A 115,343-nucleotide genomic window follows, 5' to 3' on the forward strand; every position below is an offset into this window, starting at 1 on the left:
CCGAGGCGGGCCGCCTCGCGCGTCGGCCCGCCCTACCCCGGCGGGTAGCGGTCGTACCAGCCCGGCCCCGTCCGCCCGTACCCGTCGACCTCCACCGCCCGCGCGTCGTGGAGGTCGTCGGCGACTTGGAGGATCACGTCGACCAGCTCGACCTCGGTGCGCCAGCGCTCGGGAAGGGCCTCGACGCCGAGCGCCGTGCCGAGGAGGTTGCCGCAGATGGACGCCGTCGAGTCGCTGTCGCCGTCGTGGGTCACGGCCATCCGGAGCGCCCGCTCGACGTCGGCCGGGTGGCGGAGCGCGCAGAGGGCGGCGACGGCGAGGGCCTCCTCGGCCACCCAGCCGGGCCCCTGGCCGGGCGTCACGGTCCCCAGCGCGTGCACGGCCTCGACCTCGTCGGTGTCCGACGCCGCGAGCTGGCGGGCCCGGTCGAGCGCGGCGACCGTCTCTCCGCCGCCCGTGACGTGGGCCGACGCCACGATCGACCGGCCGATCGCCTCGTCCAGTGTGGCGCCCTCGCGGAGGGCGTGGATGGCGAGGGCGAACGCGCCGGCCGCGACGTAACCGGTCACGTGGCCGTGGGTGAGCTGCGCGATCTCAGCCCCGAGCGTGAACGCCTGCTTCGGGTTGTCCGCCAGCAGGCCCACCGGCGCGACGCGCATCACGCCGCCGCACCCCTTCGACTGGTTCTGGAACGGCTGCTTCGCCCGCCGCACTTCGAGCGCACGAAGGCACGTCGTGCCGGGCGCCCGCCGGGCGTGGAGTTCCGGGATGCGGAACAGCCAGCTGGTCGTGTGCGCGTCCGGCCCCGGCGGCGTCTCCTCCTGCGTGTCGAGCCACCGGATGTACGCGTTGAGCGTGACGCCCGGGATCGTGACGACGCCCTTCGTCGCCCCCCGGTGGTACGCCCGCAGACAGCCCTCGGCCGTCCACAGCGTCATCTGCGTGTCGTCCGTGATCGCGCCGTGGACGCCGTAGGCCTCGCCGATCTCGCTCGGCCCGCCCGGCCCGTACCGCTCGACGATCTGGGCGTGGCGGACGAACTCGACCGGCGCGCCGAGCGCGTCGCCCACGGCGCCGCCGAGGAGGCAGCCGCGGACGCGGGAGCGGGCGCTCGACTCGGGCACGGCGCGCTACGCCGCCATCGCCACCCACGAGCGGCACCAGCCGGCCGGCGCGACCGGCCCGGCGAACAGCTGGCACCCGCCGCACGGCGAGCCGCCCTCGGGCGCGTTGTAGAACCGGCAGTTGTCACACCGCTGGCCCGGGACCTGCGACACGTCGACGTACTCGAGGCTCTGGCGCTGCTGGAGCGCCGCCGCGTCGAGTTGGTCGTAGCCCGCGCACGAGGCGGCGGTCACGTCCCCGCCCCCACACGCGGAGAGGATCGGCCCGACGCCGAGCACGGCGCCGGCGGAGGCGAGGAAGCGACGACGGGAGACGGAGTCGGACATGAGAGTGTGGGAGTGAGCGAGGGAACGGGTGCCCGCCAGCGAGAACGTACGGCGGAGACGGCGGGGGTCGGCGTCAGGGCCTACCCCTCGCTGGCCTTCGAGAACTGCTGATCGAAGACGATGTCGGACGGCGGGAAGTCGACGCGCTTGACGAAGGCGGCGGCCTCGGCGGCCCCGTGCTCGCGGTCCATCTTCATGTCCTCCCACTCGACCGACAGTGGGCCCTCGTAGCCGACGTCGTTGAGCGCGCGGATGATCTCCTCGAAGTCGATCTTGCCGCGGCCGAGGCTCCGGAAGTCCCACGAGCGTCGCGGGTCGCCGAAGTCGGTGTGGCCGCCGAGCGTGCCCGCCTCGGTCCGCACGTCGGACCACCAGACGTCCTTCATGTGGACGTGGAAGATCCGGTCGCCGTGGTCGCGGATGAATCGGACGTAGTCGGCGTTCTGGTAGCCGAAGTGGCTCGGGTCGAAGTTGACGCCGAACGCCGGGTGGCCGCCCATGGCGTCCAGCGCGCGCGCCCAGCTCGGCCCGTCGAACGCGATCTCGCTCGGGTGGACCTCGAGCGCGAACCGGACGCCGAGCTCCTGGAACCGGTCGAGGATCGGCGTCCACCGCTCGGCCGTCTCCTGGAAGCCGGCCTCGATGTCCTCGGGGAGGTTCGGCGGCCACGAGTAGAAGAGGTGCCAGATCGGCGAGCCCGTGAAGCCCGTCACGATCTCCAGCCCCAGCTTGTGGGCCGCCTCGGCGGTCTTGATCACCTCCTCGGCCGCGCGCTGGCGGACGCCCTCGGGGTCGCCGTCGCCCCACACATGGGGCGGCACGATCGCTTTGTGGCGGCCGTCGATGATCTTGTCGGCCACGGCCTGCCCGACGAGGTGGCACGAGATGGCGTAGAGGCTCAGGCCGTTGTCGGACAGCAGCTTCTGTTGGGACTCGGCGTAGCCGTCCTCCTCCAGGACCTTGTGGACGTCCATGTGGTCGCCCCAGGTGGCGAGCTCGAGACCGTCGTAGCCCCAGGAGGCGGCCTTCGGCGCGAGGTCGGCGATGGGCATGTCGGCCCACTGGCCAGTGAACAGGGTAACGGGACGCATGGGTAAGGGTGAGAGGTGAAGAGAGGCGGGCTGCAAGCGCCTCGGCGTCGCGGCGGGACTACTCGTCAGCCGGAGGCGCCTCGGCGACGGGGAGCCCGAGGCGGACGAGGTCGGCGCGGAGCGCGGCGGGCGTGGTGAAGTCGATCCCGTGGAAGCCGAGCCGCCGGGCCGTCGCGACGTTCGGCGCGCTGTCGTCGATAAAGACGGCGCTCGCAGGCTCGATGCTGAAGTCCTCCACGAGGTGCTCGAAGATGTCGGCGTCGGGCTTGGCCTTCTCGACCTCGCCGGACACGACGATCCCGTCGAACCAGCCAAGGAAGTCGAACCGCTCCTGGGCGATGGGGAAGGTTTCGGCCGACCAGTTGGTGAGCGCGTAGACCGGCGTGCCGGCCTCTTTCAGTTCGCGGAAGAGGTCGACCGTCCCGTCGATGGCGCCGCCCAGCATGTCGGGCCAGCGGCTCCACCACGCCTCGATCCACTCGGCGTGCTCCGGGAATTCCTTCGACCGCTCCGCGATGCCCTCCGCGAACGGCTTGCCCGCGTCAAAGCCGCGGTTCCACTCGGACGTGGCGACGTGCTCGAGGAAGTGCTCGATCTGCTCGTCGGTCCCGCCGAGTTGGCGGTACGCGTAGCGCGGGTCCCAGTCGATGAGGACGCCGCCGAGGTCGAAGACGACGGTGGTGGGCAGAGGCATGGGGGAAGAGGGATGGGAGAGGGATAGGGGGTGAGACGGGCGTCGGCCCATCCCGTATCCCTCTATCCCGCATCCCTCGCCGGAGGCTCGTAGCTCGCGTCGACCCAGGCTTCCTTCTCGCCGCTCTCCAGCGCCGTCAGGATAAAGTGAACGCCCCGGGCGCCGTCCTCGACCGTCGGGAAGTCGAGGTCGAGCGGGTCGGGCTCCTGGCCGGCGAGCCGGGCGGCGATCGTGCGGAGCGCGTTCGAGTACACGTTGGCGAACGCCTCGTTGAACGCCTCGGGGTGGCCCGGCGGGAGGCGTGTGGCGTGCCGGGCGGCCGGCGCGAGGTCGTCGTGGCCGCGGCGGTAGACGCGCTCCTGGCCCTCGCGCGGAAGGAAGCGGAGCTCGTTCGGATCCTCCTGGTGCCAGATCAGCGAGCCCTTTTCGCCGAAGACCTCCAGGCTGAGGCCGTTCTCGAGGCCGGCCGCGATCTGGGAGCAGTGGAGGACGCCGGCGGCGCCGTTGTCGAACCGGAGGAGCATGCTCGCGTCGTCGTCGATGGGGCGGCCCTCGACGACCGACCGGACGTCGGCGCAGATCCGGGTAAGGTGGAGGCCTGTCACGTACGCGGCGAGATTCTCGGCGTGGCACCCGATGTCGCCGATGGCGCCGGCGCCCGCCAGCTTCGGGTCGGTCCGCCAGGCGGCCTGCTTGTTGCCCTCCCGCTCGACCGGCGTCGAGAGCCAGCCCTGGCTGTACTCGGCGACGACCTTCCGGACCTCGCCGAGCTCGCCGCCCTGGACCATCGCCCGGGCCTGCTTGACCATCGGGTAGCCCGTGTAGTTGTGTGTCAGCGCGAACACGAGGCCCGAGTCGTGGACGGCGCGGACGAGCGCCTCGGCGTCCTCCAGCGTCGTCGTCATCGGCTTGTCGCAGATGACGTGGATCCCGCGCTCGAGGAAAGCAAGGGCCGCCGGCGCGTGGACGTGGTTCGGCGTCACGATGCAGACGACGTCGATGCCGTCCTCGCGCGCCGCCTCCGCCTCGGCCATCTCCTCGAACGTGCCGTAGGCCCGCTCGACGCCGAGCGTCGCGGCGTGGCGCTTGGACTTGTCGGGGTCGGAGGAGAACGCGCCGGCCACGAGCGTGGCGAGGCCGTCGACGCGGAGGGCGCGGCGGTGGACCTCGCCGATAAAGGCGCCGGGGCCGCCGCCGACCATGCCGGCGCGGAGGGGTCGATTCAAAGACATGGGCAAAGGGCGGAAGGGCTTACGCAGAGTACGCCCGGGAGCCCCCCCACGTCCACACGCGAGCCCACGGGCGGACGCACGAGGGCGGCGCGCGGCGCCCTCGCGGCTGCACGTCAGGCGCGCGGACTCCAGCCACCGTCCCCGTAGCTCAGCGAGAACGCCCCGGGCGGCGCGTGCAATCCGCCCCAGGAGATCCTCGACGCCTACGCCGCGCGGGTGGTCTGTGAGGCCGGCGCCTTCAGCGCCACCGGCTCCGACGCCTCCTCGTTTGTCAAGCACGACCCCGCCAGCGGCCGGCTGGCGGGCGACCCGACGTCGAGGCCCGTCCCGACGGGGGCGACCCGACGGCGGTGTGGGGCGAGGCCGACGACGCGGCGTGGGAGGGCGTGCTCTCGGGCGCTCCGGCCTCCGAGCTCGCGACGCCGTTCCCGAACCCGACGAGCGGTCAGACGTCGGTCGTGTCCGCCGTCGAGGCGGCCACGGCGGTGCGGCTGGCGGTCTACGACGCGCTCGGCCGTGAGGTCGCCGTGCTGGCCGAGGGCCCGGTCGAGGTCGGCGCGCACCGCGCCACGCTCGACGGCGCCACGCTGCCGCCCGGGGTCTACCTCGTGCGACCGACGGCGGCCGACGGCCAGACGGCGGTGCAGCGGCTCACGGTGGCCCGCTGCCCCCCGGTCCGCCTCGGCGGCTCCCTGGCCGGGGTCGCCGAGGCGGGCGGACACGATCGCTGGGACGGCACGTCGCGGGGCCGCCGCCGCTAGAGGACGATGTCCGAGAGGGCCGCGACGACGGCGCCGAAGAACAGGCCGTAGGCGACGGTCCGCACCCAGGGAGGGCCGCCGCGGAAGGCCCAGAAGAGGAGCGCGTTCGCGGCGGCGAACATCAGCTCCCAGCTGGCGGCGGACGCGTTCGGCGGCTCGGCCGTCAGGTCGCGCACGCCCACCACCAGGAAGAACAGCGCCAGAACGGCGTAGGTGACCCCGCGGAAGGGCGACCGCTCGGCAGGGTCAGGCATCGGGAGGACGGCGGTCGATCAGACGGAGCAGCGCCGGATCGCGTCGGCGAGGGCCGCGCGGGGGTCGCCGGTCGGGATGAACTCCTGGGCCACGAAGCCCGCGAAGCCGGCGGCGTCGAGCGCGCGCACGATGGCGGGGTAGAACAGCTCCTGCGTCTCGTCGATCTCGTGGCGTCCCGGCACGCCCGCCGTGTGGAAGTGCACGAACGCGTCGAGATTCTCGGTCACGGTGCGGATCACGTCGCCCTCCATGATCTGCATGTGGTAGATGTCGTAGAGGATCTTGAAGTGTGGGCTTCCGATCCGCTCGACGAGCGCGAGCCCCCACGCCGACGAGTCGCCCATGTAGTCGGGGTGGTCCACCTTCGAGTTGAACAGCTCGATGCAGAGCGTGACGCCCTCCGCCTCGGCGAGCGGGAGGATCCGCTCGATCCCCTCGGCCATCTGCTCCAGGCCCTCGGCGTCGTCCTGGCCGTCGCGGTTGCCGGAGAACACGATGAGGTTGGTCCACCCCGCCGCGGCCGTCGCGCGGATCTGGGGCTCGTAGGCGGCCACGAGCGCGTCGTGGTGCGCCCGCTTGTTCCAGCCGACGCGGAGGGCGTCCTCGGCGGCCGGCGGGTGGGCCGTCATGGCGCACGTGAGGCCGTAGCGCACCAGCGTCGGCGCGTCGGTCGGCTGCACGAGCTCGACAGACTCGATGCCCAACTCGACGGCCGTCTCGCAGAGCTCGTCGAGCGACCACTCGCCGAAGGGCCACCGCGTGACCGAGTGGCGAAACGAGGCCGCCCGCCTCGGGCCGGTCGGCGACGCGGCCGAGGCGGACGGGTCCGCGCCCGCCGGGCTGGCCGTGGGAGGCGCCAGCGCGGCGGGTGCGCAGCCCGCGAGGGGGAGCGCGGCGCCGGCCGCGCGGACGAAGTCGCGGCGGCGCACGCTAGCGGAGGGACTCGACGTAGTCGATGCTGGCCTCGGCGAAGGCCAGGCTCTCGTCGTTCGGCGGGAAGTCGGCCTCGATGAAGGCGTGCTCCAGGCCGGACGTCTCGCTGGCGGCGAAGATGCGCGGCCAGTCGATGGTGCCCTGGCCGACGACCGTCTGCGTCATCTCGTCGCCGGTCCCCGTCCCGTCCTTGACGTGCCACATCTGGAAGCGGCCGGGGTAGCGCTCGAACACGTCGACGGGGTCGTAGCCCGCCACCACGGCCCAGAACAGGTCGAGCTCGAGGGCCACGAGCGCCGGGTCGAGCCGCTCGACGAAGTCGAAGTAGGCGGGCCGGTCGGTCCCGAACGTGTCGAACTCGAAGTCGTGGTTGTGGTACGCCATCGTCAGGCCCGCGGCCTGGGCCTGCTCCCCGAACCCGTTGATCTCGTCGGCGAGGGCGAGGTACCCGTCGCGGTCGGGCCGCTGGTCCGGCGGCAGCCACGGGATCGTGACGTACCGGTGGCCAACCGTCTGCGCCGCCTCCAGGACGCCGTCGATGTCGGCGCGGACGAGGTCGATCCCGACGTGGGCCGACGGCGACGTGAGGCCGTGCGCGTCGAGCGCGGCGCGGAAGTCGGCCGGCGAGCGGTCGGCGTAGCCCGCCGTCTCCACCTCGCCGTACCCGAAGCGCGTGAGCATGTCGAACACCCCGTTGACGTCGCCGGGGAAGATGTCGCGGAGCGTGTACAGCTGGATCCCGATCTCGGCGGGGACGTCGGCGGCGCGGGCGGCGGCGAGCGCGCGCGAAGCGCCCGGTCCGAGGATGGCGCCCGCGGCGAGCGCGGCGCCCGACTGGCGGAGAAAGTGGCGGCGGTTCATGGGGGTCGGAGGTCAGGGTTCAGCGGTCAGGGTTCGGAGTTCGCCGAGTTCAACGGTGGGCCGAGAGCCAGCGCAGCCCGCTCTGAACTCCCCCTCCGAACTCTACGAAGGAAGCTCCCAGCCGGCGCGGTAGGTCCGGGTGAGGAGGGCATCGCCGGCCGGGTGGTTCGTGATCCGGCCGTCGGGCGTCACGGCGATGGGCTGGCCGGCGTTCATGGCGGCCACGCCGAGGAGCATGATCTCGTTGAGGTGCGCGGCGTAGGCGAACGGACTCGACGCCTCGGCCTGCCCCTGGATCGCGCGGACCCAGTTCATCTCGTGGCCGCCGATGCCGCCCTCGACGCGCGGGAGCGAGACCGGCACGTCGGCCGCCTCGGCCGCGAGGTCGACGCCCGGGTCGTTGGCCAGGAAGCGCGGGTTCGTCCCGTACGTCTCGTGGATCAGCATCCCGCGCTCGCCGACGAAGATGACGCCGCCGTTGGGGTCGAGCGTGAAGCCGTCGGGCGCGATCGTGGGCGTCGGCGGGAGGAGGCCGCCGTCGTACCACGTCATGGCGAGGCTCTGGCCGGCGTCGGCCGCCCCGGCCTCGGCGCCGAGGCCGGCGAAGTGGTACGTCGTGACGGTCGCGAGGGGGTACGTCGCGGGGTCCTCACGGTCGCCGCCCCACGGCGTGTGGCGCGTCTCGACGCGGGCCGGGCGCCCGAGGTCGAGCGCCCACACGGGGAAGTCGACGAGGTGGGCGCCCATGTCGCCCAGCGAGCCGACGCCGAAGCCGACCCACCCGCGCCACCCGAACGGGTGGATGCCGGGCCGGTAGGGCTGGTCCTCGTTGGGGCCGAGGTAGAGGTCCCACGCGAGGCCGTCCGGGACGGGCGCGGGCTCCGTCGCCGGGACGCCCTGCGGCCACCACCCGTTGGGCCGGTTCGTCCACGACTGGACCTCGCGGATCGGCCCGAGCACGCCGGCGCGGACGACCTCGACCACGCGCCGGCCGTCGTCGCCGGAGTGGCCTTGGTTGCCCATCTGCGTCACGACGCCGGTGGCGGCTGCCTTCTGGGTCAGCCGGCGGCTCTCGTCGACGGTGTACGTCAGCGGCTTCTGGGCGTAGACGGCCAGCCCGCGGTCCATCGCCATCAGCGCGGCGATGGCGTGGACGTGGTCCGGCGTGGCGATCACGACGCCGTCGAGACCGTCGGCCGCGGCGAGCATCTCGCGGAAGTCGGCGTACTGGGTGGCACTTTCGTAGGCGTCGCGGAGCGCCTCGCCCTCCTGGCGGCGCCCCGGGTCGTCGGCATCGAGGCGCCCCTGGACCGATTCCCACACGCGGCCCATGTCGACGTCGGCGATCGCCGCGATGCGGACGTCGTCCATCATCGCGAGGGGGACGGCGTTCGAGGCGCCCATCCCGCCGGCCCCGATCACGCCAACGGCGACGGTGTCGCTCGGCGCGACATAGCCGGCGCCCCCGAGCACGTGGCGCGGGACGACGAACGGCGCCGCGCTCGCGGCGGCCGTGGTGCGAACGAAAGAGCGACGGTTCATGAGGGATGAGTGATGCGTGATGAGTCGGGGTGAAGGGCCTTTCACTCTTCACCCCTCACCCATTACACCCTGAGGTCGCCGTTGTTAACCGCGTTCACGGCGTGGTCGACGGCGCGGGCCGTGAAGGCCATGTAGGTCAGCGACGGGTTCTGGCAGCCGGCCGACGTCATGAAGGCGCCGTCGGTGACGTAGAGGTTCGGGATCTCGTGGACACGGTTCCACTCGTCGACGCAGCCCTCCTCAGGCGTCGCCGCCATGCGGGCCGTGCCCATCTCGTGGATCCCCTCGCCGAGCCGGTACGGGGCCTCCCACGTGCTCACGTTGACCGCGCCGGCGGCCTCGAGCATCTCGGCCCCGTCGTTCTGCATCGCGACCCGCATCCGCCGTTCGTTGTCGCGGATGGAGCCGACGATTCGGGGGATCGGGACGCCCCATTGATCGACCTGGTCGGTCAGCTCGACGCGGTTGTCGTCGTAGGCGAGGGTCTCGCCGAAGGGGAACATCGAGAAGCTCCACTGGCCGGGCTCCCGGAGGCTCTGCTTGAGGGCGACGCCCACGCCGCCCATGCCCGCGCCGCGGCCCCAGCCCCCGCGGCTCGATCCGCCCTGGTAGCCGTAGCCCCGGATGAAGTCGCGGTTCGAGGACGGGTCCCAGGGGAGGTTCTGGAAGCGCGGGATGTAGATCCCGTTCGGCCGGTTGCCGAACGTGTACCGGTCCTCGAAGCCCGGGATCTCGCCGTTGGCGCCCACCATGAAGTGGTGGTCCATGATCCCCTTGCCGAGGAGGCCCGACTGGTTGCCGAGGCCGTCGGGGAAGCGCGGCGTCTTCGTGTTCATCAGGATCATCGCGCTCCCGATGGCGCTCGCGTTGAGGAACACGAGCCTCGCGTTGAACACCATCTCCTCCTTCGTATTCCGGTCGACGACGCGGACGCCCGTCACGCGGTCGGCCTCCTCGTCGTAGACGAGCGAGTGGACGATGGAGTCGGGCCGGATCGTGAGGTTGCCCGTCGCCTGGGCGGCCGGGAGCGTCGACGAGAGCGAGCAGAAGTAGGCGCCGGCCGTGCACCCGCGGTCGCACGGGCCGCAGTAGTGGCACCCGGCCCGTCCGTTGTGCGCCTGCGTCAGGATCGCCACGCGCCCGACCGTCATGGGCCGCCCGTTGTACGTGTCCGCGATCGACTGGCGAACGTGCTGCTCGACGGCCGTCAGCGGCATCGCCGGGAGGAACTCCGAGTCGGGCAGGTTACGGATCCCGAGGGCCTCGCCCGAGATGCCCACGAACCGCTCGACGTGCGAGTACCACGGCTCGATGTCGGCGTACCCGATGGGCCACCGCGTGCCCCGCCCGTCGCGCTCGTTGGCGGTGAAGTCCATGTCCGAGAGCCGGTACGTCTGGCGGCCCCACATGATGGAGCGCCCGCCGAGGTGGTAGCCCCGCACCCACAGGAACTCGTCGGCCGCGTCGTCCTCGCCGGTCTCGTAGGGGTGGTCGACATCGTCGACGTACCAGTGGGCCGTGTTCTCGTTGAACGGGCCGGCCTTCGACTGGCGGAACTGGCGCTCCTCGACCGCGCGACGGTCGCCGCGCCCACGGAACGGCGTCTCCCACGGCGCGCGGTGCTCGGTGACGTAGTCGGCCCCGTGCTCGACGTTTCGGCCGCGCTCGAGGACGAGCGTCCTGAGGCCCTTCTCAGTGAGCTCCTTGGCGGCCCACCCGCCCGACATCCCCGACCCGATCACGATGGCGTCGTAGGGCTCGGAGCTGGCCTGGACGTGGACCGTCCGGAGCTTCTCGATGGTCGTGGCCCCGTGGCCGCTGTGGTTCTGCATTCGTTCGGACGTGGAAACGTTGAGGGGTGGGTAGGCGCGTCGGACGTTCCACTCAGAACGCCGCACGGCCTTAGGCCCAGGCACGCTTAGGCCCAGGCGCGGCCGACCTCGGAGAGCGGGACGTCGGGGTCGTAGCGACCGGGAGCGGCGAGCCACTGGAGCTCCTGCGTGGCCCCGGGCTCGGAGGTGTAGTAGCCGGCGAGCGTGAGTTCCTTGAGCTGGCGGTAGGCTGGCGGCGGGGTGGCGGCACCCGTCGAAACCGTCCCCTCGCCCGTGACGATCTCCTGCGAGCTGCCCGTCGTGTCGTCCATGGCCTCGCCGAGGTCGCCCTGCATGCCGGCCACCTCGTTCTCCTGCTCCTCCTGGATGGCCGCGGTGCCCTCCGTCGCCACGCCGGCCACGTCCTCGTCGAGCTCCTCCGCCTCGGCGGCCGGCTCGGACGGGCGGAACGCCTCGGCGTCGAGCGCGGCGACGAACGCCGCGCGGGCCTCGTCGTCGAGGCCCGTGAACGAGCCGCCCTCGGCCTGGGCGTCGAGCCCGTCGAGCCACGCGAGGAACTGGTCGCGCTCCTCGGGGGCGTACCACTCCGTTAGCATCTTGTCGATGAACTGGGGCACGCCGACGTCCGAGGCCCCGGGCGTGTCGGTGGCCGGGAGGATCTGGTCGACGAGGGCCGCCAGCGTCTGCTGCTGGCCCTCGGCGAGGGTCTGGTACTGGTAGCTGGCGAGCTCGCCGCCGGACGGCGTGCGGCACCCGGCGAGGAGGCCGGACGCCAGCGGGGCCGAGACGACGCCGCCGAGCACGTACGAGAGCCGGCGGAGCGCCGAGCGGCGGTCGATGGGGGAGTCGAACATGGAATCGAGAGCGGAGAGCGGGGGGCGAGCGAGACGCCGAGGCGGGGCTACCCGACGGCGGGGACGCCCGCCTCGGGGGCCGGCGTGAGGCTCGCGTCGGGGTGGTCGGCCGCCGGGGTCGCCGAGACCTCCGAGCGGTCGACGCGGTCGTTGAACAGGAGGATGAACAGGACGAGCACGACCGCGGCGAAGGCGGCCGGGATCCACCAGAACTGGGTCCACTCGGCCAGCGGGAGCACGTCGCGCCCGCCGAGGAAGCCGTTGTAGACCTGGCCCGCGACCTGCGCCCCGATCAGCATCCCGACGCCGTAGGTGACCAGCACCAGCAGGCCCTGGGCCTGCCCGCGCACGGCCGGCGTGCTCTTCTTCTCGACGTAGATCTGGCCCGTCACGAAGAAGAAGTCGTAGCAGATGCCGTGGAGCGCGACGCCGCCGATGATCATCCACGTCACGGCCTCGGGCGCCGCCAGCGCGAAGAGGGCGTAGCGGAGGACCCACGCGACCATCCCGGCCGCGAGCATCCACTTCACGCCCCACCGCACGAACAGGAGCGGCATCACGAGCATAAAGAGGACCTCCGAGACCTGCCCCAGCGACTGCGTCGCGGCGATGTTCTCGAAGCCCGTCGCCCCCAGGAAGAGCTGGGTGAAGTTGTAGTAGGCCGCCAGCGGGATGCAGATGAGGAAGCTGGCCGCGAGGAACACGTAGAACGGCCGGCTCCCGAGCTGGCGGAACGCGTCGACGCCGGCGATGCTGGCCGCCGAGACGGGCTGGCCCTTCGCCACCGGCGGCGTGTTCGGGAGCGTGAAGGCGAACAGGCCCAGGATGATGGACCCGATGCCCGTGAGGTAGAGCGGCCACGCCGTCGCCTCGGCCGACTCGACGCCGAGCACCGGGCTCAGGATGAACGAGATGGCGAGCCCGGCCACGATCCACCCGATCGTCCCGAACACGCGGATCACGGGGAACTCCTTTTCCTGGTCGTCCAGCTGCTCGAACGCGATCGTGTTCGAGAGGCCCAGCGTGGGCATGTAGCAGAGGTTGTAGGCCAGGAGCGCCAGGATGAAGACCGTCGGGTTGCCGATCGTCGACGGCGCGGCCAGCATGAACACGCCGCCGAGCAGGTGGAGCACGCCGAACACCTTCTGGGCAGCGAAGTAGCGGTCGGCCACGAGCCCGAGGAAGAACGGGGCCACGATCGCCGCGATCGGGTTCACGGTGTAGGGCCAGTGCGTCAGGTCGCCGAGCCCCTCGGCCGCCATGTAGACGGCGACCGTGGTGTACCAGGCGCCCCAGACGAAGAACTCCAGGAACATCATCGTGCTCAGCCGAGCCTTGATCCCGTTCATATCGGTGGTGGGCTAGAGAGTGCGGATGCGGACCGAGCGGACCTCGAGGCGGTCGCCATGGTCTTGGATGCCGACGATGCCGGACCGGCGCGTGCCGTAGGCCGGGAAGGTCCCGTCGTCGCGGAACTTGCTAACGGCGAGGCGGGCGTCCCACTCGGCCGAGCCCTGCTCGGCCTCGACGATCTGCTCACCGTTGAGCCAGTGCTCGAGGTCGGCGCCGTCGGCCACGATGCGGGACGTGTTCCAATCGCCGGGGCGGCTGGCGCCCTCCGTCGGCGTGTAGAGGTCGTAGAGCGCGCCGTTGCGGTGGCTCGGGTACTGCCCGTCGGGGTGGCAGTCGTCGAGGACCTGCATCTCAAGCGCCGTCCGGTAGATCGGCGCGAGGTCGGCGGACTCCTCGCCGCGGTAGAAGATGCCGGAGTTGCCGCACTCGGCGATCCGCCACTCGACCTCGAGCTCGAAGTCGCCGTAGGTGCCGGGGGCCACGAGGTCGCCGCCGTCGTCGGTGCCGGGCGTGAGGGTGAGGACGCCGCCCTCGACCGACCACGCTGCCGGGACGTCGGCGCGGGCGTAGCCGTGCCAGCCGTCGAGCGAGGTCCCGTCGAAGAGCTCGACCCAGTCGTCTTGGCTTGGCGGCGCGCCGTCAGCGCTTCCGACGCCGCCGGCGCAGCCGGCGAGGGTGACGAGCGCGGCCAGGGCGAGGAGCGCGCGGGGCATGGTCAAGAGGCCGTGAAGGGACCTCAATGTAGGCCCAACACCCCCGCGCGTGGAAGCCCTTTCATCAACCGCCCTGACGGATTCCGCCTGGGGGCCGCGCCGGCCGAGGCGGGGGCGGCCGAGGCAAGGGTGGCCTGCCCAGGGGACCGGCCGGGCCACTAGGTGCTCCGCGACGTGATCTCGATGCGGACGGCCCCGTTCCCGAGTTCCCCCCGCCCGCTGAACGACCCCTCGATGGTGCCGGGGTCGCGGTTGACGAGCCGGCCCGAGAGCTGGCCCTCGAACGGGGCCTCCGAAAAACGGAGCGTGAGCCGCACGTTGAGGTCCTCGGTGAACGAGCCGTCGACCACGAGGAACTCGAACGTCCCCTGCGCCAGGTCCTCGATCTCGCCGTCGCCCGTGATGGCGACGCCGGTGTCGCGCAGCCGGAACGTGATGGGGTAGCGCGTCGCGCCCTGGGTCGTCGCGTCGTAGACGACGCCCTCCCAGGTGCCCGTCAGGCCGACCGCCTCGGAGCCGCCGCCGAGGAAGCCGCAGCCGGAGACGGCCACCAGCGCGGCGAGGACGAGGGAGGACGAGAGGCGACGCATGGGGGGCGGGGCGGGGGACGCCCGCGAAGCTACTCCGCCGGCCCGTTGGCGACGGGGCGCACCGGCGCGCCCTGGGCCACCGACGGCGCTCGCATCTCGATCCGCTCGACGTGGAGGCCGCCCACGCCGCGGCCCTGCTCGACGCCCCGCTCGGCGGCCATCCGGTAGTGAATCCCGCCGTACAGCCGGCTGACGGCGGCCTCCTCGGCCGCCTGGCGGAACGACGTGAAGTCGCGGGCCGGAAGCCCGTACGCCACCTCGGTCGTGTCGTGGAACGCGAAGCCGTCGCCGTAGACGTCGGTCAGCGCCTCGGCCGCCGCCGCCGAGATCACGCTGTGGCCCGACGAGTACTCGGGGAACGGCGGCGTCTGGAGGAGCGGGGCCCAGTCCTCGTCGATGTGCTCATTGATCACGGTCTCGGGGCGGACGAGCCGGCTCCTGAACTTCTCGTCCCACACCGAGATGAACCCGTCGGCCACGGCGATGGCGGTGCGGACGTAGGCCTCGGCCGCGCCGGCGATGTCGTCGTCGGCGGTCCGGCTGGCGATCGCGGCGATGCCCATCCAGTGGCCGCCCGGCGTGATCTTCTTGGTCGCGAACATGGCGTGCCCCCGCGTGTGCATCACGTAGGGGTTGCAGTCCCAGAACGCGGCGATCTCGCGCTGCTCGTCCGTCATGTCGCGCCCGATCTCGTAGACCTCGTCGACCTGCCGGCGGAACTCGCTCCCCGGCTCGACGGAGTAGGGGTACGGCGGGAGGGGCTTGAACTGCGACGCCGAGTCGAGGACGAACGGGCGCATCGTGGCCCAGCCCGGCTCGATGGCGTCCATGTAAGCGGGCGGGGTCGGGCGCCAGGTGCCGGGCTCGTCGGTGATGGTGTAGGCCGGCGCGCTCCGCGTCTGGGCGTAGCCGTCCCCCGACGCCCACGCCAGCACGTGCTGGGCGACGGTCTCGCCGTAGGACTGGGACTGGCGGCGAAGCCGGCGGCTCATGCCGGCCTGGTCGAGCCGCGCCTCCACGCTCGTTCGGTACGCGTCGATCTCCTCGTCCGAGAACGTCAGCGCCTCGCCCACGGCGAGGGCCGCGTAGACCGCGGCGGTCGGTCCGTGGACCGGCTCGGTCGGCGCGGGCGTCGCCCCGAGCCCGTTGAGCTGGCCGGCCAGCGTCACGAGGTCAGGGCGGAACGGGGCGAGCGCCTCGTAGGCCGCGACCGACGTGTAGGCGTAGACGCGGCTCGCCACGGGCGGGCTGAAGATGTCGTACGTCATCACGTCCGTGACCCGCAGCAGGGCGCCGTGGAGGAGCTCCGGGTCGGAGGCCTCGGGCGGGGCGGCGGCGGGGTCGGCGTCCTGGCAGCCGGCTAGGGCGACGAGCGCAACGAGGCCGGCGAGAGCGAGCGGGCGGAAACTCATGGTCTGCACATCCGGTTCACATCAGGGAAGATCCCACGGGGAAAGCGCTTCCGCAAGGCAAACGCTCGGGATTCACGGACCTAGCGGGCCGCCACCCGCTCCGCCTCGGGCCCGAGGCGGAGGATCTGGAGTGGGCCGTCGCTCGGCGCCGACACCAGCAGGCGCGACCCGTCGGCGGCATCCAGAAAACGGAGGGCGCGGACCTCGCCGTCGAGCACGAGCCCGCGGTTCAGCTCGACGGGCTCGAACGCACCGCTCCCGTCGCCGCGGAGAACGAGCCCGTGGCCGGCGTCGTAGCGCCCGCGGTCTGGGCGGACGCCGAGGAGGCCGCCGCCGAGCACGAGGTCGAGCACGCCGTCGCCGTCGACGTCGTCGCAGGCGATGGCATAGACGGGCTCGACCTGCGCCCAATCGGGGAGCGGGCGGAGCGTGAAGCGGCCGGCGCCGTCGTTGAGCGCGACGGCGCTCGCGAACGTCGTCGCCGTGCGCTGGACGGCGTCGTCGGCGCGGTCGCCGAAGAGGTCGGGGACCGTCCGCGCGCCGAAAGCGGCGAAGCTCGTGAACCGCTGCTTGAACTCCGGGAACTGCTGCCGCAGCACGCCGACGGTCGAGAGCGGGTAGTCGGCGCCGTCGCGGTACGAGGTGAGGATGCCGTCGAGCGCGTCGTTGCCGTCGAAGTCGCTCAGCCAGAGCCGCGCCGGGTGCTCGGCGCTGGCGCGGACCCGCGAGTTCAGACCGAGGTTGCCGAGCGCGAGGTCGAGGTCGCCGTCGCCGTCGAAATCCGCCACGTCGAGGGCGGTCCACCAGCCGGTCGCGTCGTCCATGCCCGTCTCGGCGCGCTCGAAGCCGGCGCCCGTGTTGCGGAACACGGTCGGCGCCATCCATTCGCCCGCGAGCGCGAGGTCGGGGCGGCCGTCGCCGTCGAGGTCGGCGAAGGCGGCGCGCGCGACCATGCCCACCTCGGCGAGGTCCGGGCCGAGGTCGGCGGTGGCGTCGCGGAACCGGCCGCGGCCGTCGTTCTCGAGGAGCGCGCTCCGCGCCGGGTTGCCGTACTCACGCGGCACCACGCGCCCGCCGACGAACAGGTCGGTGTCGCCGTCGCCGTCCCAGTCGGCCGCGGCCACGTCGCCGACGTGAACGAAGAGATCGGGCAGGCTGCCGGCCGGCGCGGCCTCGAACCCGCCCGCGCCGTCGCCGAGGTAGAGCCGGTCGCGGATCGGGTCGGCGTCGCCGCGGAACTCGTTGCCGGCGGTGCCGACGTAGAGGTCGAGCGCGCCGTCGCCGTTCGCGTCGAAGAAGACGGCCGCGACCGCCTCGGTCTCGCGCTCGGCGTCCTCGTCCCACAGCGGCACCGAGGCCGGCGCGAAGCCGCTCGCGGTCTGGCGGAACAGGACGTTCGCCTGCACGCGCGCGCCGCCCACGAACAGGTCGTCGAGCCCGTCGCCGTCCACGTCGCCGACGGCGAGGGCGGGGCCGAGCCGCGACAGCATGTGAGGCATCAGCCGCTCGCGGTTGAAGTCGATGAAGGTGTTCTCCTCGTGCCGCCAGTCGGGCGCGAGCGCGGCGCTCACGTCGGTGAAGAGCGCCGGCTCCTCCGTCGTCGTCGGCGCCTCGCTTGGCGGGCCGGCGTCGGCCTGGCGGAGCGTGAGCGGGCCGGCCGGCACGTCGGTCAGCGTCTGCACCGCGCCGTCGGGCCACGTCACCTGCACGCGCTCCGCCTGCGCGGCACCGCCGAGGCCGACCACCAGCCGCGGATCGACGGACGACAGAAAGCCGCGCGTCGGCTGGGCCTCGGCGGTCTGGCGGAGGCTGTCCGTCCACACGGTGACGTGCGCGCCCGTCCCGAACGTGTTCGGCGCCTCCCCCTCGAGCGAGATCTGGAGCGCCGTCGCGCCGCGCTCGGCGGCCCGGTTGAGGTAGATCGAGGCCGGCGCGTTGACGTTGTTGACGACGAGGTCGAGGTCGCCGTCGCCGTCGAGGTCGGCGGTCGCGGCGCCGTTCGAAAAGCCCTCGTCGCCGAGCCCCCACTCGGGCGCTTCCTCGAACCGGAACCCGCCGACGCCGCGGAACGCCTCATTCGGGACGGCCACCTGCGGCATCTGCTCGAGGAGCGCGAGGTTCTCCTCCGTCATCCCCTGCTCCAGGTTCTGCTGGATCTGGGCGTCGGAGATGTAGTTGATGTAGTCGAGGTCGTTCGGCCGGCGCCAGATGCCGTTCGTCACGAACAGGTCGCGGTGGCCGTCGAGGTCGAGGTCCGCGAGGAGCGCGGCCCAGCTCCAGTCGGTGGCCTCGATCCCCGAGAGGGTGGCGACGTCCGAGAACCGCGGCGTGCCGTCGGGGCCGGGCCCGCGGTTGATCTGGAGCGAGTTCCGCGCGACCTGCGGCCCGTAGCCGATCTGCCGCTTGAACGCGTCGATGTCGTACGAGTCATCCCCGGCCGACGTCTGGCGGATCGCCTCGTCGCGCGGCATCATGTCGAGGACGACGAGGTCGGCGTCGCCGTCGTTGTCGACGTCGGCGGCGTCGGCGCCCATCGAGAAGCGAGACGAGTGGGCGAGCGCCGTCTGCGAGACCTCGCGGAACGTGCCGTCGCCGTTGTTGAGGTACACGAAATCGTTCTCGTGGAAGTCGTTGCCGACGTAGAGGTCGGGCCACCCGTCGCCGTCGAGGTCGCTGGCGACGACCGAGAGCCCGTAGCCCGAGATGCCGCTCGTGATGCCGGCCTCCTCGGTGACCTCGGTGAAGCGCGGGAGCTGGCCCGCCTCCGAGTCGTTGCGGTAGAGCCGGTCGCCGGAGCGCTCGTCGCGGAGGCGCGTCTCCTCGGGCCGTTCGTACGTCCGGTCGGTGTGGACGGCGTGGTTGAGGAGGTAGGCATCGAGGTCGCCGTCGCGGTCGTAGTCGAAGAACGTCGCCTGCGTGCCGAACCCCTCGAAGTCGAGCCCGACCTCGGCCGCGGCCTCGCGGAACCGCGGGACGCCGTCGGGACCCGGTCCCTCGTTCAGGAAGAGCTCGTTCCGGCCGCGCTGGCCCTGGTAGGCGCCGAGCGCCGAGACGTAGAGGTCGAGCCGGCCGTCGCCGTCGACGTCGGCCATCGTCACGCCGAAGTCCCAGTCGCTCGTGCCCCCGACCCCGGCCGCCTCGGTCACGTCCTCGAACCGGACCGGTCCGCCGGGCTCAGTCCGGTTGAGATAGAGCGCGTTCGGCCCCTCGTTCTGGGTGAAGTAGAGGTCCGGCCGGCCGTCGCCGTCCACGTCGCCCGCGGCCACGCCGCCGCCGTTGTAGTAGTAGAGGTAGTTGAGGATGTTGAACGAGGCGTCCTCGGCGAGCGCGTTCTCGAACGCGACCCCGCTCTCGGCCGGGTCGAGGCGGACGAACAGCGCGTCTTCGCCCGCGCCCCCGCACCCGGCGAGAAGCGTCCCGAGCACACAGGAGCCGGCGGCCAGCGCACGGCGCGAGGCGGATCGAAACGAAGCAGATCGAAACAGGCCCAACAACGGTGTCATCCTGAACGGAGTGGAGGATCTGAACGCCATCCGACGAGCCTGCCGCTGGCGTCTCAACGGCCGGGAGGGCGGCGCCGAGACCCTTCGCGTTCGCTCAGGATGACAAGGGGGAGAGTCGGTACGAATCCCAGTGGCGGAAGGCCCGCCGGCCGGTCGTGCTAGCGGGAGGCCAGCGGCGCGGGCGCCGGCCCCATCGCGAAGACGACGGGCGCGGCGTCGTTGCGGACGGCCACGACGACGTCGCCCGACGGCGTCCCGAGGCGGACGAGGCCGCGGACCTCGCCGGTCAGGCGGAAGCCGCTGGCCGGGACGGTCTGGAAGCGGCCGGCCCCGTCGCCGCGCAGGAACGCGCCGAGCGACGAGGCCTGCCGGCCGAGGTCGGGCTTGAGCCCGTCGCGGTTGCCCGCGAGCAGGAGGTCGAGCGCGCCGTCACCGTCGGCGTCGAGCGGGAGCGCGGCCGTCATCGGGGCGAGCTGGGCCTCGAACGGGAGCCGCCGGACGCTCCACGACCCGCCCTCGTTGAGGAGGACGACCGTCGCCAGTTCGGATACCTCCGAGACCGTCGCCAACTCGAGCTGCGACGGCGTCAGGAGGTCCTCGACCCGCTTGCCGACGTAGGTGCTCGGCGTGAGGTATTCGCCTTTGAGGCTGGGAAGCTGCTTCGTGAGCTCGTTGCGGAGGGCGAAGGGGAGGCTCCGGCTGCGGTTGACCACGGAGATCAGCGGGTCCGTCTGGCCGTTCGAGTCGAAGTCGCCGAGGTGGAGCCGCATGGGCTCCTCGGCGCTGGCGTGGAAGCGGCTGTTGAGGCCCCAGTTGGCGGCGACGAGGTCCTCGTCGCCGTCGCCGTCGAGGTCGGCCGCGGCGAGGCGCTGCCAGAGGCCGGACGTGCCGGCGACGGGCGCCGACGTGAACCGGCCAGAGTCGTTCGTCCAGATAGCGATCGGCCGCCACTCTGAGGCGGTCGCGAGGTCGTGATCGCCGTCCCCGTCGAGGTCGGCGAACACCGCGCCGGCCACCATGCCGACGGCGTCGAGGCCGGGCGCGGCGCTCCGCGTCACGTCGACGAAGCGCGGGGCTCCCGGCCGGCCGTCATTCCGAAGCAGCGCGCTGCGGGGCGTCACGCCGTAGGCGCCCGGCACGATCGCCGCACCCACGAACAGGTCGGTGTCGCCGTCGCCGTCCCAGTCGGCCGCGGCGACGGTGCCGGTGCTCTCGGTGAGGCTCGGGACGGCGCCCTCAGGCGCGGCCTCGAACCCGCCCGCGCCGTCGTTGAGATAGAGCCGGTCGCGGAGGACGGGCGCAGCGGCGGCGGGCTCGTAGCCGCCGGAGCCGACGTAGAGATCGAGGTCGCCGTCGGCGTCGGCGTCGAGGAAGGCTGCGGCGACGTCCTCCGCCTCGGCGTCGTCTTGGAAGGCTGTGGGGGTGGTGAGCGCGAACCGCCCGCCGCGCTGCACCCACAGGACGCCCGGCTGGCCCGTCGCGCCGCCGAGGAAGAGGTCGTCGAGCCCGTCGCCGTCCACGTCGCCGACGGCCACGGCCGGGCCTTCCTCGGAGTACGCCCGCGGCATGAGCAGCTCGCGGTCGAAGTCCATGGTCGCGTTCTCCTGATGCCGCCAGTCGGGCGCGACCTCGGCCGTCACGTCACGGAAGAGGACACCGCCTTGGGCCGGCGCCACGAGCGGACGGGCAGCGCCCGTCGCCTCGACCTGGCGGAGCGTGAGCGCGCCGGCCGGCACGCCCGCGAGCGCCTGCATCCGCCCTCCCGGCCAGCGGACGACGACCGAGTCCGCCTCGGTGGCCTCGCCGAGGCCGACGTGGAGGACCGGGCTCACGCTCGACTGGAAGCCCCGCGTCGGGACCGCCTCGCGGACCTGGACTCGCCCCTCGTTCCAGACGGCCACCTTGGCCCCGATCCCGCCCGTGTTGCCGCCCTCGCCCTCCAAAGCGATCGAGAGCGACCGCCGCTCCGGGAACCGCTCGACCGCGTGGTTGAGATAGAAGGAGGCCGGGGCGTTGACGTTGTTGACGACGAGGTCGAGGTCGCCGTCGCCGTCGAAGTCGGCCGTGGCGGCGCCGTTGGAGTAGCTCGCCTCGTTGAGCCCCCACTCGGGCGCCCGCCGGAACGCGACGGAGTCACCGACGGAGACGTTGGCGAAGGCGAGGTTCTCGAGCGGCGTCGAGGGCATCTCCTCCGACAGCGCGAGGTAGTCGACGCCGTCGCCGGTCGCCATGGCCTCGCGCGTCTGCGTGTCGGCGAGGAAGGCGATGTAGTCCTGGTCCGTCACGTCGCGGAGGATGCCGTTGGTGACGTAGAGGTCGGGCCGCGCGTCGAGGTCGAGGTCGGCGAAGAGGGCGGCCCAGCTCCAGTCGGTGTCGGCGACGCCCGCGAGGCTGGCGATCTCGGAGAACGCGGGGCTGGCACCCGGCCCGGCTGCGCCCTCGTTCCGCTGGAGCGTGTTGCGCATGAACTGGTGGTGGTACCCGTTGGCCACCTTCGCGCGGTACAGGTTGTGGCCCTCGTAGCTCGACGACTGCTTGAGCCGGTCGTCGTCCCACGGCAGCATGTCGACCACGAACACCTCGGGCCGGCCGTCGCCCGTGAGGTCCGCCATGTCGGCGCCCATCGACGACAGGCTGATCGTCGGCATCGACTCTTCGAGGGTCTCGGCGAACGTGCCGTCGCCGCGGTTGAGGTAGAGGTAGTCGCGCTCGAAGAAGTCGTTCGAGACGTAGACGTCGAGGTCGCCGTCGTCGTCCACGTCGCCCAGCGTGACGCCGAGGCCGAAGGCGATCTCGGAGCCGTAGACGCCGGCCTCCTCACTCACGTCGACGAAGCGGGGCGCCTCGCCCGGCGCCGCGTCGTTGCGGTACAGCTTGTCGCCGCCGCCCTCGTGCCGCTCGTCGCGGATGTTGCGGAGGCCGAACGACGAGACGGGCCGGAACGAGTTGTTGAGGACGTAGAGGTCGAGGTCGCCATCGCTGTCGGCGTCGAAGAACGCGCCGTGCGTCGAGGTCCCCTCGTCGGCCACGCCCCACGCCTCGGCCACGTCCTCGAAGCGCGGGACGCCGTCGGGCCCCGGCCCGAGGTTGCGGAAGAGCTCGTTGGCCCGGTCGTCGCCGTCGACGTTGCCGGCGTTGGAGACGTAGAGGTCGAGCCGGCCGTCGCCGTCCACGTCGGCCACGGACACGCCGGTGCTCCAGGCGTGGGCGCCCTCCACTCCGGCGGCCTCGGTGACATCCTCAAACCGGATGGGGCCGCCCGCCTCCGTCCGATTCAGAAACAGCCGGTTCGGTCCCTGGTTGGCCGTGAGGTACACGTCTGGTCGCCCGTCGCCGTCGAGGTCGCCGACGCCGACCCCGCCGCCGTTGAAGAAGTTGCGGTAGGTGAAGACGTTGACGTCCTGGCTCTCCTCGATCCGGTTCTCGAACGCGAGCCCGGTCTCCTCGGCCGGCAACGACGAGAACAGGGCGTCGTCGCTCGCTCCCCCGGCGCACGCGCCGAGGCCGAGGGCGGCGAGGAGGCAGAGCAGGGGCAGGGGGCGCATGCGAGGGCGAGTGTCGGGGGCCAGGGCCGACGGGACGAACGGAGCCACGGCGGGACGGCGGGTGGCGACCCCGCAAGCTACGTGCTCGCCAGAGCCTCTTCCATGCGAGGCGCCCCGCCCTGAGAGAGGACGGGGCGCTCACAAGCTCATCTAAAGTCGTGACTTAGTACCCCGCGTTCTGCTGGAGAAGGCCGTCCGAGGCGTCGATCTGGATCTGCGGGATCGGGAACAGCACGCGGTACCCCTGGCTGGCGTCCTTGAACGACCAGGCGTCGGTGAACCGGCCGAACCGGACGAGGTCCTGGCGCCGCCGCGCCTCGTAGGTCAGCTCGAAGAGCCGCTCGGCGAGGAGGCCGTCGAGGTCGATCGAGGTGAGCGTCGGCGCGCCGACGCGGGCCCGAAGCGCGTTCACGTCGGTGAGCGCGCCGCCGGCGTCGCCGCTCCGGAGCCGGGCCTCGGCCCGGATCAGGTACATCTCGCCGAGGCGGAAGTAGGCGTAGTCGTTGCCGTGGTTGCCGTTCGGCCCGCGGTCCGGGTCCACGTTGAACTTGTTGATCCGGACGCCATTCGCCTCCGTCGCCGCGCCGTTGACGCCGTTCGGGTAGTCAACGGTGAAGATGAGGGGCTGGCCCGCGCGGTTGTTGATGGCGTCCTCGGCCGTGCACTCGCGGTCCCGGATGCCCGCCGGGTCACACTGGTCCTGGTTGTAGGCCTGGCCCTGGAGGAAGATCACGCGGCGCGGGTCGTCCTCGGAGAACGCGTTGTACGTGTCGGCGATCGTGGCGAAGCCGTTCCAGCCGCCGCCCGCGAACGAGTTGTAGTGGCCCCAGCGGTGGGCGAAGTTGAGGCCGTAGCCGTCCTGCGGGAGGTGCTGGACGACGAAGACGGCCTCCGCGTTGTTCTGGTTGTTCGGGCCGAACTGACTGTACCACGCCTCGAGCCCCTGGTTGAGCGCATACGGCCCGTTGATCACGCGGGTGGCCGCGTCGATGGCGTCCTGGTAGCGAGGCGCGCCGGGCTGGAGCCCGCTGGCCGTGACCGTCCCCGTGAAGACCGGGGCGTTGATGAACAGGTTGGCCAGGATCGCGTCGGCCGCGCCCTGCGAGAACCGGCCGCCGTTGCCGGCGCCGGCCACAGGCAGCTCCGTCCGGACCGCCTGGAGCTCGCTAACGACGAAGTTGAACACGGTCTCGCGCGTCTCCGTCGGCGGGAGGTCGTCCGGGTCGACGGAGTACTCGCCCTCCTCGTCGCCGATGAGCGGGACGTTGCCGAAGAGGTCGAGGAGCGTGTAGTAGTAGAACGCCCGGAGCCCGCGGACCTCGGCGACGATGCCGGCCTTGTTGGGGACGTCGAGCGGCTCGAGGTCGCGGAGGAGGCTGTTGGCCCGGGCCACGCCCGCGAAGGACGCCGTCCAGGCGTCGTTGAGGTCGACGAGCGACGGGCTCCAGGTGTGACGGTGCATGTCGAGCCACCGGCCGCCGTCGCCCCAGTCGCCGCCTCGCGTCGGGACGATGGTCTCGTCGGACGAGACCTGGCTCAGGTTGTGGTAGGCCCAGAGCGTAGCCCGGAGCTGCGAGTAGACCGGCGAGAGCGCGGCGATGACCTCGGTCTCGGTTTGGTAGAAGTTCTCCGGCGTGACGGCGCTGTACGGGTCGACCGTGAGGTCGGTGCAGCCCGCCAGCCCGAAGACGGGCGCGAGGAGCGCTCCGAGGAGCGCAGCGCGCGCGCGGGTGGAAAGCGTGTTCATGGGTTCGGAGGGGCGAGGCCGGCGCCCAGGATGCCGGCCCCACCGATGAGGTAGAGAGTGTCGGAGGCGGTCACGCTAGATCCCGAGGTTCACGCCGATCGTGAACGTCCGAGCGCGCGGGCGGTCGAGGTAGTCGACGCCGACCGACGAGATCCCGTCGGCCGAGGCGCCCGGCGAGTTGACCTCGGGGTCGAGCCCGGTGTAGGGCGTGAGGACGAACAGGTTGTTCCCCGTCAGGAAGAGCCGCGCGTTGCGGATCTGGGGGAGCACCTGGCCCAGCCGGTACTCGAACGTGAGTTGGTCGAGCCGGAGGAACGACGCGTCCTCGACGTAGCGCGACGAGTAGGTCGGCGTCTCGACGACGGCCTCGTCGGGGTCGTACTCGAGGTCGAGGAAGTTCCGGTTGCCCGCGATGCTCCGCGTCCCGTAGACGAGCGACGTGTTGTTGAACAGCTCGCGGCCCTGCTCGCCTCGGAAGAACGCGCGGACCCCGAAGTCGCCGAACGCGGCGTTGAGCCGGACGCCGTAGGTGAAGTCCGGTCGCGGGCTCCCGAGCTTGACGCGGTCGTCGTCGCCGGGGCTGTCGGTCGTCCCGACGAGCTCACGGTCGAGCGGGCCGGGCGCCGTGTCCGGGTCCCCATCGACGTCGACGACCTCGTAGTCGTTGAAGATCGGCTTGCCGTCGGCGTTGTACTCACCGGTGAACTCGTAGCCGTAGAAGATCGGGAACTCCTCGCCCGGCGTGAGCAGGAGCGACTGGCCGCCCGACTGGCCCTCGCCCGAGATGTTGCCCGTGAAGAGCTGCGTCGCGCCGCCGAGGTCGAGGACTTCGTTCCGGTTCGTGTTGAACGTGAGGCCGAGCGTGAAGCTCGACGCGTCGTTCTCGAACAGGAGCGCGTCGAGGGCCAGGTCGACGCCCGTGTTCCGCAGCGAGCCCACGTTCTGGACCTGCGTCGGGACGACGTCGGCCAGGACCGGGACGTTGAGGAGCAGGTCGTTCGTCGTGTTCCGGTAGAACTCGACGGAGCCGTAGAACCGGTCGCTCAGGAGCCGGTAGTCGAGGCCGACCGTGACCTCCTCCTTCTGCTCCCACTGGAGGTCCGGGTTGGCCAGCTGGCTCGGCGCGTAACCCGGGACGATGATCCCGTCGATGACGGCCGAGTTGGCCGGGTTCGCCGCCAGCAGGGGGAGGAACAGGTAGTCGCCGATGGCCTGGTTGCCCACGACTCCGTAGCCCGCGCGGAGGCGGAGGTCCGTGACGGCCGTCCCGCCGTCGAAGAACGGCTCGGCCGAGATCCGCCAGGCACCCGAGATGGCCGGGAACAGCGCGTACCGGTTTTCCTCCGAGAACCGCGACGAGCCGTCGTAGCGGAGCGAGCCCGTGAGGAAGTACCGGTCGCCGTAGTTGACGTTGGCGCGCGTGAAGAACGACGCCAGGAGGTTGTCGGCGCGGTACGAGAAGGTGCCCGGGCCGGCGTTGTTGCCGTTGATGGCGACGGTCCCCGACTGGAGGAGGTTGTCCTGGGTGAAGTCGGTCACGAAGCTCGTCGTCTGGACCGACGTCTCGCTCACGTTGAACTCCTGGTACTCGTAGCCGCCGAGGAGGTCGTAGTTCGTGTTCTCACCGAGCTGGCTGGCCCAGGTGAGGTAGGTTGAGATCGTCGCCGAGGTCCGCTCGAGCGTCCGGCGGTAGGCCGATCCGCCGTTCGTGGTCGCCGTGGCGAACTCCTGGCCGACCGGGCTCTGGGCCGGCGTGTAGGCCCGGCGCGTGCCGACCGAGCGGTCGCCACCGACGTTGAGCGAGGCCGTGAGGCCCTCGACGAGGTCGAGTTCGGCCGTGATGTTGCCGAGCGTCCGGACCGTCCGGGCCGTCTCGTCGATCTGGTTGGCGAGGGCGACCGGGTTGCGGAACGACCGCTGGCCCTCGATCTCGTAGTACCCGTCGAGCTGACTGTCGTCGTTGACCGGCGCGATCGGGCGGAACTGGATGGCGTTCTGGAACAGGCCGCCCTCGAACCCACCGACGTCGTTGGCCGCGACGAAGTCGTCGTCGGTCAGCGCCGACGTGAGGTTCAGGCCGAGGCGGAGCCGGTTGTCGAAGAGCTGGTTGTTCGCGTTGAGCCGGGCGGTCACGCGCTCCTGGCCCTCCGAGATCACGATCCCCTCGTTGTTGAGGTAGCTCACGCTCGCCCGGTACTGCGTCGTCGGCGTGCCGCCGCCGAACGAGAGGTTGTGCGACTGGGACACGCCCGTCCGGAAGATCTCGTCGACGAAGTTGGTGTCGAACGCGTTGATGTTGAGGTTGGCGTCGGGGCCACCGAGAATGTCGTCGCCACTCTGCCCGTCGGCGCCCAGAACGCCCGCGTTGTCGCGGACGAACTGGCGGTACTCCTCGCCCGTGAGGACGTCGTAGGTCGAGGCCGCCGTCGAGAACGAGGTCGAGCCCTCGTAGTCGACGGTCACGCGGCCCTCGCCGCCGTCCTTCGTCGTGATGAGGATGACGCCGTTCGCGCCGCGCGAGCCGTAGATCGCCGTCGCCGAGGCGTCCTTGAGGACGGTCACCGACTCGATGTCGTTCGGGTTGATGAGCGTGAGCGGGTTTCGCGGGGGGCCCGACGAGACCTGCCCAGCGCCGCCCGGGGTGACGTTGTCGCTCGAGATCGGGATGCCGTCGACGACGTAGAGCGGCTCGTTCGAGGCCGTGATGGAGGTGCCGCCGCGAATCTGGACGGAGACGGCCGCGCCGGGCTCGCCCGAGTTCTCGATCACGTTGACGCCGGCGACGCGGCCCTCGAGGAAGTCAGTGGGGGCCGTGACGAGGCCCTGGTTCGCGTCGTCGATGTCGATCGTCGCGACCGACGCCGTGACGTCGCCACGGCGCTGCGTGCCGTAACCGACGACGACGACCTCGTCGAGGATGTCGGAGTCCTCTTCGAGGCCGACGTCGATGACGGAGCGGCTGCCGACCGTCTCGCGCGTCTCGAGGTAGCCGAGGAAGCGGTACACGAGGACGGCGCCGGGGCCGTCGACGTCGATGGAGTATTCGCCGTCGACGTTCGTGGCGGCACCGCGTGTGGTGCCCTCGATGGTGACGTTGACGAAGGGGAGGGGATCGCCGCTGGTGGCATCCGTGACCGTCCCTGTGACCGTCCGCGACTGGGCGACGGCCGGGGCCGAGCCGAGTGCGAACAACAGGGCGGCCAGCCCGAGGAGGGTAGCGTTCCGACGCATCGGTGGTAAAGAGTGTGTGTGGAGGTCCGTGCGACGCGCACCGGGCTCGATCGATCGATCCCGGAAGCGCTATCGGCTCGGTTCCGATGTTAAGGGATGGTGGAGCGCTGTGCAAACGCTTACACATGCGATTCTGAACGGTTTAGGCCGGTTTCCAATTTTGGAAGGGCACGTCTCGCCCGCTTCATTTCTTCTGAAAGCGCTTCGATTCCCCTTCCAACGCGGATCCGGGGCTTCGGCCGCCCCCGCCCAGGCGATCTCCCTGGCCGGCCAACCACCCCTCAAGACAAGGGCAAAACCCCGTCCCCCCTCATCGCCACATTCCCGCGCAGCCCCTGTCGAGCTCCGAGCCGTGCGGGTCCGAGGGGGTCTCAGGAGTCGTCGTCGGAGACCTGGGGCGGCCGGAGCGTCGTGATGAGGATGACGCCATTGGCCCCGCGCGCGCCGTAGATCGCCGTCTCGCTCGCGTTCTTCAGCACCCGGATCGACTCCACGTCACGTGGGTTGAGCCCGTCGAGCGCGCCGTCGGCGCCGAGCGGGATTGGGTAGCCATCGACGACGAAGAGCGGGTCGGCGTTGCTGATCCCGAAGGTCTCGGCCCCACGGATCCGAATGACGAGGCTCCCACCGCGCTGCTCGACCTGGACGCCGGCCACCTGCCCCCGGAGCATCTGCTCGATCCGCTGGAGGCTGCGTCGCTCGATGTCCTCGCCCTCGACGACGTTCGGGTCGCTCCGGTCGCGGACGCCGTTCCCCGGCCCGCACCCGGCGATGACGAGGGCGACGAGAGCGAGGACGACGTGGCGCATGACGTCGGAGGCGACTGATGGCGTAAGGTTGGGGATCCGAGCCCGCCGCGCAAGCGAAGACGTCGGCCCCTCTCCGTCAGCGGTCGAGCGCGTCGGCCCGGCCGGCGCCCTCCACGACCCGGTACCTCCCGCCCGGCGCGGCGCCCGCGATCGACTCCTCGGCGCCGCCCGGCCAACGGACGGTCACGGCCTCGACCGCCTCGGCGTCGCCGAGGCCGAGGTCGACCGTGAGCGAGCCGGCCCCGAAGCTGCCGCCCGTGCCGACCGTCCGCGCCAGCGTCCGCGTCGTGCCGTCCGGCCGGCGGACGGTGACGGCGACGCGCGCACCGATGGCGGAGCGGTTCGCGCGCCGGCCTTCGAGCGTCAGCGACAGCCAGCGGGCGTCGGAGGCGGGCCCGTCGAACAGGACGTTGAGCGCGCGGTCGCCCTCGACGGCGCCGCCCATGACCTCGTAGATCTCCTCGTCGCCGTCGAGGTCGACGTCGGCGAACGCGATCGCGTGGCCCTTCTGGAGGTGGCCGAGGCCGGACGACAGCGTGACGTCCTCGAAGGCCGGCGCGCCGGGCGCCGATCGGTTGAGGAACGCGCGGTTCGGGATGAGCGACCGGAGCTCGGGCGCGCCCGTGCCCACGTAGACGTCGAGGCGGCCGTCCCCGTCGAGGTCGCCGACGCCCAGCCCCATCCCGAAGAGGGGGAGGTCGAGGCCGGCCTCGGCGGAGGCGTCGCGGAACGTACCGTCGCCGTTGTTGAGGTAGAGCCGCGTGGTTTCGGCCGTCGGCTCCATCCCCAGCGCCTCACGAGCGGCGTCGGCGGGCGTCTCGAAAAAGTGGCGGACGTCGTAGCTCACGACGAGGAGGTCGTCGCGGCCGTCGCCGTCCGCGTCGAACCAGGCGACGGGGAACGAGAAGTCGGGGCCAGCGACTCCGGCCGCCTCGGCGGCTTCCTCGAAGCGCGGGCGCCCGCCTTCCGTCCGGTTGAGGTACAGCTTGTTCGGCCCGCCGAGGACGCTGACGTAGAGGTCCGGCCGGCCGTCGCCCTCGACGTCGCCGAAGGCCACGCCCTTGACAAACGCCGCCAGCTCGATGCCGGCCTCGGCCGCCGCCTCGCGGAACTGGGGCACGCCGCGCTCATCCGTCCCTTCGTTCAGAAAGAGCTCCGAGGCGTGCGCCGTCGACTCGCCGGTCTGGCCGAGGGCGTCTGGGTAGGCCCCGCCGCTCTCGTTGCCGACGAACAGGTCAAGGTCGCCGTCGCCATCGACGTCGGCGAAGGCGGCCGTCTGGGTCGGGTGCTCGGAGCCGAGGCCGGCCGCGTACGTCACGTCCTCGAACCGGCCCGTGCCGTCGTTGAGGAGCAGCGAGTTGGGCCAATCGCCGACGACGCCGAACCAGCCGCCGCGGAGGACGAGCACGTCGGCGTCGCCGTCGTTGTCGACGTCGCCGTGGACCGTGTTGAGCCCGCCGGTCAATCCGCCGAGGCCGGCCGCCTCGGTCTGCTCGGCGAACCGGCCGCCGTCGTTTTCGAAGTAGCGGATCGGGTCGCGGAGGCCGTAGCTCGTGACGAGGAGGTCGGGGTCGCCGTCGCCGTCGAAGTCCTCGGCCGAGACGCCGCCGGAGATGCCGTCAACGGCCGCGCCGCGGTGGGGCGCGACGTTGGTCCAGCGGGCGTCGCCGGGCGCGTCGAGCCCGTCGATCCGCCACGCCTCGGGGACGCCCTCGGGGTAGCTGCCGAGCGCGTGGTGGGCCACGTTGAGGAGCCACCGGCTGCCGAGGTCGGTCGGCGCGGCCTCGAGGAGATCCGCCAGCACGTCGGCCGCGCGGCGGGCGCCGTCGGGGTCGTCGTGGACGGCGGCGCCGCGGAACGGGAGCACGCAGACCTCGCCGGCGTGGTGGTTGGCGAGGCAGTTGGCCTGCTCGCCGCGCCGGAGGTAGGCCGTCGCGAGGAGGTCGTAGACCGGCCGCGCCGGCCCGTCGAGGGCGCCGACGCCGCCGGCCCGCTCGCCGAGGTCGACCAGTTGGGCGATCGCGGCGTCGGTGTCGCCGGCCTGGAGCCGCTCGCGGGCCAGGTCGAACCGGGCGCGGAGGAGGTCGTCGCCGCGGTACCGGCCGAGTGCCGCCTCCAGCCGGTCGGCCCTGTCCGTGTTGAGCACGAAGTATGGCATCGGCGCGGCCTCGGCGGCGGCGGCGCGCGCCGCGAGGGTGTCGGCCATCCGCTGCGTCCCCTCTGCCCGCTCCGGCGCCGGGTCGCACCCGGCGGCCGCGGCGGCGAGCAGGATGAGGAGCGCGAGCCGAGCAGAGGTCATGCGTGCGAGGCGGGCCGCCTCGGGACCGAGGCGGGCTACCGGAGAGGGACGGCGATCTCCCGCCGAACGTAGCCCGAGCGTCCAGGCGTGCCGTCGAACGTGACGGTGAGGGCGTAGGTGGGGGGCTGCGTCTGGACGGCCGCCCGCAACAACGTGGCCCGCGCGCCCTCCGCTTCGATCTCGCCCACCTCGCGGTCCGTCACGAGGCCGAGCGTGTACGTCTCCCCCGCGCGGCCCTCTAGCACGAGGCGGAGCGCGTCGTCGGAGGCAACGGACCGGAGGACGCGGACCTGCCGGCTCACGTCGCCCGGATCGGCCGGCTCGTAGCGGACGGCGACGTCGGTCCCAAACCGGTCCAGTTCGAACCGGACGTCGGTGCTCTCCGAGGCCGCGACGCGGACCGTCGGCCGCTGCACGTCGCCCTGGCGGACCGTCTCGAAGGGAACCTCCTCGCCGTTGACGGTCGCCCGGGCCACGACGGCGTCGAGCGGCAGGGCCGGGGCGACCTCGACCTCGGCGTCGAGGCCCGACAGGGACACGAGGACCTCCTCCGCGGTGCGCCCGAGGCGGAACCGGTAGGTGCCGTCCCCGGCCGGCGCGTTCGCCACGGTCACCGCGTCCCAGTCGATCGGGAGCTGCGGCGCGACGCGGACGCGCCGACCGCCTTCGGAGACCTCGATCCCCAACAGCCCGCGGACGAGCGGCGTGGCGACCATGGCCTCGGACCAGATCTGGTGGTGGCTGCTCCGCCCGAACGCCGTGTTGTAGTCGCCGGAGAGGAGCTCCGTGACGTAGCCGAGCGCGTCCTGCCGTGTCAGGAGCGCGTTCGCGTAGAGCGCCTGCGCGCCGACGTGCGGCCGGCCGTAGCGGTAGGCGCCCATGCTCGTCCAGCCCGTGAAGAGGGCCCAGACCGAGCCGTTGTGGTAGCTCAGCGGGTCGTAGCGGTCGCTGTCCTTGTCGAGGATCCGCGCCCCCCAGTCGGTCGCGATGCCGCCGCCGCCGACCGCCGTGACGGCCTGCTGGGCGCGGGCGTCGGCGAAGAGGCCCCACCAGAGCGGGACGGCCTGGAGCGCGGTGTTCTCGCGGACGACCTCGAGGTCGCCCAGGTCGCGGTTGGCGGCGCTCAGGAAGCCCGTGTTCTCGCGCATGTCGGCGTCAGTCAGCGGGCCGCTCCGCTCGCTGAGCGTCGGGGCGCCGGGGAACGCCGTGGCGACAGCGTAGAAGCCGTCGGCGTCGTGCCAGTACGTCGCTTCGGCGGCGGCGAGCGTACGGTCGGCGGCGGCGCGGGCCTCGGCCGCGCCGGCCTCGCCGAGCGCGTCGGCCAGCTCGGCGAGGCTCCGGGCGGCCTGGACGAACACGGCCTGCTGGTACAGCTCCTCGTGCGGCGGGTACAGCTCGCCGCCCTCGACCCACCCGTGCCCGACGCCCGTGTTCTCGACGAGCCCGTTGCCGTCGGTGTCGGTGGCGGCCGTGAAGGCGTAGGCGCGCCGGGCCACCGGGAAGAGCTCCCGGGTGAACGCGTCGTCCCCCGACTGGCGCCAGTAGTCCGCCAGGGCGATCACGAAGAGCGGCGTCGCGTCGGCCGAGGCCCAGGCGTAGGGGTAGTCCTCGAACCAGTCGAGGTAAGCGGCAGACTGGCTGATCTCGTGGGGGATCTTGCCGTCGTCGCGCTGGAACTGGGCGAGGAAGGCGAGCGCGTCGCGGGTCGTCTGGAGGTCGCCGACGGCCGTCGTGGCGAGGGCCGTCCAGAGGGCGTCGCGGCCGAAGAACCACGCGAAGCCGGGCCGCTCCGAGTTGCCGGACGTCCGGTAGCCGGCGACGAGGCCGGTCCCGAGGTCGGGGCTCGTGGCGACGCCCTTGTCCATCCCGACCTTCGCCCACGCGAACGCCTCGTCGAGCCGGTCGTCGGGCGTGTCGACCCGCATGGTCTCGTCGAGGCCGCGGTAGTGCGCGGCGGTCTCCTCGAACAGCGCCGGGATGGAGCCGAGGATCCGGTCGTAGGCCGCCTCGGCGTCGGCGCGGCCCGTGGTGCTCCCGGTGATCACGACCGGGACGAGGTAGTCCCGCGCGACCTCGGGCGCGACGCGCATCTCGAACCGCGTCGGGACGTCCTGCGGCTCCTCCTGGTACGGCTGGACGCTCACGTCGACCGCCAGCGGCGAGCCGAAGACGCCGTAGAACCGCTGGGTCTCTTCCCCCGTGAAGTACCGCCCGCGCTCGGCGTCGAACCCGACGAACCCGGTCATCAGGCCGGCCGGCCACATGAGCCCGAGGTCCGGCCGCAGCTCCATCCCGATCGTCAGCGGCCGGATCGCGTCGACGTCGAGGAGCATCACGATCCCCGCCTCGTCGATGGGCGCGAGGATCGTCTGGCGGACGGTGAACGCGGGGTGCGTGTAGACGAGCGTCGTGGCCTCCGGGCGGACCTCGATCCGCCGCATGATCTGGAGCCCGTCCGACGGCACCGGGTAGGCCTCCAGGTTGAACGTGAGGCGGGCGTCCTCGAAGATCTTCAGCGGGTAGACCCACGCCTCGAACGGCCGGTTCTCGTACCCGAACACGGCCGACCGCCCGCCGACGACGTCGAAGAACGCGCCGGTCGTGGTCGTCCGCTCCAGCAGCGGCCCGCTCTCCGGGAACGCGAAACGCGGGACGAGCCCGTCGGGGACCTGGGCGCTGGCGGACACCGCCAACAGGACGAGACACGTGAAGAGCCGCATGGCAGAGTGGAAGCGCTTCCTCCAAGCTAGTGCGTTCTTCCGCCCCGGCGCCTCCACCGGTGCGCCGATTCAGGTCCCGAGGGCGAACAGCGCGCTCGTGAGCGCCCGCAGCGCCGCCGTCGGCGGCGGGCCGGCCCACGCCACCTCGTCGGCGCCGAGCCGCAGGCGGGTGACGACGGCGCCGTCGGTCGGGTGCTCGGCCCCGACGTCCACCGCCTCGGCGAGCCGACCGAGGCGGGCGGCCTCGCGCTCCGACAGCCAGCCCTCGCGGCGCCCACCGGTCGCGTACCCGCCGCGCTCGACCGAGAACGCGCCGTTCGGGTCGACGTCGACCTCGAAGGCCACGTCGTACTCGCCGGTCTGGCGGAGGAGGAGCGGGCGCGTCCAGATCACGCCGTCGGCGCCGAGGGCAGCGTCTCGTCTGTCAAGAGGTACTGTTGGGCGAGGGCCGTGAACGCCTCGACCTGGGTGCGTTCCCACTCGGCGTCGCGGCCGAGTTCGGCGGCGAGCAGCCCGGCCACGCGCGGCGCCATGTCGATCGCGGCGCGGGCGTCCAAGAACAGCTCGCGCGTGCGGCGGGCGAGGACGTCCTCGACGGTCCGCGCCATCTCGTGGCGCGCGGCCCACACGACCTGCACGGCGAGGACGGGCCGCCGCTCGTGGAGCCGCTCCGCCAGCGCCTCGTCCTCGCGCATGAGGGCCTGGAGGGCGGGCGCGTCGGAGCCGTAGGCGCGGAGGTCGCCGAACGCCTCGGCGTTGTCGTGGGCGCCGTGGAGCTGGAGCCGGGCCGTGACCGAGTCGCGGTCGTCGAGGCCGGCGAGCGTGGCGGCCTGGTCGATCGTGTCCTCGGCCATCTTCCGGTACGTCGTCCACTTCCCGCCCGTGATGGTCACGAGGCCCGACTCGGCGATGTGGAGCGTGTGGTCGCGCGAGATCGCCGAGGTGCCCCCGGCGTCGGGGTCGGCCACGAGCGGGCGGATGCCGACGAACACGCTCCGGACGTCCTCGCGGGCCGGGTCGTCGGTGAGATAGCGGGCCGCGTGGCGGAGGAGGAACGCGACCTCCTCCTCGAACGGCTTCGGCTCCAGGGGCGTCCCGTCGATCGGCGTGTCGGTCGTGCCGACCACGACCGAGTCGTGCCACGGGATCGCGAAGAGGACGCGGCCGTCGTCGGTCTTCGGCACCATGATGGCGCTGTCGCCGGGCAGGAAGCGCCGGTCGAGCACGATGTGCACGCCCTGGCTGGGCTGGATCATCGGCCGGACGTCCGGGTCGTCCATCCGACGGACCGAGTCAGTCCACACGCCCGTCGCGTTGATGACGACCCGGGCCGGGACCTCGAACGAGTCGCCCGCTTCGAGATCGGTCGCGACGACGCCCGTGATCTCGCCGTCGTCGGCCTTGAGGAGGCCCGTGACCTCACTGTACGTGAGGAGCGTCGCGCCCTGCTCGGCCGCCGTCTGCGCCATGTTGAGCGCGAGGCGGGCGTCGTCGAACTGGCCGTCGTAGTAGATCACGCCGCCGTCGAGGCCCTCCGGCTCGATGGTCGGCAGGCGCTCCATCGTCTTCTCCTTCGAGAGGTGCTTGCTCTTGCCGAAGCCGGACCGCCCGGCGAGCAGGTCGTACACCTTCATCCCCACGCCGTAGAACGGCCCCTCCCACCACGTGTAGTTCGGGACGACGAACGCGAGGTCGTGGACGAGGTGGGGCGCGTTCTTGAGCAGGATGCCGCGCTCCTTCAGCGCCTCCAGCACGAGCGACACGTTGCCCTGCTGGAGGTACCGCACGCCGCCATGGACGAGCTTCGTCGACCGCGACGACGTGCCCTTGGCGAAATCGGACTGCTCCAGGAGCAGCGGTCGGTAGCCGCGCGAGGCGGCCTCGATGGCGCACCCGAGCCCCGTCGCGCCGCCGCCGACGATGACGAAGTCCCAGGGGTGGTCGGCCGCGTCGATCGCGCGGCGCATGGTGTCTCGGTTCATGGGTCGGTCGGCCTCGGTGGAGATGAGGAGGGGCCCGGTGGACCGGCGGGCGGCCCCCCGGTTGCCCGAGGCGGGCAGAGTCAGGCGTCGTCCTCGGCCCAGCCGCGGGCGCGGTCGAGGGCGCGGCGCCAGTGGGCGTGGCGGGCCTCGGCCTCGTCCGCGGACATCTGCGGCTCGAACCGCTTGTCGAGCTGCCACTGGGCCGAGATCTCCTCGGCCGAGCCCCAGTAGCCGACGGCGAGGCCGGCGAGGTACGCCGCCCCGAGTGCCGTCGTCTCGGTCACCGCCGGGCGGACGATCGGGGCCTGCAGGAGGTCGGCCTGGATCTGCATCAGGAGGTCGTTCGCGGCCGCGCCGCCGTCGACGCGGAGCTCCTGGAGCTCGATGCCGGCGTCCTTCTTCATGGCCGTCAGCACGTCGGCCACCTGGAAGGCGATGCCCTCGAGCGTGGCGCGCGCGATGTGGGCCGCCGTCGTCCCGCGCGTGATGCCGACGATCGTGCCGCGGGCGTACGGGTCCCAGTGCGGCGCGCCCAGCCCGGTGTAGGCCGGGACGAGGTAGACGCCGTCGGTGTCCTCGACCGAGCCCGCCAGCGCCTCGACCTCGGGCGCCGAGCGGATGATCTGGAGCCCGTCGCGGAGCCACTGGACGGCCGAGCCCGTCACGAAGACGCTCCCCTCCAGCGCGTACTCCACCGGCGCGTCGCCCAGCTTCCAGGCCACCGTCGTGAGGAGCTGGTTGGTGGACTCGACGGCCTCCGTGCCCGTGTTGAGCAGCATGAAGGAGCCCGTGCCGTAGGTGTTCTTGGCCATGCCCGGCTCCACGCAGCGCTGCCCGAACGTGGCCGCCTGCTGGTCGCCCGCGATCCCCGCGATCGGCGTCTGCGACGAGAAGATCTCGCCGCTCGTGTTCGCGTAGACCTCCGAGGACGACCGGACCTCCGGCAGCATCGAGCGCGGCACGCCGAGCAAGTCGAGCAGCTCGTCGTCCCAGTCGCCCGTGTGGATGTTGTACATCAACGTCCGCGAGGCGTTCGTGACGTCGGTCATGTGGAGGGCGCCGTCGGTGAGGTTCCAGACGAGCCAGCTGTCGACGGTCCCGAAGGCGAGGTGGCCGGCCTCGGCGGCCTCACGGGCGCCGTCGACGTGGTCGAGGATCCAGCGGACCTTGGTGCCGGAGAAGTAGCTGTCGATCACAAGGCCGGTTTTGGCCCGGACCGTCGCCTCGTGCCCCTGCTCCTTGAGCTGGGTGCAGAACGGGGCCGTCCGGCGGTCCTGCCACACGATGGCGTTGAACACCGGCTTGCCCGTCCGGCGGTCCCACACGACGGCCGTCTCGCGCTGGTTCGTGATCCCGATGGCGGCCACGTCGCGGGGGCGGAGCCCGGCCCGCGTCAGCGCCTCCGTCGCCACCCCGACCTGCGACGACCAGATCTCCTCGGGGTCGTGCTCCACCCAGCCGGGCTTCGGGAAGTGCTGCTCGAACTCCTTCTGGGCGACGGCCTGGATCGAGCCGGCCTGGTCGAAGAGGATGGCGCGGGAGGACGTGGTGCCTTGGTCGAGGGCGAGGACGTACTGCGGCATGGGCGAAGAGGCGAGGGGCAGAGCCTACGCCGCCGCCGCGTCGCCGGTCCGCCGGCGCTATTCTCGCGTGCCCCACCCCTTTGACATGATGGAATACAAGGTCGAAGCCCGGACGTACTACACGAAAATGACGACCAACGCGAACCACATCGCGGAGTCCTCGCAGGAGGAGGTCCAGGAGATCATCGACGGCTACGCGGCCGACGGCTGGCGGCTGGTCTCGACCGACGCGACGTCGTTCGGATTGGCGGTCTACGTCTACCTCTACTTCGAGCGAGACCGGTAGGGCCGGAGCGTGCGCGGGGAACCGACCGTGCTCTGAAAAAGGGCAAAAAAGCGAGACCTTTTCTGCAGTCGAGGGAGAGAGTAGCGTGGGCCACCTATTCGCCCGTGGGCCCATGTCCCGACTCCTAATCGCCGCATCGTTCCTCCTCGCGGCCGGCGCCCCCGCCCAACCCTTCGAGCCCGGGTACGTCGTCGTCGAGGGGGACACGTTGCGGGGGGCCGTCGCGCTCGAGAGCGAGACCCAGAACGCGCTCGGCGTTCGGTTTCGGTCCACCCCGACCGCGACTCCCGTCATGCACGGCGTCGAGGAGGCCTCCGCGTTCGGCGCCGACGGCGGCCGAGCGTACCGCCGCGCTCGCTACCAGACCGACCCGAGCCCCGACGCGCCGACGGGCCGCCGGCTGTTCGCTCGTGTCGTACGTGATGGCCCAGTGGACCTGCTCGCCGCCGAGACGGTCGAGGGCCGACCGACCTTCTTCGTTCAGACCGACGCCGCGCCCATCGGGCTGTACCTCGTCCGTGACGAGGTCGCGACCGAGTCGGGCGTCCGGCAGCGCGAGCGCGCGCTGTTTCGCCAGACCCTTGCCGTCGTCCTGGAGGGTCCTTGTGCGGCCGCGCTCGACATCCCCACCCTCGCGTACACCGAGCCCGCGCTGACCGACGCGATCGACACGTACAACGAGTGCGCGGACCCGGGGTACACCGCTTCGGCCTCTCGGGCCGTGCGAACCCCCATCCGCGTCCGGTTCGAGGGTGGGCTCGACGCCGCCACCGGCTCTCTCGAGCGCGTGTCCGAACCGCCCGGCACGCCCGACGAGCCCGCCCTCGGCGCTCTCCGAGCGCGGGCTGCGCTCGAGGTGGCGCCGCCGTTCTTCGCCGGCGAGATCCGGCCGGTCCTCGGCCTCGAGTACGAGCGGGACGTCGTCCGGTTGGTGACGGGCGCGCGAGGCCGCGACGTGACGGCCTACGACCTGCTCCACGTGCGGCTCGGCGTCCGGTTCGCACCCGAGGTCGCCGGCGGGCGCGTCCGACTCGGAGCCGGCCTCCTCAGCGGGTACACGCTCGACCGCGTGGTCGCGTCCGACGTCGACGTCGACGCCCGCGAGGATGTCGTCCGGTTCGTCGACCGGCGGGACTTCGAGGCCAGCGTCGGGCAGTATGTGGAGTTCGGCCTCCGGCCGGCGGCGGTGCCCGTGGAACTCGCCGTGCGGACGCAGCGGACCCTCTTTACAAGCGAGAACCCGTTCGTCGCCTTTACCGGCCAGTACGAGGTCCGGTCGCTGAGCGCCGGCCTCACCGTCCGGCTGTAAGCCCCGGCCCGACGACCGCGCCCGCCCACGGCCCGAGGCAGAAGACCTCGCCCACGGGCTCCACCTCCCGGTCGTGCGTCGCCAGCGCGACCGGCGCGCCGCGGTACGCCTCGGGGACGGCCACCTCGACGTCGTCGTCGCCAAAGTGGAGCAGGACGAGCCGGCGGTCGTCGCCTTCAGCGCGTTCGAACCCGAACACGCCCTCGGGCACGTCGTCCAGTGGGCGGTAGCTCCCGGCCTGGAGCGCGGGCGACGCGTTGCGCACGGCGAGCGCACGCCGGTAGAAGCTCAAGACCGAGTCGGGGTCGGCCGCCTCGGCAGCGACGTTGACCGACTCATGGTCCGGGTGGAGCGGGAGCCAGTAGTCCGACGGGCCCGCGCCCTCCGAAAAGCCGGCGCCGGGCGAGGCGTCCCAGGCCATTGGCGTGCGGCAGCCGTCGCGGCCCAGCTCCGGCACCCCGCTCCGAAAACCCCACGGGTCGACGCGCCGGTCAAGCGGCACGTCGACCTCCTCCATGCCGAGCTCGTCGCCGTAGTAGAGGGTCGGGGCGCCGCGGAGCGTGAGGAGGAGCATCCCCGCGAGGCAGACCGACTCCGGCCCGAGGCGCGTCGCGAGGCGCCGCTCGTCGTGGTTGCCGAGGACGTAGTTCGGCCACGCGCCGTCGGGCAGCACCGCCTCGATCGCGTCGACGTGGGCGCGGACGCCGGCGGCCGTCCACGGCGTGTTCAACAAACCGAAGTTGAACGGCATGTGGAGCCCGCTGAGCCCGCCCGCCTCGGTCGGCGTACCGTAGTAGCTGGCCCAGCGCCCGAGGTCGTCGTACTCGTGGATCTCGCCGATCGTGACCCGCTCCTGCGCGTCGAACCCGTCGACCGTCTGGCGGAACCGCGCGAACGCCTCGTGGACGTCCGGGTGCGCCTTGTCGTGGACGTGGACGAGCGTGTCGTACGCCCCCATCGGCTTGTGGAACCCGCCCGCGTCCTCGGCGAGCGGGTTGTCCCGGAGCTCCGGGTCCTTCAGGATGGCGTGCGCCACGTCGATCCGGAAGCCGTCGACCCCACGCGCCATCCAGAACCGGAGCGTGTCCATCATCTCGTCGACGACGGCCGGATTGCGCCAGTTGAGGTCGGGCTGCTCCTTCAGGAACGAGTGGAGGTAGGACTGGCCCGTCGCCTCGTCGAGCGTCCAGGCCGGGCCGCCGAAGTGGCTCAGCCAGTTGTTCGGCGGCGAGCCGTCGGGCTTCGGGTCGCGCCAGACGTACCAGTCGCGTTTCGGGTTGTCGCGTGACTGGCGACTCTCCACGAACCACGGGTGCTGATCGGACGAGTGGTTCGGCACGAAGTCGACGATGAGCTTCAGCCCGAGGTCGTGCGCGCGCGCCGCCAGCCGGTCGAAGTCGTCCAGCGTCCCGTACTGCGGGTCGACGCCGCGGTAGTCGCTCACGTCATACCCAAAATCGGCCTGGGGCGAGGGGTAGAACGGGCTGAGCCAGACCGCGCCCACGCCGAGGTCGGCGAGGTAGCCCAGCTTCTCCGTGATCCCCGCGAGGTCGCCGACGCCGTCGCCGTCGCCGTCGCGGAAGGAGCGGGGGTAGATCTGGTAGACGACGGCCGTCTGCCACCACGGGCGGTCCATACGGGTCGAGGTGTCGGGGGTTGGGGATCGGAAGATGGAGCGGCCGTCGCGATCCGGCCGCATGGCCTCGCCCGCCTCGCCCCTTCGGCGTCCCTCAGGAGAGCCGCCGAGGCCGACCGGGTGCGACGTGGCGCTCCCGCGTCGGACGGAGCCCCCTCCTGCCGAGCGACCGCCCTGGATCAGTCCAGCAGCTCGCGGACGCCGCGGCGGACGAGGTCGACGGTCAGGCCGTAGACGAGGTGCGAGCCGAGCTCCCACACCCACCACGCCTTCGGCAGTTCGCCGACGTCGGCCTGGAGGCCGAGGGCGGGGAGCGTGGTCCCGTGCGTGCCGGCGAAGAGGGCGACCGAGGCCGGGATGCCGAACCCGATCTCGGCGTCGGTGAACTCGGCGGCGACGCCGTAGGCCACGCCCGCGCTCGTCCCGAACGCCCAGTGGATGGCCTCCTGCGCCTCCAGCTTCTCGTCGCGGCTCAGCGTCACGCCGACCTCGTCGGTCACCTCCTGCGCCAGCTTCGACGGCGGCATCCGGTCCGGGTGGCCCTGCACGTCGGCGCCGGGCTGCTCCTTCTCGCGGTGGGTCGGCGGGAAAAGCCGCTCGCCGAGGTCCTGGAGCAGCGGCTCGGCCTGGCTCTTGACGAACGTGCCGACGAGGCCGCCCGCCAGCCCGGCGACGGCGCCCTTCCAGATGGAGGGCTGCGGACGGGCGAAGGGAGTCGAGAACGGCATGGGAGGGGCAGAGGCGAGGGGACCGCTCCAACCGCCCCGCCCCCGCCGTGTTCGTCGCGATGCCCCGCCTCGGGCCATCCCCGAGGATCCTTCCCCCGCCGCGCGCCGTGCCCTCCTCCCCTGCCGCCGCGCCATGCCCACCCTCCTCGTCTGCCTTTCCGACGTCCAACTCGCCGATCTCGACCGGGTCCGCGAGATCGCGCCCGAGTTCGACGTCGTCCGCACCCGCACGAAAGACGACGTCCGCCCCCACCTCGGGGACGTCGCGGTCGCCCTCGGCTACTTCCCCCCTGCCCTCGTCGCGGAGGCGCCGAGTCTGGGGTGGATCCAGTCGTGGAGCGCCGGGCTCGACTGGCTCGTCGAGCACGAGGCGTTCGACGCGTCGGCGCACCCCGACCTCGCGGTGACGAGCGCGTCGGGCGTCCACGCCGTGCCCATCGGAGAGCACGTCTTCTCGTTCCTGCTCGCCTTCGCGCGGCAGCTCCCGACGGCGCTCCGCGACCAGCGCGCGCACCGGTGGGGCGGCAGCGACGACTACGGCGGCGTGTTCGAGCTTTTGAACAAGCGGCTCGTGGTGATCGGCGCCGGCGCCATCGGCGAGCGCGTGATCCGGCTGGCCGACGCGTTCGGCATGACGTCCGTCGCCGTCCGCCACAGCGGGCGCGAGACGCCGGGCGCGCTCCGGACCGTCACGCCCGACGCCATGGCCGACGAGCTCGCCGAGGCCGACGCGGTCGTGGCCGCGCTCCCCGCCACCGACGCGACCTACCGGATGCTCGACGCCGGCGTGTTCGGCGCGATGAAGCGCGGGACCGTGTTCGTCAACGTCGGCCGCGGCGAGACGGTCGACCAGCACGACCTCGTCGAGGCGCTCCGGTCCGGCCATGTCGGCGCGGCCGGGCTCGACGTGGTCGAGGACGAGCCGCTCCCCGCGTCGTCGCCGCTGTGGGACATGGACAACGTGATCCTCACGCCGCACGTGGCCGGCGACACGCCGCACTACGCGGAGCGCGCCCTCCACCTGTTTGCCGACAACCTCGAGCGCTGGCGGGCTGGCGACGACCTCCGCAACCGCGTAGATCTCGAGGCCGGCTACTGACCGGCGCTGGCGGGAGGTGCGAGGCCGCCTCTCTCATCGGGTCGGCTACGAAGCGTTGGACGTCCGTGCGGAAGGGGACCCCCTCGCTCGTCCACGCCCACGCCAGGAGCCGACGGCGGCTCTCGATCTCGGCCGACGCCGCGGCGTCGGCCCCGGTCGGGCGCCCGTCTGCATCGGCCCCTCGTCGAGCCATGCGGGGCGGAGAACGGACGGTCACGGAGCGGCTCGGGTCGCAGGGCGCCGGGGCTGGCCGGCCGATCCCGAGGCGCTCGCGCTCAAGGCGCCGCCGACGCCAACTCTCGGTCGATCCGCCCCACCATCCGGCCCAGCAGCGCGCGGACGGGCTCGCCCTCCTCCAGGATCGCGTTCGCCATCACCCACCGGTTCTCCGTGTGGTTCTCGAAGGCCACGTCCGAGAGGAGCGCGTCGTAGCGCTGGGGGAACTGGCTCGGCCGGTCGGTCGCGATGTAGCCGACTTGGAGGTCGGCCGTCACGAGCGGCGTCCGCTCGACGAGGTAGGGGAAGAACCGGTCGAGCACGTCCGCCCGCATCTCGTCCTCGGCCGCCCGCAGCTGTTCGAGCACGTCCGGCCACGAGGCCAGCATGGCCCGGAGGCTGTCGTCGCGGACGAGCCCGAGGTGCCCGGCGCCCAGCATGGCCTCGACCTCGCCCATGGCGGGGTGGTACGCCGGGATCTCGTTGATGAGCGCGGTCAGCAGCGTGTCCATCGTGGCCGGCGGCACGTCGGCCGGGTCCGGCCCCGTCCACGCGAGCAGGCGGCGGGCCTGGCGGATGGTCCGGCGGTGCTCTTCGGCCACCCGGTCGAGATGGTCGACGTTGGCCGCGAGCTCGGACCGGAGGCCGCGCAACAGCTCGCGCTCCTGCGCTCGTGCCGCCCGCTCGTTGCCCCAGGCCGTGACCTGGAAGCCGATCACGACGCCGAGCACGACGATGGCGACCTCAAGCCCGACGGCGAACCAGTTCTGCTCGCGGACGGCTTTCGAGAGCCGCCCGAGGAACGTCATGGCCCGCCTCGTGGGCGGCGTCGGCTCGGCCGTGGCGGACACCGAGGCGAGCGGGGTGGAGGTAGGCAGGGGCTCCATGCGCGAAGGTAGCCGCCCGGGACCGCCCCCCCCGTTCTGCGCGTCGGCGCTACACGTTCGACAGCACGATCCGGTACCGCGCCTCGCCCGACTTCAGGCGGCCGAGCGCGGCGTTGACCTCGCTCATCGGAAACACCTCGACCTGCGGCTTGATGTCGTGGAGGTGCGCGAAGTCGAGCATCTGCTCGATCGTCGCCGGGGCACCAACCGGCGAGCCAGAGATCGACCGCTGGCCCAGCATCAGCGGGAACACGCCGAGGTCCAGCGGCTCCAGCGTGGCGCCGACGAAGTGGAGCCGCCCCTTCGGCTTGAGCGTGCTCACGTAGACGTTCCAGTCCAGCTTCACGTTGACCGTCGAGACGATGAAGTCGAACGTGCCCGCGGCCGACGCGATGGCATCGGGGTCGCGCGAGCTGAGCACCTTGTGGGCGCCGAGGTCGAGGGCCTCCTCCTGCTTCGACGGGCTCGACGTGAAGGCCGTCACCTCGCAGCCCCACGCGTTGAGGAACTGGAGCGCGAGGTGCCCGAGCCCGCCGATCCCGATCACGGCCACCGCGTCCGTCGGGCGGACGTCGAACTGGACGAGCGGGTTGAAGACGGTGATGCCGCCGCAGAGCAGCGGCCCGGCGGCCTCGAGGTCCATCCCGTCGGGGATCGCGACGACGCTCGACGCCTGGGCCCGGACCGTGTCTGCGAACCCGCCGTGGTGGCCGACGATCGTGGGCTGCGCCGTCGCGCAGAGGTTCTGGTCGCCCGTCTTGCACGAGCCGCAGTGGCCGCAGTAACCGGCGTGCCAGCCCAGCCCGACGACCGCCCCCTCGGCCAGGCTCTCGACGTCGCTGCCGACCGCGGCGACGCGGCCGATCACCTCGTGGCCGGCGACGAGCGGGTACTGGGTCATCCCCCACTCGTTCTCGATCATGCTCAGGTCGCTGTGGCAGATGCCGCAGTAGAGGACGTCGATCTCGACCTCGTCGGCGCCGAGGGGCCCGGCCTCGTAGGTGAACGGCTCCAGCGGGCCTCCGCTTTCGTGGACAGCGTAGGCGGCGACGGTCTGGGAATCGGCCATTGGGGGATGTCGGGGTATCGGCGGGGCGCCGGCAGTCGGTCAGGCGGGCGGGCGCTGGGGCTCGCTGTGGGCGACCGGAGAGGGGGTCCCACTCGCGGTAGCAATATGATTTTGATCAAGTTACGAACCAGGGTCTCCCCGCCGGACTATCGGACCTCGACCCCGCGCCGCGCGAGGACACCCTGGAGATCACGGACGCGGCTGAGCATGGTCGTCGCGGACGAGCGAGAGGTCGGTGCTGACGAGGGCGCGGGCGACGCCGAGCGCCAGCCCGGGCCGGTCGTTCCAGACGACGGCCCCGGCCCACGCCGCGACCGAGTCGGGGTCGGCGCGGTCGGGCGCGTTGAACGCGACGAGGAGCTTGGCCGAGGCCTCCATCGAGTTCCGCATGGCGGCCGTCGAGCCCTCAAGGCGGCCGGCGGTCGTCGCCAGGTCGGCGGCGAGCTGCTGGAGGTAGACGCGCTCCTGGGCCGCGCCCTGGCGGTCGCCCCACCACACGTTGAGGGCGAGGGCGATGAGGATGCCCGCCACCACCACGACGATCTCGGCGGCGAACCAGCGCGCCTTGGGCCGCCAGTCCCACCGCCTCGGGGATGGCGTGGGCGGGGGCGGGTCGGGCGGCGGAGGTGCCGAGGTGGATGGGGTGGGAGCGTCGGTCATGGCTGGGCGTCGGGCGGGCCGTCGAGGTCGGTCGCCAGCGCCGCGCGGAGGCGTCGGAGGAGCCCGTCGAGCTGACCGTACTTGAACAGCACGTCGTCCTCGATCCAGACCTTCTGCACGAGCGCGTTGCGGAGCGCCCGGCTCTGGAGAAGCGGCCGGTGGTCGGTGGGCGTCGGCGGCGTGGGGAGCGCCGCCCCCTGGTACGGGTCGCTGCTGCCGGGGACGGTCTCGGCCCGGTTGGAGACCTGGGCCAGCTCCGTCTCGGCGCGGAGGAGAGGGACCCAGACGGTCTCGTAGTGGGCGCGCTCCTGCTCGCCCTGCACCCGGACGGCGGCGAGCTCGGTGTGCCACGTCCCGAGGAGGCGCCGCAGCGAGTCGGTCTGGACGACGTCGAGTTGCCCGTCCTGGACGGCCGCGTCGAGCACGGCCGACTCCAGCGTCGTGTAGCTGCTCCACCACGAGACGTCGGTGAGGAGCTGGTCGGCCGAGTCGGCGGAGACCTCGGAGGTGGGGTCGGCGGAGACGGCCAGGAGCGTCGTCGCGGTCTCCTTGACGGCGCCGTGGAACGCGACGATCCGTGCGAGGCGGGCCTCGTTGGCGTCGGCCTCGGCGAGGAGCGCCGTCAGGAGGCGCCGCTCCTCCTGGGCCTGCTGGCGGTCGCCCCACCACGCGTTGATGCCGACGGCCGTGAGCACGCCGAGCACGACGATGAGGTACTCGGCGGCGAACCACCGAACCTTGGGCCGCCAGTCCCACCGCCTCGGGCGCGGCGCGGGCGGCGGAGTCGCCAGGGGGGGCGGGGTCGGGGCGTCGCTCATCGGTCCAGTTCGGCCTCGACCTGCTCGCGGAGGGCCGCCGCGTACTGGGCGATCTCTCGCCGGTTGATCGCCATGTTGTCTTTCGCAATCGTGATCCGGACCATCAAGCGGTGGACCTGCTCGTCGCGAACGAGCGCATCGGTGTCCAGGGCAGGAAGGGCCACGCCGGGAGGCGCGAGCGCCATCCAGTCGTCGGCGCGGTCGAGCGAGTCCAGCGCGGCGGGGCCGACCCACTCCGCGAAGAGCAACGCGACGGGCGTCGTCGCGCCGTACTCGTCGGTCTGTCGGAGGAGCACGTCCTTCCAGGCCCCCCACCCCCGGATGTTCTCCCGCGCTTTCTCGAGGTAGGCGGTGATCGCGATGCGGAGGGAGTCGTCGCGGATGAGCCCGATGTCGCCCGTCGAGACGAGGGCCTCGGCGGTGCCCAGGACGGGGCTGATCTCCCAGTACGCGGGCGCGACGGCGGCCCAGTGGATGACGGAATCGCGAGGCGGCGGCTCGGGGAGATAGTGGGCCTGAGCCAGCCGTCGCGGGGCCCGTTCGAGCGGGGCCATCGTTCGAGCGAGGTCGTCCGCCAGCCGCTCGGTCTCGGCGAGGTCGCGCGAGAGCTGGCGGAGGTACGTCTGTTCCTTGGCGCGGTCCGACTGGGCCTGCCCCCAGCTCGTCACCTGGAAGCCGATGACGACGCCGAGCACGACGATGCCGACCTCGAGACAGACGACGAACCAGTCCTGCCGCCGGACGGCCGCCGCCAGCCGGGCGAAGAAGGTCCGCCTCGGGCTCGGCGCGGGTGCACTCGTCGGCGGAGGCGCCGAGGCGGGCGGGGGCGGGGCGTCGCTCATGCGTCGAGGGTAGCGTCGATAAGCGCGACCGCCCGCTCGGCCGCGGCGATGAGCGGGTCGAAGCTGACGCTGAGCGCGGCCGCGAAGCCGGCCCACTCCGTCAGCGCGGCGTGGACGTCGAGGTGGGCTGCGAGGGCCTGCACCCCGGCCGCGGCCACCTCCGGCGCGACGCCCGCCGGGCAGTCGCCGCGGTAGAGCTCCTCGCCGTCGGTCAGCTTGAAGCAGTTCGTCCAGTACGGCATGTGGGCCGCGAGGGGGATCAGGCCGCGGGCGAGGGACCGGTACGCGGGCGGCTGCTCCAGTGGGGCCTCGAACTGATCGGCCTGACGGAGGTAGTCCTCCATGGCGTCGACGAGGTCGCGGTCGCGGGGCCACCCGTTGCGCCGCATCTCGTCGTAGGTCGAGCGACCGACCGTGACCTGCTGCCACTGCGAGGCATGGAAAAAGTCGACGAGGGGGCCCCAGCAGTCGTCCGTGCACGGCTCGCCCGCATCCAGGAAGGCGAGGGCGGCCTCGCCGGACTGACCGACCTGGGCGTACGCGTTCCGCTTGATGGTTAGCTGGCGAGCGGCCTCGACGAGTTCGGCGCGGAGCTCGCCCAGCAGCAGGCGCTCGCGTGCGTCCTCCGCCCGCGCGGTGTTCCAGTTGCCGAGCTGGATGCCGAGGAACACGCCGACCACTACGATCACGAAGTCGATGGCGACAGCCGTCCAGTTCTGGTCTTGGACGTGCTGGGCGACGCGGCGGAGGATCATGGCCGGTCGCCGGTCGGGAGCGTGAGCACGAACGTGGCGCCCATGCCCTCAGCGCTCTCGACGGCGAGCGTGCCGCCGTGGCCCTGCGCCACGATGTCGTGACTGAGCGAGAGCCCGAGGCCCGTCCCCTCGCCGGTCGGCTTCGTGGTGAAGAACGGCTCGAACACGCGGGCCCGCACGGCCTCCGCCATCCCCGGCCCGTTGTCCCCCACGCGGACCTCCACGCTGCCGACCGTCCGGCACGTCGCGACGGTGACCGTCGGGGCGTACCCGTCCCCCTCCGCCTCGGCGCGCTGGCGGGTGGCGTCGAGCGCGTTGTCGATGAGGTTGATGAGGACCCGTCCGATCTCTTGCGGCGCGAGCTCGACCTCGCCCACGCCATCCCCGAGGTGGAGCGAGAGCCTCGCTTCGAACCCGGGGTGCCGGACCCGCACCGCGTGCTCGGCGTGCCTCGCGTACTCTGCGACGAGCGCGTTGAGGTCCACGACGTGCCGCTCCCCCGATCCGCTCCGTGCGTGCTCCATCATCGACCGCACGATGGCGTCGGCGCGGCGGCCGTGCTCCTCGATCTTGGCCGCGTTCGCCTGGAGGTCGGCGAGGAGAGTCGCCCGCTCCTCGGGGTCCGTCTCGTTGGTCAGTTCCTCGACGAGCTCCTGCGAGAGCGCGGCGAAGTTGTTGACGAAGTTGAGCGGGTTCTTGATCTCGTGGGCGATCCCCGCGGTCAGTGCCCCCAGGGAGGCCATCTTCTCGGCCTGGACGAGCTGGGCTTGCGTGGCGCGGAGCTCGTCGAGCGCCCGCTCGGTGAGGGCCTTCTCCTCCAACAGCGCCTGGTGATCGGCCTCGGCCTGCTGGAGGTCCTCGAAGCGGCGGTAGGCTAGGTCGAAAGCCGTCGTAAAGCGGACAAGCACGTCCTTCGCCTCCTCGGTCGGCTCGGCCTCGCCCCAGAGCGAGTAGCCGATCTCGCCGTGCGACGTCCGCGCCTGGACGAACGTGATTCCACCGTGCTCGCGCACCATCTCCACGGTGATGGCCTCGGGGTCGATCTCGGAGAACTTCCCCTTCGTCGCCATGTGGTGCATGTACTCCGCGCCCGCCTCGGCGTCGAACGGGAAGACGCCGACCTTCTCGTCGCCGTGCTCCCAGGCCGCGAGGGCCGGGTTGCTGGCGAAGTCGCGCGGGAGCTCCATCACGGCGGCCAGCTTCTTTCCGTCGAGGCTGGTGAGCGCCTTCTGGTAGACCTCGGGCGTGTAGCGGGTGTGCCAGAACGCCCCACACTCCAGCCCCAGCCCGGCGAACTCGCGCCGGATCGTGAACGCCACGTCGAGCAGCTCGTCGGACGTGATCATGGCGAGGGCCCGCGAGCGGACGCGCTCCATCGCCACCTCGATCTGGGCCTCGCGGGCGCGGGCCTCGGCCTGCTCCAGGTCGAGGTAGCGCGTGTACGCCTGGTCGAACACCGTCGCCACGCGGCGGAGGATCGCCGCGCTCTCGTCCGCCAGCGGCTCGAGGCTGGCGACGTGGAGCGCGCCGAAGGGTGTGAACGAGGCCGTGAGCAGGACCCGGTCGGGGGCCGCCATCCCCGCTTTTACCTCGTCGGGGAGCCGGCGGAGCTCGGTCTCGGAGAAGAGCACCGCGTCCCAGGTCGCCTTGAGTTCGCCGTGGAGGTCGTAGGTCCACAGCGCCTCCCGACGGTCCCATGCGTCGAGGAAGGCGCGGTACGACGGGTGGTCGTGGTAGGGGATGTGGTAGCTGTCCGGCTCGTCGGGGCGCTCCGCGTTCGCCATCCAGAAGCGCGCGCTCCGCGTCTCCGGGTCGATGACCCAGATGACGCACCCGGTGAGGTCGAGGTCGAGGTGCGTCAGCACGCTGAACATCCGGCCGATCACGTCGGAGAGCTCGTCGCTGGAGCGCATCCCCATCGTCCGGCTCCGGATCCGTTCGAGGGCCGCCTCGATCTGGGACTCGCGCGCCTGCGCCTCCGCCTTCTGGAGGTCGAGGAAGCGGGTGTAGGCCCGCTCGAACTCGAGAGCGAAGCGGCGGAGGATGGCCTGCTCCTCCGCGGCCGGCTCTCGCCGGATGTTGACCCCGAAGCACCCGTACGCCATGTACCCCTCGGCGTAGAAGATCCCGTCGGAGAAGCGCTCCGGGCTCAGGTGCTCGGCGTTGCCGATGAGCTCGTCCCAGATCTCGAAAACGTGCGCGATGTCGGCGGGCGGGACAAAGTCGACGAGGAAGCGCTCGTCGCTCTCCCACGCGGCGAAGCACGCGGCCGTGTACGGTTCTTCCTTGTCGAGTCCGTAGGTGATCGCCTTGCTCCGGTGCACCGTCTCGCCGTCCTCGTCGGCCGTCCACGTCGCCCAGAACTGGTGCTGACCGGCCGCCTCGTCGGGGAGCCAGACGTACGAGAACTCCGTCGGGACGCCCAGGGCCAGGAGCTGCTCGTGGAACACGGCCGACGTGGCGACGAGCTCGCTCGAGTGCTCCATGAGCGAGGTCTGCGTCCGGATCCGCTCGAGGGCGAGCTGGATCTGGGCCTCGCGCTGGGCCGCCTCGAGGTCGGCCTGGAGGCGCCGGTAGAGGTGCTGGTCGCGGTCGTGCTGGTTCTCCAGGTCGACGCGGTGCCACTCGGAGCGCTCGAGCTTCCGCTGGAGCTGGCGGAGCGTCTTCTCGAGGGTCGCGATGGGGGGCGTGCCGTCGCTCATGCCTCCTCGCCGATCAGGACGGTGACGAAGGTGGACCTGTGGGTGTAGGGCGTCGGCGAGCCCGGGAGCGGGCAGATCTCGCCGAAGGTGTAGAACCCGGCCGCGGGGACCTCGGCGCCGACGTGCTCCCGGAGGAGCCCGTGCTCGCGGCCGATCTGGGTGCCGAGCCAGGCGTGGCGACCGGCGCACGAGAACACGAGCGCGGCGTCGGGCGTGCCCTCGAAGCCGGCGCGGGCGGCGGCGGCCGACGTCCCAGCCGCATCCAGCACCTGCTCGCGCGCGGCATCGCCGAAGCGCATGCGGGCGCCCTCGATCACCGGGTTGTGCATGACCATGCGCCCGTCGTCGTCGAAGTGGGAGGGGGCGCAGAGGTAGAACTCCCGCTCCTCGACCCCTTCGGGGTAGAGGGCGAACTGATTGCGCGCGCCGTGGAGGTCCAGAGAGCCGAAGTACTGCATCCAGACGTCCCGCACCGGCCTCCCGTCGATCTCGAGGACCGTCTGGCCCTCCGTCTTCGTGAGCCGGTGCTCGCCGCCCATCGGCACCCAGCCGCTGGCGACGCCGGTCGCGACGCGGAGCGGGCCCGCCAGCAGAAGCACGGGCACCGCGTCCGAGTAGACGTTCCCGTTGCAGAACTGGTAGGCCCGCTCGAAGCGCAGCTGGTCGCCCGCCGTCCCCCCGCACACGGGCGTCTCCGGTCCGAGCTCGGCGTGGAGCGTGTCCGTGACCGCCATCACGTCGATGCCGATCCCCTCGGGGACGGTGAGCCCGAGCCGGACCGGCTGCGTCAGCCCGCTCCGGGCGCTTGCCACGGCGGCCCGCGCGGCGCCCGCCGGGTCGGCCCGGACGCCCTCCCCCACCCCGGCCCCGAACTCGACGTGGTCGGAGTGGAGGAGCATGAGGGCCACGGAGTCCTCCGCGAACCCCTCCGACGACAGCTCGCCGTGGCCCGTCCCGCCGACGAGCGGGAGGCCGGGGTACCGCGCCTCGACGCCGTCGAGGAGGGCCTGGTGGTCGTGGTCGATCCCGGCGAAGAGCAGCCCCGCCCCCGGGGTCGCCCCGCCGAGCGCGTCGGCGCAGGCGTCGAGGGCCTCGGCGATGGCGTCGGCGGAGTCGAGGTCGTGGCTGTGGCCGGTGGCGACGGTCATGGGTCTACGGACGGGCGGTGTGCACGGGCCGGGCTACTCGTCCTCCCCGATGAGGACGGTGACGAAGGTGCTGACGTGGTGGACGGGCGCCGGCGTGCTCGGGAGGGGGCAGATCTCGCCGTAGGTGTAGAACCCGACGGCCGGCAGGGCCCCGCCGACTTCCTCCTGGAGCCGCTCGGCCTCGTTCCGCACGCGCGTGCCGAGGAGAGCCGGGCGGCTGGCGCACGAGAACACGAGGGCGGCCTCGGGCGCGGCGCCCGGGTAGGCCGCGCGCGCCCGTTCGGCCGAGGCCGCCGCTCCGTCGAGCAGCTGGTCCCGCGTCGCCGACGTGAACCGGAGGCGGGCGCCCGGCGTGACCGGCGTCATCGTGACCATGCTCCCGTCGTCTTGGAAGCGCGAGGGGGAGCTGAGGTAGAACGCCTCGCCCCCCGCCGCCCCCTCCTCGCCCGGGTAGACGGCGAAAAAGTTGGGCGCGCCGGTGTGGGCGTCGACCCCGAAGTAGCGCCGCCAGACGTCCCGGGGGGACTCCCCGTCGATCGCGCGGACGGTCAGCCCGTCCACGTCCGTCAGCCGGTGCGCCTCGCCGAGCGGCTCCCACCCGCTGGCGAGGCCGGTCGCGACGTGGAGCGGCCCGGCCGCGAGCAGGACCGGGAGGGCGTCGGTGTAGACGCGGCCGTTGCAAAACTGGACCGTCTCCTCGAACCGCATCTGGTCCGCCGCCAGCCCGCCGCACACGGGCACGCCCGGCCCCAGCGCCGCGCCCAGCGCGTCGACCATGCCGAGCGGGATCGTGCAGGGCGCGTCGGCATCGACGCCGCCGATCCCTTCGGGGAGCGCGATGCAGAGCTTGACGGGCTCTGCCAGCCCGTCGAGCGCCTGCGCGACGGCCTGCCGCGCCGCCTCGGGGTTGGTCCGGGTGTTCTCGCCAACGCCGGCCCGGAACTGCACGCGGTCGGAGTGGAGGAGCATGAGGGCGACCGAGTCCTCGGCGAAGCCGCTGGAGGAGATCTCGCCGTGCGTCGTGCACCCGATCAGTTGGAGGCCGGGGTAGCGCGCCTCGATGCCGTCGAGGAGGGTCTGGTGGTCGTGGTCGACGCCCGCGTAGAGGAGGCCGGCGTGCGCCGCCCGCCCACCGAGCGCGTCGGCACACTGGTCGAGCACCTCTTCGATGGCGTCGGCGGAGTCGAGGTCGTGGCTGTGGCCGGTGGCGACGGTCATGGGTCGGGAGGCAGCGGGGTGGGGATGACGGCCGCCGCGCGCGCTGGCCGCCAGCGCGGCGCCTGCGCGGGGCGCCGCCCCGGTGGCGAAGGTAGACGAGCGGCCTAAATTTTAGAATTTTAACGTGATGGGACCGTCATCTACAGCGCGAACGTGGTCGTCACCTTGGCCAGGACCGCGCGCTGGCTGGTGAACGGCCGCGCCGGCGACGCCCGCAGCCGGTCCGTGTTGAAGCCCTCGTTGACGACGAGGTAGATGTCGCGCCCCTCGCGGGGGTTGTACCGGAGGCGGAGGTTGAGCAGCCCGCCGCGGGCGGCGCTGTTGACCTGGGCCACCGACGACAGCGACCACCGCGTGTTGAGCGCGGCCCGCACCCGGAGCCGCCCCACGTGGGCCGTGAACGACTGGTCGCGGTCCGGGAAGCCGATCCGGTTGAGCTCGTAGGTCCCGTACAAGGCGAGGTGCTTCGAGACCACCCACGTCGGCGAGACGCCAGCCGTGATCCGCCAGCCGTCGTAGAAGGCCCCGCCGCCGGCGAACACGGACGCCCGTCGCGGCTGGCCGCCCGGCGTGCCGGCGCTGGCCCGCGCGGAGGCGAACGTGTAGGTGCCGGCCGGCACGTCGGCGTCGTCGGAGAGCGCGAACCCGTTGCGCAGGTCCTCGCGGACGACGTTCGCGCCGACCGACAGCGAGGCGCCCGACCGGAACTGACCGTCCCAGTTCAAGTCCGTGTCCACCGTCTCGGTCGAGCCGTCGGCGTTGCGGAGGAACGCGAGCGACGAGGCCTCGACGCGGTGGCGCGAGAACGGGCCGCCGGCGCCCCACCCCTGCGACAGCTCCCCCCGGAGCGCCGTGTAGTCCCGCCTCTGCTCGAATCCCAGTCCGGGCCGGTAGGCCTCGCCCGAGTAGGTGACGGTCGCCGAGTAGCTGGTCCCGGTGTAGGCCCGCCGCTCCAGCCGCGCCCTCAAGCGCGCCGTGTCCCACGGCGACGCGCCCTCGACCCCGCTGTCGACGGTCTGGACCGCGTTGAGCGACAGGAACGACTCCTCGAAGACGCGGACGTCGGCGTCGAGGCCGAGCGCGACGTTCGTGGCGCCGTCCTCGCCGACCCGGCTCGTGAGCATGGCCCCGGCCGTCGAGCGCGCGTTGAACACGGGCCGCCGCACGCGCAGCACGCCGACGTTCTCGGACGGCAGCCGGTCGTCGGGCTCGAGCCCGATCGTCCGCCGCCCCGTCTGGAGGTTGATCGCGCCGACCTCCCACGCCCCGACGCGCCCCACGAGGCGCCCGCCGCCCAGCAGCGGCACCGCCTCGCCGTCGACGAGCCCGATCCGCCGCGTGTAGAACAGCCGGTCCGACCCGCCGAGCCCGACGTCGAACAGGCTCGCGCGCTCGAGGAAGAACTGGCGCTGCTCGGGGAAGAACAGCGAGAACCGCGTGAGGTTGACCTGCGGCGCGTCGGCCTCGACCTGGGCGAAGTCGGTGTTGAGCGTGAGATCGAGCGTGAGGTCGTCGCTCAGCCCCACCTTGACGTCGGCCCCGATCTCGGTCACGGCGTCGTCGGCGCGGACGTAGGCCGACTCGGCCGCGTCCAGGTCGAACGACTGGCCCATCCCGCCGAGCGCGTACGGCGTCACGTAGACCTGGCGCCGCGGCTCGACGCCCTCGAACACGACGGTCTGGAACTGCGACGGCTTGTTGAAGCTCCAGAACCCCCAGTCGGGCCGGATGGCCGGGAAGATGTCGAGCTCGTTCTTCTTGCCGAGGTACCGCCACGCGCTCAGCCCCATCGTCACGCGCCCGCCGTCGGACCGGAAGCGGAGGCTGGAGAACGGGACGCGCATCTCGGCGAACCAGCCCTCGTCGGTAACCGTCACCTCGGCGTCCCAGAACGTGTTCCACGCCTCGTCGTTGGCGCCGGTGTCACCCGACGTCGCGGTGTCGGTGCGCGAGCCCGTGGGGGAGGTCATAAAGGACACGCCGGACTCGTCGTCGCTGAAGGTGTCGAGGCCGAGGGTGAGGTAGTCCGTCCCGAGCGTGGCGAGGTCGCGCTCGAACGACGCCGCGAAGACGGCCTCGGGCGGGGCGTAGCACCGGCACGAGAGGTAGACGTAGGCGTCGTCGTAGGCCAGGCGGATCTCGGTCGGCTCCGACGGCGCCTCCCCGAACGAGGGCCAGTGCGTCACGAGCGGGAGCGGGGCGACGGCGTCCCACGCGGCCTCGTCGACGCGGCCGTCGAGGGTGACGGGGCCCGCCAGCCGGGGCACGACGAACGGCTCGTCGATCGATGCGGGCGCGACGTCGGGCGTCGCCTGGGCGAAGGCGAAGGCCGGCGCGAGGGCGGCGAGCAGGAGGAGGCGGGTCATGGGATCGGGGGAGAGCGTCGGTCCCGCTGGCGGAAGGCGCTGGCGGGTTGTCGGGGGCGGGAGCGTCAGTCGCTGCGGCCGTAGAGCGTGCGGAGCGTCCGGGACACCTGGGCCGGGACGACGGAGGTGTGCGTCTCGTCGGCGAACACGACGGCGTCGACGGTCACCCCGTCGTAGCCCCGGGTCCGGAGCGCCATGGCGAGCTGTTCCACTGAGGGCACCATCAAGCGCCCCTCCTCCCCTCCCACCGAGAGGAAGACGTGGGCCGGCGCCGCGTTGGCCTCAGCGAACGCCGCCGCCGTCGCGAACACCTCGCCGCCGTTCCACCACAGCGAGGGGCTGTTGATGCCGACGCGCTGGAACAGGCCGGGCGCCTCGAAGAGCGCATAGGTCGCGAACAGGCCACCCAGCGACTGCCCCATGAGGCCCCGGTCGCCGGAGGTCCGGTAGGCCCCGTCGACGAACGGGATCACCTCCTCGCGGAGGACGCGGAGAAAGTCCGGGCCTCCCCCGGAGACGACGGCCTCCGGGTCCTGCCCGAACTGGGCCGCGACCGTCGAGTCGGTCGCCAGGCTCACCGACGGGGTGTAGTCCCGCCAGCGGTTCGTGAGCCGCCCGTCGAAGGTCTCCTCTCCGCTATGGACCCCGACGAGGACGACCTCGTCCAGCGCGCCGTAGATGTCCATGAACTCCCGAGCCATGACCGCCGCGGGGAAGGTGAGGCGGCCGTCGAGGATGTAGAGGACCGGGTAACGCGTCGTGTCGTCGGCCGCGTAGCCATGGGGCGGGGCAATGGTTAGCCGATACGGGTGTCCGTTGACGGCCGAGATGAGGTCGTGCTGGTGCGTCCCGAGGAGGGTGACGGGGGGCGCGTCGGCCATCGGCTGGGCGTCGGCCATCGGCTGGGCGCTCGCGGACACCGCCAGCAGGGCGAGAATGAGGAGGCGACAGGTCATAGCAGGGGGGGTTGGAGGGAGGGTCAGTTGAACAGGTCGGCCGCCACTTTCCACTCGCCGTCCTCCCTCGTCCACACGACGAGGTAGGACCCCTCGACGACGGAGCCGTCGGCCAGCGTCGTCGCCGCCCGGCCCCAGTCGAAGGCCATGTCCCCGGACGGAGACACGACGGCGTCCACGGGCTCCCACGAGACCGACACGCCGTCGGCCGCCTCGGCGGCGAGGAGCGCGCGGGTCGCGGCGACCACGCTATCGCGCCCGACGGTCGGGGGGCGGACCGGGGCCGGGAGGACCGACTCGTCGGCCAGGAGGGCGGCGATGCCGTCCACGTCGCCCCGACCGTACATCGCCGACGACTCCCGCTCCGGGGCCATCACCGCCTCCCGCTCGGCCGCGAGGTCCACGGCGACGGCCTCCGCATTCGTCTGCGGGTCGGGCTGGCAGGCGCCGAGGGTGAGGGCCAGAGCAAGCGCCAGCAGGACGATGGAGGCGGAGCGGGAGATCATGAGTCTGTCGGGTGTGGGGAGGGACCGGGGGCCGCTCATCGCGCGTCGCCGTCGAGCTGGCGGCGGTAGTCGTCGGCGTCGAAGCGGCCCACCGACTCGGCGATGCGGCCGCCGTCCCAGCGCGTCCACGTCTCGAACCCGCTGATCCGGACCGCCCGCCCGGTGCCGCCGGGGCCCGTATTCGTGCCGGTGAGCGTCCAGTGGTACTCGACGCCCGCGGCCCCCTGGTGGAGCGAGTCGAGCGCGACCACCATGTCGGGGAAGGCGACCATGAAGCCGCGCGCGGCCTCGGTGATGGCCTCCCGGCCGACCGACGGCTCGCCGTCGTTGATGACGAGCCGGCCCCCCTCCGCGTAGAACGAGGCGACGCGGGCGGGGTCCTGACTGGACCACGCGGCGCTGTAGCGGGCCGCGAAGTCCTGGAGGTCGTCGGGCATGGCAGACGAGGCGGGGCCGGACGCGCACCCGCCGAGGGCGAGCGCCAGTGCGGCGAGGGCGTGGGTGAGGGCGCGTGGGGTCATCAGAGCACCTCGGCGGGTTCGAGGGGGGCCGGCGGCCGCGACGGCTCGGGCATGGCGTCGAGCACGTCCGGCACGTACGCGCGGTCGAGCGCGGCCAGGCGCGCCACGTGGGCCGCCACGTCCAGGCGCAGGAGCAGGGTGGCGCCTGCGATCGGGACGGCCGCCAGCGCGAAGAACACCTGCGCGGGAGAGAGCGTCGCCACGAGCAGTCCCATCGCCCCCGATCCCGAGATGTACCCGACGTTCGCGACGGCCATGAAGAGGGCGAACTGGACCGCCGCGACAGGCCGCCAGCACAGCGCCATGCACGTCGCGAAAAACGCGATGGTGGCGAGCGTCTGGGCCGTGACCGCGAGCAACAGGTACCCCTGCACCACGAGCGCCGTCCCCCAGAGCGCCGGCGCGAGCCCCATCCCGACGCCGACGGCGGCGAGGGTGAGCAACGCGCCCCCGACCGCGCCCGTCCACCCGAGCCGCCGCACGAGCAGTCCGCCGCCGACCATCCCGACGACGCCCCCCACAAGCTTGGCGACGGCCATCGCGTTCGAGAACGCCGCGTCGGCCCAGCCGAGGTGCTGTACGGTGAACACGGGGCCGTAGGCGTCGAAGAGGCCCTCGCTGAGCTGGAGGACGAACCCCAGCGCCGCGGCGAGCAGGACGGCCGGGAAGACGACGACCCGGCGGAGGCCCCGCCCGATCTCACCCCACCCGTCGGGCTGGAGGGCCTCCGCGACCGCCGACGCCTTGCCCGCCGTCCACGGCAGCAGCCGCTCGCCGGGCCGCTCGCGGAGCAGTAGTGGCAACAGCACGAACGCGAGTGTCGCGCCCCCCGCCAGCGCGAACGTGGCCGAGACCCCGACCCGCCCGAACAGCCAGGACGCGACGGTCGCCGTCGCCGCCGTCCCGAGGACTTTCCCGCCCCACATCAGCCCATTCGCCCGGCCCTGCTCGTCGAGCGGCACCACGTCGACCACCAGCGCGTCGGTCGCGATGTCCTGGAGGGCGAGGAAGAGGCTCCCGGCGACCATCATCGCCGTGAGCAGGCCGAGGTGGGCGAGCGGGTCGGGCACGAGGGCCATCGCGGCGTAGCCGAGCGCGCCGCCCGTGGTCCCCGCGAGCATCCAGGGCCGCCGCCGCCCCATCGCGAGGACCGTGTACCGCTCCATGACCGGCGCGTAGACCAGCTTGAGCGTCCACGGCAAGACCGAGACGCTCACCCACCCGCCGATGACGGCGGGCGCGACGCCCTGGGCGGCCAGGTAGGCCGGGAACGCCGTGATGATCAGCCCGATCTGGATGCCCTGCGCGACGTACATCGCGGTGACGGTCGTCAGGCGGAGCGGACGGCTGGCGGAGAGGGAGGGGAGCGTCGGCATAGGGTCAGAGCACGGGTTCTGGATCGGGGACGGCGCGCGGGTGGGGGGCCACCGCCTGGGGCTCGTCGGCGGCCGGTTCGTCGCCCAGCCAGTCGGCCGGGTCATCGGGCGGGAGACGATGGGCGTAGTGGGCGTAGACCGGCAGGCCGAGGGCGATCAGCCCCAGCCCCGCGAGCGCCCGCCCCGGCGTCGCGACGAGCGTGTTGACGAGCAGGAACCCGACCGCCAGGAGGTACAGCGCGGGCACAACCGGGTAGCCCCACGTGCGGACGGGCCGCTCCGCCTCGGGCCGCTGGCGGCGGAGCACGAACAGGGCCCCGACGGTCAGCCCCTGGAACAGGAGCGTGGCGAAGACGAACAGGTCGCTCAGGATCTCGAACGTGCCCGAGGCCGCGAACACGACCCCCAGCGCCCCGGCCAGCAGAACCGCGTTGCGCGGAACGCGCGTGCGCGGCGAGATCCGCGCGAGGGGGGCGGGCAGGAGCCCGTCGGCGGCCATCGCGAAGGGGATGCGGGAGGTCGTGAGGACCGATGTGTAGAGCGTCCCGAACGACGACATGACCAGCCCGGCGGCCATCGCCGAGGCCGCCCCGGCCCCGAGGAACCGCACGGCCACCTCGCGGGCCACCGACGACGCCGGCGACACGGCGGCGACGGCCTCGGGTGGCAGCACGTAGAAGTAGGCCGCGTTGATGAGCACGTAGAGCGCCACGATGAGCACGGTCGCGCCGACGAGGGCGCGTGGGAGCGTCCACGACGGTCGCCGGACCTCACCGGCCACGCCGACCATGTACTGCCAGCCGTTGTAGCTCCACAACGCCCCGATCATGGCGGCGCCGAACCCGGCCACGCCGAACCGCGCACGCGACGGCACGTCGGCGCACGCTGCCGCTGCGCCCGTCTGCCCGAAGTGGGCCCACGACCCGTCGCCCAGCCAGAACGCCCCCATGCCGATGCCGAGCACGAGGGCCACCTTCGCCGCCGTCAAGACCGTGGCCATGCGCCCCGACGCACGGACCGAGGTGAGGTTGAGCGCGACGACGACCCCGAGCACCGCCAGCGGGAGCAGCCGGACCGCCCAGGGCGCGAGCGCTCCGCCGACGAGGTCGTTCAGGAAGACGACGAACAGGATCGCGAGGGCCGCGAGGCCCGCGCCGTTCCCGACGAACGTCTCCATCCAACCGTAGAGGAACGCCCATCGCCGCCCGAAGGCGGCGCCGAGGTAGTTGTAGGCCCCGCCCGCGCGGGGCATCATCGTCGCCAGCTCGGCGTAGGCGAGCGCGCCGAACAACGTGAGCGCGCCCGCGAGGCCATAGACGGCCAGCACCGCGCCCGGCGAGCCGACGTTGCACGTCATCACGCGGGCCTTGACGAAGACGCCCGTCCCGATGACGACGGCGATGACGATGGCCGCCGTGGGGACGAGCGTCAGCCCGCGCGTGAGGGTGGCGTCTGGTGCCGGCGCCTTCATCGGGCCTCCTGGAGATCGCTCACGTGCGTCGCCAGCGTGGCGAGCTCGGTCATCCCGAACGCCTCCGCCAACGCCGCGTCGTGCGGCGCGTCGCTCTCATTCCGGGCGCGGACGCCGAAGTCGAGCCCGACGACGGTCCGGAACGGGCGCGTACCCGGGGCCATCGCGAGGAGCTCGGTCACGGCCTCCACCACGAGGGCGGGGTCGGTCGGGGTGTCGGGACGGGCGAGCATCGCCTGGAACTCGGCGCCCATCGCGCCGAAGGCGCCGGCCACCGTGTCCGGGTACGTCGCCGCGCGTCCGTCCGCGTCTGCCGGCGCCGTCATCGACGGGAACAGGCTCGTCGTGAACGGCCCCGGCTCGACGATCACCGCGTCCACGCCCGTCTGGGCGAGCTCGACCCGGAGCGCCCCGGTGTAGCCCTCGAGCGCCCACTTGCTGGCGTGGTAGACGCCGAAGAAGGGGAGCGTGCAGCGCCCGGCGGTCGAACTCACGTTCACCACGAGGCCGCGGCCGGCCTCCCGCATCGCGGGCAAGAACGCCCGGAGGACGCGGTGGACGCCGACGACGTTGACGTCGAGCTGGCGAGCGAACTCGTCGGCCGTGAACGCCTCGGTGATCCCGCCGAACATCTGCCCGGCGTTGTTGACGACGACGTCGGGCGCGCCAGATTCGTCGGCCACGGCCTGGGCGGCGGCGCTCACCGAGGCGGACGAGGTCACGTCGAGGTCGAGCACGCGGAGGTCGAGGGCGTCCGCCTCGGCGAGGTCGCGGAGCGCGCGCGCGGGCTCCGCGTTCTTGCCGTCGGGCGCCCGCATGGTGGCGTACACGCGGTGCCCGTCGCGAGCGAGGGCCTGCGCGAGGTCGTAGCCGAAGCCGGAGCTGCAGCCGGTGACAACGAGGGTCTGGGTCATGGGTCTGGGCGTGTCGGTGAGGGTGGGGACCGCCCCGCGGGCGGCCCGCGCCAGCGGGCGGCGGTAGACCGATCCGTGCGGTCAGGGCTTGTGGGCCTCGAGCTCGATCTCGATCAGGAGCTCGGGCAGGGCCAGCCCCTTCACCTCCAGCCAGCTCCCGGTCGGGAACCGCGTCGTGTAGATCGTGCCTCGGTACTCGGCCGCCTCGAGGAACCCGGCCATGTCCGTCGTGAACACGTTCTCGACGATCACGTCGTCGAACGTGCAGCCGTAGTGCTCCAAGACCCGGCGGAGGTCGTCGTAGACGTTCCTCATCTGCTGCGCGAGGTCCCCGACGGCCGTCGGATTCCCCTCGTCGTCCATGCTGACCGCGCCGGAGATTTTGATGTCGTCGCCGACCTTGATGGCGTGCGTGTAGCCGTACGCCTGCTCGATCTCCGGTCGGAGGTGGAAGTAGTCGGGAGTGCCCATAAGGGTGCCTCGGTAGTGGGTTAGGGGGAAGGAGCCGGGAGCGGGACCCGCTGGCATCGCCGGCGGCGTCCGCCAGCGGCCCGGGCGGCGCCGGGCGGCGCGCACGCCGGGTTCCGGCGCGCTACGGCGCGACCTCGCTCAGGACCCGCACGGTCTCGACCTTCAGCCGGTCCTCTTTCATGGCCTGCGCGACCTCGTCCGTGGCCATGAAGGCCTGGAACCGGTCCACGTCCGGCACCTCCAGGAGGACCCCCGTCAGGTTGGGGCGCTCGGGGTCTCGGAAGATGCGGGCCGTCGCGCCGATCTGGCCGAACATCTCCTGCCGGCTGCCGGCCCCGCCGTGCCATGCCTCGGCCCAGTGGTCGCCGTCCTCGACCTCGTGAAATGCGATGAGTGTTGCCATGATGGTCCTCGTAGGGGAGTAGGTGGATGGAAAGTGGCAGGCCGGATCCCGGCCGACCGTCGGGGCCCCGCCTCAACAGAGGGGACCCCAGGCCCGACCGCTAGCCGAGCAGCGTGAGCCGCTCCGCGGCCGTCTGCGCGCCCGTCGTCAGCCGGACGAGGTAGGCCCCCGTCGGGAGCGCCCCGCCGTCGAGCGGAGCCGGGCGCCGGGCGGCCGCCTCCGCCCCGTCGGAGCCCCATGGGGTCGCGGGGCCGGCCGGCTCGGGGAGGCCCGTCGCCGGGGGAAGGCGTCGGGCGGGGCGAGCGGCGGTCATGATCCAAAGGAGAGCGGTGGAGACAGGCGAAGCCGGCGCCGCTACGGCTTGATCTCGACCCTGAGGAGCCGGATCGTCACGGTGTCGCTGAGGTTCTCGACGGAGTGGGGGGCCTCCGCGTCCTTCCACATCGTGAGCGGCAACGGCAGGGGCCCCTCTATCTGGCGGGTGTCGGCGATGACCTGGCCGTCCATGTCGCGGTCGATGAAGTGGCCCATCTCCGTGATGTAGAGCACGCTCGGCCAGCGGTGGTGGTGCAGGGGCTCCACCTCGCCAGGTGCGAGCGTGACCTCCAGCACGCGGACGCGGTCGGTCTCCATGAGCACCGTGTGGTTCAGGGGGGCCGCGAGCACGGCGTCGAGGTCGGGGGGCCAATCGGCCGGGTCGCCGGTCTGGTAGGGCAGGGCCCGGGCGTCTTGGTTCTGGGCGCTGGCGACGGGGGCGAGCGCGAAGACGGCGAGGGCGAGGAGTACGGAGCAGGGAGCCATGGAGGAGCCTCGGAGTTGGGGGCAGCGGAGGACGGTGCCCGGCAGGGCCCGCTGGCGAGTCGCCCCGCCAGCGGGGGGCCGATCAGTTGGCGTCGGCGGTCGCGGCCTCGCCGTTCGAGCTGTACATGTCGCGGGCGTAGAGCCACTCCCCGCCCACGAGGCGCCACACCTCGAGCGCCTTGGCGCGGTCCACGACCTGGCCGCCGGCGCTGAGGACGATGTCGGAACGCCGGATGGCCGTGTTCCCGAAGCGGGCGACCTCGGCCGTCTGGACGTCCAGGCCATCGATGCCCGCGGCCAGGACCCCGGCGAAGTGGTCGCGGATGGCGTCGCGGCCCTGGACGGGCGGCGCGCCCGGGGGCATGACCATGGCGTTCTCGGTATAGAGCGCCGCGATGGCGTCGGCGTCGCCGCCGGCGACGGCCTGCTCGAAGCGCAGGTCGCTCCGCTCCATCGCGATCCGGACGAGATGGTCCGCGCTCGCGGTCAGGTCCGGGTCGCGGGCGAGGGCCTTGGTGAACTGGACCTCGGCCTCATCGAGCCGCCCCTCATCGAGGAGGAACTCGCCGTAGGAGTCGTACGGGTTGCCTTCGTCGGGCGCTACGCGGATGTGCTCGAGGAAGACCCGCTCGGCCCCGTCGGCGTCGCCGGCCTCCTTGAGCGTATAACCGAGCATGTTGAGCGCGCCGGCGTTGGACGGGTCGGCCTCGAGGGCGCGTCGGAGGACGGCGGCGGCCTCGTCGTAGCGGTCGTTGAAGTAGAACTCGTTGCCGAGCCACGTCGCCACGTCGCCGTCGTCGGGGTGCTCCTCGTGGAGGGCCCTCATGATCTCGATCTCGCGGTCGTGGTCGCCGTCGTGGTGGGCCGCGTAGGCCTCCACCATCTGGCGCTCGGCGTCGGAGACGCGCGCCGCCTGAGCGTGGCGGAGGTGCTCGGCGCCCTCGGCCGCCGGGGAGAGCCACGCGCGGTAGATGTGGGCGAGCGCGAACTGGGGATCGGCCTCGATCGCGGCATCGAGGTGCGCGCGGGCTGCGTCGAAGTCGACGTACGAGACTTGTGTCAGGGCGAGCGCGTAGTGGTCGCGGGCGGCGTCGGAGGCCGTCGTCACGGGGACGTGCTGCGCATGGGCCAGCGAGGCCGTGAGGAGCAGGGCGAGGAGGGGCAGGAACCGTGTCATGGCCGTAGGGAGGTTGGGGAAAGGGGGAGACGTCAGCAGGGCTCAGCGCCGCAGAGGGCGGCGGCCGAGAGGTCGGGCCCGTCGTCGGCGCGGTCGACGCCGGTCACCCGGCCGTCCGCGAGCCGCCATTCGTGCCGGAACCGGGTGGTGATGAGCTGGCCCGTCGCCGGGTGGGTCCGGCGGCGCGTGCCCACGGCGACGACGCGGTCGCCCTCGACCGTGATCATGTCAGGGACGAAGGCGGGAGCGCCGACCTGCGGGCGGAGCACGCGCGCCGCCACGGTGCCGGAGCCCACGTGCCGCCCGACCTGGAGGCTGTGGGGCCCCTCCACCCACACCACGTGCGGGTCCAGCACGGCCACGACAGCCTCGACGTCGCCCCGGGCGAGGTCGGCGTAGATCTGGGCCACGGCGTCGGGGGCCGCCGGGGCGGTCGAGCGCTGGGCCGAGGCCGCCGGGGCCAGCGCGAGGAGCAGCAGGAGGGCGAGAAGGCGAGTCATGGTCACAAGGGTCGGGGGGCGGCCGCGGCAGCGGGTTAGGGGCGATCGAGCAAGAGCGCGACGGCCTCCCGGAGCCGGGCGGCGTTAAAGGGCTTGGCGAGGAAGCCGTCGGCGCAGGCCGCGGCCCGGCGCGGCTCCCCGCTGACGAGGAGGACGGGCACCCCGTGCGTCGCGGCGTCGGCGTGGAGGGCGGCGCAGAGCGCGTAGCCGTCGAGGCCCGGCATCCGGACGTCGGCGATCACGAGGTCCGGCGTGGTGGCGAGCGCGACGGCCAGCGCCTCGGCCCCGTCGGCGACCTCCACGACGCGGGCGGAGCCGCGGAGGCCGTGGCGGATGTAGGCCCGCATCTCCCGGTCGTCGTCGGCGATGAGTACGTGGGGCATGAGAGCGTCGGCCATGGGTGGCGGGGCTGTGGCGCCTGGGCGGGGGGCGCCCACCACAGCGCCCCCGCCCGTCCCGGCGTCCGCCGCAGCGTGCGACGGGCCGGGTGGCGACCGACGGGAACCTGGGCCGGCCGCCCTCCCCCGCCGTTGCGGTCAGGGCCCCACTTGTTGCGCCTGGGGCGCATGCGACGCTGACGCAACAGCGCGCAACGTCGACGCAACGGCGCCCCCTCGGGCGCGCCCCGGCTACCGGGTGGCCTCGGCGTAGGCCGACGGCCGTGAGCCGGTGTGGTCGAGGAACGCGTTCGAGAAGTGGGCCACGCTCTTGAACCCGACGCCGTAGGCCACCTCGCTGACGGTCCCGGCGCGGGCCGCCAGAAGGTCGGCCGCCCGGTCGAGCCGGGCTGTCCGGAGGAGGTCGCTCGGCGTCGTGCCCATCAGCTCCGTCGTCCGGCGGAGGAGGTGGCTCCGGCTGAGCCCGACGGCCTCGGCGAGGGCGCTGACGCTGAACGTCTCGTCGCTGAGGCGGGCCTCGATGGCCTCGCGGACCGACGCCACGAACGCGTCCTCGGCCGACTCGATGGGCGGGGGGCCGCCGGCGGCCCCGTCGCCGGCGACCCCGTCGCCCGAGGCCCCCTCGAACCGATCGCGCAGGCGCCGTCGCAGCGCGATGAGGTTGTCGGCACGCGCGACCAGCTCGCGGACGTCGAACGGCTTGGTGAGGTAGTCGTCGCAGAGCTCCGCCAGCCCGTCGAGGCGGTCCTGGGGCGCGGCCCGGGCCGTGAGGAGGAGGATCGGGACGAAGTCGGTCTCGGGGTCCGACCGGAGCGCGCGGCAGAGGCCGAGCCCGTCGAGCCGCGGCATCATCACGTCGCTCACCACGAGGTCGGGGAGCCGCTGGCGGGCGCGGTCGAGGGCCTCCTCGCCGTCGGCGGCCTCGACGACGCGGTAGCCGGCCCCTTCGAGGTGGCGGCGGACGAAGGCCCGGATCTCGGGCTGGTCGTCGGCCACGAGGACCGTCGTCACGTCCTCGTCGTCCGAGTGCGCGAGCGGCGCCGGATCCGGCTCGACGTCGGGCTCGGGGACCGGCACGACGGCCCCGCCCTCCCACGGCTGGTCGTCGACCTGCTCCGGCGTGAGGTGGTCCCGGCCGAGCAGGAGCGACAGCGTGAACGCGCTCCCCTCGCCGACCGCGCTCTCGACCGTGAGCGTCCCGCCGTGGAGCGCCGCCAGCTCGTGCGCGAGCGCCAGCCCGATGCCCGACCCGAGCGGCTGGCCGCCCCCCCCATCGGCCTGGTAGAACCGGTCGAACACGTGGGGGAGGTCGGCCTCGGCGATCCCCGGGCCGGTGTCGCGGACCGTCACGCGGGCCGCTCCGCCATCGACCTCGAGCACGACGCGGACGGTGCCGCCGGCGGGCGTGAACTTGAAGGCGTTCGAGAGGAGGTTGGCGAGGACCGTCCCGAGGTGGGCGGGGTCGGCCCAGACCGGGACCGGCGCCTCGGGCGTGGCCACGTCGACGGCGACCCGTCGGTGGGTGGCGAGCGGCGTGAACGCCTCGACCTGGGCCTCGACGAAGGCCCGGAGGTCGAGGCGGCGCGCCCGGAGCGGCGCGCTCCCGGCCTCCAGCCGCGCCACATCGAGGATCTGGTTGATGAGGTCGAGGACCCGATGGGCCGAGCGCCGCGCCAACCCGAGCGGGTCGGCCACCTCGTCTGGGACCGGCCCGTACTCGCCGGCGAGCACGTCGTCGAGCGGGCCGAGCGTGAGCGTGAGCGGCGTCCGGAACTCGTGGCTGACGTTCGCGAAGAACCGGCTTTTGGCCCGGTCCAGCTCGCGGAGCGTCTGGGCCTCGACGTGCTCGAGCTCCAGCCGGTGCCGGAGCGCCACCCGCCGGCGGCGGTCCCGGACGGCGAGCATCGCGCCGCCCAGACCGAGGGCCAGGTACCCGGCGTACGCCCACCACGTCCGCCACCACGGCGGGGCGACGACCAGCCCCACCGAGGCCCCCTCCTCGTTCCAGACGCCGTCGCTGTTGGCCGCCCTTACCCGGAAGGTGTACCGGCCCGGCGGGACGTTCGTGTACGTCGCCGACGGCTGCGCCCCGCCGTCGATCCAGCGTTCGTCGAGGCCCTCGAGGCGGTAGGCGTAGCGGTTCGCGTCGGGCTCCTTGAAGTGGAGCGCGGCGAACTCGAACGTCACCTGGTTCTGATCGTGCGCCAGCCGGATCGTTTCCGTCTCGGAAAGCGACCGCCGCAGTGGCGAGCTCGGCCCCCCGACGGGCTCGTTGAACACCCGGAGGCCCGTCAGCGCGACCTGCGGCGGGATCCGGTTGATCTGGAGCCGCTCGGGCCGGAAGGACGTCACGCCCATGCCGCTCCCGAAGTGGAGCACGCCGTCGCGCCCCATGGTGAACCCGTGCGTGTTGTACTCGAGCGCGATGAGCCCGTCGCCGAGCCCGTAGCGCCGGAACGTCTCTGTGGTGGGGTCGAACGCCGCGATCCCATGGTCCGTGCTCATCCAGAGCACGCCCCGCTCGTCCTGCAGGAGGCCGTAGACCACGTCGCTCGGCAGGCCGTCGTCGGTCGTGAACAGGCGGGCCGTGCCGGCGCGGGCGTCGTAGCGGTTGAGCCCCCCGCCGCGCGTGGCCAGCCAGAGGACGCCCGGCTCCTCGGGCCGTTCGGCGATGTCCAAGATGAGGTTGCTGCTGATCGTCGTCGGGTCGCTCGAGTCGTAGGCCGACGCGATCTCGGCGACGCTCGACGGTGCCAGGCGGACGAGGCCGTCCGTCGTCCCGGCCCAAAGCGTCCCGTCGGGGCTCTCATGCAGGACCTCCACGTTCGGGGCCTCGCCCGCAGCGCCGAGCCGGAGTGGGACCCGTGAGAACTGGCCCGTCCGTGTGTCGAAGCGGTCGAGCCCCCCGACCGACCCGACCCAGAACACGTGCCCGTCGGCCGCCGTCGGCAGCAGCGCGTAGACGTCGTTGCGGCGTCGGTCGGCGGGCGAGCGCTCCGGCTGGAGAAAGCGGGTCACACGCCCGGTGGCCCGGTCGAACCGGCTGACCCCCCGCTCCTCCGCGATCCACAGCCGCCCGTCCGGGTCCTCGGCGAAGGACCGGTTCACGCCCGGGTACAGCGCGGTGGGGTCGGTGGGGTCGTGCCGGTACCGGACCACCCGCCCCCCCGCGTCGACCCGCGTGAGGTAGAACTCGAGCTCGCCCACGTCGGTGTTCACCCAGAGCGTGCCCTCGCGGTCCTCGTAGATCCCCCACACGATGCCGGGCGCGAGGCTCTGGTCGTCGCGGGGGTCGTGCCGGAGGTGAGAGAGGTAGGCCGATCCTGTGTTGAACGCGCTGACGCCCTGCGACGCGTACCCCACCCACATCGTCCCGGAGCGATCGGAGGCGACGGTAAAGACGGAGTTCTCGGCCAGGCTGTACGCGTCGACCGGGTCGTGGCGGTAGCGCGTGAACGCCTCGGCGCGCACGTCGAACCGGGCGATGCCGGTGCCCATCCCCGACACCCATAGCACGCCGGGGGCCTCGGGGTCCGGGATGACCGAGCGCAGGGTGTTGCGCGAGTTCGGCGCCCCCTCGTTCGGGACGAGCACGTACCGCTGGAACGCTCCGGTCTCGCTGTCGAGCCGGACGAGGCCGTTGCCGGTCGCCAGCCAGACGATCCCCGAGGTGCCGGGCGGGTGGTACATCGCGTAGACGTAGAACGGGGTCGCCAGCCCCCCCGCGCTCTCCGGGACGAACAGGAACCGCGTGACCGCGCCCGTGGCCGGGTCGAGGCGGAGGACGCCGTTCGCGGACCCCGCCCAAATCCGCCCGTCGGGCGCCTCGCTCAGGCGGTACAGTTCGTCGGACGGGAGGCTCTGCGGGTCGTCGGGGTCGTGGCGGAAGCGGGTGAACCGGCCGTCCTCGCCCGCCCGCATCCGGTTGAGCCCCCCGTCGAGCGTACTCACCCAGAGGTCCCCCCGCCGGTCCACGAGCGCGTCGACGGTCTTGTCGCTCGAGAGGCTGGCGGGGTCGTCGGGGTCGTGGCGGTAGTGGACGAAGGTGCCTGCCGTCCGGTCCATCCGGTTCAGCCCTCCGCGCTGGGTCGTGACCCAGAGGTCGCCGTCGGCCGCCTCGACGGTTGCGTTGACCCAGCTGTCAGAGATCGAGGTCGTGTCGAACGGGGTCGTCTTGTAGACGACGACGGCGTGGCCGTCGTAGCGGTGGAGCCCGCCCTGAGTCGAGAGCCAGAGGAAGCCCTCACGGTCCTGCATGACCGTGCGGACGGTCCCCTGCGCGAGCCCGTCGTCGATGGTCAGGTGGCGGAACCGGACGGAGGGGTCGGTGCGCCCGACGTCGGGGGGCGCCGCCGGATCGACCGACGCCTCGGCCTCGGGCTCGGCCGCGCGTGGGAGACGTGGAGCGTCACTGCGCGGCGCCTGGCACCCCGCTGCCAGCGCCACCGCCAACAACAGGTGGGCGACCGCCGCCGAACGAAACGCGTGGCCGCCTCCCCGCTCACGCAGAGGGGCGGCCCGATCCGTCTCGACGGCCCCGGCGCCCTGTCCGTGAGCGGGCCGTCTGCCGACCCTCAGTCGCCGTAGCCGCACGTCTCTCCCTGGCCGTCCGTCGAAGGCACCACGGGCCCGCAGGGTACCGAACGTCTGCATGCCCGAACGTACGGCATCGGATCACAACGACTTACCCCACAGACTCGGCAGAGCCTCTGGCCACGTTCTTCGCCGCCCGCCTGAGCGCTGGGGGTCCGGCCGCCACCTCCGGGACCGCGTCGACCTCGACGCCGGCTCCTGACACCCCGGCCTCGGCGGCACCGTCCTCGAGGCGGAGGATGTCAGGCGAGTCCCGAGCGCTCGGGCGGAGCGCGGGGCCGCCGGCGCGTGTACCCTGTCAGTCCCTTCACACGCCCTTCGATGGAGCTCCCGCGCCTCGGCCCGCAGTCCCACAACGCCGCCGCCCCCGGCGCCACCCGCGTGCCCGTGGCCCTGACGGTCGACGGCCGAGCCGTCACCGGCCGCGACGGCGAGTGGCTGGCGACGCTCCTGGATCGCCTCGACGCGGCCGACGGGCAGGCGACGGCCACCGAGGGCGGGCCCGGCGGCCACTCCGTTCCCCACGTCTGCTTCCAGCCGGAGCTTGGCCCGATCCAGACCTGCGACACGTGCGTCGTCGAGGTCGACGGTCGGCGCGTCCGGGCCTGCGCGACGCCCGTCCGCGCCGGGCTGGTGGTCGAGACGCGGACCGAGGCGGCCGCGTCGGCGCGCGAGGAGGCGATGCACCGGGTCCTCGGCCACCACAACCTCTACTGCACGGTCTGCGACCGGAACAACGGCGACTGCCCGGTCCACAACGCCACGAAGCACGTCGCCATCGAGCACCAGCGGTACCCGTTCGAGCGGAAGCCGTACGACGTCGACGCGAGCCACCCGTTCTACCAGTACGACCCGGACCAGTGCATCCTCTGCGGCAAGTGCGTCGAGGCGTGCCAGGAGGTCCAGGTCACGGAGACGCTGTCGATCGACTGGGAGGCCGACGTGCCGCGCGTAAAGTGGGACGCCCGCCCTGATGGCACCAGCGCGCTCGCCGGCGAGAGCTCGTGCGTGAGCTGCGGGCACTGCGTCACCGTCTGCCCCTGCAACGCGCTCATGGAGAAGTCCATGATCGGGCAGGCCGGCCACTTCACGAACCTCCAGAGCGACGTCTTCTACCCGGCCGTCGACGTCGTGAAGGCCGTCGAGCCGTTCGTCGGCAACAGCCCCATCTTCGCGCTCTCGGACGCCGAGGCCACGATGCGCGAGGCGTCGGTGAAGCAGACGAAGACCGTCTGCACCTACTGCGGCGTCGGCTGCTCGTTCGACGTGTGGACGCGCGAACGGCGGATCCTCAAGATCGAGCCGACGGGCGAGGGGCCGGCCAACGGCATCTCGACGTGCGTGAAGGGCAAGTTCGGGTGGGACTTCGTCAACGCCCCGGAGCGGCTGCGCGGGCCGCTCGTGCGCCGCGCCGCCGCGGACGGCACCGAGACGTTCGAGCCGGCGTCATGGGACGAGGCCCTCGAGACCGTCGCGACCCGAATGCGCGCCATCGCCGACGAGCACGGGCCGCAGTCGGTGGCCTTCATCGCGTCGAGCAAGGCGACGAACGAGGAGAGCTACCTCGTCCAGAAGCTGGCGCGCGCCGTGTTCGGCACGAACAGCGTCGACAACTGCAGCCGCTACTGCCAGGCGCCCGCGACGCAGGGGCTCTGGCGGACCGTCGGCTACGGCGGCGACGCGGGCACGATGGACGACATCCGCGCGGCCGACCTCGTCCTGATCGTCGGCTCGAACACGGACCAGAGCCACCCGGTCCTGGCGGCCCACCTCCGCGCAGCGCAGAAGAAGCGCGGGCAGACCCACATCGTCGCCGACCTCCGCGCCCACACGACCGCCCAGCGCGCCGACCTCTTCCTCCGCCCGACCCCCGGGACCGACCTCATCTGGCTGAGCGCGGTCACCAAGCACATCTTCGACCAGGGCTGGGAGGACCGCGCGTTCCTCGACCGCTGGGTCAACCACGAGCAGATCTACCGGGAGAGCCTGGAGCCGTTCACGCTGCAGTTCGCGGAAGCGACGACCGGCATCCCGCGGGCCCAGCTCGTCGAGTGTGCCCGCCTCGTCGCCGAGGCGGGGACGGTCTGTGGGCTCTGGGCGATGGGCGTGACGCAACACACGATGGGCTCCGACACGAGCACGGCCATCTCGAACCTCCTCTTGGTGACCGGCAACTTCGGGAAGCCGGGCACGGGCGGCTACCCGCTCCGCGGCCACAACAACGTCCAGGGCTGCTCGGACTTCGGCTCGATCAACACCTTCTTCCCCGGCTACCAGAAGGTCGAGGACGACGCGGCCCGCCAGCGCTACGAGGACGCCTGGGGCGTCGAGCTCTCGACCGAAAAGGGCCTCGACAACCGCGAGATGATCGACGCGATCCACGACGGGTCGCTGAAGGCGCTCTTCCTCGTGGGCGAGGAGATCGCGCTCGTCGACGCCAACGCGCACTACGTGCAGGACGCGCTCTCGAAGCTCGACTTCTTCTGTGTCCAGGAGATCTTTTTCTCGAAGTCGGCCGAGTTCGCGGACGTGGTGCTGGCGGCGAGCCCGAGCCTCGAGAAGGACGGGACGTTCACGAACACGGAGCGGCGGATCCAGCGGCTCTACAAGGTCATGGACCCGCTCGGCGACTCCCGCCCCGACTGGGAGATCCTGACCGACCTCGCCCGCAAGCTCGGCCACGACTGGGGCTACACGCACCCGTCGGAGATCATGGACGAGATCGCGGCCACGACCCCGCTGTTCGCCGGCGTGACCTACGCCCGGCTCGCCGGCTACCAGTCGCTCTGCTGGCCCGTCGCCGAGGACGGCACCGACACGCCGCTCCTCTACACCGACGAGTTCCACCTGCCGGAGGGCAAGGCCCGCCTGTACCCGCTCGCGTGGACCGAGCCGAGCGACCAGCCCGACGACGAGTACGACCTCCATCTCAACTCGGGCCGCAACCTCGAGCACTTCCACACGGGCAACCAGACGCACAAGTCGGCGGGGCTCAACTCGATCATCCCGGACACCTACGTCGAGGTCTCCCACGAACTCGCCGAGGCGCGCGGGGTGGCGACCGGCGACTGGGTCCGCCTCGTGTCGCGGCGGGGGGCGGTCCGCGTGCAGGTTCTCGTGAGCGACCAGGTCCGCGACGGCGAGCTGTTCATGCCGTTGTCGTCGTCGCAGCACGCCGTGAACTACCTCACGTCGAACGTCGTCGACCCCGACAGCCACACGCCGGCCTACAAGGAGCTGGCGGTCAAGATGGAGGTCCTCGATGGCGCCGTGCCCGAGCGCCGCCGCCGGCCGGTCAAGCCGGGCTTCCACCGATACGGGAATCCCACGCCCCAACGCGGCGTCGAGGTCGAGCGGAAGTGGGCCCGGCCGGACTACGAGCTGCCCGTCCTCCCCGCCCCGCCGGTGGGGTACCCTTCGCGGGCGTAGGACGTGGAGCGCAGGGCCGCCTGCCTCCGCCTCTCCGCCCACACGCGACGCCCCACGCACACGAGTTCATGGCCCAGCCCCTCGCCTACGCGCCGCCGCCGGCCCCGCCCGGCCAGGACGCCTTCACCGCCGAGGACGACCTCCGCCGGCTGCTCGACACGCTCCACGAGTCGGGCACGCTCCGCGTGCTGAACGGGCTGCTGGCCCAGTTCCAAGACGTGATGGCCGTCGTGTTGAAGGGCCTCAACACCGACGAGGGGCGCGCCGGGCTGGCCAACCTCCTCACGCTGGCGAAGCTCCTCGGCCGGATCGACGCCGACGGCCTCGACCGGTTCGTGGCCGCCCTCGACCGTGCGCTCGAGGCCGCTGGCGGGCGGATCGACGAGAAGGACGACGCGCCGGGCTCGCTGTCGGTCCTCGCGAAGCTGAGGGACCCCGACGTGCGGCGCGGGCTCGACGCGACGCTCACGCTCGTCGGCACGCTCGGGAAACAGCTCCACGACCCGCAGCCGCCCGTCCACTCGGCCCACGACGGGCGCGACGGCGCGCGGCCCTGAGCGCCCCAACAGGGACGCTAGATCTCGGGCGGCACCGTCGCCTCGCCCTCCCGGGCCTCGCCGTCCGGGAACCGGATGAGGCCGAGGTAGCCCGACTCCTCGAGGAAAGCGTAGCGGACCTCGCCGGTGTTCGCGACCTCCTGCTCTCGGAGGAGCCCCATGAGCTCGTTCCGCCGGAGTCGCGCCGCGCGGAGGCCGCCCGACACGACCTCGCCGTCCCGGACGAGCAGGATCGGCTCGCCCGACATCGCGAGAAACGTCCACCGGGACCGAAGCTGGAGCGCGTCGATGAGCCAGTCCAGGAGGACGACGCAGACGATCACGAGCCACGCGTAAACGATCGGGACCTCCGGGTAGAACATCCCGTCGCCGACGGCCGACCCGAGGGCGATGATGACGAGGGTCTCGAACGGCGAGAGGGACCGCTGGCCGCGCTTCCCCATGAGACGCATGAAGACCGCCGCGAACAGGTAGATCGCGACGATCCGGATCACGATCTCGACCAGGAACAGGGGCGGCTCGACGCCGAAGAACATCCGGTGCCAGTCGAGTGGCGTGGTTGGGTCCATGGGGGTGTTGGGGGCGAGCGGAGTGAACGCCCGCCCGGTCTTCCCGCTCCGCGCGAACCCGGCCGGCCGGCCGGGGTAGAGCGCGCATGCCCCTCCTCTCCCCCAGCGTCCGCGAGGTGCCCGTCGTCCGCGTGCGGGGCGACGATGCCGAAGACAGCCACGACCAACTGGCGACCGAGGAGCCGCTCGAGATCCGCCTCCGCTTCGGCGCCGGGCGCGACGCGCGCGTCCAGCGGCTGGCGGTGACCATGCGGACGCCCGGCGACGACCTGGCGCTCGCTCTCGGCTTCTTGCACGGCGAGGGCGTGATCCGCTCTCCTGACGACGTGATCGACGTGGCGCACACGCCGGTCCAGGGCGGCCGGCGCGACCCGAACATCGTCGTCGTCACGCTGGCCGACGGCGTACGCGTGAACCTCAGCAGGCTGGAGCGGCACGTGTACACCACCTCGTCGTGCGGCGTCTGCGGGAAGGCGTCGCTGGAGGCCGTCGCCACGGTCGGCGCGCCGGCGCTGCCGGCCGGACCGTCGCTCCTCCCGGCGACCATCCACGGCCTGCCCGACGCGCTCCGCCAGCACCAAGCCGTGTTCGAGCAGACGGGTGGGCTCCACGCCGCCGCCCTGTTTACCGAGACCGGCCGCCTCGTCCGCCTCCGCGAGGACGTCGGGCGGCACAACGCGGTCGACAAGCTCGTCGGGTCGTTCCTCACGGCCGGCGAGTCCGTGCCGGCCGAGCACGGCGTGCTGGTCAGCGGGCGGGCGTCGTTCGAGCTGGTCCAGAAGGCGCTGATGGCGGGCGTTCCGGTCCTGGCCGCGGTCGGCGCGCCGTCGTCGCTGGCGGTCGACCTCGCCGACGAGCACGGGGTGACGCTGCTCGGGTTCGTCCGCGACGGCCGGTTCAACGTCTACACCGGCGCCGCGCGAATCGCGGAGCCCGAGGCCTGACCCGGCCCGCCTCGGCGCCGAGGCGGAGGAGGCCGGCGTAGACTGCGCGGCCCCTCTCTCCCACCCGTGAGCGACGCCCCCTCCGACCTCGACCGCGACCTTGCGGACGCCGACCTCATGCTGGAACGGGACGCCGACGACCCAGCGCCACCGCCCCAGCGGGTCCAGCGCGCGGGTCTGATCGGCGGGGCCCTCCTGTTCGCCGTCCTCCTGGTGATGCCCGCCCCCGAGGGCCTGTCGGTCGAGGGCTGGCGGTGCGCGGCGATCGGGCTCCTCATGGCCACGTGGTGGATCACGGAGGCCATCCCGATCCCGGCGACGGCGCTCCTCCCGCTCGTCCTGTTCCCCGCCCTCGGCGTCCTGCCCGTCGACGAGGCCGCGGCGCCGTTCGCGAACCCGCTCATCTACCTCTACCTCGGCGGCTTCCTCCTCGCCCTCGGGATGCAGCGGTGGGGCCTCCACCGGCGGATCGCGCTCTCCATCGTCCAGCTCGTCGGCGACAGCCCGCGGCGGATCGCGTTCGGCTTCCTCCTCGCCACGGCGTTCGTGTCGATGTGGGTGAGCAACACGGCGACGGCGCTCATGATGCTGCCCATCGGCGTGAGCGTGGCCGGGCTGGTCGGCGAGGGGGCCGAGGGCCCCACGCGTCGGAACTTCGGGATCGTCATCGCGCTCTCCATCGCCTACGGCGCGACGGTCGGCGGCGTCGGGACGATCATCGGGACGCCGCCGAACGCGCTCCTCGCCGGCTTCCTGAGCGAGACCTACGGCGTCGACCTCGGGTTCGGCCGCTGGATGCTGATCGGCGGGCCGATCGTCGCGCTCGGCCTGCCGCTCGTGTTCGCCGTCCTGGTCCGGCTCTACCCGGTCGGCCGCGAGCCGATGGCGACGGGCGCGGCGTACGTCCGCAACGCCCTCCGCGACATGGGGCCGATGTCGAGGCCGGAGAAGACGGTCGCGTTCGTGTTCGGGCTCGTCGCGGCGCTGTGGATCGCCGGCCCGCTCGTGCGCGGCGTGCTCCCCAGCCTGAGCGACACGGCGATCGCGATGGGCGGCGCGCTCCTCCTCTTTCTGATCCCGGCCGACTGGCGGCGGATGGAGTTCGTGCTCGACTGGCGGAGCGCGGAGGCCCTCCCGTGGGGCGTGCTCATCCTGTTCGGCGGCGGGCTCTCCCTGGCCGCGGCGATCCAGGCGACGGGCCTCGCGGACTACATCGGCTCCCTCCTCGTCGGCCTCGGCGGCCTGCCGACGCTGGCGGTCGTGGCCGTCATCGCGCTCGTGATCCTCCTGCTGACGGAGATGACCAGCAACACGGCGACGGCGGCGGCCTTCTTGCCGGTCGTCGCGGCGCTCGCGCTCGCGCTCGGCGAGAGCCCGCTTCTGCTGGCCGTGCCGGCGGCGCTCGCGGCGTCGTGCGCGTTCGCGCTCCCGGTCGGCACACCGCCCAACGCCATCGTGTTCGGGAGCAACCTCGTGTCGCTCCCCGAGATGGCGCGGGCCGGCGTCTGGCTGAACCTCGCGTTCGTCGTCCTCGTGACGGCGGCGGCCTACCTCCTGCTCCCGCTCGTCTTCGGCGTCGTCTACGGCCAGGTTCCGGTCTGGGCCCAGTAGGCTCGTTGCGCTCGTGGGACTGGGGAAAGGGCAGAGGCGACGGTCTGCCACGCGTTAGGACAAACCACGCGGCGCCGTGACCTCCGACCTCCGACTTCATGAAGCTTCGCATCCAAGACGATTCGATCCGCCTTCGCCTGTCGCACGGCGACCTCCAGCGGCTCGCCGAGGCGGGCAGAGTCGAGGCCGAGACGCGCGTCGCGCCCGGGTCGTCGCTCGTCTACCGCGTCCAAACGGCCGACCGCGCCGACCTCGGTGCCGAGTTGGACGGGACCACGTTGACCGTCTTCGTACCGGAGCGTTGGATCGTGGGCTGGCCCGACGACGAGCGCGTGGGCTTCGAGGGCACGCAGGACGCAGGCGAGGGCCGACAGGTGGCGCTCCTCGTGGAGAAGGACTTCGACTGCCTCCACAAACGGCCCGACGAGACGGACCTCTTCCCGCACCCCAATGCCTGAGCCCTCTGAGGTCACCGGGCTAATCCTGGCGGGCGGCGCGTCCCGGCGGTTTGGGCGCGACAAGGCGCTCGTGGAGTTGGGCGGCCTCCCGTTCGTCGCCATCGTCCACGCCGCGCTCGCGCCGCACGTCGGGACGATGCTCCTCGCGACGGGGTCCGCGCCTCGCGACTACCCCGTGCCGGCAGAGGTCGTGCTCGACGCCGCGCCCGACGCCGGTCCGCTCGCGGGCCTCGTGGCCGGGCTGGAGGCCGCGGAGACGCCGTGGGTCCTGTCGGCCGCCGTCGATCTGCCCTACCTCACGCCGGCCGCGCTCCGCCCGCTCGTCACCGCCGAGGCGGGCCGGGCCGACGCGCTCGTCGCCGTCGACGCTCGCGGCCGCCGCCAGCCGACCCTGGCGCTCTGGCGCGTGGCGACGGCGGCGCCGGTCGCGCGGGCCTGCCTCACGGAGCGCCGGCTCGCGCTGCGGGACGTGCTGGCGCGGCTGGCAGTGCGGGAGGTCGCCGTCGAGGGAGGCGCGCTCCACAACGTCAACGCGCCGGGCGACCTGGGGTGACCCGCCTGGACGGACCGCGCCGACGACCGACCGCGGGCGCTCAGGGGAGGGAGACCAACCCCGGATACAGGGCGCCGTCCGGCGGGTCGAAGTCCAGCCCGAGCAGCGCCGCGACGATGGCGGCCGTGTCCTCCTGGCGCGAGACCGGGATCACGACCCCACTCCGAATCCCGGGCCCGACCGCGACGAGGCCGGTGTAGATCTCGTCGAACGTCGGGGCGTAGCCGTGCGTCCCGCCGCTCGCCGGCCGGATGGCCTCACCGCGCGCGGACCCCGAGAACGAGACGCCTGGGACCGGCGTGAGGGCGAAGGCGGCCTCCGGCGCGGTCCCCAGTCGGTCGAGCTCGTCCCGGTCCAGAACGGTGAACAGGCCGCGGACGCCCGGGGGCAGCGCGTCGAGAACCCGGAGGGCGGAGTCGGCCGCGGCCGCGTCGGACGGATCGCGCAGGTGGAGGAACGCCGACGCGCCCGTGACCATGAACGACGCCCGCCAGTCGGGCCCCCGGTCGCGGGTGTCCCCGGTGAGCCCCGCCTCCAGGAGCCACACGTTCGGGGCCAGCGTCGTGTGGATGTCGGAGAACCCGTGGTCGCCCGTGACGATGAAGGTCGTCTCCGCAGCGATGCCGGCCCGGTCGGCCGCCTCCGTCAGGCGCCCGATGGCGCGGTCCGCCGCCGCGACGGCCCGCCGGACGGTGGGGCCGTCGCGGCCCTCCACGTGCTCGAAGTGGTCGACGGCGCCGAGGTGGATGGTGGTGAGCGTCGGCCGGTACGTCTCGAGGAGGTACGCCCCGATCGTCCCGATCACGTCGTCGCGGCCGGGGTAGTCGCCCGACAGGGGCCCGGCCACGGACAGCGTGCCCGTCGCCCGCTCTTCGATCTCCTCCACGAGCCCGGCCGGCGTCGCGGCAGCGCGGACCGACACCAGAAAGTCGGCGCCCTCCTCGAGAGACCACACCTCGGGAAAGTTGTAGTCGATGGGGGCCCCCACGGAGACGGGCCACATGACGCTGGCCGTCGTGCCGCCCGCCGCCCGGACCGCGTCCCACAGCGTCGGCACCCGGATCGCGTCGGCCTCCCAGTACCACCGGCCCGTCTGCCCGTCGGGCTCGAACACCGTGTTGTAGAAGACGCCGTGCCGGGCCGGCAGCGCGCCCGTGATGATGGTCGTGTGGTTCGGGTAGGTGACCGAGGGGAACGCCGGCCGGACCGCGTGCGCCACGGCCCCGGCGCCCGCCAGCTGCTGGAGCACGGGGGCCGGCCACCCGGCGTCGAGGTAGAACTCGGGCCGCAGGCCGTCGATCGTGACGAGGACGACGTGCGCGGGCCGCGTCGGCGGGGCGTCTTGGGCGGCGGCCACGCCGACGAGGCAGGCGGCGACGAGCAACACGCGGACGGAGGGGAAGCGCACGGGGGACGGGAGTCTGATTCGATAGGCGGCGCGCTGGCCGGCAGAGAGCGACGGTGAGGTTACGCGCCGATCCGACCCGCGGCGGTTTCCCGTCCCCGACCCCACGAACCCGACACCGGACGCACCGCTCGTCCCGGCCGATAGGTGCGCGCCCACCCCGGGAGAAGCGGGGCGGGCTCGGTGCCGGCAACCGTCGACTCCGCCCGCCTCGGCGACGCGACCGAGGCGGAGGACCGGTGCCGGACGGCGACGGCGCCTGCGGTGCGGAGGCAGGGGGCCCGGCGGCGCTGGAGGCGTCTCATTGACCGGCCGGCGCCCGGGAGACGAACGGGTCGGACCACCGCGGGTCGGTGGTGAGGGTGGTGTCGGTGAGGGTGCGGAGGAAGGCCACGAGGGCGGCCCGCTCGTCGTCCGTAAAGGACGGGCGGATCGGCCGGCCGCCCCTGCGGAGGCGGGGGTCGAGGGTGGGGCTGATCCGGACGCCGGTGCTGTAGTGATCGACGACCTCCTCGAGCGTCGCGAACCGGCCGTCGTGCATGTAGGGCGCCGTGAGCTCGACGTTGCGGAGCGACACCGTCTTGAACGCCCCCCGGCCCCGACCCGTCACGGTCTTCAGGCCCAACGGATCTCGCCTCCCACCGCCTCCGAGGTCCGTAAAGGTCGAGTCCAGTCCGTTGTTGAGGAGTCCATTCCCCACAAACATGTCGCCGGAGTGGCACTGCTCGCAGCGGCCCTCCCCGAAGAACAATTCGATCCCGCGGTTCTCCTGCTCCGTCAGCCCGGCGAGGGGCCGGCCGAACAGCTCTTCTTCGGCCTCGCGCGCGGCGTCGTAGCGGGAGTTGGAGGCGACGATGGAGCGGATGAACTGGGACAGCGCCTTCGCGACGCGGTCTGAGGTGACCTCCGGCGTGCCGAAGGCGTCGGCGAAGAGGCCAGGGTAGAAGGCGGTGGCCTCCAGTCGGGCTTCGAGCGCGTCGAGGGTCATGCCCATCTCGACGGGGTCCTGGATCGGCTCCAGCGTCAGGGCCTCCAGCGTCCGGGCGCGGCCGTCCCAGAAGAACCGGCGGGTGCGGTCGTAGCGGGCGAACGACAGCGCCATCGAGTTCCGGTCCGTCGGCTCGCCTTCAAAGCCGATGCTGAGGGGCCGGGGGTCGGAGAAGCCGTGCTCCTGCCGGTGGCACGAGGCGCACGAGACGGTCTCGTTCTGGGACAGCCGTACGTCGTAGAAGAGGACGCGCCCGAGCGTCGCACCCGCGTCGGTGATCGGGTTGTCGTCGGGGGTGTTGTCCCAGCGGAGGACCGAGCTGTGCTGGAGGTGGAGCGGCAGCTCGGCGCTGGCGTAGTCGTAGGGCGTCTCGGGGAGGACGGGCGTGCCGGCCATCCGGGTGGCGAAGCTGGCTCCGAGGGTGACCACGGAGACAAGGGCGAGCGACGCGAGCCGGAACCGGGGAGTCGACGCAATCGGCATGTCGAACGGCGCGGGGCAGGGAGGGCAACGTACGGGGGCCGGGGCCTGTGGGGTTGCGGAGGCCCTTGAACAGCGAACGCCCGCCCCCCTGAGAAGGGGGGGCGGGCGCTCTTTTCCGGGAGGCTATGGCGGTAGCCGCCCCGGCTCGGTCCGCCTCGGCGACTCCGCAGAGCCACCGAGGCGGGGGATGTCAGGTGCCGGCCGAGTAGTCGGTCGCGTAGGCGACCTGCTCGTCGGACAGCGTGTCGATGGCGAGGCCCATCGTCTCGAGCTTGATCCCGGCGATCTCCTGGTCGAGCTCCTCCGGGAGGTCGAGGACCGTGTTCGGAAGGTCCTCGCCGGCCTCGTGGCGGCGGATCAGCGCAAGGTGGGCCTGGAGCTGGTTGGCGAAGCTCATGTCCATGACCTCCGACGGGTGGCCCTCGGCGGCGGCGAGGTTCACGAGCCGGCCGTCGGCGAGGACGTAGACCTTCCGGCCGTTGTCCATCGTGTATTCGACGTTGTCCTCGCGGATCGTCCGCTTCGAGACGGCGATGTCGTTGAGGGCGACGAGGTCGAGCTCGACGTCGTAGTGGCCCGTGTTGCAGACGATGGCGCCCTCCTTCATCGAGACGAAGTGCTCGCCGCGGACGACGTCCTTCATGCCCGTCGCGGTGACGAAGATGTCGCCGACCTTGGCGGCCTCCTCCATCGGCATCACGCGCATGCCGTCGAGCGTGGCCTTGAGCGCGGCCGTCGCCTTGATCTCGGTGACGATCACGTTGGCGCCCATGCCCTTGGCCCGCATCGCGACGCCGCGGCCGCAGTGGCCGTAGCCGGCGACGACGAAGTTCTTGCCGGCGAGGAGCACCGACGACGCGCGAAGGATGCCGTCGAGCGTCGACTGGCCCGTCCCGTAGACGTTGTCGAAGTCCCACTTCGTCTCGGCGTCGTTGACGGCGTAGACGGGGTACAGGAGCTTGCCGTCCTCGGCCATGGCGCGGAGGCGGTGGACGCCGGTCGTCGTCTCCTCGGAGCCGCCGATGATGTCCTGGGCCTTCTCGGGGAACTGGCTGTGGACGCGGAAGATGAGGTCGGCGCCGTCGTCGAGCGTCGTGCTCGGCGTGGTGTCGATGGTCCGGTCGATGCACCAGTAGAAGGCCTCGGTGTCCTGGCCGTACCACGCGTAGATCTCGACGCCGTCGCCGTCGCCGTTGGGCCCGAGCGCGAGCGCCGCGGCGACGCTGTCGTTGGTTGAGAGCGGGTTGCAGCCGCTCCACGCGACCTCGGCCCCGCACGCCTTGAGCGTCTCGATGAGGACCGCCGTCTCCTTCGTGACGTGGAGGCAGCCGGTGATCTTGTAGCCGGCGAACGGCTGCGACTGGCTGTACTCCTCGCGGAGCTTCATGAGGACCGGCATCCGGCTCTCGGCCCACTCGATCCGCTTGCGGCCCTCCTCGGCGAGGGAGAGGTCGGCGACCTTGTACTGTCCTTCCTTGTGGTCCATGTTTGGGGGCCGGGCGGGCCGGCGCGGGTGTCAGGCGAAGTAGAGGACCGAAACCTACGCTGTGGGGCGTCGGAATCGGGCTAGGACTCTGCAAAGTCAGGACGTCCCCGGCGGCGCCCCAGCGCCCCGGCAGCCGCTTGGCGGCGCACGTCGCCCGCCTCGGCGGAGCGACCGAGGCGGCCGGGATCGTGCGGCCGCCTCGCCTACTCCGTCCCGTCCGACCAGACGAGCTTGAGGTCCGCCTCGTGGACGAGGGCCGTCGTGTTGAGCGTCTCGCCTGCGCCCCGGACAGACCGCGCCAGCCGCTGGAGCTCGCCGTAAACGAGCGGGAACACCTCGTCGGTCGGGGACGGCGAATTAGACACGGATCGGAGGGACGCGCATTGCCACCCTAGAGCACCTGACAACAACGCCTTGCGACCGTGGTGGGATTTGGAGGGCGTTCGGTTATAGACTGGTGAGCGGACACGGGCCGCTCGCTTCCTCACCGGCTTCCAGCTCTCCCCATGTCCCCTTCGCTTCTCTCCCGCGCCGCCGCGCTCGCGGCGCTCGTCGCTCTCGCCAACGCACCGTCGGCGCAGACCGTCCGCCTCGGCCCGTCCTCGGGCGCTCTCTCCATCGTCCGACTGCCCGTCGAGGCGGGCTCGCACCGGGCGAAGCCGGTCCGCCTCGAGACGCCGGCCGGGGCGGTCCTGCCCGAACTCATCGTCGACGGCTCGTTCGAGGACGGCGCTCCGAACCCCGCCTGGGACGAAGCAGGGGGCCCCTCCTTCTCCACCCCGATCTGCCCGGCCTCGGAGTGCCCGGCCCCCGGTCCCCGGACCGGGTCCTGGTACGCCTTCTTCAATGGCGAAGGCGTCGACTCCGAGTACTCGCTCGCCCAGAGCGTCACGATTCCAGCCGACGCGACCGGCGTGCTCCTCTCGTTCTGGCTCCAGATCCGGGCGGCCGGCGACGCGACGGGCACGTTCTCGTACGCCATCGACGGGGTCGAGATCGACACCTTCACGGAGGCCGACACGGCCGCGTACGCCGACTATGCCCAGGTCAACATCGACATCGGGGCCTTCGCCGACGGTCTCCCCCACACGCTCACCTTCCGCGGCGTCGAACGGGCCGGGACGGCTCCGGACGCGTTCGTCACCTTCGTCCTCGACGACGTCTCGCTGATCTCGACGGGCGGCGGGGGGGGCGACCCCACAACCTCCCTCAACGACAACCTGACCACGGCCGAACCGGTCTACGCCGGACAGGCGACCTACACGGGAGACACCCGAGAGGCCGAAGCTTCCGCCTTAAATGTCGAGACGGCGGCGTCCTGCACGGTTGGGGGGGCCGACAACGACGATGGAAACGCGATCTGGTGGGCGTTCGAGGCCACGGCCAGCGGGACCGTGTCGCTCGACCTCGCCGGCTCCTCCTTCGACACGATCCTCTCCCTCTACCTGTCCGGGGACGACGGGGCGCTCACGGAGGTCTCGTGCAACGACGACGACGCCTCGAACCCGAGCGGGGACTTCACGTCGGCGCTGTCGGCCGACGTGACGCCCGGGCTCTACTTCGTCCGGGTGTCGGGGTACGGAGGCTCCGTGGGCGACGTCGTGCTCACCGTAGCGGCTCCCGGCGTGATCACGGGCCCGCCCAACGACGACCCGTTCCGGAGCGGCGTGCAGGAGATCGCCATCGGCTCTACGCACCTCGACACGAACCGCGGCGCGACGGCGAGCGGCTTCCCGCCCCCGACCTGCGGCACCGCGACCGGCCCGGTCCCCGACGTCTGGCGCGTCGTCGTCGTGCCCGAGGCCGGCACCCTCACGATCGACACCGAGGGCTCTGGCTTCGACACCGTCGTCAGCGTCTACGCGACCGACGAGGCCGGGGAGGTGGACCCTACAACGCCCGCCGCCTGCAACGACGACGACCCGGCGAACGCGGCCGACGACGGCTCATCGCGCGTCTCGTTCGAAGCCCTGCCGGGCGTGGCCTACATGGTCCAGACGACGTCCGACGGGTCGGAAGGCGACCTCCTGTACACGGTCGCGTTCGAGGCCTCCCCGCCGATCGCGTCTGAGGCCGCGCCCGGCGCCCGGCTCGCGCTCCTCCCCGCCGCACCGAACCCGGCGGCCGGCCCCGTCCGCCTCGGCGCCACGCTGGCCGAGGCCGCCGACGTCCGGGTCGAGGTGTTCGACGCGCTCGGCCGGAGCGCCGGCGTCGTGTTCGAGGGCGCGGCGCCCGCGGGCAGAGCCTCGTGGACGTGGGACGCCGCGGGGCGACCAGCCGGCGTCTACGTCGTCCGCGTGGTGGCCGACGGTGAGGCCCACGCCCAGCGCGTGACGGTCGTGCGCTGACACGAGTCCCCGGGGTGCGGTCCCACCGGACGGCACGCCCGGGCTCCGTCATCGTCGCGGCGGGCTTCCTGGGGCCGACCGCGTGGCGTTGCGGGACCCGTGCGGCGTCGAGCCCTGCGAAATCGTGCGGGCACAGGACGGCTGATCGAGCGCTGACGCGTACCCTCCTCCGCCACCCGTTGTCCGCCGTCATGCTCACGTCTCTCGACGTCGCCATCGGCGTCACGTTCTATTTTCTCCTCATCAGCGTCGTAGTGATGGCGGCGGCCGAGGTCCTGGAGATCGTCTGGAAAAAGAGGACCTCGCTGCTCCGGCTCGGCATCCAGGCGCTCCTCCAGGAGGCGACGAAGGCCCGGTTGGCGACGGGCCAGCAGACGGGAGAGGGCCACGCGACCGAGAGCCTCACGGACGCGTTCTACGGGCACCCGCTCATCCGGCCGTTCGGGTCCGGCGGTGCCGAGACCGCAGCCTGGGTGCGGTGGCTCCGGCGGCGCTTCCGCCTCGGCGACGACCTCGGCCCGGCCTACGTGCCCCCGCGCGACTTCGCCTTGGCCCTCTTCGACCTCCTCGGGCTGACCGAGCACGCCTCGGGCTCGCTCGGCAAGCGGCTCCGCGACACGCCAGGATGGGCCGGCCCGACGCCGGCGTTCGACGCCGGCAGCCTGGCTGCGCTCCGCGAGGCGCTCCGCCCGCTCGTCGCCACGGCCGACACGCTCGACGAGGCCGCGCTTCACGTCGAGCGGTGGTACAACAGCCAGATGGACCAGGTCGCGGGCTGGTACAAGAGGCACGCGCAGAAGGTGGCGTTCGTGCTCGGCCTCGCCATCGCCGTCGGCCTCAACGCCGACGCCATCGCCGTCGTCAACGCGCTGACGCACGACGACGACCTCCGCGCGGTCTACGTTGCCGCGGCAGGGGCCTACGTCGAGGAGATGGCCCGGTCGGACTCCTCCGCGAGGGCGACACCCCTCGCAGCCGGCCCGGCGGGGACCGACTCGACCGCGGGCTCGACCGACGACCTCGGCGACGCCCAAGCCCGCTACGAGGCGGCCATCCACGACCTCCGCGCGCTCGGGGTCCCGCTCGGGTGGGAGTTCTCGAACCCGTCAGCCCGGTGGCCTGGCCGCGACGCCACGACGCCGCCCCCGTCGTGGCGGTCCGTCGCCTGGTGGTGGCTGGCGAAGGTCATGGGGCTGCTGGGCACGGGGATCGCCGTGTCGCTGGGCGCGCCGTTCTGGTTCGACCTCCTCAACAAGATGATGGTGGTCCGGTCGGTGGTGAAGCCGCACGAGAAGAGCCCGGCGGAGGGCTCCGAGGACCGCCGGCCCGTCAACCCGGAGGTCCCGGACCTCCGCGTGCTCAACGCCCGCCTCGGTCGTGTCGAGGCCGAGCTGTCCGGCGAGGCGCCCGAGGCGGAGAGCGGCGGCAAGACCAAAGAATGATCTCGGCGCTAGCAGCGAGCGCCCGTCGGCGCGGTTCGGGCAGACGCACGACTCCCTCTCGGAATCGGTGGTATACCATTAGGGCGCTCACACCCACCGGCCATGACTCAACCCTGGAAGCTCCTCTGGTACCACTTCGGTGACCTCATCGCTGCGTCCTCCACGCCCCACAGCTCGCAGGGGGTGCTCCGCGCGTCCCTGACCCAGGCCGACAAGGTCACCTTACAGAACGTGTTCACTCCGGCGACCCGGACCGGCGTTCCGGCGCTAGCCGAGATCTTCCGGACCCACGTGCTTCCGGCCTACCATGGGAAGCGCCGGTCCCACGCGAAATGGACGTCATCCGACTTCTCCGGCTTCCGCGTCCAGATCGTCCAGATGCCCGCGAGGTGGGAGAGCGAGGCGCTCCTCACCCCAGACAGCCTGTATCTGTCGGGCGACGGGCTGGTCACGCCCGAGCTCGCCGACCGCCTCAGCCAGTTTTCCATCGAGATCCAAAACCTTCCGCCCGAGGCCACTACAGGACAGCACATGTGGATGATGACGACGATGGCCGTCGGCGACGTCCTCACGAGGTGCTACGCAGCCGACCTCGAATCCGACGGGGCTCAAGCCGACGCCTTCCTCCGCGTCGCCACGGACCGGCTCCGGGAGCACGACCGGGTCGGGACCCCGGACCTCAACGGACTGCGAGGGGAGCTCACTGACCGCCGATCCAAGCCGGAGTTTTTCAATGCCGGCCGGTTCGTGACGCTTCCTCCGCGGCCGACGCTCGAGCGGCGGCACACCTTCCTCATGGGAGAGGGGTCCTCCGACGACGGAACGCTCATTCTCCAGTTCGGGACGAAGAAGAACGAAAGCGAGGGCCTCGTCGAGGCTGCCGGGACGAGCTACAACCCCTGGCCGTGCGGGGGCTTCACCGACTGCAGCCCCTTCGTACCCGTCGACTGCGACGAGCAAAAGAAACCGATCACCGGCCTCGACGAGACGCCGCGGGTGTGACGGGCGCCAGGCGGGGCGGACCGATAGCTTCGGACCCCCGCTCACTTCCTGCCCTCACATGGCGACGTTCCGGCTGTGGCCGGTCGCGGCGCTCCTGTTCGCCTCCGCTGCCGCGGGTCAACCCACCGCGCTCACCGTCCGCCACCTTACCCCGGCCGACGGGTTGTCGGGTGTGACCGTCGCCGCGTTGGCGCCCGAGGCGGGCGGGTTCGTGTGGGTCGGGCTGCCGTCCGGGCCCGACCTCTACGACGGGGCCCGCGTCCGCCCGATCGGGGTCTCGCTCCCGGGGCCGCTCCGGGCCCTCGCGACCGGGCCCGAGGGGGCGCTCTGGCTGGGCACCGACAGCGGCCTCGCGCGCTGGGACGCCGGCGACCCGCCGCTCTCCATCCGTGACCTCGGCGCGGCCGTCAGCGCCCTCCTGCCCGACGGCGCCGGGATCTGGGCGGGGACCCAAGGCGCCGGGCTCGTCCGCCTCGGCAGCAGGGGCGGGCGACGGCACCGCCGAGTGACGGGCCACCTCGCGTCCGACACCGTCCGCGCCCTCGCGGCCGTCCCCGGTGGGGCCGTGGTGGCGGCGACGACGGGCGGGCTGAGCCGGGTGGCCCCAGGCCAGCGACCTCGCCACGCGCGCGCCCTCCGCGACGTGACCACCCTCGCCGCCTCCGGCGACGCCCTCTGGGCAGGTCGCGCCGACGGCACGCTGGTGCCGTTCGATCCGACCGCGCTCGTGCCGGATGGCCCCGTCCTCGACGTCGGCGCTGGGGTCTCGGTGCTAGAGCCGTCGGCGGTGTATCCCGGGTGGGCGTGGGTCGGGACGCGGGGTGGCGGGCTGTTTCTCCTCGACGCCCGAGGCGCGAGCGCCCACGCGGTGACGCTCACGCGCGTCCGCGACGGCGACCCCATCGCTCGGCCTGAGATCCTCTCCGTTCTCGAAAGCCGAGGCTCGCTCTGGATCGGCACGACGGACGGCGTCCTCCACGCAGACGTGACGCCGCCCCGGTTCGAAACCATCGCGGCCGACCCCACTCGGCCGGACGGTCTCCGCACGCCGGAAGTCATGTCGGTCTACGCCTCTCGCCGAGACCCCGGCACGGTCTGGGTCGGGACGGTCCGGGGCGGGCTTCACCGCTACGACCGGGAGACCGGCCAGGCCGAGGCGTGGTTTGGCGACCCAACTCACTCGCTCTCGGTCCCGTTCGCGATCCGCGAGGCCTCAGACGGTGCGCTCTGGCTCGGCGGACTCCGCACGACGCTGTACCGGTTCGAGCCCGGCGTCCCGCTCGATTCGATCCCGTTGGCAGCCGACCCCAGGAGCTACATCACCAGCATCGTCCCGGCCCGGGGCGGCGGGCTCTGGGTGACGACCTCGGCATCCGGCGTCTTCCGCGTCGAGCCGGCGGCGCGGAGGGTGACCTCGCTGCCCGATATCATGCCCGAGGCGGGGCCAGTGGCGGTCTACCAAGTCGTGGAGCCGACCGACGAGCCCGGCGTGCTCTACGCGACGACCTACGGAGCCGGTCTCGTCCGAGTCGATGTAGAGGCTGGCCGGACCGAGCGTGTTCAGCCCCAAGGCTGCGTGCTCGACGACAAGCTGATCGGGCTCGCCGTCGGGCCCGACGGCGCGCTCTGGGTGGGAAGTGACGAGAACCGGCTCGCCCGCATCGACAGGCAGACCGAGACCTGCCGCGCCTGGGGTCCGGCCGATGGGGTTCCCAATGGGAGCGTCGGCGGGATCCTCCTGGATGCGCGCGGACGGGTGTGGACGAGCACGATGGCCGGGCTGGCCGTCTTCGACCCGAAGGCCGAGGTGTTCACCCGGTTCTCGGCGGCCGATGGACTTCCCGAGGGCGCGCTCTACTTCCACGCCCACGATCAGACGCCGGCCGGTGAGGTTCTCGTCGGGGGCGCCGCCGGGTTCGCGGCGTTCGACCCCCTGGCCGTCGCCATCGACTCGGCGGGGGCGCCCGTCCGACTCACGCGCGTGCTCGTGGATGGCGAGCCGGTGCCGCTGGCGGAGGCGCGCGGTGGGCTCCGCCTCCGCCACAACCGGAACGACCTCGCCGTCGAGTACGCCGCGCTCGACCTCCGCCAGCCCGAGAAGACCCGCTACCGCGTCCAACTCGTCGGCCTCGACGAGGACGCGGCGACGACGGACCGCGCCGACGTCCGCTACGCGTCGCTGCCGCCGGGCCGGTACACGCTCCGAATCGCGGCCACCAACCGCGACGGCTACTGGAGCGAGCCGACCGAGCTCGGCGTCCGGATCCTCCCGCCCGTCTGGCTGCGGCCGTGGTTCTGGCTGCTCGTGGCGGGCCTCGTCGGCGCCGTCGGGCTGGCGGCCCACCGGTACCGCGTGGCCCAGCTCCTCCGCGTCGAGCGGACGCGGCGCCGGATCGCCGACGACCTCCACGACGACATCGGGAGCAAGATTTCGAGCGTGGCCCTCCGGCTCGAGGCGGCCCAGCGCTCGCCGGCCCTCCCGCCCGACGAGCGCGACCGCCTCGCCCGCCTCGGCGACACGACGCGCGCCGTCGTCGGCGACCTCCGCGACACCGTCTGGCTCGTCGACGCCGGACACGACGACCTGAGCTCCGTGGCCGACCGGATGGAGCAGTTCGCCCGGCACACGCTTGAGGGCGGGCGCGGCGCCGTCGAGCGCGGGCCGGTTCCCAAGGCCCCACTCGGCATGGAGGCCCGGCGCGACCTCTACCTCCTCTTTACCGAGGCCCTCCACAACGCCGTCCGCCACGCCGAGGCCGGCCACGTCGCGGTCCGGATCGGGTGTGATGACGGCGCCTTCCGGGTCGAGGTCCGCGACGACGGGTGTGGCTTCGATCCATCCGAGGCGAGCGCGGGCCGCGGCATGAGCACCATGCGCCGACGTGCCGACGCCCTCGGCGCCACGCTCGGCATCGAATCGGCGGCGGGCGAGGGCACGGTCGTGCACCTCCGGCTCCCTCTCCGCTCCCGATCCTCGCGATATCGTGCGAATGGCTGACGCCGCCGCCCCACGCGCTCAGGATCGTACCAGCCCCTGCCCTCCGCCCCGATGCCTCCGTTCTCCGACCTCACCCACGTCCGCGTCTGGATCGTCGAAGACGACGTGGCCTTCCGCGAGGCCTTCGAGGAGGTCGTCGGGCCACACGTCGGGCTGGCGGGCGTGTTCGGGAGTGTCGAGGCGGCCGAGGCCCGGCTCGACGTGCTCCGCGGGGCCGAGACGCCGGACGTGGTCCTGCTCGACGTGAACCTCCCCGGACAAAGCGGGATCGAGGGGATCGGCGCGCTGAAGGCGCGCGCGCCCGGCGCCCGCGTGGTCATGCTCACGATCCGCGACGACCCCGAGACGGTGGCCGAGGCGCTGGGGGCGGGGGCCTCGGGCTACGTCACGAAGGGGGCGCCCGCGGAGCGCGTGCTCGCCGCCGTCGCCGAGGCCCACGCAGGCGGGATGCTCATGGGCCCGGCCGTCGCCCGCGTGATCCAGGCGTCGTTCGAGCGCCGGCCGCCGTCGACCGACTACGGCCTGACCGACCGCGAGCGCGAGGTGCTCGCGGAGATGGCGGCCGGCGGGACGCAGCAGGACATCGCCGACCGGCTGTTCGTCAGCCGGAGCACCGTCAACACGCACGTCCAGCGGCTGTACGAGAAGCTCCACGTCCACTCGGGGAGCGCCGCCGTGGCGAAGGCGATCCGGGAACGCCTGTTGGCCGGGTAGCGACGCGTCTCGTCTCGACGCCGAGGCGGGCGGGGTGACGGGGAGGCGTCACGGGCGGTCCCGACTCTGGGAGCGCCCCTCTCCACCCCGCCGTGTCCGACCCGCTCCCCCGCCGGGGCCGCGCCGCCGCCGTCAACCCGGTCGGCCGGTTTGCCCGCCTCGACGTCACGCTCGACCCGGCCGCGCTCGACGACGACGAGCGCCGGGCCGTGCCCACACAGGTCTTCCGCGACACGACGCGGACGGCGCTGGCGACGAACGACAGCCCGGACCTCCCGTTCTCGCACTCGCTCAACCCGTACCGGGGCTGCGAGCACGGGTGCCCGTACTGCTTCGCCCGGCCGAGCCACGAGTACCTCGGGTTTTCCGCCGGGCTCGACTTCGAGACCAAGATCGTCGCCAAGCCGGACCTGCCGCGGCTCCTGTCCGAGGCGCTCCAGAAGCCGAGTTGGCGGCCCCAGACGATCGCGCTGTCGGGCAACACGGACCCGTACCAGCCGATCGAGCGCCGGCTCGAGATCACACGCGGCTGCCTAGAGGTCCTGCTCCGCCACCGGAACCCGGTCGGGCTCATCACGAAGAACGCGCTCGTCACGCGAGACCTCGACGTGCTCCGCGAGCTCGCCGCGCTCGACCTCGTCCGCGTGACGCTCTCCGCCACGACGCTCCGCGACGACCTCGCCAGGCCGATGGAGCCCCGTGCGAGCCGGCCCGGTGCGCGGCTCCGGGCCGTCGAGGCGCTCGCTGAGGCCGGCGTGCCCGTCGGCGTCAACGCGGCGCCGCTCATTCCGGGGCTCACCGACGAGGAACTCCCGGCCATCCTCCGCGCGGCGGCCGACGCGGGCGCGACCTCGGCCGGTTACATGCTCGTGCGGCTTCCGGGCGCCGTCCAAGATGTGTTCGAGGAGTGGCTCCGGCGGACGCTCCCCGACCGGGCCGACCGCGTGCTCAACCGGATCCTCGAGGGCAAGGGCGGCCGGCTCAACGACCCGCGCTTCGGCCACCGCTTCCGCTCGGACGGGCCGTACGCCGACGCGATCCGGCAGGTGTTCCGGGCCGAGGTCCGCCGCCTCGGGCTGAACCGGGACCGGGCGCCGCTCGCGACGCACCACTTCCGCCGGCTGTCGGGCGGCCAGATGGACCTGTTCTGACGCGACCTAGCAGTCGGGCTCGGCGAGCTTGGCCTGCACGTCCCGGCGGTCGCGCAGGTGGAGCTTGCGGAGGACGGCCTCGGTGTGGTTCCGGGCCGTGTGAGGGCTGATGAAGAGTGCCTCGGCGATCTCGCGGTTGCTCTTCCGCGCCCCCAGGAGCAGCGCCACCTCGGCCTGCCGCTCCGTGAGCCCGAACCGGGCCACGAGCGCGTCGACCGACGGCGCCGCGTGCGCGCGCTCGACGTTGACGATGGCGAGTGGCGTCCCGACGTGCCCCCCGTAGAGGCACCCCCGGAGCGCGTACGCCGCCGACCGGGTCCGCACCGACCGCTCGAACGCGGCGCCGGCGCCATCCCCACGCTCGGCCCTGACGGCGCCGCCCAACAGGTCGCGGAGGGCGGCCCGGAGCGGGACGGGGTCCGGGTCGTCGTCGAGCATCTGTTCGAGGGCCGGCGTGACGTGGAGGAGCCGGCCGTCCATGTCAGCCACGGCCGCGGCCTGGCCGAGACGGTCGAACGCGTCGAGGAGGCTCTTCCGGTGGCGGGTCCACGCGACCGTGCTCCGAATGCCGGCCATGAACGCCGGCCGCAGAACCCGAAGGAGAGCCACTTCTCGGTCGCCGAACGTGGGGCCGGTCGGGCGATCGTGCCAGAAGTGGAGGCTCGACAGCCCCGCGACCTCCGGGCCGACGGCCGTCATCATCAGCGTGTCGTGTGAGTGGTGCGGCGCCGCATGCTCGTTGTAGTGCGCGCTGGCGAAGTACTCCGAGGGGTCACCCTCGTAGGCCATCGCCAGCGTGGCGACGCCGAGCTCGGCGCTCTTGACCAGGCCGGGCACCCCGTTCACGTCGGGCGGCGGGGGAACGTCCGGGTAGGTGTTGAGCTCGCCGAGGTCCTGCTCGTTGCTGTAGAACGGGAGCTGACCCGGCACTGGCAGGAGGAACCCTGCCGAGTCGGCGCCGAGCAGAGGTCGCAGGTGGGCCAGGACCGCCGACCGCCAGCCGTCGACCCCGTCGTGGTCGAACGGCGAGACGAGCAGGCGGACGGCGTCGCCGAGGTGAGCGAGGTCGGACGAGGTGAGCGTGACAGCCATTCCATGCAAAGCGGTCCCGACCTCAATAATAACGACCTGACACGGAGCCGGCTAACCCCCTGACTATCAGTCGCTTATCTGCCTAAACCGCTCCCGCTTATGTGTTCGAATGACGACGCTCTTGGAGCCTCAACCCAAGGGGGCAGGGCGGCCTCTCTACGTGAGAGTCGTGCGATCGCACGACCGGATATGGGCAGAAGCTGCCTATGCTCGACGCCTGGAAGCTCGATAGGCTTGATCTCCCCCGTTCTGACGGCACGGAGGCGAAGCCACAAGCTCCCACGTCAGGGCTCGGGGGCCCTGCGCCCCAGCCGCTCACCTGCACGCGCTCACATATGACCCGACGGGTACACGTCCTCTCCGCCCTCTCTCTCCTCCTGACACTCCCTGCCCTCGCTCAGGCCCCGCCCGCCTCGGTGGGCCACCGGGCCGAGGCGGGGCGGGTGACCCCGGCCGAGCTCACGCCGGGCCCGTCGCCGCCGACCCTCGAGAGCCCGCTGGCCCCACCTGCTCGCCGGTCGACGGCCGCCAGCGCGGCCGTTGTCGAGCAGGACTCGCTCGCCCTCGTCGCGTTCTATGAGGCCACCAACGGTCCGGGCTGGACGAACGACGACAACTGGCTCACGGGCCCGGTCGCGTCGTGGCACGGCGTGACCGTGTCGGGCGACCGCGTCGTGGCCCTCGGCCTGGCACAGAACGGGTTGAGCGGCACGATCCCGGCCGACCTCGGGCAGCTCCTCGCCCTGGCCGAGCTCTACCTCTGGGACAACCAGCTCGAGGGCCCGATCCCCGCGGAGCTCGGCTCGCTTGCCGGGCTCCGGATCCTCGCCCTGGGCGACAACGCCCTGTCCGGGGGGATCCCGACGGCGCTCGGGCAGCTGACGGCCCTCATCGAGCTCAACCTGGAGCGCAACGACCTTACCGGCTCGATCCCGGCCGAACTGGGCCAGCTGGCGTCCCTCCGTTACCTCTTGCTGAACGGGAACCAGCTGTCGGGGTCGATCCCGACCGAACTGGGTCAGCTGAGCGACCTCGTGATGCTGTACCTCTACGAGAACGCGCTCACCGGCTCGATCCCGGCCGAGCTCGGCCAGCTGGGCAACCTCGAGTTCCTAGCTCTCAACTCCAACTCGCTGACCGGGGAGATCCCGGCTAGCCTCGGCCACCTCGACCGGCTCGTCTGGCTCTACCTCGCGCTCAACGAGCTCTCGGGGACGATCCCGGAGGAGCTCGGGCAGCTGGGCCAGCTCGAGCGGCTCGCCCTCACGGTCAACGCGCTCACGGGGCCGATCCCCGACGCGCTCAGCGCCCTCGACTCCGTCTGGCTCTTCGCGCTCGGCGGCAACGACCTCACGGGGCCGATCCCGTCGTGGGTCGGCGACCTACCCGCGCTCAAGGAGCTGTACCTCTGGGGGAACGAGCTGTCCGGGCCCGTCCCGGCGTCGCTCGGCCAGCGCGACGGGCTGGCCTACCTCTACCTCGACCAGAACCCCACTGTCGGCGGGCCGCTGCCGCTGTCGCTGATCGGCCTCCCGCTCGTCACGTTTACCTACGACGGCACGGCCCTCTGCACGCCGGACGACGCCGCGTTCGAGGCCTGGCTGGCGACGATCGAGAACCTGGAGCGGTCGGGGCTGACCTGTGGAGCAGGAGGCGACGGCCTCGCCCAGGACTCACTCGCCCTCGTCGCGCTCTACGAGGCCACCGGCGGTCCAAACTGGACGACCGACGAGAACTGGCTCACGGGCCCGGTCGCGTCGTGGCACGGCGTGACGGTCGAGGGCGGGCGCGTCACCCGCATCAGCCTCAACGAGAACCAGCTCAGCGGGTCGCTCCCGGCCGAGATCGGCCAGATGAGCCGCCTGGAGCGCCTGTACGCCTTTGGAAACGAGCTGAGCGGGCCGATCCCCACAGAGATTGGGGGTCTCTCTTCGCTCACTCATCTGGCCCTGTACGACAACCAGCTCACTGGGGCCCTCCCCAACGAGCTCGGCCGACTCGATGCCCTGACTTACCTGTTTCTGGATCAGAACCAATTGAGTGGGGAGATCCCGGAGGAGCTCGGGCAGCTCTCCGACCTGCTAGAGCTCTGGCTCGACCAGAACGAGCTCTCCGGGGCGATCCCGTCGCAGCTCGGACAACTCGTCACCCTGGTGCGCCTGGAGCTCGACGAAAACCAGCTGAGTGGTGAGATCCCGGCCGAGCTCGGACAGCTGAGCCAGTTGACCCGGCTGGAGCTGAGCAAGAATCAACTGACCGGAGAAATTCCGTCGGAGCTCGGGCAGTTGAGCCGCCTGGAGCGCCTCTACCTCGACGTGAACCAACTGACCGGAGAGATCCCGGCCGAGCTCGGACAGCTTCAGGCCCTCGAGACGATGTGGCTGTACATCAACCAGCTGACCGGCCCCATCCCCCCCGAGCTCGGGCAGATCAGCAGCCTGAGAGACCTCTCTCTTCACTACAACGAGTTAACCGGGCCGGTCCCGGCCGAGCTCGGGCAACTGGGCAACCTCGAGTTTCTACTGGTCTCCTACAACTCGCTCGCCGGGCCGCTCCCGACCGACCTGACCGGTCTGTCTCTAGACTGGTTTCACTTCGAGGAGACGGACCTGTGCGTGCCGGATACGGAAGCCTTCCAGTCGTGGCTGTCGGGGATCGAGAACGTCCAGGGGGCCGACCAGGTCTGCGAGGCGTCCAGCCCGGAGGTGTTCACGTCGCGCGCTGAGTTCGAGGCGGCGGCTCCCGGCCTCCCCACCGAAACGTTTGAAGAGGGGCGGATCCCGGAAGGCGAGAACTCGGCGATCTGCCGCCCCCTCGTAGACGCGACGAGCGATTCGGACTGCTTCGAGCCCGGCGACATCCTCCCCGGCGTCCAGTTCACGACGGGTCGTGGCCAGGCGGAGCTCTTGCTCATCGACTCGTTCTCGCCGACGAAGGCCTTGATGACGAACGTCATCGTCGAGGAGACGCGAGTCGATTTCCCCAGCGGCGGCGTCACCGCGGCCGGGCTCGACGTGTACACGTACAACAACCGCGGCGCGGACGGCGAAGACGACCCGGTCTCCGTGAGGGTATACGGCGCCGGCGGGGAGGCGCTGGGCGCGTTCGAGGTGCCCCCCGGCGACCCGACGTTCGTCGGCGTCGTGTCGGACGTCCCGGTGGGCCGGCTCGTCATTGACGGCGCCGTCGCCTACGACTGCTGTGACGGGCAGACCGCCGCGAACCCGGTCGAAATTCTCGACAACGTGTCCTTCGGGCGGCCGTCGGGCGACGTCGTGGAGGGCGACGGCCCGGCCGACGGCGCCGAGGACGTGTCGCTGACGCCGACGCTCGACTGGACCGACTTCGCCGGGACCGGCTCGTACCGCGTCCAGGTGGCCCGCGACGGGTTCGACGCCTCGCGCCGGGCGAGCGACACGGCTGAGGTCGTCTTCGACCAGGTCGTCGAGGGCACCGAGGCCACGGTCCCCGACGGGACGCTCGTTCCGGGCACGACCTACGCCTGGCGTGTCGCCGGCGTCGACGGCGGGACGACCGGGGCTTGGACGGCGCCCGCCGTGTTTACGACGGCCGGCGACGTCGACGCGGCCGACGGCCCCGAGGCCCGCTTCGCCCTTCACGTCGCGCCCAACCCCGTCGCAGGCCGCGGCACGGTGACCGTCGAGGTCGGACCGGCCGAGTCCGTCCGCCTCGGCGTGTACGACGTGCTCGGCCGCGAGGTCGCGCGGCTCGTCGACGGGCCGCTCGTGCCCGGCGCCCACGAGGTCGCCTTCGACGCCTCGGCCCTCGCGCCCGGCGTGTACGTGCTCCGCCTCGCCACCGAGCGGGAGCGCATCGCGCGCCGCGTCACGGTGGTCCGCTAACCGCGGTCCGAAGGCCCGAGGAGGACTCGCGCCGGGCTGCGACTGGCGGCCGTGCGCGAGCCCTCCTCACGGTCTCACCCTTCCCCTTTCTGTTTCCCGTCGGCCCCCTTCGTGGTGGGAAGGGGCCGGCTCGGGCGCCGCCGCCCATTGAGGCGGCGGCGCCACCGACTGACTCCACCGTCTTCACCCCCCCGCTCCATGACCTTCCCCCGGTTCTCTGGCATGCGCCCCTGCCTGCTCCTCCTCGCCCTCGTCCTCGCGACCGCCCCGGCCGCCCAGGTCAACGTCGGCGCCGGCGGCTACGCCGTCGAGTACGCCCTCGGCGACAACGCGCCCGCCTACACGTTCGACAGCGACGTGTACGCCGCCGGGTTCTACAGCGCCACCGGCTTGTTCCATGTGTTCTATGGGACCGACGTCCAACCCTCGGCGGCGGAGGGCGACTCGACCAAGGCGAGCGCGCTCGGCGCCGACCTCGCCTCGGCGGGCCGCCTCCCGATCGCGACACTGGGCGAGGACGTCACGGTGAACCTGTTCGTGCCTCTCGGGGTCGAGCTCGGCTACCGGTACTTCCGCGTGGAGCCCTCACTGGCGGACGGCGTCGAGCCCGACGAGGACGATATCGAGACGCTCCACCTCGGGCTGGCCGCGCTCCGCGTTGGCGGCGGCGCCGAGGCCGAAGTCCCGCTCGAAGGGCTCCCCCTCGCCAGTGCCCTCACCGGCTCGGCGTCCCTGACACTCGGCGCCGGCGCCCGGGCCGACTTCGACCCGCTCGAGGCCAGCAACCAGCTCGGCGGCGCCGAGGGCGATGGGGTCGATGCGTACGGCCTCCGCACGAGCACGCTCACCTTGCAGGCCAAGCTCGACGGCGTCCTCGGCACGGACCTCGGCGCCATCCTCGGCTACACGCTTCGGACCACGCGTACCGACTCGACCCCGCTCGAATCCGTGGGCGACCTCGTCGGCGTGGTCACCGAGGCCAGCGACTACACGCAGCTCGATCGGCTCCACCTCGTCCGGGTCGGGGTCCTGTTCTAGCCTGCCGGTCTAGCCGTCCAGAGTTCAAACCTCTTCCATGCCACGTTCCATGCCCTCCACGTTCTGCTGGTCTCGGTGCCCGGCTGTGACCTCATCGAACCAAGCGGTACCTCCCCGGACGCCGAGCCCTCCGACAGCCAAGAGATCGGGCTGGCGGTCGTAGAAAACGCTCCGGAGTCACCACTTGTCGTCGTTCATCCGGACGGCTCCTATGCGGCTCCCATCTTCGACCCCGATTCGGGGGTGCTCACGGGCGGCACGTTTGTCGCACCGGACAGCACCACCACCACAGTCCTCTTCGGCGAAGATGGGCTCCCCCAGACACTTCACGCGCAGGGGGCAGTCCTCGCGTTCGCGAACTACCGGCCCGGCCTCGTCGACGTGGCCTTGCTTCTCCCGAATGGGGAGATGTCGTTTCAGCGCGATGTCGACATCGCGGAGATCAACCTCAGCGATCTCACCGACGGCTTAGCGAACGGCCTCCGCGTCAGCGCCGACGTTGACGTCACCGCGGCCGTCGTGACGTTCGCCAGAGCGACCTCCGCGGCCGTTGCCCTGGCGACGGCCGCCGTCGCAGCGGTCAATGGAGCCGCCGTGGGATTCGCGTCCCTGACATGGGATGCGGGCCTCGCAGGGACGGCCATCCGCATCTATAACGCGACCACGGACTGGGCCCAATGCTTGGGGATGAACGCCGTCGCGTGCGGAGTCGCCCTCGTCGATACCGCCTTGCTCGCGTACGATTCGGCCACGTCGGAGAGGCTGCGCGATCTGGTGCTCACTATGCTGGCGGCGCTCGACACGGGGTCGGGTGACGTACAGGTCACGCTAAAGTGGACGAACACGGCCGACCTCGACCTCTACGTTTCGGATCCGACCGGGGAGACGATCTACTACGGGCAACCGACCTCAAGCTCCGGAGGCCAGCTCGACGTTGACGACACTGACGGCGAGGGGCCCAAGAACGTTTTCTGGCCCACAGGGCAGGCACCGAGAGGGACTTACGCGGTCTCCGTTGATCACTATTCGGGGCCGAGCCCAGCGTCGTTCACCGTGCTCGTGCAGGCGTTTGGGCACACCCGGACCTTCTCCGGCTCGGTCGCTAATGGCGAGAGGGTATTCGTCACGGCGTTCTCGCCCGACGGGATCGCCCGCCAGTCTGCCAGGGCACTTAGGGTCCGCTCTCGCCCCGCACAGCCCGGGCTGAAAGTGGCCGGACCGTTCTGACCTCGGGCTCCGACCGCCGCCGCCCCACGTCGGACGGCGGCGGCTGGGCCAGCAGAAGATCGCGTAGGAGGTTGAGGAACTGGGCTTCGCTGGCGAGGGCGCCGACTCGATGGCATGCACCTCGCTCGCCTAGCTGCCCCGACGGCCCGACAGCGCCGAACAAATCGTGTGATCCCATGATGTGGGCAGCCTGTGCGGCGGCCGATTCTGTTAGCGGCTCACTGGGGACCCTCCCTTCCCCTCCGGGGCCGGCCTTTTCTGTGGTGGGAACGGGCCGGTCCTCCGGCGTCGAGGCCGCCGACCCCAGCTGTACGGGGCCGGCGGCCTCACGTGTTCAGGAGGGCTCGGTCAGGCCGTCGCCTGGGCCGCCTCGGTGAGGGTCTCGACGAGGTCGAGCCGCTCCCACGGGAACGCGTCGCGGCCGAAGTGGCCGTAGGCCGCCGTCCGGCGGTAGCGCGGGCGGACGTCGCCGTCGGAGTCGATGAGCCCGAACCGCTCGATGATGGCCGCTGGCCGGAGGTCGACGTGCTCGGTCACGAGCGCGGCCAGTTGGGCGTCGGTGAGCCCGTGCTGCGCCGTCCCGTTCGTGTCGACGCGGATCGAGACGGGGTCGGCCACGCCGATCGCGTAGGCCACCTGGACGAGCGCCTCGTCGGCGAGCCCGGCCGCCACGAGGTTCTTGGCGACGTGGCGCGTGGCGTAGGCCGCAGAGCGGTCCACCTTCGAGGGGTCCTTGCCCGAGAACGCGCCGCCGCCGTGTGCCCCCTTCCCGCCGTACGTGTCGACGATGATCTTCCGGCCCGTGAGGCCGGTGTCGCCGTGCGGCCCGCCGATGACGAACGTCCCGGTCGGGTTGACGTGGAGCACGAGGCCGTCGTCGACGAGCTCCGCCGGGAGGACGTGTGGGAGGACGTGCTCGCGGACGTCGGCCTTGATCTGGGCCAGCGACGCGCCATCATCGTCCGGGTCGATCTCGTCGTGCTGGGTCGAGAGGACGACGGTGTGGACCCGCTTGGGCGTCCGGCCGTCGGCCTCATATTCGATGGTCACCTGGCTCTTGGCGTCGGGCCGGAGGTAGGTCATCACCTCCCCGGCCTTCCGGATGTCGGCGAGCCGCTTGACCAGCCGGTGGCTCAGCATGAGCGCCAGCGGCATGAGCGTCTCCTCGTCCTCGCGCGTGGCGTAGCCGAACATCATGCCCTGATCGCCGGCGCCCTGCTCGGCGTGGAGCCCGCGGTCGTCGTCGACGCCCTGCGCGATGTCGGCCGACTGCTCGTGGATCGAGACCAGGACGCCGCAGCTCCGGGCGTCGAACTGGAGGAGCGGGTCGGTGTAGCCGATCTCCTCGATCGTCCGGCGGACGACCTCCTGGACGTCGACGTAGGTGTCGCTCGTGACCTCGCCCGAGACGACGACGAGGCCGGTCGTGCAGAGGGTCTCGATGGCGCAGCGGCTGCGCGGGTCGCCGGCGAGGAACGCGTCGAGGAGGGCGTCGGAGATCTGGTCCGCGACCTTGTCGGGGTGGCCTTCCGAGACCGACTCGGAGGTGAAGAGGATCGCCATGGGAAACGCAACGGGAGGACGTGGGCGACGAAGGTAGCGGCACCCCGTCCGCCTCGGCGTCGGATTCGCCCCCCTGCCGATGGCCTCAACCGCGTCTTCCGGGAATCTGCGGCGGGGGGCGTGCGTAAGGAGGGCCGCCACCGCCCCGTCCGGCCCCTCGGACCGCCGGGCCGATTGCCCGCCCCGGCCGGCTGGCGTAGCTTTCCCGCCCTCATGGCGCCGTTTCGCGCCCGCCCCCTCTACCCGACCCACCCCCCATGGCCGCCGAGTCCACCGAACAGCGCATCAAGGAGATCATCGTCGAGAAGCTCGGCGTCGACCAAGCCGACATCACGCGCGAGGCCTCGTTCACCAACGACCTTGGCGCGGACTCCCTCGACACCGTCGAGCTCATCATGGAGTTCGAGAAAGAGTTCGACATGACCATCCCCGACGAAGACGCCGAGAACATCGCCACCGTCGGCGACGCCATCGACTACGTCGAGGCCAACAAGGAAGGCTAGCGTTCTCGTCGGCCCTTCGCTCTGAGTCTCTTGCCGGCGGGGCGCCCCACAGCGCACCGCCGGTTTTGTATCGCGCCGCGTCCGCGGCGCCCGCTCGCCCCTCCCCCATGTCGTTCTCCGACCGCCGCGTCGTTGTCACCGGCCTCGGCGCGATCACGCCGCTCGGCCACTCGGTCCCCGCCTTCTGGGACGCCATGATGGAGGGCCAGAGCGGCGCCGGCCCCATCACCCACTTCGACGCCAGCGAGTACCCGACGCGGTTCGCCTGCGAGGTCTCCGACTTCGACCCCGGCGACTACCTCGACCGGAAGGAGGCCCGCCGGCTCGACCCGTTTGCCCAGTACGCCATCGTCGCCGCCGACGAGTCGCTCCGCGACGCCGGCATCGACACCGAGGCGCTCGACGCCGAGGAGAAGACGCGGATGGGCGTGGTGATGGGCTCCGGGATCGGCGGGATGAAGCTGTTCCAGGACCAGGTCGTGGAGTACGCCGAGCACGGGCCGCGCCGGCTCAGCCCGTTCTTCGTGCCGATGATGATTATCGACATGGCGCCCGGCCTGATCTCGATGCGCCACGGCCTCCACGGGCCGAACTACGCGACGGTCTCGGCCTGCGCGACCTCGAACAACGCGATCGGCGACGCCTGGATGGTCATCAAGGCCGGCCTCGCCGACGTCATGGTGGCCGGCGGGACCGACGCGAGCATCACCGAGGTCGGCCTGGGCGGGTTCGGCAACATGAAGGCGCTCTCGACCCAGAACGACGACCCGCTCCACGCCTCCCGTCCGTTCGACGCGGGCCGGGACGGGTTCGTGATGGGCGAGGGCGCCGGCTCGCTCGTCCTCGAGGACTACGAGCACGCCAAGGCCCGAGGCGCCAAGATCTACGCCGAGGTCACCGGCCTCGGCATGTCGGCCGACGCCCACCACATCTCGGCCCCCCACCCCGAGGGGCTGGGCGCCAAGCTGGCCATGGAGCAGGCGCTCCAGACGGCCGGCGTCGCGCCCGAGGCCGTCGACTACCTCAACATGCACGGGACGAGCACCCCGCTCGGCGACGTGGCCGAGACGAAGGCGATCAAGGCCGTCTTCGGCGAGCACGCCTACGACATGAACCTGTCGTCGACGAAGTCGATGACGGGCCACCTCCTCGGCGCCGCCGGCGCCGTGGAGGCCATCGCCTCGATCCTCGCCATCACGAACGGCCGGATCCCGCCGACCATCAACTTCGAGACGCCGGACCCGGCCTGCGACCTCAACTACACGTTCAACGAGCCCCAGGACCGCGACGTGAAGGTGGCGCTCTCGAACGCGTTCGGGTTCGGCGGGCACAACACGTGCGTCGTGTTCGAGAAGGTCGAGGACGAGTAGGCCCGCTCCGTTCGAGTTCCGCGGGGGCGGTGGGCGATGGCCTGCCGCCCCGTGCTGTTTCAGTCCCGCCACGGAGGTCCCGAGGCGGACCGCCCTCGGCGAGAGGGTCCGCCTATCTTCGCGGCTCCCCTTCCCGACCGCGCATGGACCCCGCCGAGGCCGCCCTCATCACCGAGCCCACCCAGGTCGCCGCCCTCCTAGCGGCCGTGCTCGCTGGCGTGTTCGCGCTCTCGCGCGTGGCCGCACTGGAGAAGCTGTTCGACGTCGTCCCGCCGGTGATCTGGGCGTACTTCGTGCCCATGCTCCTCACGACGGCAGGCGTGACGCCGGCCTCGAACCCGGCCTACGACTGGTTCAGCTACGTGCTGCTCCCGTTCGCGCTGTTCCTGCTGATGATCACGATCGACCTCCGCGCGATCTTCAGCCTCGGGCCCCTCGCGCTGGCGATGATGCTCGTCGGCACGCTCGGCATCGTGATCGGCGGGCCCATCGCCTACCTCGCCGTCGGGCAGTTCATCGGTGACCCGGAGACGTGGAAGGGGATGGCCGCGCTCTCCGGCTCGTGGATCGGCGGCACGGCCAACATGCTGGCGCTCAAGGAGTCGGTCGGGCTGAGCGACGCCGGGCTCGCACCGATCATCGTCGTCGACACGGTCGTGGGCTACGGGTGGATGGCGGTCCTCCTGTTCCTCTCGGGCTACCAGGCCCGGTTCGACCGCTGGGTCGGCGCCGACACGGCGGCCATCGACCGCGTCAACGCCACGCTCCAGGCCATGGACACCTCGCGGCGACCGTCGACGACGGCGACCGTGGCCATGATCGTCGGCCTCGGCTTCGGCGCGGCCGTCCTCTCGCGCGTGCTCGGCGGGCTGCTCCCCACGCTCGGCGACCCCACGATCATCTCGGGCGGGACGTGGGCCGTCCTCCTCGCCGTCACGGCCGGGCTCGCCCTCTCGTTCACGCCGATGCGCCAGCTCGAGCCCGACGGCGCCAGCCGGATCGGGTTCGCCGCGCTCTACCTGCTCCTCACGTCGATCGGCGCGACGGCCGACCTCGCCGCCGTCCTCCAGGCGCCGTCCTACCTCCTGATGGGCGTCGTCTGGCTGGCCGTCCACATCAGCCTCCTGTTCCTCGCGGCGAAGCTGCTCAAGGCCCCACTCTTCTTCGTGGCGACGGGCTCGATGGCGAACGTGGGGGGGGCCGCCTCGGCGCCGATCGTGGCCGGGGTGTACCTCCCCGCGATGGCGCCCGTCGGCCTGCTGATGGCCGTGGCCGGCTACGTCCTGGGCATCTACGCCGCCCTCGGCTGCGCCTGGATGCTCGGTCAGCTGGGCGGGTGAGTTCAGGGTTCAGAGTTCGTCGGTAGCAGCGACACGCGCCGAACGCTGAACTTCCCCGTCTGCACTTACCCCAGCGCCCGCATCACCGCGAGCGCCCGGCCGAGGACGAAGTACTCCGGGTCGTCGGGGCGGACCGTCTCGTCGGCGTAGGTCCGGTCGGCGGCGCGGAAGTGGAGCCGGTCGTTGACGACCTCGAACTGGCGGACCACCACGTGGTCGTAGAACAGGACCGCGGCCATCGCCCCGTTCGGGACGTCTCGCCAGTCCCGCTCCTCGACCACCACGAGGTCGCCCTTCCGAACGCCGGCCCCGTTCATCCCGTCGTCGCCGACGCGGACGCCGAGGCAGTCGTCGAGGTCGACGTCGTCGGGGAGCAGCGCGGGGTCGACGAGGAGCGGACGGCGCGAGCGCGGGAGCGGGTGGTCGGCCGTCTCCGACGTCATCATCCGCGCCCGCCGCCCGACGCCCTCCTTCAGCTTGAGCATGAGGACGCCGGGGGGTTCGTCGGCGTCGTAGCCCCGCTCCTCATCGACGAGCTCGATGCCGCGCGCCTCGTGCTTCGTCCGCGTGATGTAGCCCTTCTCCTCCAAGACCACGAGCATCTTGTAGACGCCGTTCGTCGACTTGATGCCGAGGCTCTGACCGATCTCCTTGATCGTCGGCGGCTTCCCGTTGCGGCGGACGTACGTGCGCAGGAATTCGTAGACCTGGTTCTGCCGCTCGGTCAGGGCGGGGCGGGCGGAGGAGGCGGGCATCGTGACGGAGGGGCTAGGGGATCTCCTGACGGCAAGCTAGCACGGTGAAATCATTTTCACCCGCCTCCCAAACAGGGTGAAATCATTTTCACTTTTGGCCATTCAGAGGGCGTTTGGAGGTGAAGGCAGGTGAGGAACGACGGGACTTATCCACAAAAACGGGCCGTTTGGGCCATTTTTGAGGGGGTGGGGTACTTTGGGGGAGCAGTGGGGAAAAGTGGGGAATCCGCCCCACAGCCTGGCGGCCCCTTCTGCGCACACACCCTCCCGGCCGTGGCCGGTTTTAAAGGACAAGCGGAGAACTCCATCGACGGGAAGGGCCGAATGCCCGTCCCGGCGAAGATGCGACGGGCGCTCAGCCCGGACGCCAAGGAGACCTTCGTGGCCACCCGCGGGATCGAGCGCTGCGTCTTCCTCTACCCCCTCAACGTGTGGGAGGAGATCGAAGAGGCCGTCCGGGAAAAGAACCAGTTCGTCGCGGCCAACCGCGACTTCGTCCGGACCATCGCCATGTGGGCGGACGAACTCACGCTCGATGGGCAGGGACGCGTCGGGCTCCCGAAGAACCTCATCGACTTCGCCGGGCTGCAGACCGGGAGCAAGGCCCTCGTCATCGGGGCCTTCGACCGCATCGAGGTCTGGGACCCCGACGTGTTCCAGGCCCACCTCAACGACCAAGACGAGTCCTACGAGTCGCTCGCGGAGCGAGTGATGGGCGGGATCTAACCCCCCGGAGATCCCACCTATGTATCCATGACCGCCGTCCCCTCCATGACCCGCCCTCGCCGCCCGCGCCGCGCCGACCGCTCCGACGTCCCTCGCGTCGGGCCCGGCTCCGACGTGGGCGCCGACGGCGCGCAGGGGGGCGGCGGTGTGGATGCGCTCCGCTACGCCACGGCCTACCACGCCCCGGTGCTGGCGGCCGAGACGCTCGACCTCCTCATCACCGACCCGGCCGGCCTCTACGTCGACGGAACGCTCGGCGGCGGCGGCCACTCGGCCGCGCTCCTCGACGCGCTCGGCGAGGGCGCCCTCGTCGTCGGCATCGACCAGGACCCGGAGGCGCTGGCGACGGCGCGCGCTCGACTGGCCGACGCCGAAGCCGCCGGCCGCTTCGTCGCGCTCGAAGGCAACTTCGGCGACCTCGGCGCGCTGCTCGGCCGGGCCGGGCTGGGGCCAGCCCACGACCGCCCCGCGACCGGCGTACTCCTCGACCTCGGCGTGAGCAGCCACCAGATCGACGAGGCCACGCGCGGCTTCGCGTTTTCCGCCGAGGGTCCGCTCGACATGCGGATGGCCGCCGGCGGCACCGAGGCGGGTGAGACCGCCGCCGACCTCATCGCTCGTCTCGACGCCGACGCGCTGGCCGACGTCATCTATCAGTACGGCGAGGAGCGCCGCTCGCGTGCGATCGCGCGCGCGATCAAGAAGGCCGCCCCCACGACGACCGCCGAGCTGGCCGACGCCGTCCGCGCCTCGGTGCCGACGCGCGAGGAGGTGAAGTCGTTGGCCCGCGTCTTCCAGGCGCTCCGGATCGCCGTCAACGGCGAGATGGACGTTCTGGAGCGGGCGCTCCCGGCCGCGCTCGACGTGCTGGCAGACGGGGGCCGCCTCGCGGTCATGTCCTACCACAGCCTCGAAGACCGCCGGGCCAAGCAGTTCCTCAAGACCGGCCGGTTCACGGCGCAGGTCGAGAAAGACTTCTACGGCAACCCGATCACCCCGTGGGCCCCGGTCACCCGGAAGCCCGTCACCGCGAGCGACGCCGAGATCGCCCGCAACCCCCGCGCGCGGAGCGCCCGCCTCCGCGTCGCCGAAAAGCAGACTCCCCCCGGACCCTCCGAGCGACGCCCGGGAGCGTGAGCGGACCGCGCGGCATCAGCCGGCCCATCCGCCCCCGCCTCCGGGCCTCGCCCTCCACTGCTCCCCACCACGCCATGCCCACGACAGCCTCCAAGCCGAAGCGCGCGTCCAAACGAACGGCCACCTCGCGTGCGCCGCTCCCGGGCTGGACCGACCTCCCGGCGTCGCCGCCTTCGAAGCTCGTCGGCGGGGCGAAGCGGGCGAAGGCCGGCGCCAAGAAGGCCAAGAAGGAGGCGGAGAAGAAGATCCGCCGGGCACGGCCGCTCGACGCCGTCCCCAGCCTCCGCTTCGGGCTGACGACGCTGGCGGTCTGCCTCGTGCTCACCCTTTTCCTCGGCCACGCCTACGCCACGCGCGCCACGCTCGACGCGCTCCAGGAGGCCCGCCGCGACAACGAGCGGCTCCGCCTGACGCACCAGCGCCTCCAAGGCGACGTCGACCGGATGATGGGCCCCCGCGCCGTCATGTCCGAGGCGGCCGCCCTCGGCCTCGAAGAAGGCATCGCCTACGGCCCCACGATCCGCCTCGACGACTAGCCGACTCGGCGCCCCGTAAGGCGCCTCCTCACGTAGCCCCTGCCTCCCATCGCCGCTCGCGACTCCATCCTCACCCGCCTCTACGGCGTCTTCGTGGTGCTCCTGGCGCTGCCGGTCCTCGTGGCCGCGCAGCTCGTCCGGATCCACCTCGCGGACGGCGACGAGCTGCGCGCGCAGGGCGAGCGGCAGTCGGAGAGCGTGATCGAGCTCGCGGCGCAGCGGGGCGCGATCCTCGACCGCCGCGGCCGGGCGCTCGTCGTCAACACGGCGCGGTTCGAAGTGGCGGCCGACCCGACGGTCGCCGGCTTCGAGGAGCGGGCCGACGAGCTCTACGCCCTCCTCGGCGAGCTCACGGGCCGGGGCACGAGCCACTTCCGCCAGCGCGTCGCCAACCGGTCCAGCCGCCAGTACGTCGTCCTCGTGCGTGACCTCGACGAGGCGTCGAAGGAGGCCCTCGACGCGGGCGGCTTCCGCGGGCTCATCGTCCAGGGCTCGTACCAGCGGCGCTACAACTACGGCGCGCGAGCGGCCCACGTGCTCGGCCACGTCACGCGCGACCTCCGCGGGGTGGCCGGCCTCGAGATGACGCTCGACGAGGCGCTCCAGGGCGCGCCCGGCCGGCAGGCCGTCCAGCGCGACCGCCGCGGCCACGTTCGCGCCGTCGTCGGCGGGACGCGCGTGGAGCCGCGCCAGGGCGACAACGTGGTCCTGACCATCGACCTCGTGCGGCAGGCGATCCTCGAGGAGGAGCTCGCCCGCGGCGTCGAGGCGGCCGGGGCCGCCTGGGGCACGGCCGTCGCCCTCGACCCCAAGACGGGCGCGATCCTCGCGATGGCGAACGTCCCGACGTACGACCCGAACCGCGCCGGGGCCTACTCCGACGCCGCCCGCCGCAACCACGCCGTCGTCGACCGGATCGAGCCGGGCTCGACGTTCAAGCTGGTCACGGCCATCGCCGCCGTCGAGAGCGGGGCCGTCGCGCCGGAGGACGTGTTCGACACCGGCGCCGGCTGGCACGTCTTCCACGGGCGGACGGTCCAGGACGCCCACGCCTACGGCCGGATCACGTTCGCCCAGGCCATCGCCAAGTCGTCGAACATCGCGATGGCGCTGGCGGCCCAGCGGATCGGGCCGGGCCCGCTGTACGAGGCCGCCCGCGACCTCGGCTTCGGCCAGCCCACGTTCGTCGACCTCCCCGGCGAGGTGGCCGGCTCCCTCCGCAAGCCGGAGGACTGGAGCGGGGCCACGCTGACGTCGATGAGCCGCGGCTACGGCGTCGAGGTGACGCCGCTCCAGCTGGCCGTCGCCTACAGCGCGTTCGCCAACGGCGGCCTCCTCGTTCGCCCCTTTATCGTGGCCGAGCGGCGCGACCCGGCGACCGGGCGCGTCGTGTGGCAGGCGCCGCAGGACTCGGTCCGCCGCGCGTTCCGCGCCGAGACGGCCGAGCGGCTGATGCCCCACTTCGAGGCCGTCGTCAGCGAGGACGGCACGGCGGAGCGGGCGGCCGTCGAGGGCCTCCGGATCGCCGGCAAGACGGGCACGGCACAGCGCGCCGTCGGCGGCGGCTACTCGCGGACGTACCGGGCCTCGTTCGTCGGGATGTTCCCGGTCGAGGACCCCGAGGTCGTGCTCGCCATCGTCCTCGACCGACCGACGAACGGCTACGGGGGTGGGACCGTCGCCGCGCCCATCTTCGGCGCTACGGCACGCCGCTGGATCGGCACGTTTCCGACGATCGCCGAGCGCGTGGCGCCGTCCGGGATGATCGCCGCGCGGACCGGCGCGCTCGTCCCCGACATCGACGGGCTCCCGGCCACGCTCGCCGCCCAGCGCGCCCGCGCCGAGGGCCTCCGCGTGCGCTACGACGAGGACCTCCCGTGGCGGACCGTCTCCGCGCGCGTCGAGACCGACTCGCTCGACCTCCGCGACCCACTCCGCCTCGACGCCTCCGACGAGGTGGCCGAGGGCCGGATGCCCGACCTCCGCGGTCGGAGCGTCCGCGAGGCCGTCGCGTGGCTCCGCTCGCTCGGCGTCGACGCCCGCGTCCGCGGGCACGGCGTCGTCCGCCGCCAGTCCGTCGCCCCGGCGCGCCCGCTGCCCGCGACGGTCGCGCTCACCGCCTCGAGACGATGAGCGCGCTCCACGACCAGGCCCCCGCGGTCCACAACGCGCCCGTCGCGCTCGCCGAGTTGGCGACGCGGCTGCGCGAGCGCGGCCTCCTCGCCGGCGACGTCGCCGGCCCGACGGACGCGCTCATCCAGGACGTCACGATTGACAGCCGCCGCGCGGCCCCCGGGGTTGTGTTCGCGGCCATCTCCGCCGATACCCACACGGGCCGTGACGGCCACGACTTCGTCGACGACGCGCTCGCGCGCGGCGCCTCGGCGGTCCTCGTCTCCGACGAGTGGCTGCAGGGACGCCCCGAGGCGGCGTCGGCCCCGGTACCCTTGGGGAAGGGTGAGCGTCTCCCCGGCGCGGCTCTCGTTCCGGCAACGGATTCGAGAGCCGCGCTGGCGGAGATCGCGGCGGACGTCTACGGGCGGCCCGGCGACGCGCTCGCCCTCCTCGGCGTGACCGGCACGAACGGCAAGACCACGACGGTCTTCCTGCTTCACCATCTGTTGACCTCGCTCGGTCAGACCGCCGGCCTCGTCGGGACCGTCGAGAACCGGATCGGCGCCGAGCGCTACGCAACGCAGTTCACGACGCCCGAGGCGCCGGCCCTCCAGCGCCTGTTGCGGGCGATGGTCGAGGCCGGCTGCTCCCATGCCGCGATGGAGGTTTCGAGCCACGGGCTCGCCCTCGACCGCGTCCGCACGCTGCCCTTCCGCGTCGCCGTCTTTACGAACCTTACGCAGGACCACCTCGACTACCACCGGACGTTCGCCGAGTACGAGGCGGCCAAGAAGCGCCTATTCGACGGCCTCGGCGCCGACGCCGTCGCCGTCGTCAACGGCGACGACCCGGCGCACACGCGGATGACGGCCGGCACCGCCGCACGCGTCGTGACCTACGGCACGTCGGCGGGCGTCGACGTCCGCGTCGAGGTGATCGAGAACGCCGTCGACGGCCTCACGCTCCGCCTCGGCGGCGTCGAGCGGCGGTTCCGGATGGCGGGCCGGTTCAACGCCCTGAACCTCGCCGCAGCGTACGCGACCGGCGTCGCGCTCGGTTTTGCCGAGTCCGCCTGCCTCGACGCGCTCGCCGAGGCGCCCGGCGTGCCCGGCCGGTTCGAGACGGTCCGCGCCGGCGGCGTCCTCGGCGTGGTCGACTACGCGCACACGCCGGACGCGCTCGACAACGTCCTCCAGACCGCTCGCGAGATCGTGCCCGAGGGCCGCCGGCTCTGGGCCGTGTTCGGCTGCGGCGGCGACCGCGACGCCGGGAAGCGCCCGCTCATGGCCCGGGTCGCCGAACGGATCGCCGACCGCGTCGTGATCACCTCCGACAACCCGCGGACGGAAGCCCCCGACGCCATCCTCGACGATGTCGAGGCCGGGCTGGAGCGTCCCGACGCCGCCCTCCGCATCACCGACCGCGCGGCGGCCATCGCCGCGGCGGCCGAGCGGGCCGAGCCGGGCGACGTGGTCGTCGTCGCGGGCAAGGGGCACGAGACGTACCAGATCGTCGGGACCGAGCGCCGTCACTTCGACGACCGCGAGGCGCTCCGCGACGCCCTCACCACCCGAGCCGAGGCCCTCTAGTGCTGTACCTCCTCTTCGAGTGGATCGAGCGGACCTTCGCGCCGCCGGGCTTCCAGGTCTTCCAGTTCTCGACGGTCCGCGCCGGGCTGGCGGCCGGGACGGCCCTGCTCGTGGCCCTGTTCGCCGGCAAGAAGATGATCCGCGCGCTCCGGACCCGGCAGATCGGCGAGACGATCCGCGAGGGCGAGGACGCCGGCGCCGTGAGCCATGCGCACAAGGCCGGGACGCCCACGATGGGCGGCGTCATCCTCCTGCTGGCGCTCGCCGTCGGCGTGCTCCTCTGGGGCGACCTCACGAACGCCTACGTCTGGGTCGCGCTCGGCGCGACGCTCTGGATGGGCGCCTTCGGCTTCGCCGACGACTACATCAAGGTGGTCAAGAAGAACAAGGAGGGCATCGCGCCGAAGGTGAAGCTGGCCGGCCAGCTCTCGCTCGGCGTCTTGGTCGCGCTCCTCATCGTGTTCGTGCTCCCCGACGACGGGCACTCCGACACGTTCACGTCGCTCCCGTTCGTCCCCGACGGCGGCATCGACTACGACTTCCTCTCGCCCCTCGTCGGGACCGAGGTGGGCTGGATCATCTACATCCCCGTCATCACGTTCATCCTCACGGGCGTGTCGAACGCGGTGAACCTCACCGACGGCCTCGACGGGCTGACGGCCGGGACCGCGGCGTTCGCGACGCTCGCCCTCATCGGGATGACGTACATCACGGGCAACGCGAACCTCTCGGCGTTCGTCAACGACATCTACCTCCCGGGCACGGGCGAGCTCGTGATCTTCGGCGCGGCGCTGTCGGCGGCGTGCTTCGGGTTCCTGTGGTACAACGGGCACCCGGCGCAGGTCTTCATGGGCGACACCGGGAGCCTCGCGCTCGGCGCGGCGATCGGCACGCTCGCGATCCTGATCAAGAAGGAGCTGTACCTCCCGGTGGTCGGCGCCATCTTCTTCGCCGAGACGCTGAGCGTCATCATCCAGACCGTGTGGTTCAAGTACACGCGGAAGCGGTACGGCGAGGGGCGCCGGGTCTTCCGGATGGCGCCGCTGCACCACCACTACGAGGCCCTCGGGGTGCACGAGTCGAAGATCGTGATCCGGTTCTGGATCGTGACGGCGCTGCTCTCGATCCTGGCCATGTTCCTCTTCCGGATCCGATGAGCGCGGCCACGCCCCTGCTCCCGCCGATCCGGCCCGAGGCGCTGCCCGGGTTCGGGGGCACCGTGCCCACGGCCGAGGCGCTCCGCGACTCGGTGAAGGGCGCCCGCGTGACGGTCGTCGGCGGCGCCCGGTCGGGCCTCGCCGTCGCCCGCCTCCTCGCGCGCCGCGGCGCCACCGTGTTCCTCACCGACCACCACCCCGCCGAGGCGGGCGTGGCCGAGAGCCTGAAGAAGGACGGGGTCACGAGCGAGTTCGGCGGCCACACGCCCCGCGCGCTCGACGCCGACTGGCTCGTCCTGAGCCCGGGGGTGCCGACGACGACGAACCTCGTCCAGTCGGCGCTGCGGCAGAAGAAATCGGTCTACGCCGAGCTCGAGGTCGCGAGCTGGTTCTGCCGCGGGCCGATCGTGGCCGTGACCGGCTCGAACGGGAAGACGACGACGACCTCGCTCATCGCGCACCTCTGCGCCGTCGACGGCCGCAAGCACGTCGTCGCCGGCAACATCGGCTACCCGCTCTCGGACTACGTCGACGACGTCGACGAGGACACGGTGGTGGTCCTCGAGGTGTCGTCGTTCCAGCTCGACCACGTCGTCACGTTCCGGCCGCACGTCGCGGTGTTGTTGAACGTGACGCCCGACCACCTCGACCGCTACGGGCACCAGCTCGAGCGGTACGCGGCGGCCAAGTTCCGCCTGTTCGCCAACCTCCAGTCGTCCGACTGGCTGGTCTACAACCACGACGACGCCCGCGTCCGCGAGCACGTCCTGCAGTGGTCCGCCGAGCGCGGGCTCGCCCCCGTCGCCTTCTCGGCCGACGGCGAGCCCTCGCCCGGCGCCTTCGTGCGCGACGGGCACATCGTCCTGGACCTCCCCGCACTCGGCACCAGCCCCGACGGGCTCGGTGCGTCCCCCACCATGCTCAGATCCGAGGACCTCATGCCCACGTCCGACCTCGCGCTCCGCGGGCGCCACAACCTCTACAACTCGCTCGCCTCGGCCATCGTGGCCCGGGCCGTCGAGATCCGGAGCGACGTGGTCCGCGAGAGCCTCACGTCCTTCGAAGGCGTGCCGCACCGCCTCGAGACCGTCCGGACGGTCGGCGGCGTCCGGTTCGTCAACGACTCGAAGGCGACGAACGTCAACGCCGTCTGGTACGCGCTCGAGAGCTTCCCCGCGCCCGACGGGCCGAAGGTGGTGCTGATCGCGGGCGGGCGCGACAAGGGCAACGACTACGAGCCGCTCAAGCGCCTCGTCGAGGAGCGCGTCAGGGGGATCGTGGCGATCGGCGAGGGCGCCGACGCCATCGAGCAGGAGCTCGGCCCGCACACCGGCCGCGTCGCCCGCGCCGACTCGATGGAGGAGGCCATCCAGTACGCCCAGCTCATGGCCGAGCCCGGCGACACGGTCCTCCTCAGCCCCGCGTGCGCCTCGTTCGACATGTACGAGAACTACGAGGACCGCGGCGACACCTTCAAGCGCCTCGTCCACGCCCTCTAGCCCCGCCCGCCTCGACGCCGAGGCCGACCGACTCGACTCCGATGGCCACCGCCGCTACTGCACAGCTCCCACGCCGACCCGCCGACCGGGCCGTGATCTGGGCCGTCCTCGCGCTGAGCGCGATGGGCGTGATCGCGGTGTACTCGGCCATCTCGTTCCTGGCCGAGACGAAGTCGGGCGGCGACACCGAGCGGTTCCTGTTCCGGCACCTCCTCCGGGTGGGGCTGGCGCTCGGCGTCGTCGGCGTGATGTCGCTCGTCAACTACCGCTGGCTCGCGCGGCTGTCGAAGGTGGCCCTCATCGGGTCGCTCGGGCTGCTCGTGGCCGTCCAGGCGCTCGGCGCCGTGACGAACGGGGCGCAGCGGTGGCTGGAGCTCGGGCCCATCTCGTTCCAGCCGTCGGACCTCGCGAAGGTGGCGCTCGTGCTCCACGTGGCCGTCCTGCTCGCGAGGAAGCAGGACTACATCGGCGACGTGACGCGCGGGTTCGTCCCGCTCCTGGTGTGGATCGCGCCGACGGTGCTGCTCATCGGGATGGAGGATTTGTCGACGGCGGCCGTCCTCTCCATGACGATGGGCGCGATGCTGTTCGTGGGCCGCGTGAAGGTGCTCCACATGGCGGCCGTCGGGCTGGCCGGGCTGATCCTCGCCGTCGGGTTCCTCGCCTCGTCGCCGCAGCGGGCGGCGCGGATGGAGGCGTGGACCGGGATCGAGCTGTTCGCCTCGAACAACGAGGCCGTCGAGATCTCCGGCGCCGACGAGAACTACCAGGCCGACCAGGCCCGGATCGCCATCGCCATGGGCGGGCTGACGGGCGTGGGGCCGGGCAAGAGCGTCCAGCGCGATTTTCTGCCGGCTCCGTACAACGACTTCATCCTCGCCATCATCGCCGAGGAGTACGGTTTGGTGGGCGCGCTGCTCGTCCTGTTCGTGTTCGTCTGGATCCTCGGGCGGGGGTTCCTCCGGGTCGCACGCGGCGCGCCGGACCCGCTCGGCTTGTTCTTGGCGACCGGCCTGACCACGGCCGTCGTGCTCGGCGGGTTCGTCAACGCCATGGTCACATGCGGACTGCTGCCCGTGACCGGGCTGGCGATGCCGTTCGTCAGCTACGGCGGCACGTCGATGCTCGCCACCGGTGCCATGGTCGGGATCCTCCTCAACGTCTCGCGCCACGCCACCTCCTAGCTCCCTCCGCCTCGGCCCCGAGGCCGACCGACTCCCGCCCCTTGTGACCGCCACCGCCCCCCCGACGACCGACACGCGCGCCGCCCTCCCGGCGGGGACGCCGCGCGTGCTGTTCGCCTGTGGCGGCACGGGCGGGCACGTCTACCCGGCCATCGCCATCGCCGACGCCGTCCGCCAGATTCGGCCGGACGCCGCGGTCGCCTTCGCCGGCACGCGCGACCGGATGGAGTGGGAGGCCGTCCCGAAGGCCGGCTACCCGATCCGCGCCGTGACGGTGAGCGGCTTCCAGCGGAGCCTGTCCGCCTCGGCGATCGCGCGGAACCTCGCGTTCCCGTTCAAGCTGGCCAAGGGCCTCTGGGACAGCTGGCGGCTCGTCGGCACGTTCGAGCCCGACGTGGTCGTGGGCACGGGCGGCTACGCGAGCGGCCCGGTCGGGCTGGTGGCGTCGATGCGCGGGGTCCCGCTCGTGCTCCAAGAGCAGAACGCCTACGCCGGGGCCACCAACAAGCTGCTGGCGAAGCGCGCCTCCGAGGTGTTCCTCGCCTTCGAGGCCGCCGCGCCCTACTTCGAGGGCGCCGAGACGGCGGTCTCGGGCAACCCGGTGCGCCAGGATCTCGTGGGCGTCGACCGCGCCGAGGCGCGTGCCCACTGGGGCGTGCCCGAGGGCACCGACGTGCTCCTCGCCATGGGCGGCTCGCTCGGCGCCGGGCCCATCAACGGCGCGCTCAAGCTGGCCATCGAGGGCCTCCTGGCGAACGAGCAGACGTTCGTGCTCTGGGCCGCCGGCAAGCGCTACTACGACACGCTCCGCGAGGCCGTCCCGGACCATCCGCGCCTCCGCCTCGTCCCCTACCTCGACCGGATGGACTTGGCCTACGCCGCGGCCGACCTCGCGCTGTGCCGATCCGGTGCCATCACCTGCTCTGAATTGGCCGTCACCGGTACGCCCTCCGTCCTCGTCCCCAGCCCCAACGTCACCGCCGACCACCAGACGAAGAACGCCCGCGCGCTCGTCGACGCCGGCGCGGCCGTGCTCCTGCCCGAGACCGACCTCGCCCGTCGCTTCGACGACGTCGTCCCGCCGCTCCTCCACGACGCCGAGGAGCGCCAGCGGATGACCGAGGCGGCCCTCGCCATCGCGCGGCCCGAGGCCGCCGCCACCATCGCCGAGGCCGTCGTGGCCCTGGCCGAGCCCCGAGGCGACCGATGAGCGAGACGCGCAAACATGGAGAGATGGGCACCGTCCGCCGGATCCACATGGTGGGGATCGGCGGGATCGGGATGTCGTCGATCGCCGAGGTGCTCCTGAACCGCGGGTTCGAGGTCACCGGCTCCGACCTCAAGAAGAGCGACGTGACGGCCCGGCTCGAAGAGCTCGGCGCCGCGATCTACGAGGGCCACGCGGCCGAGCACGTCCAGGACGCCGACGTCGTCGTGTACTCGTCGGCGGTGAAGAACCCGGACGAGAACCCCGAGACGGCCGAGGCCCAGCGCCGGCTGATCCCCATCATCAAGCGGTCCGAGATGCTCGGGGAGCTGATGCGCGCCAAGCGCGGCGTCGGCATCGCGGGCACGCACGGGAAGACGACGACGACGACGATGGTGGGCCTCGTGGCTCAGCACGCCGACCTCGACCCGACGATCATCGTCGGCGGGAAGGTGGCCGTGTTCGGGTCGAACGCGGTCGCGGGC

91 protein-coding genes (1 of these 91 running past the window's edge) are annotated in these 115,343 nt (G+C 72.2%); 32 read left to right on the plus strand and 59 right to left on the minus strand.

Features of this window, described 5'->3' with window-relative positions:
* Positions 1-32: 32 nt before the first annotated feature.
* The 5 genes from BSZ37_RS02600 to BSZ37_RS02620 all read right to left on the minus strand — a co-directional run bounded on the left by BSZ37_RS02600 (position 33) and on the right by BSZ37_RS02620 (position 4,468).
* Entirely contained in the window at positions 33-1,124 is a 1,092-nt protein-coding gene (locus tag BSZ37_RS02600) for an ADP-ribosylglycohydrolase family protein (protein WP_095509044.1), read from the minus strand.
* A gap of 6 nt (positions 1,125-1,130) precedes the next feature.
* On the minus strand, positions 1,131-1,451 hold the full coding sequence (locus tag BSZ37_RS02605; protein ID WP_095509045.1) for a high-potential iron-sulfur protein: 321 nt from the start codon (positions 1,449-1,451) through the stop codon (positions 1,131-1,133).
* 80 nt (positions 1,452-1,531) lie between these two features.
* A complete protein-coding gene (locus BSZ37_RS02610; RefSeq protein WP_095509046.1) occupies positions 1,532-2,542 on the minus strand; it encodes a sugar phosphate isomerase/epimerase family protein in 1,011 nt (336 codons plus the stop codon).
* 58 nt (positions 2,543-2,600) lie between these two features.
* Positions 2,601-3,236 carry an HAD family hydrolase gene (locus tag BSZ37_RS02615; protein ID WP_095509047.1) on the minus strand — a complete coding sequence of 212 codons (636 nt, stop codon included), beginning with the start codon at positions 3,234-3,236 and terminating at the stop codon, positions 2,601-2,603.
* A 62-nt stretch (positions 3,237-3,298) separates the two neighbouring features.
* Positions 3,299-4,468: a Gfo/Idh/MocA family protein gene (locus BSZ37_RS02620; protein ID WP_095509048.1), complete on the minus strand. Its 1,170-nt coding sequence runs from the start codon at positions 4,466-4,468 to the stop codon at positions 3,299-3,301.
* Between the two features lie 350 nt (positions 4,469-4,818).
* Here BSZ37_RS02620 and BSZ37_RS02625 point away from each other — a divergent pair, with 350 nt between their 5' ends.
* Complete coding sequence (locus BSZ37_RS02625) at positions 4,819-5,229, plus strand: T9SS type A sorting domain-containing protein (RefSeq protein WP_095509049.1); 411 nt, start codon at positions 4,819-4,821, stop codon at positions 5,227-5,229.
* Here the strand turns inward: BSZ37_RS02625 and BSZ37_RS02630 are convergent.
* From BSZ37_RS02630 to glpK, 20 genes are all read right to left on the minus strand, one after another.
* Positions 5,226-5,483 (minus strand): hypothetical protein, encoded by a 258-nt coding sequence (locus BSZ37_RS02630; RefSeq protein WP_095509050.1) that lies wholly within the window; start codon positions 5,481-5,483, stop codon positions 5,226-5,228. The two genes, BSZ37_RS02625 and BSZ37_RS02630, sit on opposite strands and share 4 nt — an antisense overlap.
* Before the next feature lie 18 nt (positions 5,484-5,501).
* Positions 5,502-6,413 (minus strand): hydroxypyruvate isomerase family protein, encoded by a 912-nt coding sequence (locus BSZ37_RS02635; RefSeq protein WP_095509051.1) that lies wholly within the window; start codon positions 6,411-6,413, stop codon positions 5,502-5,504.
* Position 6,414: 1 nt separating this feature from the next.
* Entirely contained in the window at positions 6,415-7,278 is an 864-nt protein-coding gene (locus BSZ37_RS02640) for a sugar phosphate isomerase/epimerase family protein (RefSeq protein WP_095509052.1), read from the minus strand.
* Between the two features lie 102 nt (positions 7,279-7,380).
* A complete protein-coding gene (locus BSZ37_RS02645) occupies positions 7,381-8,820 on the minus strand; it encodes a Gfo/Idh/MocA family protein (RefSeq protein WP_095509053.1) in 1,440 nt (479 codons plus the stop codon).
* 62 nt (positions 8,821-8,882) lie between these two features.
* Positions 8,883-10,652: a GMC oxidoreductase gene (locus BSZ37_RS02650; RefSeq protein WP_095509054.1), complete on the minus strand. Its 1,770-nt coding sequence runs from the start codon at positions 10,650-10,652 to the stop codon at positions 8,883-8,885.
* Between the two features lie 86 nt (positions 10,653-10,738).
* Positions 10,739-11,506, minus strand: a complete 768-nt coding sequence (locus BSZ37_RS02655; protein ID WP_095509055.1) for a gluconate 2-dehydrogenase subunit 3 family protein — start codon at positions 11,504-11,506, stop codon at positions 10,739-10,741.
* A 47-nt stretch (positions 11,507-11,553) separates the two neighbouring features.
* On the minus strand, positions 11,554-12,855 hold the full coding sequence (locus BSZ37_RS02660; protein ID WP_095509056.1) for a nucleoside permease: 1,302 nt from the start codon (positions 12,853-12,855) through the stop codon (positions 11,554-11,556).
* Between the two features lie 12 nt (positions 12,856-12,867).
* Positions 12,868-13,572, minus strand: coding sequence for a 3-keto-disaccharide hydrolase (locus BSZ37_RS02665; protein ID WP_095509057.1), 705 nt, complete (start codon positions 13,570-13,572; stop codon positions 12,868-12,870).
* A 158-nt stretch (positions 13,573-13,730) separates the two neighbouring features.
* The gene (locus tag BSZ37_RS02670; protein ID WP_095509058.1) at positions 13,731-14,162 is read right to left on the minus strand and encodes a hypothetical protein; all 432 of its coding nucleotides are present in this window, start codon (positions 14,160-14,162) and stop codon (positions 13,731-13,733) included.
* A gap of 29 nt (positions 14,163-14,191) precedes the next feature.
* The gene (locus BSZ37_RS02675) at positions 14,192-15,574 is read right to left on the minus strand and encodes a vanadium-dependent haloperoxidase (protein ID WP_095509059.1); all 1,383 of its coding nucleotides are present in this window, start codon (positions 15,572-15,574) and stop codon (positions 14,192-14,194) included.
* An 80-nt stretch (positions 15,575-15,654) separates the two neighbouring features.
* On the minus strand, positions 15,655-18,999 hold the full coding sequence (locus tag BSZ37_RS02680; RefSeq protein ID WP_179299447.1) for a VCBS repeat-containing protein: 3,345 nt from the start codon (positions 18,997-18,999) through the stop codon (positions 15,655-15,657).
* A 236-nt stretch (positions 19,000-19,235) separates the two neighbouring features.
* Positions 19,236-22,622, minus strand: a complete 3,387-nt coding sequence (locus BSZ37_RS02685; protein ID WP_143537539.1) for a VCBS repeat-containing protein — start codon at positions 22,620-22,622, stop codon at positions 19,236-19,238.
* A gap of 163 nt (positions 22,623-22,785) precedes the next feature.
* Positions 22,786-24,369, minus strand: coding sequence for a RagB/SusD family nutrient uptake outer membrane protein (locus BSZ37_RS02690; RefSeq protein ID WP_095509062.1), 1,584 nt, complete (start codon positions 24,367-24,369; stop codon positions 22,786-22,788).
* Between the two features lie 75 nt (positions 24,370-24,444).
* A complete protein-coding gene (locus BSZ37_RS02695; protein WP_095509063.1) occupies positions 24,445-27,600 on the minus strand; it encodes a SusC/RagA family TonB-linked outer membrane protein in 3,156 nt (1,051 codons plus the stop codon).
* Positions 27,601-27,971: 371 nt separating this feature from the next.
* A complete protein-coding gene (locus tag BSZ37_RS02700; RefSeq protein ID WP_095509064.1) occupies positions 27,972-28,409 on the minus strand; it encodes a TonB-dependent receptor plug domain-containing protein in 438 nt (145 codons plus the stop codon).
* Positions 28,410-28,485: 76 nt separating this feature from the next.
* Positions 28,486-30,708 (minus strand): CRTAC1 family protein, encoded by a 2,223-nt coding sequence (locus BSZ37_RS02705; RefSeq protein WP_095509065.1) that lies wholly within the window; start codon positions 30,706-30,708, stop codon positions 28,486-28,488.
* A gap of 35 nt (positions 30,709-30,743) precedes the next feature.
* Positions 30,744-33,428, minus strand: a complete 2,685-nt coding sequence (locus BSZ37_RS02710; RefSeq protein WP_095509066.1) for an amylo-alpha-1,6-glucosidase — start codon at positions 33,426-33,428, stop codon at positions 30,744-30,746.
* Positions 33,429-33,497: 69 nt separating this feature from the next.
* Complete coding sequence (locus BSZ37_RS02715) at positions 33,498-33,821, minus strand: hypothetical protein (RefSeq protein WP_095509067.1); 324 nt, start codon at positions 33,819-33,821, stop codon at positions 33,498-33,500.
* Positions 33,818-35,410 (minus strand): glycerol-3-phosphate dehydrogenase/oxidase, encoded by a 1,593-nt coding sequence (locus tag BSZ37_RS02720; RefSeq protein ID WP_095509068.1) that lies wholly within the window; start codon positions 35,408-35,410, stop codon positions 33,818-33,820. Before BSZ37_RS02720 ends, BSZ37_RS02715 begins: the two co-directional genes overlap by 4 nt.
* Positions 35,411-35,490: 80 nt before the next feature.
* A complete protein-coding gene (gene glpK, locus BSZ37_RS02725) occupies positions 35,491-36,993 on the minus strand; it encodes a glycerol kinase GlpK (RefSeq protein WP_095509069.1) in 1,503 nt (500 codons plus the stop codon).
* A gap of 67 nt (positions 36,994-37,060) precedes the next feature.
* Between glpK and BSZ37_RS02730 the strand changes: the two genes are divergently transcribed.
* Both BSZ37_RS02730 and BSZ37_RS02735 read left to right on the plus strand, forming a co-directional pair.
* The gene (locus BSZ37_RS02730; RefSeq protein WP_218830373.1) at positions 37,061-37,279 is read left to right on the plus strand and encodes a DUF4177 domain-containing protein; all 219 of its coding nucleotides are present in this window, start codon (positions 37,061-37,063) and stop codon (positions 37,277-37,279) included.
* Between the two features lie 112 nt (positions 37,280-37,391).
* The gene (locus tag BSZ37_RS02735) at positions 37,392-38,588 is read left to right on the plus strand and encodes a hypothetical protein (RefSeq protein WP_095509071.1); all 1,197 of its coding nucleotides are present in this window, start codon (positions 37,392-37,394) and stop codon (positions 38,586-38,588) included.
* On the opposite strand, the gene BSZ37_RS02740 is transcribed toward BSZ37_RS02735, so the two are convergent.
* Both BSZ37_RS02740 and BSZ37_RS02745 read right to left on the minus strand, forming a co-directional pair.
* Positions 38,572-40,224: an alpha-amylase family glycosyl hydrolase gene (locus tag BSZ37_RS02740; RefSeq protein ID WP_095509072.1), complete on the minus strand. Its 1,653-nt coding sequence runs from the start codon at positions 40,222-40,224 to the stop codon at positions 38,572-38,574. The two genes, BSZ37_RS02735 and BSZ37_RS02740, sit on opposite strands and share 17 nt — an antisense overlap.
* A gap of 179 nt (positions 40,225-40,403) precedes the next feature.
* Complete coding sequence (locus BSZ37_RS02745) at positions 40,404-40,952, minus strand: DUF1440 domain-containing protein (protein WP_179299448.1); 549 nt, start codon at positions 40,950-40,952, stop codon at positions 40,404-40,406.
* Positions 40,953-41,085: 133 nt separating this feature from the next.
* Here BSZ37_RS02745 and BSZ37_RS02750 point away from each other — a divergent pair, with 133 nt between their 5' ends.
* Positions 41,086-42,051, plus strand: coding sequence for a D-2-hydroxyacid dehydrogenase (locus BSZ37_RS02750; protein ID WP_179299449.1), 966 nt, complete (start codon positions 41,086-41,088; stop codon positions 42,049-42,051).
* Positions 42,052-42,326: 275 nt separating this feature from the next.
* Here BSZ37_RS02750 and BSZ37_RS02755 read toward each other — a convergent pair whose 3' ends face one another.
* The 24 genes from BSZ37_RS02755 to BSZ37_RS02870 all read right to left on the minus strand — a co-directional run bounded on the left by BSZ37_RS02755 (position 42,327) and on the right by BSZ37_RS02870 (position 68,672).
* The gene (locus BSZ37_RS02755; RefSeq protein ID WP_095509074.1) at positions 42,327-43,154 is read right to left on the minus strand and encodes a hypothetical protein; all 828 of its coding nucleotides are present in this window, start codon (positions 43,152-43,154) and stop codon (positions 42,327-42,329) included.
* Positions 43,155-43,203: 49 nt separating this feature from the next.
* Positions 43,204-44,223 carry an NADPH-dependent aldehyde reductase Ahr gene (gene ahr / locus BSZ37_RS02760; protein WP_095509075.1) on the minus strand — a complete coding sequence of 340 codons (1,020 nt, stop codon included), beginning with the start codon at positions 44,221-44,223 and terminating at the stop codon, positions 43,204-43,206.
* A 189-nt stretch (positions 44,224-44,412) separates the two neighbouring features.
* Positions 44,413-44,883 carry a hypothetical protein gene (locus tag BSZ37_RS02765; protein WP_143537541.1) on the minus strand — a complete coding sequence of 157 codons (471 nt, stop codon included), beginning with the start codon at positions 44,881-44,883 and terminating at the stop codon, positions 44,413-44,415.
* Complete coding sequence (locus BSZ37_RS02770) at positions 44,880-45,701, minus strand: hypothetical protein (protein WP_095509077.1); 822 nt, start codon at positions 45,699-45,701, stop codon at positions 44,880-44,882. Before BSZ37_RS02770 ends, BSZ37_RS02765 begins: the two co-directional genes overlap by 4 nt.
* Positions 45,698-46,543 (minus strand): hypothetical protein, encoded by an 846-nt coding sequence (locus BSZ37_RS02775; protein WP_095509078.1) that lies wholly within the window; start codon positions 46,541-46,543, stop codon positions 45,698-45,700. The genes BSZ37_RS02770 and BSZ37_RS02775 overlap by 4 nt, the downstream gene beginning before the upstream one ends.
* A complete protein-coding gene (locus tag BSZ37_RS02780) occupies positions 46,540-47,298 on the minus strand; it encodes a hypothetical protein (protein ID WP_095509079.1) in 759 nt (252 codons plus the stop codon). The genes BSZ37_RS02775 and BSZ37_RS02780 overlap by 4 nt, the downstream gene beginning before the upstream one ends.
* The gene (locus tag BSZ37_RS02785; RefSeq protein ID WP_095509080.1) at positions 47,295-50,000 is read right to left on the minus strand and encodes a sensor histidine kinase; all 2,706 of its coding nucleotides are present in this window, start codon (positions 49,998-50,000) and stop codon (positions 47,295-47,297) included. The genes BSZ37_RS02780 and BSZ37_RS02785 overlap by 4 nt, the downstream gene beginning before the upstream one ends.
* Positions 49,997-51,148 carry an FIST signal transduction protein gene (locus BSZ37_RS02790; RefSeq protein WP_095509081.1) on the minus strand — a complete coding sequence of 384 codons (1,152 nt, stop codon included), beginning with the start codon at positions 51,146-51,148 and terminating at the stop codon, positions 49,997-49,999. The genes BSZ37_RS02785 and BSZ37_RS02790 overlap by 4 nt, the downstream gene beginning before the upstream one ends.
* 33 nt (positions 51,149-51,181) lie before the next feature.
* The gene (locus BSZ37_RS02795; RefSeq protein ID WP_095509082.1) at positions 51,182-52,366 is read right to left on the minus strand and encodes an FIST signal transduction protein; all 1,185 of its coding nucleotides are present in this window, start codon (positions 52,364-52,366) and stop codon (positions 51,182-51,184) included.
* Positions 52,367-52,506: 140 nt separating this feature from the next.
* A complete protein-coding gene (locus BSZ37_RS02800; RefSeq protein WP_095509083.1) occupies positions 52,507-54,732 on the minus strand; it encodes a carbohydrate binding family 9 domain-containing protein in 2,226 nt (741 codons plus the stop codon).
* Between the two features lie 65 nt (positions 54,733-54,797).
* A complete protein-coding gene (locus BSZ37_RS02805; protein ID WP_095509084.1) occupies positions 54,798-55,688 on the minus strand; it encodes an alpha/beta hydrolase in 891 nt (296 codons plus the stop codon).
* Between the two features lie 23 nt (positions 55,689-55,711).
* Entirely contained in the window at positions 55,712-56,194 is a 483-nt protein-coding gene (locus tag BSZ37_RS02810) for a YybH family protein (RefSeq protein ID WP_143537542.1), read from the minus strand.
* A gap of 35 nt (positions 56,195-56,229) precedes the next feature.
* Complete coding sequence (locus BSZ37_RS02815) at positions 56,230-56,715, minus strand: ester cyclase (protein WP_218830374.1); 486 nt, start codon at positions 56,713-56,715, stop codon at positions 56,230-56,232.
* Positions 56,715-58,091 carry an MFS transporter gene (locus BSZ37_RS02820; RefSeq protein ID WP_179299450.1) on the minus strand — a complete coding sequence of 459 codons (1,377 nt, stop codon included), beginning with the start codon at positions 58,089-58,091 and terminating at the stop codon, positions 56,715-56,717. The genes BSZ37_RS02815 and BSZ37_RS02820 overlap by 1 nt, the downstream gene beginning before the upstream one ends.
* 4 nt (positions 58,092-58,095) lie before the next feature.
* The gene (locus BSZ37_RS02825; RefSeq protein ID WP_095509087.1) at positions 58,096-59,562 is read right to left on the minus strand and encodes an amino acid permease; all 1,467 of its coding nucleotides are present in this window, start codon (positions 59,560-59,562) and stop codon (positions 58,096-58,098) included.
* Positions 59,559-60,476, minus strand: coding sequence for an SDR family oxidoreductase (locus BSZ37_RS02830; protein WP_095509088.1), 918 nt, complete (start codon positions 60,474-60,476; stop codon positions 59,559-59,561). The genes BSZ37_RS02825 and BSZ37_RS02830 overlap by 4 nt, the downstream gene beginning before the upstream one ends.
* Positions 60,477-60,557: 81 nt before the next feature.
* Positions 60,558-60,947 (minus strand): RidA family protein, encoded by a 390-nt coding sequence (locus BSZ37_RS02835; RefSeq protein WP_218830375.1) that lies wholly within the window; start codon positions 60,945-60,947, stop codon positions 60,558-60,560.
* Positions 60,948-61,068: 121 nt separating this feature from the next.
* A complete protein-coding gene (locus BSZ37_RS02840; protein WP_095509089.1) occupies positions 61,069-61,350 on the minus strand; it encodes a hypothetical protein in 282 nt (93 codons plus the stop codon).
* Between the two features lie 100 nt (positions 61,351-61,450).
* A complete protein-coding gene (locus BSZ37_RS02845) occupies positions 61,451-61,663 on the minus strand; it encodes a hypothetical protein (RefSeq protein WP_095509090.1) in 213 nt (70 codons plus the stop codon).
* Between the two features lie 41 nt (positions 61,664-61,704).
* Positions 61,705-62,151 (minus strand): cupin domain-containing protein, encoded by a 447-nt coding sequence (locus BSZ37_RS02850; protein ID WP_095509091.1) that lies wholly within the window; start codon positions 62,149-62,151, stop codon positions 61,705-61,707.
* A gap of 82 nt (positions 62,152-62,233) precedes the next feature.
* Positions 62,234-63,328 carry a nuclear transport factor 2 family protein gene (locus BSZ37_RS02855; protein WP_095509092.1) on the minus strand — a complete coding sequence of 365 codons (1,095 nt, stop codon included), beginning with the start codon at positions 63,326-63,328 and terminating at the stop codon, positions 62,234-62,236.
* Between the two features lie 32 nt (positions 63,329-63,360).
* Complete coding sequence (locus BSZ37_RS02860; RefSeq protein ID WP_095509093.1) at positions 63,361-63,828, minus strand: nuclear transport factor 2 family protein; 468 nt, start codon at positions 63,826-63,828, stop codon at positions 63,361-63,363.
* 35 nt (positions 63,829-63,863) lie between these two features.
* Positions 63,864-64,226: a response regulator gene (locus tag BSZ37_RS02865; protein ID WP_095509094.1), complete on the minus strand. Its 363-nt coding sequence runs from the start codon at positions 64,224-64,226 to the stop codon at positions 63,864-63,866.
* 231 nt (positions 64,227-64,457) lie between these two features.
* A complete protein-coding gene (locus tag BSZ37_RS02870; protein ID WP_143537543.1) occupies positions 64,458-68,672 on the minus strand; it encodes a hybrid sensor histidine kinase/response regulator transcription factor in 4,215 nt (1,404 codons plus the stop codon).
* 468 nt (positions 68,673-69,140) lie between these two features.
* On the opposite strand from BSZ37_RS02870, the gene fdhF reads away from it, so the two are divergent.
* Positions 69,141-72,248: a formate dehydrogenase subunit alpha gene (gene fdhF / locus BSZ37_RS02875; RefSeq protein WP_095509096.1), complete on the plus strand. Its 3,108-nt coding sequence runs from the start codon at positions 69,141-69,143 to the stop codon at positions 72,246-72,248.
* 68 nt (positions 72,249-72,316) lie between these two features.
* Positions 72,317-72,805: a helical membrane plugin domain-containing protein gene (locus BSZ37_RS02880; RefSeq protein WP_095509097.1), complete on the plus strand. Its 489-nt coding sequence runs from the start codon at positions 72,317-72,319 to the stop codon at positions 72,803-72,805.
* 17 nt (positions 72,806-72,822) lie between these two features.
* Here BSZ37_RS02880 and BSZ37_RS02885 read toward each other — a convergent pair whose 3' ends face one another.
* Positions 72,823-73,374 carry a DUF421 domain-containing protein gene (locus BSZ37_RS02885; protein WP_095509098.1) on the minus strand — a complete coding sequence of 184 codons (552 nt, stop codon included), beginning with the start codon at positions 73,372-73,374 and terminating at the stop codon, positions 72,823-72,825.
* An 86-nt stretch (positions 73,375-73,460) separates the two neighbouring features.
* Here BSZ37_RS02885 and fdhD point away from each other — a divergent pair, with 86 nt between their 5' ends.
* The 4 genes from fdhD to mobA all read left to right on the plus strand — a co-directional run bounded on the left by fdhD (position 73,461) and on the right by mobA (position 76,940).
* Positions 73,461-74,318: a formate dehydrogenase accessory sulfurtransferase FdhD gene (gene fdhD / locus BSZ37_RS02890; protein WP_095509099.1), complete on the plus strand. Its 858-nt coding sequence runs from the start codon at positions 73,461-73,463 to the stop codon at positions 74,316-74,318.
* 66 nt (positions 74,319-74,384) lie between these two features.
* Positions 74,385-75,929 carry an SLC13 family permease gene (locus BSZ37_RS02895; protein WP_218830376.1) on the plus strand — a complete coding sequence of 515 codons (1,545 nt, stop codon included), beginning with the start codon at positions 74,385-74,387 and terminating at the stop codon, positions 75,927-75,929.
* Positions 75,930-76,027: 98 nt separating this feature from the next.
* A complete protein-coding gene (locus BSZ37_RS02900; protein WP_095509100.1) occupies positions 76,028-76,387 on the plus strand; it encodes a DUF7009 family protein in 360 nt (119 codons plus the stop codon).
* Positions 76,380-76,940: a molybdenum cofactor guanylyltransferase gene (gene mobA / locus BSZ37_RS02905; RefSeq protein ID WP_095509101.1), complete on the plus strand. Its 561-nt coding sequence runs from the start codon at positions 76,380-76,382 to the stop codon at positions 76,938-76,940. Before BSZ37_RS02900 ends, mobA begins: the two co-directional genes overlap by 8 nt.
* Positions 76,941-76,980: 40 nt before the next feature.
* On the opposite strand, the gene BSZ37_RS02910 is transcribed toward mobA, so the two are convergent.
* From BSZ37_RS02910 to BSZ37_RS21805, 4 genes are all read right to left on the minus strand, one after another.
* Complete coding sequence (locus BSZ37_RS02910; RefSeq protein WP_218830377.1) at positions 76,981-78,348, minus strand: alkaline phosphatase family protein; 1,368 nt, start codon at positions 78,346-78,348, stop codon at positions 76,981-76,983.
* 298 nt (positions 78,349-78,646) lie between these two features.
* On the minus strand, positions 78,647-79,816 hold the full coding sequence (locus tag BSZ37_RS02915; RefSeq protein ID WP_095509102.1) for a cytochrome-c peroxidase: 1,170 nt from the start codon (positions 79,814-79,816) through the stop codon (positions 78,647-78,649).
* A gap of 190 nt (positions 79,817-80,006) precedes the next feature.
* Positions 80,007-81,302 carry an adenosylhomocysteinase gene (locus BSZ37_RS02920; RefSeq protein WP_095509103.1) on the minus strand — a complete coding sequence of 432 codons (1,296 nt, stop codon included), beginning with the start codon at positions 81,300-81,302 and terminating at the stop codon, positions 80,007-80,009.
* A gap of 203 nt (positions 81,303-81,505) precedes the next feature.
* A complete protein-coding gene (locus tag BSZ37_RS21805; protein ID WP_179299451.1) occupies positions 81,506-81,667 on the minus strand; it encodes an ECF-type sigma factor family protein in 162 nt (53 codons plus the stop codon).
* 141 nt (positions 81,668-81,808) lie between these two features.
* Between BSZ37_RS21805 and BSZ37_RS02925 the strand changes: the two genes are divergently transcribed.
* From BSZ37_RS02925 to BSZ37_RS02950, 6 genes are all read left to right on the plus strand, one after another.
* Complete coding sequence (locus BSZ37_RS02925) at positions 81,809-83,650, plus strand: T9SS type A sorting domain-containing protein (protein WP_095509104.1); 1,842 nt, start codon at positions 81,809-81,811, stop codon at positions 83,648-83,650.
* 191 nt (positions 83,651-83,841) lie between these two features.
* Complete coding sequence (locus BSZ37_RS02930; protein WP_095509105.1) at positions 83,842-85,092, plus strand: hypothetical protein; 1,251 nt, start codon at positions 83,842-83,844, stop codon at positions 85,090-85,092.
* 102 nt (positions 85,093-85,194) lie between these two features.
* Positions 85,195-86,094: a hypothetical protein gene (locus BSZ37_RS02935; protein ID WP_095509106.1), complete on the plus strand. Its 900-nt coding sequence runs from the start codon at positions 85,195-85,197 to the stop codon at positions 86,092-86,094.
* 58 nt (positions 86,095-86,152) lie between these two features.
* The gene (locus BSZ37_RS02940) at positions 86,153-89,092 is read left to right on the plus strand and encodes a sensor histidine kinase (protein ID WP_095509107.1); all 2,940 of its coding nucleotides are present in this window, start codon (positions 86,153-86,155) and stop codon (positions 89,090-89,092) included.
* A 51-nt stretch (positions 89,093-89,143) separates the two neighbouring features.
* The gene (locus BSZ37_RS02945) at positions 89,144-89,806 is read left to right on the plus strand and encodes a response regulator transcription factor (RefSeq protein ID WP_095509108.1); all 663 of its coding nucleotides are present in this window, start codon (positions 89,144-89,146) and stop codon (positions 89,804-89,806) included.
* A 92-nt stretch (positions 89,807-89,898) separates the two neighbouring features.
* Positions 89,899-90,957, plus strand: coding sequence for a PA0069 family radical SAM protein (locus tag BSZ37_RS02950; RefSeq protein WP_095509109.1), 1,059 nt, complete (start codon positions 89,899-89,901; stop codon positions 90,955-90,957).
* Positions 90,958-90,963: 6 nt separating this feature from the next.
* Here BSZ37_RS02950 and BSZ37_RS02955 read toward each other — a convergent pair whose 3' ends face one another.
* Positions 90,964-92,049 carry a helix-turn-helix transcriptional regulator gene (locus tag BSZ37_RS02955; RefSeq protein WP_095509110.1) on the minus strand — a complete coding sequence of 362 codons (1,086 nt, stop codon included), beginning with the start codon at positions 92,047-92,049 and terminating at the stop codon, positions 90,964-90,966.
* A 335-nt stretch (positions 92,050-92,384) separates the two neighbouring features.
* Here BSZ37_RS02955 and BSZ37_RS02960 point away from each other — a divergent pair, with 335 nt between their 5' ends.
* The 3 genes from BSZ37_RS02960 (at position 92,385) to BSZ37_RS02970 (ending at position 98,177) form a co-directional block, all read left to right on the plus strand.
* Positions 92,385-95,912, plus strand: coding sequence for a leucine-rich repeat domain-containing protein (locus BSZ37_RS02960; RefSeq protein WP_179299452.1), 3,528 nt, complete (start codon positions 92,385-92,387; stop codon positions 95,910-95,912).
* Between the two features lie 222 nt (positions 95,913-96,134).
* Complete coding sequence (locus BSZ37_RS02965) at positions 96,135-96,950, plus strand: hypothetical protein (RefSeq protein ID WP_095509112.1); 816 nt, start codon at positions 96,135-96,137, stop codon at positions 96,948-96,950.
* 75 nt (positions 96,951-97,025) lie between these two features.
* The gene (locus tag BSZ37_RS02970) at positions 97,026-98,177 is read left to right on the plus strand and encodes a YfaP family protein (protein WP_143537544.1); all 1,152 of its coding nucleotides are present in this window, start codon (positions 97,026-97,028) and stop codon (positions 98,175-98,177) included.
* Positions 98,178-98,525: 348 nt separating this feature from the next.
* On the opposite strand, the gene metK is transcribed toward BSZ37_RS02970, so the two are convergent.
* Positions 98,526-99,740 (minus strand): methionine adenosyltransferase, encoded by a 1,215-nt coding sequence (metK, locus tag BSZ37_RS02975; RefSeq protein ID WP_095509114.1) that lies wholly within the window; start codon positions 99,738-99,740, stop codon positions 98,526-98,528.
* A 257-nt stretch (positions 99,741-99,997) separates the two neighbouring features.
* Between metK and BSZ37_RS02980 the strand changes: the two genes are divergently transcribed.
* The 3 genes from BSZ37_RS02980 to BSZ37_RS02990 all read left to right on the plus strand — a co-directional run bounded on the left by BSZ37_RS02980 (position 99,998) and on the right by BSZ37_RS02990 (position 102,953).
* Positions 99,998-100,243 carry an acyl carrier protein gene (locus tag BSZ37_RS02980; RefSeq protein ID WP_095509115.1) on the plus strand — a complete coding sequence of 82 codons (246 nt, stop codon included), beginning with the start codon at positions 99,998-100,000 and terminating at the stop codon, positions 100,241-100,243.
* A gap of 107 nt (positions 100,244-100,350) precedes the next feature.
* Positions 100,351-101,613: a beta-ketoacyl-ACP synthase II gene (gene fabF / locus BSZ37_RS02985; RefSeq protein ID WP_095509116.1), complete on the plus strand. Its 1,263-nt coding sequence runs from the start codon at positions 100,351-100,353 to the stop codon at positions 101,611-101,613.
* A 143-nt stretch (positions 101,614-101,756) separates the two neighbouring features.
* Positions 101,757-102,953, plus strand: a complete 1,197-nt coding sequence (locus tag BSZ37_RS02990) for a DUF819 family protein (RefSeq protein ID WP_095509117.1) — start codon at positions 101,757-101,759, stop codon at positions 102,951-102,953.
* 65 nt (positions 102,954-103,018) lie between these two features.
* Here the strand turns inward: BSZ37_RS02990 and BSZ37_RS02995 are convergent, their stop codons facing one another.
* Positions 103,019-103,708 carry a LexA family protein gene (locus BSZ37_RS02995; protein WP_095509118.1) on the minus strand — a complete coding sequence of 230 codons (690 nt, stop codon included), beginning with the start codon at positions 103,706-103,708 and terminating at the stop codon, positions 103,019-103,021.
* Positions 103,709-104,032: 324 nt separating this feature from the next.
* On the opposite strand from BSZ37_RS02995, the gene BSZ37_RS03000 reads away from it, so the two are divergent.
* From BSZ37_RS03000 to murC, 10 genes are all read left to right on the plus strand, one after another.
* Positions 104,033-104,434, plus strand: a complete 402-nt coding sequence (locus BSZ37_RS03000; RefSeq protein WP_245838593.1) for a division/cell wall cluster transcriptional repressor MraZ — start codon at positions 104,033-104,035, stop codon at positions 104,432-104,434.
* 45 nt (positions 104,435-104,479) lie between these two features.
* Positions 104,480-105,571: a 16S rRNA (cytosine(1402)-N(4))-methyltransferase RsmH gene (rsmH, locus tag BSZ37_RS03005; RefSeq protein ID WP_095512296.1), complete on the plus strand. Its 1,092-nt coding sequence runs from the start codon at positions 104,480-104,482 to the stop codon at positions 105,569-105,571.
* Positions 105,572-105,645: 74 nt separating this feature from the next.
* Entirely contained in the window at positions 105,646-106,107 is a 462-nt protein-coding gene (locus BSZ37_RS03010; protein WP_095509120.1) for a hypothetical protein, read from the plus strand.
* 96 nt (positions 106,108-106,203) lie between these two features.
* On the plus strand, positions 106,204-108,240 hold the full coding sequence (locus tag BSZ37_RS03015) for a penicillin-binding transpeptidase domain-containing protein (RefSeq protein WP_143537545.1): 2,037 nt from the start codon (positions 106,204-106,206) through the stop codon (positions 108,238-108,240).
* Positions 108,237-109,811: a UDP-N-acetylmuramoyl-L-alanyl-D-glutamate--2,6-diaminopimelate ligase gene (locus BSZ37_RS03020; RefSeq protein ID WP_095509122.1), complete on the plus strand. Its 1,575-nt coding sequence runs from the start codon at positions 108,237-108,239 to the stop codon at positions 109,809-109,811. The genes BSZ37_RS03015 and BSZ37_RS03020 overlap by 4 nt, the downstream gene beginning before the upstream one ends.
* On the plus strand, positions 109,811-110,968 hold the full coding sequence (gene mraY / locus BSZ37_RS03025; RefSeq protein WP_095509123.1) for a phospho-N-acetylmuramoyl-pentapeptide-transferase: 1,158 nt from the start codon (positions 109,811-109,813) through the stop codon (positions 110,966-110,968). Before BSZ37_RS03020 ends, mraY begins: the two co-directional genes overlap by 1 nt.
* Complete coding sequence (gene murD / locus BSZ37_RS03030) at positions 110,965-112,467, plus strand: UDP-N-acetylmuramoyl-L-alanine--D-glutamate ligase (protein ID WP_095509124.1); 1,503 nt, start codon at positions 110,965-110,967, stop codon at positions 112,465-112,467. Before mraY ends, murD begins: the two co-directional genes overlap by 4 nt.
* A 41-nt stretch (positions 112,468-112,508) precedes the next feature.
* Positions 112,509-113,651, plus strand: a complete 1,143-nt coding sequence (locus BSZ37_RS03035; protein WP_095509125.1) for an FtsW/RodA/SpoVE family cell cycle protein — start codon at positions 112,509-112,511, stop codon at positions 113,649-113,651.
* A 43-nt stretch (positions 113,652-113,694) separates the two neighbouring features.
* Entirely contained in the window at positions 113,695-114,861 is a 1,167-nt protein-coding gene (murG, locus tag BSZ37_RS03040) for an undecaprenyldiphospho-muramoylpentapeptide beta-N-acetylglucosaminyltransferase (protein ID WP_218830378.1), read from the plus strand.
* Positions 114,858-115,343, plus strand: partial view of a UDP-N-acetylmuramate--L-alanine ligase gene (murC, locus tag BSZ37_RS03045; protein WP_095509126.1) — the 5' portion only. Its footprint extends 969 nt past the window's final position; the window shows 486 of its 1,455 coding nt (coding positions 1-486); it begins with the start codon at positions 114,858-114,860; its stop codon lies beyond the right edge, outside the window. Before murG ends, murC begins: the two co-directional genes overlap by 4 nt.

This window comes from Rubrivirga marina (genome assembly GCF_002283365.1).
Taxonomy (GTDB): domain Bacteria; phylum Bacteroidota; class Rhodothermia; order Rhodothermales; family Rubricoccaceae; genus Rubrivirga; species Rubrivirga marina.

Coding starts and splice junctions, on each gene's coding strand:
- fdhF (WP_095509096.1), top strand. CDS start 69,141: ATGGAGCTCCCGCGCCTCGGCCCGCAGTCCCACAACGCCGCCGCCCCC.
- BSZ37_RS03035 (WP_095509125.1), top strand. CDS start 112,509: ATGGCCACCGCCGCTACTGCACAGCTCCCACGCCGACCCGCCGACCGG.
- BSZ37_RS02825 (WP_095509087.1), bottom strand. CDS start 59,562: ATGAAGGCGCCGGCACCAGACGCCACCCTCACGCGCGGGCTGACGCTC.
- BSZ37_RS02695 (WP_095509063.1), bottom strand. CDS start 27,600: ATGCGTCGGAACGCTACCCTCCTCGGGCTGGCCGCCCTGTTGTTCGCA.
- BSZ37_RS02935 (WP_095509106.1), top strand. CDS start 85,195: ATGACTCAACCCTGGAAGCTCCTCTGGTACCACTTCGGTGACCTCATC.
- BSZ37_RS02645 (WP_095509053.1), bottom strand. CDS start 8,820: ATGAACCGTCGCTCTTTCGTTCGCACCACGGCCGCCGCGAGCGCGGCG.
- BSZ37_RS02925 (WP_095509104.1), top strand. CDS start 81,809: ATGTCCCCTTCGCTTCTCTCCCGCGCCGCCGCGCTCGCGGCGCTCGTC.
- BSZ37_RS02855 (WP_095509092.1), bottom strand. CDS start 63,328: ATGACACGGTTCCTGCCCCTCCTCGCCCTGCTCCTCACGGCCTCGCTG.
- BSZ37_RS02940 (WP_095509107.1), top strand. CDS start 86,153: ATGGCGACGTTCCGGCTGTGGCCGGTCGCGGCGCTCCTGTTCGCCTCC.
- BSZ37_RS02655 (WP_095509055.1), bottom strand. CDS start 11,506: ATGTTCGACTCCCCCATCGACCGCCGCTCGGCGCTCCGCCGGCTCTCG.
- fabF (WP_095509116.1), top strand. CDS start 100,351: ATGTCGTTCTCCGACCGCCGCGTCGTTGTCACCGGCCTCGGCGCGATC.
- BSZ37_RS02885 (WP_095509098.1), bottom strand. CDS start 73,374: ATGGACCCAACCACGCCACTCGACTGGCACCGGATGTTCTTCGGCGTC.
- BSZ37_RS02650 (WP_095509054.1), bottom strand. CDS start 10,652: ATGCAGAACCACAGCGGCCACGGGGCCACGACCATCGAGAAGCTCCGG.
- BSZ37_RS02795 (WP_095509082.1), bottom strand. CDS start 52,366: ATGACCGTCGCCACCGGCCACAGCCACGACCTCGACTCCGCCGACGCC.
- BSZ37_RS02850 (WP_095509091.1), bottom strand. CDS start 62,151: ATGGCTCCCTGCTCCGTACTCCTCGCCCTCGCCGTCTTCGCGCTCGCC.
- BSZ37_RS02640 (WP_095509052.1), bottom strand. CDS start 7,278: ATGAACCGCCGCCACTTTCTCCGCCAGTCGGGCGCCGCGCTCGCCGCG.
- BSZ37_RS02945 (WP_095509108.1), top strand. CDS start 89,144: ATGCCTCCGTTCTCCGACCTCACCCACGTCCGCGTCTGGATCGTCGAA.
- BSZ37_RS02670 (WP_095509058.1), bottom strand. CDS start 14,162: ATGCGTCGCCTCTCGTCCTCCCTCGTCCTCGCCGCGCTGGTGGCCGTC.
- BSZ37_RS02765 (WP_143537541.1), bottom strand. CDS start 44,883: ATGACCGACGCTCCCACCCCATCCACCTCGGCACCTCCGCCGCCCGAC.
- BSZ37_RS02830 (WP_095509088.1), bottom strand. CDS start 60,476: ATGACCCAGACCCTCGTTGTCACCGGCTGCAGCTCCGGCTTCGGCTAC.
- BSZ37_RS02720 (WP_095509068.1), bottom strand. CDS start 35,410: ATGAACCGAGACACCATGCGCCGCGCGATCGACGCGGCCGACCACCCC.
- BSZ37_RS02660 (WP_095509056.1), bottom strand. CDS start 12,855: ATGAACGGGATCAAGGCTCGGCTGAGCACGATGATGTTCCTGGAGTTC.
- BSZ37_RS02665 (WP_095509057.1), bottom strand. CDS start 13,572: ATGCCCCGCGCGCTCCTCGCCCTGGCCGCGCTCGTCACCCTCGCCGGC.
- BSZ37_RS02980 (WP_095509115.1), top strand. CDS start 99,998: ATGGCCGCCGAGTCCACCGAACAGCGCATCAAGGAGATCATCGTCGAG.
- ahr (WP_095509075.1), bottom strand. CDS start 44,223: ATGGCCGATTCCCAGACCGTCGCCGCCTACGCTGTCCACGAAAGCGGA.
- BSZ37_RS02745 (WP_179299448.1), bottom strand. CDS start 40,952: ATGCCGTTCTCGACTCCCTTCGCCCGTCCGCAGCCCTCCATCTGGAAG.
- BSZ37_RS02785 (WP_095509080.1), bottom strand. CDS start 50,000: ATGAGCGACGGCACGCCCCCCATCGCGACCCTCGAGAAGACGCTCCGC.
- BSZ37_RS02615 (WP_095509047.1), bottom strand. CDS start 3,236: ATGCCTCTGCCCACCACCGTCGTCTTCGACCTCGGCGGCGTCCTCATC.
- BSZ37_RS02865 (WP_095509094.1), bottom strand. CDS start 64,226: ATGGCCGACGCTCTCATGCCCCACGTACTCATCGCCGACGACGACCGG.
- BSZ37_RS02930 (WP_095509105.1), top strand. CDS start 83,842: ATGCTCACGTCTCTCGACGTCGCCATCGGCGTCACGTTCTATTTTCTC.
- BSZ37_RS02815 (WP_218830374.1), bottom strand. CDS start 56,715: ATGACCCCACGCGCCCTCACCCACGCCCTCGCCGCACTGGCGCTCGCC.
- BSZ37_RS02915 (WP_095509102.1), bottom strand. CDS start 79,816: ATGCCGATTGCGTCGACTCCCCGGTTCCGGCTCGCGTCGCTCGCCCTT.
- BSZ37_RS02735 (WP_095509071.1), top strand. CDS start 37,392: ATGTCCCGACTCCTAATCGCCGCATCGTTCCTCCTCGCGGCCGGCGCC.
- BSZ37_RS02800 (WP_095509083.1), bottom strand. CDS start 54,732: ATGACCCGCCTCCTCCTGCTCGCCGCCCTCGCGCCGGCCTTCGCCTTC.
- BSZ37_RS02860 (WP_095509093.1), bottom strand. CDS start 63,828: ATGACTCGCCTTCTCGCCCTCCTGCTGCTCCTCGCGCTGGCCCCGGCG.
- BSZ37_RS02900 (WP_095509100.1), top strand. CDS start 76,028: ATGAAGCTTCGCATCCAAGACGATTCGATCCGCCTTCGCCTGTCGCAC.
- BSZ37_RS02820 (WP_179299450.1), bottom strand. CDS start 58,091: ATGCCGACGCTCCCCTCCCTCTCCGCCAGCCGTCCGCTCCGCCTGACG.
- murD (WP_095509124.1), top strand. CDS start 110,965: ATGAGCGCGGCCACGCCCCTGCTCCCGCCGATCCGGCCCGAGGCGCTG.
- BSZ37_RS02805 (WP_095509084.1), bottom strand. CDS start 55,688: ATGACCTGTCGCCTCCTCATTCTCGCCCTGCTGGCGGTGTCCGCGAGC.
- BSZ37_RS02845 (WP_095509090.1), bottom strand. CDS start 61,663: ATGACCGCCGCTCGCCCCGCCCGACGCCTTCCCCCGGCGACGGGCCTC.
- BSZ37_RS03000 (WP_245838593.1), top strand. CDS start 104,033: ATGCCCGTCCCGGCGAAGATGCGACGGGCGCTCAGCCCGGACGCCAAG.
- BSZ37_RS02955 (WP_095509110.1), bottom strand. CDS start 92,049: ATGGCTGTCACGCTCACCTCGTCCGACCTCGCTCACCTCGGCGACGCC.
- mobA (WP_095509101.1), top strand. CDS start 76,380: ATGCCTGAGCCCTCTGAGGTCACCGGGCTAATCCTGGCGGGCGGCGCG.
- BSZ37_RS02710 (WP_095509066.1), bottom strand. CDS start 33,428: ATGCGGCTCTTCACGTGTCTCGTCCTGTTGGCGGTGTCCGCCAGCGCC.
- BSZ37_RS02630 (WP_095509050.1), bottom strand. CDS start 5,483: ATGCCTGACCCTGCCGAGCGGTCGCCCTTCCGCGGGGTCACCTACGCC.
- BSZ37_RS03010 (WP_095509120.1), top strand. CDS start 105,646: ATGCCCACGACAGCCTCCAAGCCGAAGCGCGCGTCCAAACGAACGGCC.
- BSZ37_RS02880 (WP_095509097.1), top strand. CDS start 72,317: ATGGCCCAGCCCCTCGCCTACGCGCCGCCGCCGGCCCCGCCCGGCCAG.
- BSZ37_RS02840 (WP_095509089.1), bottom strand. CDS start 61,350: ATGGCAACACTCATCGCATTTCACGAGGTCGAGGACGGCGACCACTGG.
- BSZ37_RS02685 (WP_143537539.1), bottom strand. CDS start 22,622: ATGCGCCCCCTGCCCCTGCTCTGCCTCCTCGCCGCCCTCGGCCTCGGC.
- BSZ37_RS02740 (WP_095509072.1), bottom strand. CDS start 40,224: ATGGACCGCCCGTGGTGGCAGACGGCCGTCGTCTACCAGATCTACCCC.
- BSZ37_RS02960 (WP_179299452.1), top strand. CDS start 92,385: ATGACCCGACGGGTACACGTCCTCTCCGCCCTCTCTCTCCTCCTGACA.
- BSZ37_RS02790 (WP_095509081.1), bottom strand. CDS start 51,148: ATGACCGTCGCCACCGGCCACAGCCACGACCTCGACTCCGCCGACGCC.
- BSZ37_RS02690 (WP_095509062.1), bottom strand. CDS start 24,369: ATGAACACGCTTTCCACCCGCGCGCGCGCTGCGCTCCTCGGAGCGCTC.
- glpK (WP_095509069.1), bottom strand. CDS start 36,993: ATGCCGCAGTACGTCCTCGCCCTCGACCAAGGCACCACGTCCTCCCGC.
- BSZ37_RS02965 (WP_095509112.1), top strand. CDS start 96,135: ATGCGCCCCTGCCTGCTCCTCCTCGCCCTCGTCCTCGCGACCGCCCCG.
- rsmH (WP_095512296.1), top strand. CDS start 104,480: ATGACCCGCCCTCGCCGCCCGCGCCGCGCCGACCGCTCCGACGTCCCT.
- BSZ37_RS02705 (WP_095509065.1), bottom strand. CDS start 30,708: ATGACCTCTGCTCGGCTCGCGCTCCTCATCCTGCTCGCCGCCGCGGCC.
- BSZ37_RS03020 (WP_095509122.1), top strand. CDS start 108,237: ATGAGCGCGCTCCACGACCAGGCCCCCGCGGTCCACAACGCGCCCGTC.
- BSZ37_RS02780 (WP_095509079.1), bottom strand. CDS start 47,298: ATGATCCTCCGCCGCGTCGCCCAGCACGTCCAAGACCAGAACTGGACG.
- BSZ37_RS02675 (WP_095509059.1), bottom strand. CDS start 15,574: ATGAGTTTCCGCCCGCTCGCTCTCGCCGGCCTCGTTGCGCTCGTCGCC.
- BSZ37_RS02775 (WP_095509078.1), bottom strand. CDS start 46,543: ATGAGCGACGCCCCGCCCCCGCCCGCCTCGGCGCCTCCGCCGACGAGT.
- BSZ37_RS02835 (WP_218830375.1), bottom strand. CDS start 60,947: ATGGGCACTCCCGACTACTTCCACCTCCGACCGGAGATCGAGCAGGCG.
- BSZ37_RS02810 (WP_143537542.1), bottom strand. CDS start 56,194: ATGATCTCCCGCTCCGCCTCCATCGTCCTGCTGGCGCTTGCTCTGGCC.
- BSZ37_RS02755 (WP_095509074.1), bottom strand. CDS start 43,154: ATGGAGCCCCTGCCTACCTCCACCCCGCTCGCCTCGGTGTCCGCCACG.
- BSZ37_RS02750 (WP_179299449.1), top strand. CDS start 41,086: ATGCCCACCCTCCTCGTCTGCCTTTCCGACGTCCAACTCGCCGATCTC.
- BSZ37_RS02770 (WP_095509077.1), bottom strand. CDS start 45,701: ATGAGCGACGCCCCGACCCCGCCCCCCCTGGCGACTCCGCCGCCCGCG.
- BSZ37_RS02620 (WP_095509048.1), bottom strand. CDS start 4,468: ATGTCTTTGAATCGACCCCTCCGCGCCGGCATGGTCGGCGGCGGCCCC.
- BSZ37_RS02990 (WP_095509117.1), top strand. CDS start 101,757: ATGGACCCCGCCGAGGCCGCCCTCATCACCGAGCCCACCCAGGTCGCC.
- fdhD (WP_095509099.1), top strand. CDS start 73,461: ATGCCCCTCCTCTCCCCCAGCGTCCGCGAGGTGCCCGTCGTCCGCGTG.
- BSZ37_RS02920 (WP_095509103.1), bottom strand. CDS start 81,302: ATGGACCACAAGGAAGGACAGTACAAGGTCGCCGACCTCTCCCTCGCC.
- metK (WP_095509114.1), bottom strand. CDS start 99,740: ATGGCGATCCTCTTCACCTCCGAGTCGGTCTCGGAAGGCCACCCCGAC.
- BSZ37_RS02995 (WP_095509118.1), bottom strand. CDS start 103,708: ATGCCCGCCTCCTCCGCCCGCCCCGCCCTGACCGAGCGGCAGAACCAG.
- BSZ37_RS02700 (WP_095509064.1), bottom strand. CDS start 28,409: ATGCGCCACGTCGTCCTCGCTCTCGTCGCCCTCGTCATCGCCGGGTGC.
- BSZ37_RS02610 (WP_095509046.1), bottom strand. CDS start 2,542: ATGCGTCCCGTTACCCTGTTCACTGGCCAGTGGGCCGACATGCCCATC.
- BSZ37_RS02605 (WP_095509045.1), bottom strand. CDS start 1,451: ATGTCCGACTCCGTCTCCCGTCGTCGCTTCCTCGCCTCCGCCGGCGCC.